This is a genomic window from Dryocola boscaweniae, assembly GCF_025215095.1.
Lineage (GTDB): Bacteria > Pseudomonadota > Gammaproteobacteria > Enterobacterales > Enterobacteriaceae > Dryocola > Dryocola boscaweniae.
Map to the genome: position 1 here is coordinate 230,686 of NZ_JALHAP010000079.1, position 101,186 is coordinate 331,871.

Genomic DNA, 101,186 nt, shown 5'->3' on the forward strand with positions numbered 1-101,186 from the left:
GAATCGGCAACGTGCTGGCTATCGATGCCAACGACCACCCTGAACCTGAAGTTGTAGCCAACCCCTGGATTGAACAGTGGGGCGCTCTGCTGAGTTAGTTTTTCATGCCCTCCGCCCGGAGGGCATTCCTGTGATTTTCCAGGCTTCGTCAAGCGAAGCCCCTCACAAAGCCAGCATTCATCTCTTTTGCCGCACTCCTTCCTGCCTCTTGTTGCAAAAAGCGTGAACCATCCCCCAGCTTTATGGACAGAAGCCAAAAACTGCCCGGATGAGGGGCGACAAACTTGTGTCTTTGCACGATGAGGCCGGCAGGCTCCCTCCATATACTTTCTCTCGGTTAAACAATAAAGCCGCACAAACCAGCGTAATGACTCATTTCGCGAATAAAAAAATACTGTGCGAAAACCAAAGCCCTATTCCCGTTACCCTACAAATGCTGTTCAGTTCAGGAGTGCATCATGAACACAATTAGCCAAACGGCGAGCGCGGTGGAAAAAAGAACCAACGCCCGCTACTGGATAGTGGTGATGCTGTTTATCGTCACTTCATTTAACTATGGCGACCGCGCCACTCTGTCGATTGCCGGTTCCGAAATGGCAAAAGACATTGGTCTTGACCCGATTGGCATGGGATACGTTTTTTCCGCGTTCTCCTGGGCATACGTCATCGGCCAAATCCCGGGCGGCTGGCTGCTTGACCGTTTCGGTTCGAAACGCGTCTATTTCTGGTCCATCTTCATCTGGTCGATGTTTACCCTGCTGCAGGGTTTCGTCGATATCTTTAGCGGTTTTGGCATCATCATCGCGCTGTTTACGCTGCGTTTTCTGGTGGGGTTGGCCGAAGCGCCTTCCTTCCCTGGCAACAGCCGAATCGTAGCGGCCTGGTTCCCGGCGCAAGAGCGCGGCACCGCAGTGGCCATTTTTAACTCTGCGCAATACTTCGCGACCGTTATCTTCGCCCCGATTATGGGCTGGCTGACGCACGAAGTGGGTTGGTCGCACGTATTCTTCTTCATGGGCGGACTGGGCGTCATCATTAGCTTTATCTGGCTGAAGGTTATCCACGAACCGAACAACCATCCGGGTGTGAACAAGAAAGAGCTTGAGTACATCGAAGAGGGCGGCGCGCTGATCAATATGGATCAGAAAAAAGCCAAAGAGCATGTCCCGTTCGCACAGAAATGGGGGCAGATCAAACAGTTGATTGGCTCGCGCATGATGATCGGCATCTATATCGGCCAGTACTGTATTAACGCCTTAACCTATTTCTTTATCACCTGGTTCCCGGTTTATCTGGTGCAGGAAAAAGGCATGTCGATTCTGAAGGCGGGCTTTGTGGCCTCGGTACCGGCGGTTTGCGGATTTATGGGGGGCGTGCTGGGCGGCATTATTTCTGACTGGCTGATGCGCCGCACGGGCTCGCTAAACATTGCGCGTAAAACGCCCATCGTACTGGGGATGTTGCTCTCGGTCAGTATGGTGTTCTGTAACTACGTCCAGGCTGAATGGATGGTCGTGGGCTTTATGGCGATGGCCTTCTTCGGCAAAGGCATTGGCGCATTGGGCTGGGCCGTAATGGCCGACACCGCGCCAAAAGAGATCAGCGGCCTGAGCGGCGGTCTGTTTAACATGTTCGGCAACGTCTCCGGCATCGTGACGCCAATCGCTATTGGCTACATTGTCGGCGTATCCGGTTCGTTTAACGGGGCGCTGATTTACGTAGGGATCCACGCGCTCGTCGCGGTGCTTAGCTACCTGGTTATCGTTGGCGATATCAAACGCGTAGAACTCAAACCCGTCATAACAGGATGATAATGATGAATACTCAAGCAAGCCCAATTGTCACTGATATGAAGGTCATTCCGGTGGCCGGCCATGACAGCATGTTGCTCAATATTGGCGGCGCGCATGGCGCATATTTTACTCGTAATATTGTGGTGCTCACCGATAACGCCGGAAACACCGGCGTTGGTGAGGCGCCCGGCGGAGAAGTCATTTACCAGACGCTGGTCGATGCGATTCCGCAAGTTGTCGGGCAGGAAGTTGCGCGCATGAATCGCGTGGTGCAGAACGTCCACAAAGGCAACCAGTCCGCCGATTTTGATACCTTCGGCAAGGGCGCCTGGACCTTTGAGCTGCGCGTTAACGCGGTGGCGGCGCTGGAAGCGGCGCTTCTGGATTTACTGGGTAAAGCGCTGAACGTGCCGGTCTGCGAGCTGCTTGGCCCGGGCAAGCAGCGCGATGAAGTCACCGTGCTGGGTTATCTGTTTTATATCGGCGATCGCAACAAAACCGATCTGCCTTATCTTGACGGTAAAAACGCCAGGCACGCCTGGTATGAGCTGCGTCATCAGGAGGCGCTAACCAGCCAGTCGATTGTGCGCCTGGCGGAAGCCGCGCAGGACCGCTACGGTTTTAAAGATTTCAAACTCAAAGGCGGCGTGCTGCCGGGCGAGCAAGAGCTGGATGCTGCCCGCGAACTGAAAAAACGCTTCCCGGATGCGCGCATCACCGTAGATCCAAACGGAGCGTGGCTGCTCGACGAAGCCATTGAACTGTGCAAAGGCATGGGCGACGTGCTGACGTATGCGGAAGATCCGTGCGGCGCGGAGCAGGGTTATTCCGGGCGCGAAATAATGTCGGAATTCCGTCGTGCTACCGGTCTGCCTGTCGCGACCAACATGATTGCCACCAACTGGCGTGAAATGAACCATGCTGTGATGGTTAACGCGGTAGATATTCCGCTGGCCGATCCGCATTTCTGGACGCTGAGCGGCGCCGTTCGGGTGGCGCAGATGTGCGATGACTGGGGTCTGACCTGGGGCTGTCATTCAAACAACCATTTTGATATCTCGCTTGCGATGTTTACCCATGTAGGCGCGGCTGCGCCGGGCAAGCCGACCGCCATCGACACGCACTGGATCTGGCAGGAGGGCGATGAGCGGCTGACAAAATCTCCGCTACAAATCGTCAATGGCAAGATAGCCGTTCCGGACGCGCCGGGGCTGGGTGTAGAGCTTGACTGGGATCGGGTGCAGAAGGCGCATGAAATCTATAAGTCCCTGCCCGGTGGCGCGCGTAATGATGCCGCTGCCATGCAATATCTGGTGCCCGGCTGGAAATTCGATCGTAAACGTCCGGCTTTTGGCCGTGGATAAGACATTTTTGGACAAGGAATGAATAATGAGTAGCTCAAATTCGACCCCAGTAGTGGCTTCCATGCAGGTGATCCCTGTGGCCGGTCACGACAGCATGCTGATGAACCTGAGCGGTGCGCACGCGCCATTCTTCACACGTAATATCGTCATCATTAAAGATAATTCCGGGCATACCGGCGTGGGTGAAATTCCGGGCGGAGAGAAAATCCGTCAAACGCTGGAAGACGCCGCAGCGCTGGTAGTGGGAAAAACCCTCGGCGAGTACAAAAATATCCTCAATGACGTGCGCCAGAAATTTGCCGATCGTGACGCCTGCGGCCGTGGTTTGCAGACGTTTGATTTGCGCACCACGATTCACGTCGTTACCGGTATTGAGGCGGCGATGCTTGATCTGCTCGGCCAGCATCTTGGCGTCAACGTCGCAAGCCTGCTGGGCGACGGACAGCAGCGCAGCGAAGTTGAAATGCTGGGGTATCTGTTCTTTGTCGGCAACCGCAAACTTACCCCGCTGCCTTATCAAAGCCAGCCGGACGACAAATGTGACTGGTATCGTATCCGCCACGAAGAAGCGATGACGCCGGACACCGTGGTACGCCTTGCCGAAGCCGCCTATGAAAAATACGGCTTTAATGATTTCAAACTCAAAGGCGGCGTGCTGGCAGGAAGCGAGGAGGCCGAAGCGGTAACCGCGCTGGCAAAACGTTTCCCGCAGGCGCGCGTAACGCTCGATCCAAATGGCGCATGGTCGCTTAACGAAGCAATTAATCTGGGCAAACAGTTGCGCGGCGTGCTGGCATATGCCGAAGACCCATGCGGCGCCGAACAAGGTTACTCGGGTCGTGAAGTGATGGCGGAATTCCGTCGTGCGACGGGTCTGCCAACCGCGACCAATATGATTGCTACCGACTGGCGTCAGATGGGCCATACGCTTTCTCTGCAATCCGTTGACATTCCGCTTGCCGATCCGCACTTCTGGACCATGCAGGGTTCGGTGCGCGTTGCGCAGATGTGCCATGACTTTGGCCTGACCTGGGGTTCTCATTCCAACAACCACTTCGATATTTCGCTTGCCATGTTTACCCACGTGGCCGCCGCCGCACCGGGCAAAGTCACCGCTATCGACACGCACTGGATCTGGCAGGAAGGCAATCAGCGCCTGACCAGACAGCCGTTTGAAATCAAAGGCGGCATGGTGCAGGTGCCAGGCACGCCGGGTCTGGGCGTCGAGCTGGATATGGACGAAGTGATGAAAGCTCACGAGCTTTATCAAAAACACGGGCTTGGCGCACGTGATGACGCTATGGCAATACAGTATCTTATTCCTGAATGGACCTTCGACAATAAACGCCCTTGCATGGTGCGTTAGGTTAGCCACCGGTGCCTGCAGGCACCGGACATCATGACAACTTCCACATCGCGACGGACGGCATATGAAAATTGTAATCGCACCAGATTCCTGGAAAGAGAGCCTCAGCGCTCTGGAGGTAGCGACACAGATAGAAGCGGGTTTCAGGGAAATTTTCCCGGACGCCAGCTATGTAAAACTGCCGGTCGCAGATGGAGGAGAGGGCACCGTGGAAGCAATGGTCGCCGCAACGGAAGGCAGCGTTGTCGAAATTGAGGTGACCGGGCCGCTTGGTAAGCCAGTTAAAGCCTTTTATGGGCTTTCAGGCAGTGGCGAGTGCGCTTTTATTGAAATGGCGGCGGCAAGCGGGCTGGAGCAGGTTCCGGCTGCGGAACGTAACCCACTTATTACTACTTCCTGGGGGACGGGCGAGCTGATTCGACATGCGCTGGACGGCGGCGTTAAGCACATTATTATCGGCATCGGCGGGAGCGCCACGAACGATGGCGGCATCGGCATGGTGCAGGCGCTGGGCGCGAAGCTGCTGGATGAAAAGGGCGAACAGTTGGGCTATGGCGGCGGCGAGCTTAAAAAACTGGCCTCTGTCGATATCAGCGAACTGGATAAACGCCTGCGGAATTGCCGCATTGAAGTGGCCTGCGATGTCACAAATCCTTTAACCGGCGGCGAAGGCGCTTCGGCGATTTTTGGGCCGCAAAAAGGCGCTTCGCCGGAAATGGTGAAACAGTTAGACGATGCGCTTGGGCATTACGCAAAAATCATCGCCCGGGATCTGGATATTGACGTGCTGACGATGGCTGGCGGTGGCGCGGCCGGGGGCATGGGAGCCGCGCTTTACGCTTTTTGCGGCGCAGAGCTACGCCAGGGCATCGAAATCGTTACCGAGGCGCTGAATCTGGATGAGCTGGTGCGCGACGCGGACCTGGTCATCACCGGCGAAGGCCGCATTGATAGCCAGAGCATTCACGGCAAAGTGCCAGTCGGCGTGGCAAAAGTGGCAAAGCGCTACAACAAGCCGGTAATCGGCATTGCGGGCAGCCTTACTGAAGATGTCGGCGTGGTTCACGAGCACGGGCTGGATGCGGTATTCAGCGTGCTGTATACCATTTGCACGCTTGAAGAGGCGCTGAAAAGCGCCGGGAATAATCTGCGCATGGCGGCACGAAATATTGCCGCGACGCTTGCGATTGGACGTTTACTACCTTGAATATTTGAGGTGAACGTATCCCGGTAAGGTTTCACGTAGGGTGGATAAGCGGCCAGTGCCGTCCGCCATTGTTTTGGCGGAGGCGCTGCGCTTATACCTTACGAAATCGCCGACAGTATCTCACGCCACCTGCCGCACGTTATTTTTGCGGTAGGCCGAAGGCGAAACATTGTATTTCTTACCAAAAATACGCGTAAAAGATTGCTGAGAATCGAAGCCGTATCGCTCTGAAATATCTACGATTCTGTCGTTCGTATTCATTAAATCGTCTGCGGCCAGCATCAGCTTTCTGTCTCTGATATAAGTTCCCATGCTTTTCCCGGTGGTGCTGGTAAACATTCGCTGCAGATACCATTTTGAATAGCCGGAATGTTTTGCCACATCCTCAATTCTGAGCGGCTTATCCATGTTGTCTTCAATCCATTCAATCAGGGATTCCATGAAGTGCGCGGGCATGGACATATCTCCTCCTTTTGTCACGAATGTGTCGAACGTTATTCAGTTTTTGCTTCCCACCAGGAGAGGAATTTCTGATGTGGATCGTTCACTTTCACCACCTCCCCCATTTCCGGTGTAAGCAGCGTATAAAGCTTATTTTTGCTGGCCGCGGCAATCCGTTTGTAAGGATCGTACCAGGTGTGATTCGACATAGAGAAACGCCCGGCGTGCCCCGGCAGCATGACTTTCGCATGCAGATCGGCGGCGGCGGCGGCGGTTTCTTCAGGCAGCATATGGATGTTTTGCCACGCCGGGTCGTACTGGCCGTTTTCCAGAATAGCGACATCGACCGGGCCAAATTGCTCGCCAATTTTTTTGAAATGTGGGCCGTAGCCGCTGTCTCCGCTGTAGAAAATTTTCTGGCGCGGGGTGACAAACATAAAACTCGCCCAAAGCGTTTTGTTGGCGGTTAAACCGCGCCCGGAAAAGTGGCGTGCCGGCAGGGCGTGAATAGTCAAATCCTGCGTAACGGCTGCGCTTTCATGCCAGTCCAGTTCATGAATGATTTCCGGGGCAAAACCCCAGGCTTCAAGATGCGAACCAACGCCGAGCGCCGTAACTACCTGCTTCACCTTTGGTTTAAGCGCCATCAGCGTCGGGTAATCCAGATGATCCCAGTGATCGTGAGAAATAATCAGATAATCGATCTCTGGCATATCCTCCATCGACCAGGGATAAGCGCCGGAAAACGCCTTGTTCATAAAGGAGAAGGGAGCGGCGTAACTGCTGAATACGGGATCGATGAGGATTTTATTGCCGTCAAGCTGCATGAACCAGGATGAATGGCCGAGCCAGACAATCTGATCTTCATCGCTTTTCAGCGCCTTTAAATCTGTCTTTATCACCGGCAAAGCGTGTTCGGGTTTGGTTTCACTATGTTTTACGAACAGAAACTCCCACAGCACGGATAAAAAACCTTTGCCGTTGGTATACATCGGCGTTGCGGTTTCGTTATGAAACTTCCCGTCGCGCCAGTTTGGCGAAGCCTTGATTCTTTCAAGACGCTGTCCGTCCGGTAATTTGCCAAACTCAGTCATGGAGAAGAGCCTGGTTAAACCAGCAATACCACCTGCTAACATGATGACCACCAGAATTATGATTTTGACAGATTTGCGACGGGGCTGCGGCAACGTCATAAAGAATGAACTTGTCATTGAGTGAGTGAACACTCATTATAGAAGCCGGCATCTCGCCGTCAATCACATTTTTGTCAGCGGGATTCCGGCAGGATGAAAAATCTCAGAAGCCGCCAGTATGGTTGCTCAGGCGCTGGCTAACATGGTTTAATTTTGGCGAAAATCGCAAGAACTGTGAGGAAATGTGGCTCGTCCAAAAAGTGAAGATAAACGATTAGCCCTTCTCGAAGCGGCAAAAGTCGCGGTGGCTGAATTAGGGCTGGGCGCGGCAACGTCGCTCATTGCCAAAAAGGCCGGGGTCGCTGAGGGAACGCTATTCCGCTATTTCGCCACCAAAGATGAGCTGCTCAACGCGCTCTATTTGCATCTTAAGCTGAGCCTTGGCAAAACGATGATGGAGAATTATCGGCCCGGCTCTTCGGTAAAAGAGCGCGCCCGCGCGGTGTGGAGCGGTTATATTGACTGGGGATTGATCTCTCCTGCCGCCAGCAAAGCGATGCGCCAGTTGGCCGTTTCCGACAAAATCACCGAAGAAACGCTGGCGCAAGCGGCCCAGCTTTATCCGGAGCTGCACGAACTGGCCGAGGCCTGCGTGACGAGCGAATTTTTCTCCTGCGGGCAATCCGCTTTTGCCGATGCCATATTTTTTTCCCTGGCGGAAACGACTATGGAGTTCGCCTCGCGTGAACCAAATGAGGCGGGGAACTACAAAACGGCAGGATTTGAAGTGATGTGGCGGGCGATGACTAAAGGTTAGTTTGCCTTCATGACGGGTGAATAAGCTTGCGTTTATCCACCCGCCATCCGTTAACCCAGCATCTTCTGAGCTTCTCTGGAAACGTTATCCATCTCATCAAGCAGCTCGAGCAGTTCGGGCTCAAGCTCCTGCGGCGGAACACCGTTGCGCATTTCATGCTCAAGGGTCATACACAGATTTTTCAGCCGCGGCACTCCGCTATAGCTACAGCTACCGTGCAGCTTGTGGATGATATCTACAAGCCCCGGGGGGGCCTCGCCCACTAACTGCTCTTCAACCGTATTACGCACTTCCGGCAGGAAGGCGAGCAGCATTTGCAGCATATCCCGCGCCAGGTCGGGTTTGTTTGCAGCCTGCTGCAGGGCAAGCGTCCAGTCGAGCGTCTGGTTTTTATGATCTATTGAAGCGACGGCGTCAGATGGCGCCGCAGGCGCGGCAACGATGCTTCCCGGCTGGTAGCGCGCCAGAAGATTATGCAACTTTTGCTCTTCGATAGGCTTGGCGAGATAGTCGTTCATCCCGGCGCTAAGCAGCTTCTCTTTTTGCCCGGCCATAGCGTGCGCCGTCACGGCAATCACCGGCGTTTGCTGATGGTGCGGAAGCTGGCGAATCAGCTCGCAGGCGCGAATACCATCCATGTCCGGCATCTGGATATCCATTAAAATAATGTCTGGCTGCATCTGTTTGGCGCGATCGATAGCCTGCAGGCCGCTTTCACACAGCACAACGTTCTGGACGTGATCTTCAAGCAGCGCGCCAATCAGCTTCAGGTTCGCTGGGTTGTCGTCAACCGCCATTACCGTCATCGGGAATTTGCCGCTGCCCACGCCTTCAGAAAGCTCGGGTGATTTGCAGAACGCCCTGTCCGCCAGCATCGGCAGCAGGCGCGTTGAGGTTATCGGCTTGAGCAGGCAGGCGAACACTCCCTGCTTTTTAAGCGATTCCGCGCTGACCTGCGCATGACAAGGCAGCGCCAGAATCAGGCAGTCGGTCATGGAAGTCGCCCGCACCAGCTTCGGATTTTCCATGCTCAGCGCGTCGGTAAAGGTAACGGGCACGCCGATGAGCAGAATGTCGTAATGTTCGTCGGGCAGTGTCGTAAACGACGGGCTGTAGATTACGGTTAACGGCGTTTCGGCCAGTAAATTCAGGGTGCTTTGCGCAGCGGCAGCGTTCTGTTCGATGTAGGCGATACGCTTTCCGGCCAGGTTTTCGGTGGAATACCCATCCAGCACGGCATGCGGGTTTAAATCGAGATCGATATGGAACCAGAAGGTCGAACCGCGGTTTGGCTGGCTGTGGAAGGAGATATCGCCCCCCATCTCATTAACCAGTTTTTGCGTGATGACGAGGCCGAGACCGGTTCCGCCGTGGCGGCGCGAAATACTGGCATCCGCCTGGCGAAACGCCTGGAACAGCCGCGATTGTTCGCGTTCAGGGATTCCGATGCCGGTGTCGCGAATCTGCATTTCTATCTGAACTTTGTTATTGCCCTGCGAGCGCTTCTCAACGAGTAAATCAATATTGCCGCTTTCGGTAAATTTAATCGCGTTGCCGACCAGATTAGTGATCACCTGCTGCAGGCGCAGCGGATCGCCAATCACATTATCCGGCACGTCATTTTTGATATTCAGCGTCAGCTCCAGACCTTTATCATGAGCCGAATGCGCCAGCAAAATCACCACTTCATCGAGGGTGCTGCGCAGCGGGAAGGGGATGCTTTCCAGGGTAAGTTTGCCCGCTTCGAGCTTTGAGAAGTCCAGAACGTCGTTGATGATCGCCAGCAAATTATTCGCCGAGCGCTCAATGGTGTGCAGATGATCGCGCTGGGTTTGATTGAGATCCGTTTTTAAGGTCAGGCGCGTGAAGCCAATCACGCCGTTGAGCGGAGTACGCAGCTCGTGAGACATATTGGCCAGGAATTCAGATTTGATACGCGCGGCTTCCTGGGCGCGTTTTTTCGCTAAATCCAGCTCAACGTTCTGGATTTCCATCTGCTCCAGCGTTTCGCGCAAATCGAACGTGGCCTGATCGACATTATGCTGCATCTCTTCGTGGTAGGCGGTGAGCGACATCGCCATCGAGTTAATGCCGTTTTTCAGCATATCCAGCTCGCCCAGCATAAAGCCTTCAACGCGGCTATCAAGCTGCCCGCGACGAATGCGATCCACGGTATTGACCATATTGCGAATCGGGCTTGTGACATCGCGCATCAATCGGTAAGCAAACAGCATCGCAATGCCTACGCAGAACAGCATCATCATCGTCGAGATAAAAATTTCCCGATACTGCTGCAGGCGCACGGATTTGAGATCCAGCTCCATCGCGACATAGCCGAGCGTATTGCCGGCGGGCTTAGCATCGGTGATTTCTGATTCATCTGGCGAATAGCTTTCGGAAATGATCGGCGTGCGCAGAATAATTATGTCGCCTTTGCGCGTCACATTTAAACTTTTAGGGGGCTTCTGCCCGTCAGGCAACTGCAACACCGAAGGACTGAGCTGGAAATTCGACGTGACAAAAAGCTTATTGTTTTCATCAAAAATAGAGATGGCTCGCACAATATCCGAGTGTCGGCGGTGCAGGACGCTGACAAGCTGACGAATGGACTCGCGGCTATGGAAGCTCATGCCGTATTCGCTTGAAACCGCAAGCGGCTCAATGATGCTGGCGCCGGCATCCTCCAACTGGCGCTGTAAGTCGTTGTAACGATGGACAACGAAAAAGGTGCTGAGCAGCAAACCGATCATAAGCGTCGGAGCCAGAATCAGGATCATCATGCGTGCCCGCAGGCTGTAGTTGGTCATGGGGTTCCGATATGGGACAATTAAAGCAACAGTTAATATTTGAGAGCACATCTCCACTCATGGCGCAATTCTACTCTGCAAAGCGACGGGTTACGACTCGTCAAATCATAACCGTGACGGTTAACGACCTTGATCCGTTCGGCCAGGGCGTGGCTCGTCATAACGGAAAAGCGCTATTTATCGCGGGCGCACTGCCCGGCGAGCAGGCCGAAGTTACTGTCACTGAGGATAAACGCAATTTTGCGCAGGCGGTGGTGAAACGGCGTTTAAGCGACAGCTCTGAACGCGTGGCTCCTCGCTGCAGGCATTTTGGCGTTTGCGGCGGCTGCCAGCAGCAGCATGCAAGCGTCGAGCTGCAACAGCAGGCAAAATCTCGTGCTTTGGCGCGAATGATGGGAACGCGAGACGCTCCGCGCGAGGTCGACGAAATTATTGCCGACAACCCATGGGGCTATCGCCGCCGTGCGAGGCTGAGCCTGAATTTTCATCTTAAATCGCAAACGTTGCAGATGGGTTTTCGCAAAGCGAGCGACAAAGAGCTGGTAAATATTCATCAGTGCCCTGTTTTAGCGCCCCAACTTGAAGCGCTTCTGGAACCTTTGCGTCAATGCTTGTCTGAATTAAAAGCCGTTCGTCGCTTAGGGCATGTGGAGCTGGTGCTTGCGGACAGCGGCCCGCTGATGGTGCTGCGCCATCTCAGCCCGCTTGAAAATGGCGATCGACAAAAACTGGAACAGTTTTCGCAAACAACTGGCGTTGCGCTGTTTCTTGCGCCGGACAGTGAAACGCTGGAAGCGCCCGGCAATGTAGCACCCTGGTATCATTCAGACGGGCTACGCTTAAGCTTTAGCCCGCGTGATTTCATCCAGGTAAATGACGCGGTGAATCAGCAAATGGTCGCCCGCGCTATCGACTGGCTCGACATACAGCCGACAGACCGGGTGCTGGATTTGTTTTGTGGAATGGGAAACTTTACGTTGCCGCTGGCAAAACGCGCAGCAAGCGTGGTCGGCGTCGAAGGCGTTGCTGCGCTGGTGGCGAAAGGTGAATATAATGCCCGTCATAATTCGCTGAAAAATGTCACATTCTTTCATGAGAATCTGGAAGAGGATGTCACACGTCACCCCTGGGCGGCGCTGGGATTTGATAAAATCTTACTCGATCCGGCACGAGCAGGGGCGCCCGGCGTGATGCAGCATGTCATTAATCTTGCGCCGCAGCGTGTGGTCTATGTTTCATGTAATCCCACCACGCTTGCGCGTGACAGCGAGGCGTTATTAAGCGCGGGTTACCAAATTCGGCGGCTGGCAATGCTCGATATGTTTCCCCACACTGGGCACCTGGAGTCAATGGCGCTCTTTGAGCGTATTTAAGCGATTAACAGGCCTGGCGGCCTGATGCGAGTACCCGACAGGAGAGGACAATGGTTGCGGTAAGAAGTGCACATCTCAATAAAGCTGGCGAATTCGCGCCCGATAAGTGGATTGAAAGCCTCGGGATTATCAACCAGCAGTCGTGTGAGCGCTTAGCCGAAACCTGGCGTTATTGCGAACAGCAGACCAAAGGCCATCCGAACGCGGAGCTGCTGCTGTGGCGCGGCGTCGAGATGGTAGAGATCCTCTCCATGCTCAGTATGGACAATGACACGCTCAGGGCGGCATTGTTGTTCCCGCTTGCCGATGCGGGCGTGGTCAGCGAAGAGGTAATGCGAGAGAGCATTGATAGCCAGGTCGTTACGCTGATCCACGGCGTGCGCGATATGGCTGCCATCCGTCAGTTGAAAGCCGCCCATACCGATTCCGTCTCAGCCGAACAGGTGGATAACGTCCGTCGCATGCTGCTTGCGATGGTGGATGATTTCCGCTGCGTGGTTATTAAGCTTGCCGAACGTATCGCCCATCTGCGCGAGGTTAAAGACGCGCCGGAAGACGAACGCGTACTCGCCGCAAAAGAATGTACCAATATCTACGCGCCGCTCGCCAACCGTCTTGGCATCGGGCAACTGAAGTGGGAGCTGGAAGATTATTGCTTCCGCTATCTGCACCCGGCGGAATATAAACGCATCGCTAAACTGCTGCACGAGCGCCGCATTGACCGTGAACACTATATCGACGAGTTCGTTGGATCGCTGCGCAAATCGATGAAAGAAGAGGGCGTGAAAGCCGAAGTTTATGGCCGCCCGAAACACATCTACAGCATCTGGCGCAAGATGCAGAAAAAATCTCTCGCCTTCGACGAACTGTTCGATGTGCGCGCCGTGCGTATCGTGGCGGAACGCCTGCAGGATTGCTATGCCGCGCTGGGCATCGTACATACCCATTTTCGTCATTTGCCGGACGAGTTCGACGACTACGTCGCCAACCCGAAACCCAACGGCTACCAGTCAATCCACACGGTTGTGCTGGGGCCGAACGGTAAAACCATTGAAATTCAGATCCGTACTAAGCAGATGCATGAGGAGTCGGAGCTGGGCGTCGCCGCCCACTGGAAATATAAAGAGGGCAATGCGCGTAGCGGCAGTACGGGTCACGAAGACCGTATCGCCTGGCTGCGTAAGCTGATTGCCTGGCAGGAAGAGATGGCGGATTCCGGCGAAATGCTCGACGAGTTACGCAGCCAGGTCTTTGACGACCGCGTGTATGTCTTTACGCCGAAAGGCGATGTGGTGGATTTACCTGCGGGCTCCACGCCGCTCGACTTTGCCTATCATATTCACAGCGACGTCGGGCACCGCTGCATTGGCGCGAAGATTGGCGGGCGTATCGTGCCGTTTACCTATCAGTTGCAGATGGGCGATCAGATTGAAATCATCACCCAGAAGCAGCCGAACCCAAGCCGCGACTGGCTGAACCCGAACCTCGGCTATGTCACCACCAGCCGCGGACGCGCCAAAATTCACAACTGGTTCCGTAAACAAGACCGCGATAAAAACATCCTCGCGGGGCGCCAGATTCTGGATGATGAAATTGAACGCCTGGGCGTCAGCCTGAAAGAGGCGGAAAAATACCTGCTCCCACGGTATAACTTCAATGAAATCGATGAGTTACTGGCGGCTATTGGTGGAGGCGATATTCGTCTTAACCAGATGAGTAACTTCCTGCAGGCGCAGTTTAACAAACCGACCGCCGCCGAGCAGGACGAGCAGGCGCTGCGCCAGCTAAAACAGAAAACCTACGCTCCGCAATCGCGCAGCAAAGACAATGGCCGCGTGGTGGTTGAAGGCGTAGGGAATCTGATGCATCACATTGCGCGCTGCTGCCAGCCGATTCCGGGGGATGAAATCATTGGTTTTATTACTCAGGGCCGTGGGATCTCCATTCACCGCGCGGATTGCGATCAGCTTGCCGAGCTGCAATCCCACGCGCCAGAACGCATCGTCGATGCCGTATGGGGCGAAAGCTACTCCAGCGGCTACTCGCTGGTGGTGCGGGTGACGGCAAACGATCGCAGCGGACTGCTGCGTGATATCACTACTATTCTGGCGAATGAGAAGGTCAACGTGCTGGGCGTGGCGAGTCGCAGCGATACCAAACAGCAGTTGGCCACCATCGATATGAACATCGAAATCTACAATCTTCAGGTGCTGGGCCGCGTGCTTGGCAAACTAAATCAGGTGCCGGATATTATCGATGCGAAACGTCTGCACGGCTGATTTTTACGGCTGTGCCCTTGTAGGTCGGATAAGCGCGAGCGCCATCCGACATTATCTGGTGGATGGCGCTTCGCTTATCCACCCTACGCAAAATGTATAGGATCGACATTGAACCAAATTACCCGCCTGCTGGGCATTATGAAGCGCCTGCGCGATCCTGAGAACGGTTGCCCGTGGGACCGCGAGCAAACCTTCGCCACCATCGCGCCATATACGCTTGAAGAAACCTACGAGGTGCTCGACGCCATTAACCGCGAAGACTTCGACGACCTGCGCGGCGAACTGGGCGATCTGCTGTTTCAGGTCGTATTTTACGCGCAGATGGCGCAGGAGGAAGATCGGTTCAACTTTGACGATATCTGTTCGGCCATCAGCGACAAGCTGGAGCGCCGTCACCCGCATATTTTCGCTGATGGAGAAGCCGGCACCAGCAAGGAAGTACTGGCGAAGTGGGAGCAAATCAAAACCGCTGAACGCGCTGAGAAAGCTCAGCATTCCGCGCTTGATGATATTCCCGAAGCGCTGCCCGCTTTAATGCGCGCGCATAAAATTCAGAAGCGCTGCTCGTCCGTCGGCTTTGACTGGGATTCTCTCGGTCCGGTGCTGGACAAAGTGCATGAAGAAATTGACGAGGTGATGCACGAGGCTCAGCAGGTCGTCGTTGATGAAGCGAAGCTGGAAGAAGAAGTGGGGGATTTACTCTTCGCCACGGTAAATCTGGCGCGTCATTTAGGCACTAAAGCTGAAGTCGCGTTACAAAAAGCTAACCGCAAATTCGAACGGCGTTTCCGCGAAGTAGAGCGCATCATTGCCGCACAGGGGCTGGAAATGACCCAGGCAACGCTCGATCAGATGGAAAATGCCTGGCAACAGGTTAAACGCCAGGAAACTGAAATCTAACGCGTTTTTGCGATCAAGCGCGATTTATGACAATTTCAATTTAACAAGCGCTTGATTTGCGTCAAAAACATTTCTATCAGACCCGCTATTTTCTCAGGCCTGACAAAGCGCGAGGTCAGGCTGGCGGGTGAAGAATGAAAGTTTGTGGCGCCCATACTGTTCGGGTATACTGCTTTCCCGTCCTGGTTATTCCATCGTCTTTAAACCTAACTTCTCAGGTTCAGCATGACAACGAACTATATTTTTGTGACCGGCGGGGTCGTTTCCTCTCTGGGTAAAGGCATTGCCGCAGCCTCCCTCGCAGCTATTCTCGAAGCCCGTGGCCTCAACGTATCCATCATGAAACTCGATCCGTATATCAACGTCGATCCGGGTACCATGAGCCCTATTCAACATGGGGAAGTGTTCGTTACCGAAGACGGCGCTGAAACCGATCTGGATTTGGGTCACTACGAGCGTTTCATTCGTAACAAAATGACGCGTCGTAACAACTTCACCACGGGGCGTATCTACTCCGAAGTTCTGCGTAAAGAACGTCGTGGCGACTATTTGGGCGCCACCGTGCAGGTTATCCCGCACATCACTAACGCTATTAAAGAACGCATCCTTGAAGGCGGCGAAGGTTATGATGTCGTGCTGGTTGAAATCGGCGGCACCGTAGGCGATATCGAATCCCTGCCGTTCCTCGAAGCGATTCGCCAGATGGCGGTTGAAGTGGGCCGTGAGCACACGCTGTATATGCACCTGACCCTGGTGCCGTACATGGCCGCAGCCGGTGAAGTGAAAACTAAACCAACCCAACACTCCGTTAAAGAACTGCTTTCCATCGGTATTCAGCCGGATGTGCTGATTTGCCGCTCCGACCGCGTGGTGCCTGCAAACGAACGTGCAAAAATTGCATTGTTCTGCAACGTCCCGGAGAAAGCGGTTATTTCTCTGAAAGACGTCGATTCCATCTATAAAATTCCAGGCCTGTTGAAATCACAGGGGTTGGACGATTATATTTGTAAACGATTCAGCTTAACCGTTCCTGAAGCCAATCTGGCTGAATGGGAACAGGTAATCTACGAAGAAGCGAATCCAACGGGCGAAGTCACGATTGGCATGGTCGGCAAGTACATTGAACTGCCGGACGCCTATAAATCTGTGATTGAAGCGCTAAAACACGGTGGCCTGAAAAATCGTCTGACCGTCAACATCAAGCTGATTGATTCGCAGGATGTTGAAACGCGTGGCGAAGAGCTGCTCAAAGGTCTGGACGCGATCCTGATCCCAGGCGGCTTCGGTTACCGTGGCGTGGAAGGCAAAATTGCCACTGCGCGCTATGCTCGTGAAAACAATATTCCGTATCTGGGTATCTGCCTGGGGATGCAGGTTGCGCTGATCGAATTCGCGCGTAACGTTGCGGGTATGGCCAACGCCAACTCCACGGAATTTGTGCCAGACTGTAAATACCCGGTGGTCGCCTTAATCACCGAGTGGCGTGACGAAGAAGGTAACGTTGAAGTCCGTACTGAAAAAAGCGATCTGGGTGGCACCATGCGTCTTGGTGGCCAACAGTGTCAACTGACCGACGATACCCTGGTGCGCCAGATGTACGGCGAGCCGACTATCGTTGAGCGTCATCGTCACCGCTATGAAGTCAACAACATGTTGTTGAAGCAGATTGAAGCAGCGGGTCTGAAAGTTGCAGGCCGCTCCGGTGATGATCAACTGGTGGAAATCATCGAGGTGCCAAATCACCCATGGTTTGTCGCCTGCCAGTTCCACCCGGAATTTACTTCTACCCCGCGTGATGGGCATCCGCTGTTTGCAGGCTTTGTGAAGGCTGCAGGCGAATACCAGAAGCGTCAGGCGAAGTAAGCAGAGTTAGAACGGCAACGCGCGACATTTCGCGCGTTGTTTGTCTGGAGTTTTAGTTTAACGTTGTGACTTGAGGAAAACCTATATGTCCAAAATTGTGAAAGTCATCGGTCGTGAAATCATCGACTCCCGTGGTAACCCGACTGTTGAAGCCGAAGTTCATCTGGAAGGCGGTTTCGTAGGTATGGCTGCGGCACCATCAGGCGCTTCTACTGGTTCCCGCGAAGCGCTGGAACTGCGCGATGGCGACAAGTCTCGTTACATGGGTAAAGGCGTAACTAAAGCCGTTGCCGCTGTTAACGGCCCAATCGCTCAGGCGGTAATGGGTAAAGATGCGAAAGACCAGGCTAACATCGACAAGATCATGATCGATCTTGACGGTACTGAAAACAAATCTAACTTCGGTGCTAACGCCATCCTGGCTGTTTCTCTGGCTGCTGCTAAAGCTGCTGCTGCCTCTAAAGGCCTGCCGCTGTACGCACACATCGCTGAGCTGAACGGCACTCCGGGCAAATACTCCATGCCTCTGCCTATGATGAACATCATCAACGGCGGCGAGCACGCTGATAACAACGTTGATATTCAAGAGTTCATGATTCAACCAGTTGGCGCGAAAACCCTGAAAGAAGCGATCCGTATCGGTTCTGAAGTGTTCCACAACCTGGCCAAAGTTCTGAAATCTAAAGGCATGAGCACGGCTGTTGGCGACGAAGGCGGCTACGCGCCTAACCTGGGTTCCAACGCAGAAGCGCTGGCTGTTATCGCTGAAGCGGTTAAAGCCGCAGGCTACGAGCTGGGTAAAGACGTTACTCTGGCTATGGACTGCGCGGCATCTGAATTCTACAAAGACGGTAAATACGTTCTGGCCGGCGAAGGCAACAAAGCTTTCACCTCTGAAGAATTCACCCACTTCCTGGAAGACCTGACCAAACAGTACCCAATCGTTTCTATCGAAGACGGTCTGGATGAATCTGACTGGGCTGGCTTCAAATACCAGACCGAAGTGCTGGGCGACAAACTGCAACTGGTTGGTGATGACCTGTTCGTAACCAACACCAAGATCCTGAAAGAAGGTATCGAAAAAGGCATCGCTAACTCCATTCTGATCAAATTCAACCAGATCGGTTCTCTGACCGAAACTCTGGCTGCGATCAAAATGGCGAAAGACGCGGGCTACACTGCGGTTATCTCTCACCGTTCTGGCGAAACTGAAGACGCTACCATCGCTGACCTGGCTGTTGGTACCGCTGCAGGCCAGATCAAAACGGGTTCTATGAGCCGTTCTGACCGTGTTGCTAAATACAACCAGTTGATTCGTATCGAAGAAGCGCTGGGTGATGCAGCACCGTTCAACGGTCTGAAAGAAGTTAAAGGTCAGTAATTTCTTACTGCCGCTTTAGGTTCTGATAAAAACCCGCGCAAGCGGGTTTTTTTTTATGCCTGAAAAAGGACCCGGTCGGGATTTCCCGACCAGTTTTAGATAAGCAGCGGCAACGTCGCGCTTGCGGTTTGCTGGCTTGCCGAGGCGTAGCGGCTATCATGGGAAATTAGCTCCCCGACCAGCACTTCAACCAGCAGCATTGCGCCAACTTTTGCGTTCAGCGAACCGGCGCTAAGCGGGCCTTCCGGTTTTGCCGCTACCAGCAGAAGATCGGCCAAATCGGCAAGTGGGCTGCGAAGCGTGTTGCTCAGCAACAGTACGCGCGCGTTGCGCTTTTTGGCGAGCTTCACCACGTGCAGCAGATCTTTCGTCGAACCGGAACTGGATATCGCTACCACAAAATCGCTCTCGCCAAGCGTAGCGGCATTCATCGCCGCCCGGTGCATGTCGCTGAAAAGCTGGGCTGATTTCCCCAGACGCAGCAGCTTATAGTGCAGGTAATCGCCCATTATTGCGCTGGCGGCGACGCCGTAAATTTGCACGGAAGCCGCCTCGTGCAGCGCGAGACCAGCCTGCTTAAGCACATCACGATTGATGAGCTTTCCTGTATCCCGCAGCGCCTGCACAGATTCTTCAACGAGCTCGTCAATACTGTCTTCGCTGACCGTAGCGGCTGGCTGGCTTTGCTGGATGTCCAGCGCCAGCGCCATCTTGAACTCCGTGTAGCCTTTACAGCTTAAATGACGGCACAGACGAGTGACGCTTGCCTCGCTGGTTTCGCTTTCCCGCGCCAGTTCGGTAATGGTCAGATACAGCACCTTCTGCGGCTGGGTAAGAATAAAATCGCCCAGTTTTTGCAGCGTTGGGCTATAGCCCGGCAGACCCTGGCGCAGGTGCAGCAATATATTTTCATTTTCCGTCATCGAACCTATCCCGCTTGCTCATTCAAAACTGCGCCTAGTGTGGCGGAAAGCCCCCGCGCTGTGCCAGCAGATTCGATTAAATGTGATCTCGATCGTGATGGTGGTGGAAATTTTCAGAGTTGTGTGTTTATTGTGGTAAAAATTTTCATCGAAAAAGAGAGTTGGGGAGAAAATTTATGTCAGTTTTTAGCGGAGCGTCATCAGGGGTCTGGTTTGAGAAGGCCCAGCGGTTTGGAAAATCTTTTATGTTGCCGGTTGCAGTCTTACCTGCGGCGGGTTTGCTGTTGGGTATCGGCGGCGCCTTATCCAATCCTAATACCGTCGCGGCTTATCCGTTTTTAGATGTGGCATGGCTTCAGGGCATTTTCACCATTATGGCGAGCGCCGGATCTATTGTGTTTGCCAACCTGGCGGTGCTGTTTGCGGTGGGCGTCGCAGTAGGGCTCGCGAAAGGCGATAAAGGCACCGCCGGCCTTGCCTCGCTGCTGGCTTACCTGGTCATGAACGCCACCATCAACGCGTTGCTGACGCTAACCGGAGCGCTGGCGACAACGAATCCCGGAGCAGTGGGGCAGGGCATGGCGCTTGGGACGCAGACGCTTGAAACCGGCGTATTCGGCGGGGTTGTCATCGGTCTTGTCACCTCGCTGCTGCATAACCGATACAACAAAATCGCCCTGCCGCAGTTTCTCGGATTCTTTGGCGGGTCACGTTTTGTGCCGATTGTCAGCTCGCTTGCGGCAATCCTGGTCGGCGCGGTAATGACCATCGTCTGGCCGCATTTCCAGAAGCTGATTTTTGGCATGGGCGGGCTGGTGGATGCTACCGGTTATTTCGGCACCTTTATCTACGGATTTGTGCTGCGCATGCTTGGCCCGTTCGGCCTGCACCATATTTTTTATTTACCTTTCTGGACCACCGCGCTTGGCGGTTCTGAGATGATCAACGGCCAACTGGTCGAAGGCACGCAGCGTATTTTCTTCGCCCAGCTTGGCGACCCGAACACCCAACAGTTTTATATCGGCACCGCGCGGTTTATGTCCGGCCGCTTCATCACCATGATGTTTGGCCTGATTGGCGCCTGCCTTGCTATGTATCACACGGCTAAGCCAGAAAACCGCAAGCGCGTGGCAGGCTTGCTCATCTCCGCGGCGCTGACGTCGTTTCTCACCGGCATCACCGAGCCGATTGAGTTCTCGTTCTTGTTTATTGCTCCGGCGCTGTATGTGATTCACGCCGTGTTCGACGGGCTGGCTTTTATGCTGGCGCATATTCTGCACATCACCATCGGGCAGACTTTCTCCGGCGGCTTTATCGACTTCATTCTGTTCGGCGTGCTGCAGGGCGAGGCGAAAACCAACTGGATGTTTGTGCCGCTGGTTGGTATCCCGTGGTTCTTCCTCTATTACTTCACCTTCCGTTTTGTTATCACGCGCTTCAATTTCAAAACTCCCGGCCGTGAGGATATCACCGCCGAAAGCGTGCAGGTTGCCGCAGGCGAGCGTCCTCAGCAGGTTGTCGTCGCGCTTGGCGGTAAAGAAAATATTGTGGAGCTGGATTGCTGTGCCACACGACTGCGCGTCACGCTGCACGACGGCGCGCTTCTCGACGAAGCTTTGCTAAAAGAAACCGGCGCGCGAGCGGTTATCCGCCGTGGGAACGGCGTTCAGGTGATTTACGGCCCGCACGTCACCATTATCAAAAATGAAGTAGAGGAGATTCTTGCCCCATGAAACCTTCCATGTTGTCGCAAATAGAGGGAAAACTCATCGTCTCCTGCCAGGCGCTGGATAACGAACCGCTGCACAGCCCGTTTATCATGTCGCGAATGGCGCTGGCCGCCGCTCAGGGAGGCGCGTCGGCTCTTCGCGCCAACAGCCTTATCGACGTAAAAACGATTATGGAACTCGTTGATTTACCTGTTATCGCCATCATTAAACGCGACTATCCGGGCAGCGATGTTTACATCACGCCAACGCTTAAAGAAGTGGATGAGCTGATGGCGGTAAATCCGGCTATGATCGCGATGGACGCCACGGGCCACCGGCGTCCGGGCGAGCTCGATTTACGGGCGCTGGTCGAAGCGGTGCGTAAGCGTTATCCGGAGCTGCTGTTGATGGCGGATATCGCCACGGTTGATGAAGCGCGCTATGCCGCAGAAATCGGTTTTGACTGCGTCGGCACCACGCTGCACGGTTATACGAAGGAAACAAAAGGGCAAATACTGGCGAATAATGACTGTCAGTTCCTGCGCGATGTCCTGGCTGCGGTTAACGTGCCGGTGATTGCGGAAGGGAATGTGGAAACGCCTGAAATGGCGGCGCATTGCCTGGAGCTGGGCGCTCATGCGGTGGTGGTAGGCGGGGCGATAACCCGTCCGCAGCAGATAACACGCCGCTTCGTAAACGCCATGGTTACGCCACAGTAACCATGGCAGTGGCCGGCTCGATCGCCCCCCGATTGAGCCGACCACACCCTTTAAACATGATCTCAATCGATAGTTCTGCGATAATTAGGCTTTAGGACTATTACAGAGATAATTATGCAGTACCCGATTAACGAGATGTTCCAGACCCTGCAAGGGGAGGGCTATTTTACTGGTGTGCCCGCCATCTTTATTCGCCTGCAAGGCTGCCCGGTGGGCTGCGCGTGGTGCGATACCAAACACACCTGGGATAAACTCGCGGATCGTGAAGTGTCTCTGTTCAGCATTCTTGCTAAAACCAAAGAAAGCGATAAATGGGGCGCGGCAAGTCCGGAAGATTTGCTGGCCGTGATGCAGCGCCAGGGTTATACCGCCCGTCACGTGGTGATCACCGGCGGCGAGCCTTGTATCCACGATCTCCATCCTTTAACGACGCTTTTAGAACATCACGGCTTTAGCTGTCAGATTGAAACCAGCGGTACGCATGAAGTGCGCTGCTCGGCTTCCACCTGGGTTACGGTTTCGCCGAAGGTAAATATGCGTGGCGGTTACGACGTGCTTTCTCAGGCGCTGGAACGAGCGGATGAAATCAAACATCCGGTTGGGCGTATGCGGGATATCGAAGCTTTAGATGAGCTGCTGGCGACGCTTGTCGATGAAAAAAATCGCATTATCGCGCTGCAGCCTATCAGCCAGAAAGAAGACGCGACCCGTCTGTGCATTGAAACCTGTATCGCCCGCAACTGGCGGCTTTCGATGCAGACGCATAAGTACCTGAATATTGCTTAGTAGAAAGGCACCCCGGGGTGCCTTTCTTTTTAGCATGCAGTCGAATTAACCTTTGTAGACGCAGCCAGCGGTGCAGGTTTCTTTCACCATGACTGCGGAAAGCAGCGGCACAAGCGGTTTCATCTCATCCCAAATCCATTTTGCCAACACTTCGCTGGTAGGATTCTCAAGGCCGGGAATATCATTCAGGTAGTAGTGATCCAGCCTGTCGTAAGTAGGTTTAAACGCCGCCTTTAGCTCGGAAAAATCCATAATCCAGCCCGTATAAGGATCGACCTCGCCGGTGATTTCCAGGCGCACCATAAACGAGTGGCCATGCAGGCGGCCGCACTTGTGGCCTTCCGGCACGTGCGGCAGGCGATGAGCGGCTTCGAAGGTAAAATCTTTAAACAGGGTGGTTGCCATTATCACAGTCTCAGTAGGGCGAAAAACCGCCGCATAGTACCGGAATCCATTATTTTGCGCATTAACTAAAACTATCATCTTTGCCTGAACGCCGCCTTTTAGCGATTTTCAGGAATTAAATTATTTAATATCAAAGGCTTAATTAATCACTTTTAATGTTATGAATTACCCGAAAAAGCGGTTAGTCATTTTGGTTATTTGTTATTTCCATCCCTTCTTTAATTGTTATTATCCCGCTGGTTAACCTTACGCTATTCCCGTTTATTCGTTCGCTATTCAAAACGGACCTTTTGCTACTGGAACCCAATCAAGCATGACAACTCAGGCCCCACCGACCGCTTTGCTGCCGCTCACCCCGGAGCAACTGGCACGCCTCCAGGCGGCAACAACAGACTTCTCGCAGACGCAACTGGCCTGGTTATCCGGCTATTTCTGGGGAATGATTAATCAACAACCGGGAGCTGTCGCTACCGCACAACCGCCTGCGGCTGAAATGCCGGTTATCACTTTGATTTCCGCATCCCAGACCGGCAACGCGCGTCGCGTCAGCGAACAGCTTCGGGACGATCTGTTGGCGGCAAAACTGAACGTCAATCTGGTCAATGCGGGCGACTATAAATTCAAACAAATCGCCCAGGAAAAACTGCTAATCGTCGTGACTTCAACGCAGGGTGAAGGTGAGCCGCCGGAAGAAGCGGTGGCGCTGCACAAGTTCCTGTTCTCCAAAAAAGCGCCAAAACTTACCGATACGGCGTTTGCCGTATTCAGCCTTGGCGATACCTCTTACGAATTTTTCTGCCAGTCCGGTAAAGACTTCGATTCTAAACTCGCGGAGCTGGGCGGTGTTCGCCTGCTGGATCGCGTAGATTCCGACGTTGAGTTCCAGCCTGCCGCTCAGGAATGGCGCGGCAAAATCGTTGAGCTGCTGAAGTCCCGCGTCCCTGCGGAGACGCCAGCCCAGGCCGCTGTAACCGCAACCGGCGTGGTAAACGAACTCTTCACCAGCCCGTATACCAAAGAAGCGCCGCTGACCGCGACGCTTGCGGTTAACCAAAAAATTACCGGTCGCGATTCAGAAAAAGACGTGCGTCATTTTGAAATTGATCTTGGCGATTCCGGTCTGCGTTATCAGCCGGGCGATGCGCTTGGCGTCTGGTATCAAAACGATCCGGCTTTGGTAAAAGAGCTGGTCGAACTGCTGTGGCTGAAAGGCGATGAAAGCGTGACGGTCGACGGCAAAACGCTGCCGCTAAGTGAAGCGCTGGAATGGCACTTCGAGCTGACCGTCAATACCACAAATATCGTTGAGAAATATGCCCAGCTTACCCGCAGCGCAGCGCTGTTGGATCTGGCAGGCGATAAAACCAAACTGCAGCATTTTGCCCAGAACACGCCGATTGTCGACATGGTGCGCTACGCTCCGGCTGAGCTGACGGCCGAACAGCTTATCGAGCTGCTGCGCCCGCTCACGCCGCGCCTGTATTCTATCGCTTCCTCGCAGGCTGAGGCGGAAAGCGAAGTGCACATTACCGTCGGCGTTGTGCGTTACGAAATTGAAGGCCGTGCCCGCACTGGCGGCGCTTCAGGCTTCCTGGCCGACAGGCTTGAGGAAGACGGCGAAGTACGCGTGTTCATCGAACATAACGACAACTTCCGCCTGCCAGTCAACCCGGAAACGCCGGTGATTATGATTGGCCCGGGCACCGGCATCGCGCCGTTCCGCGCCTTTATGCAGCAGCGTGAAAACGACGGCGCAACGGGCAAAAACTGGCTGTTCTTCGGCAACCCGCACTTTACCGAAGACTTCCTGTACCAGGTGGAATGGCAGCGCTACGTCAAAGACGGGCTGCTGACGAATATCGACCTCGCCTGGTCTCGCGACCAGCAACATAAAATATACGTACAAGATAAACTGCGCGAAAAAGGCGCGGAACTGTGGAACTGGATTAATGAAGGTGCCCACATTTATGTCTGTGGCGATGCCAATCGCATGGCGAAGGACGTTGAGCAGGCATTACTGGAAGTGGTGGCCGAGTTCGGTGGCATGGATATCGAAACGGCAGATGAATTTTTAAGTGAGCTGCGCATTGAGCGCCGTTATCAGCGAGATGTTTACTAATGAGCGAAAAACACCCTGGACCCTTAGTGGTTGAAGGAAAACTGGCTGACGCCGAGCGCCTGAAGCTTGAAAGCAATTACCTGCGCGGCACCATTAAAGAGGATTTGCAGGACGGGCTGACCGGCGGCTTTAAGGGCGACAACTTCCTGCTCATCCGTTTCCACGGTATGTATCAGCAGGATGACCGCGATATTCGTGCCGAGCGCGCCGAACAGAAGCTTGAGCCGCGCCATGCGATGATGTTGCGCTGCCGCCTGCCGGGCGGGATTATCACCACGCAGCAGTGGCGCGCCATTGATAAATTCGCCGAAGACAAAACCATCTACGGCAGTATTCGTCTGACGAACCGCCAGACTTTCCAGTTCCACGGCATTCTGAAAAAGAACGTCAAGCCGGCACATGAGATGCTGCATGAAGTGGGCCTGGACGCGCTTGCGACCGCAAACGACGTAAACCGTAACGTGCTGTGCACTTCAAATCCGGTTGAGTCGGAGCTGCACCAGGAAGCCTACGAGTGGGCGAAGAAACTCTCTGAGCACCTGCTGCCGCGTACTCGCGCTTATGCCGAAATCTGGTGGGATCAGGAAAAAGTAGCCACCACCGACGAAGAGCCGATTCTGGGCGCGACTTACCTGCCGCGTAAATTTAAAACCACGGTTGTGGTGCCGCCGCAGAATGACGTGGATCTCCATGCCAACGACATGAACTTCATCGCTATTGCCAAAGACGGCAAGCTGGTGGGCTTCAACCTGCTGGTGGGCGGCGGCTTGTCCATCGAGCACGGCAACAAAGCGACCTACGCCCGTACCGCGAGCGAATTTGGCTATATCCCGCTTGAGCACACGCTTGCCGTTGCGGAAGCCGTTGTGACAACACAACGCGACTGGGGCAACCGTACCGATCGTAAAAACGCCAAGACCAAATACACCCTTGAGCGCGTTGGCGTGGATGTGTTTAAAGCGGAAGTCGAACGTCGCGCTGGCATTAAATTCGAACCGATCCGTCCTTATGAATTTACCGGTCGCGGCGATCGTATTGGCTGGGTAAAAGGCATTGACGACAAATGGCACCTGACGCTGTTTATCGAAAACGGCCGTATTCTGGATTATCCGGGCCGTCCGTTGAAAACGGGCCTGCTGGAGATCGCGAAGATCCACAAAGGCGATTTCCGTCTGACGGCAAACCAGAACCTGATCGTGGCGGGCGTGCCGGCAAGCGAAAAGGCAAAAATCGAGAAGCTCGCCAAAGATCATGGGCTGATGAACGCGGTGAAACCCCAGCGTGAAAATTCCATGGCCTGCGTGGCATTCCCGACCTGCCCGCTGGCGATGGCCGAAGCTGAACGCTTCCTGCCGCAGTTTGTGACTAAAGTTGAAGACGTGATGGAAAAACATCACGTGGGCGAGGAAAACATCGTCCTGCGCGTAACCGGCTGCCCGAACGGCTGCGGCCGCGCGATGCTGGCGGAAATCGGCCTGGTGGGCAAGGCGCCCGGGCGCTACAACCTGCATATCGGCGGTAACCGTATCGGCACGCGTATTCCGCGCATGTATCGTGAAAATATTACCGAGCCGGAGATTCTGGCATCGATTGATGAACTGGTGGGTCGCTGGTCGAAAGAGCGCGAAGAGAATGAAGGCTTCGGCGATTTCACCATTCGTGCCGGGATTATCCGTCCGGTGCTCGATCCGGCCCGGGATCTGTGGGATTAATGATATAGCGGCGGGTGGCGCATTCGCTTACCCGCCCTACAAAATCAGATCGTGTAGGGAGGATAAGTGCAACGTCATCCACCGCGATCTCAATAAATAAGCGAGGCACCTATGTCCGTACTCGATCTAAAAGCGCTGAACGAGTTACCGAAGGTTGAGCGCGTGATGGCGCTGGCTGAGGTAAATGCTCAGCTCGAAAAGCTCAGCGCGCAGGAACGCGTAGGCTGGGCGCTGGAAAATTTGCCCGGCGCGTTTGTGCTGTCTTCAAGCTTCGGTATCCAGGCGGCGGTGAGTCTGCATCTGGTTACCCGGCTGCGTCCGGATATCCCGGTGATCCTTACCGATACCGGCTATCTGTTCCCGGAAACCTATCAGTTTATTGATGAGCTGACGGACAAGCTGAAGCTGAATCTGAAAGTGTTCAGCGCGAAGGAAAGCGCGGCATGGCAGGAAGCACGCTACGGCAAGCTGTGGGAGCAGGGCGTTGAAGGTATTGAGAAATACAACGAGATCAATAAAGTTGAGCCGATGAACCGCGCCTTGCAGGAACTGGGCGGGCAAACCTGGTTTGCGGGTCTGCGCCGTGAGCAGTCCGGCAGCCGGGCAAACCTGCCGGTGCTGGCGATTCAGCGCGGCGTATTTAAGATTCTGCCGATCATCGACTGGGATAATCGCACGGTTTACCAGTACCTCACCGAACAGGGCCTGAAATATCATCCGCTGTGGGATCAAGGTTATTTGTCGGTTGGCGATACTCACACTACGAGGAAGTGGGAACCGGGCATGGCAGAAGAAGAGACGCGCTTCTTTGGGCTGAAGCGCGAGTGCGGTCTGCACGAGTAAAGTAAATCTATTCCCCACTGTGGTGGGGAATAGATTTATTTCCCCGCTTTAGCCAGTTCTTTAAGCAATGGCAACATCACGCGCACCACGTCGTGGCTGCGTTTCTCAATGCGTCCCGGCAGCCATTTATCCAGATATTGTTGGTTGTCGAGCGTTGCCTGATGCCAGCTCGTTCCTTTCGGGAACGCTTTATTTTTTGCGCGCTGCTGATAACCGTCTTTTTCGCCCAGCGACCAGTTAGTGGATTCTACCGACAGCACGGGAATGCCTGCTTTATCAAAAGGTTCGGCGTCGTTGCAGCAGCCGGTGCCTTTCGAATATTTTGCATTCAGCCCTGGGTTCATCGCAGCCCTAATACCCAACTGGCGAGCGAGCTTCAGCGCCCGATCGCGGGTGAGCTTGCGCACCGCCGCAGGCGTGTTTTTACCGCTGTTAAAATAGAGCTTATCGCCGGTGACCAGGTTATCGAGGTTAATCACCAGCAGGGTATTTTTCTTTTCGCTCTCGCTCATGCGCTTGAGGATATTTTCCGCGCCGAGTGAGCCAATCTCTTCGCCGCTGGTGGCGATAAAACGGATGCCGTAGCGTGTCGGTACCGTTTTCAGGCGCTGCGCCAGCTCCAGCATGACGCCAAGGCCCGAGGCGTTATCATCCACGCCCTGAAGCGTCAGCCCGCCGAGATTATCGTTCACGTCGTTATCCGTTAACGGCGTGTAGGTATCCAGGTGCGCCATGATAATAATCTGCTGCGGAACTTTACCTTCGCGCGCGGCAATCACCTGGCTTGCGCTGACGTTGTGCCAGTTCTGGTGGCCGTCTTTGGTGGTGTAGAGATAGCGCGTGTTAAAGCGGCGAATGTCGCTTTGATAGCCATAAAGAGCGAACTGCTGCTGGAGGTAATCTGCGGCTAACATTTCGGCCGGGCTGCCGGTCATTCGCCCAGGAAATACGGTGGCGATGTGGCGAGTCTGTAAATCAGCAGTTTCACCCAGGCGTGCGGGAGCAGCCCATGCGGAAAATGTGAAACCTACGCCAAGCGCCAGACAAATAGCGGAGCGGCGCACTGCGGAAAACATAGTGAGTCCTTTTTATTATCAGTAATTTTTTGCCTGCGTAGTATGAAACTGTGACGTGGGTTACACAATTCCAAATCCTCCTAAAGCCCCGATAAATAGCCCGTTAAGCACATTTTGTGATTTGCAAATCTACGGCGTTATTCCTTTACGGAACTAGTCATTCCAATTCGTAATTTCATAAGAAATATACCCGCGTCTTATAGTCCCTTTTAATTTCATTTAAACGGCAGGCCATGACCCGCCGTGCCATTCGCAGCTTTAAGGGAAGGTTATGGACCAAAAACGACTCACTCACTTGCGGCAACTGGAGGCTGAAAGCATCCATATTATCCGCGAGGTCGCAGCCGAATTTTCCAATCCGGTGATGATGTATTCGATCGGCAAAGATTCCTCGGTGATGTTGCATTTGGCTCGTAAGGCCTTTTATCCGGGGACGTTACCGTTCCCGCTGCTGCATGTGGATACCGGCTGGAAATTCCGTGAAATGTACGAATTCCGTGACCGCACCGCGAAAAACTACGGTTTTGAGCTGCTGGTGCATAAAAACCCGGAAGGCGTGGCGATGGGCATCAACCCGTTTGTTCACGGCAGCGCCAAACACACCGACATTATGAAAACCGAAGGGCTGAAGCAGGCGCTGAGCAAATACGGTTTTGATGCGGCCTTCGGCGGCGCTCGCCGTGACGAGGAAAAATCGCGCGCTAAAGAGCGTATTTATTCCTTCCGTGACCGTTTCCACCGCTGGGACCCGAAAAATCAGCGTCCCGAACTTTGGCACAACTACAACGGCCAGATTAACAAAGGCGAAAGCATCCGCGTGTTCCCGCTCTCCAACTGGACCGAGCTGGATATCTGGCAGTACATCTATCTGGAAAATATTGAGATTGTTCCTTTGTACCTTGCCGCGCCGCGCCCGGTTCTGGAGCGCGACGGCATGCTGCTGATGGTTGATGACGACCGCATTGATTTGCAGCCGGGCGAAGTTATCGAACAGAAAATGGTCCGTTTCCGTACGCTGGGCTGCTGGCCATTGACCGGCGCCGTTGAATCCGAAGCGCAAACGCTGCCGGAAATCATCGAAGAAATGCTGGTTTCCACTACCAGCGAGCGTCAGGGACGAGCGATCGACCGCGATCAGGCCGGTTCGATGGAACTGAAAAAGCGTCAAGGGTACTTCTGAGGACCGCACAATGAATAACGCAATTGCACAACAAATCGCGGAGCAGGGCGGCGTCGAAGCTTACCTGCACGCTCAGCAACACAAAAGCCTGCTGCGCTTCCTGACCTGCGGCAGCGTGGATGACGGCAAAAGCACGCTGATTGGCCGCCTGCTGCACGACACGCGCCAGATCTACGAAGACCAACTTTCCTCGCTGCATACCGACAGCAAACGCCACGGCACTCAGGGCGAAAAGCTTGACCTGGCCTTGCTGGTGGACGGCCTGCAGGCCGAGCGTGAGCAGGGTATTACTATCGACGTGGCGTACCGCTATTTCTCCACCGAAAAGCGTAAATTTATTATTGCCGACACGCCGGGGCACGAGCAGTACACCCGTAATATGGCCACCGGCGCTTCCACCTGTGAGCTGGCGATCCTGCTTATCGACGCGCGTAAGAGCGTGCTGGATCAAACTCGTCGCCACAGCTTTATTTCCACTTTGCTGGGGATCAAGCATCTGGTTGTGGCCGTTAACAAAATGGATCTTGTCGGCTTTAGCGAAGAAACGTTCGAGCAAATCAAACAGGATTACCTGACGTTTGCCGAACAGCTACCGTCGGATCTGGATATTCGCTTTGTGCCGCTTTCCGCTCTCGAAGGCGACAACGTGGCGACGCAAAGCGCAAATATGCCGTGGTACACCGGGCCTACGCTTCTGGAACTGCTGGAAACGGTAGAAGTGAAGCGAATCGTGGATCAGCAGCCGATGCGCTTCCCGGTGCAGTACGTAAACCGCCCGAATCTGGATTTCCGCGGTTACGCAGGCACGCTTGCCTCTGGTTCGGTAAAAGTCGGGCAGCGGGTGAAAGTGCTACCGTCTGGCGTCGAGTCCGCGATTGCGCGAATCGTAACGTTTGATGGAGATTTGCAACAAGCTGCTGCGGGCGAAGCGATCACTTTAGTGCTGAAAGATGAAATCGACATCAGCCGTGGCGACTTGCTTGTGGACGCAAGCGACACGCATCCGGCGGTGCAAACTGCGAAAGTTGATGTGGTGTGGATGGCGGAACAGCCGCTGGTGCCGGGGCAAAGTTACGATATTAAAGTTGCCGGCAAGAAGACCCGCGCGCGCGTTGATAATATTCACCATCAGGTTGAGATCAACACGCTGACGCAACGCCTGGTGGAAAACCTGCCGCTTAACGGTATCGGGCTGGTTGATTTGACCTTTGACGAGCCGCTTGTGCTGGATAAATACCAGGAAAACCCGGTCACCGGCGGGCTGATTTTCATTGACCGCCTGACCAACGTAACCGTGGGAGCTGGTATGGTGCGCGAGCCGCAGGAAGAGGTCTGGCAAGAGCCTTCCGCTTACAGCGCGTTTGAGCTGGAGCTAAACGCTCTGGTCCGTCGCCACTTCCCGCATTGGGGCGCCCGTGATTTGCTGGGAGGCAAGTAATGGCTGAGCACGACGAAAACGTCGTCTGGCATCCTCATCCCGTTACGCAACAGCAGCGTGAACAACTCCATCAGCACCGTGGCGCGGTGCTGTGGTTCACCGGCTTGTCCGGCTCCGGTAAATCTACCGTGGCCGGCGCGCTTGAAGAGGCGCTACATAAGCTGGGCGTGAGCACTTATCTGCTTGATGGCGATAACGTGCGCCACGGGTTGTGCAGCGATTTGGGCTTCAGCGATGAAGACCGTAAAGAAAACATCCGTCGCGTAGGCGAAGTCGCCAGCCTGATGGTGGATGCCGGGCTGGTCGTGCTGACGGCTTTTATTTCTCCGCATCGCGCAGAACGGCAAATGGTGCGCGAGCGTATCGGGGAAGGGCGGTTTATTGAAGTCTTTGTCGATACGCCTCTTGAGATTTGCGAAGCGCGCGATCCAAAGGGATTGTATAAAAAAGCTCGCGCTGGCGAATTGCGCAATTTTACCGGTATTGATGCGGTATATGAGTCACCGCGTGAGCCAGAAATTCACTTAGACGGCGAACAATTGGTAACAAATTTGATTGCGCAATTATTAGACCTGCTGCGTCGTGACGATATTATCAAATCCTAAGACAGGACCAGGCGCATAACCGCGTCTGGTCACTCAGGTCACCGGATTCGTTATGCGCAACAGCTCGAACATCGTTATCACACAGGCTGAACCCAGCCCGTCAGCCGAAGATACCACCTGGTCCTTGCCAGGCGCGTTCATCGGCTTTTTGTCGTGGCTGCTGGCGCTGGGTATTCCCTTCCTGGTATATGGCCCTAACACGCTGTTTTTCTTCCTGTATACGTGGCCCTTCTTTCTTGCGCTGATGCCCGTCGCCGTTGTTGTTGGCATTGCGCTACACTCCCTGGCGCGCGGACGGCTGCATTATAGCTGCGTTGCAACCTTGCTGACGGTGGCGCTGATGTTCGGTGTTTTATTTATGTGGCTGATGGGTTAACGCCGTCCCTGAATGAAACTGAACAGCGTTATCATGTCCCGATGTAAGCTAAACCTCCTGCAAGCGCGCATGTCGGCGCGATTTGTGATAAATTCTGCCGCAAATTCGACGACCCACAAGGGCAACCGAGTGGAGTCCGACATACAGTTGTGGGATGATTGTGCCGTTTTTCAGGGGGCGGGATGGGTAAACTAACGCTGCTATTGCTGGCCTTGTTGGTCTGGCTGCAGTATTCGCTGTGGTTCGGAAAAAACGGTGTACATGACTACACGCGCGTTAATGAGGACGTGGCTGCGCAGCAGGCGACCAATGCCAAACTTAAAGCACGCAACGATCAGTTGTTTGCTGAGATTGACGATCTTAACGGCGGCCAGGAAGCCATTGAAGAGCGCGCACGCAACGAGTTGAGCATGACCAGGCCCGGTGAAACCTTTTACCGCCTGGTACCTGACACTTCTAAGCGCGCAGGCAATAATGCCGCGCAGAATATTCGATAATCAGCGTAAGTGATAATACATGGCAGACTCCTCCCCGGACGTAATTGCCGTGGTGCCGGCGGCCGGAATCGGCAGCCGCATGCAAACGGAATGTCCAAAGCAATACCTGGAAATCGGCAATAAAACCATTCTTGAACATGCTGTTGCGAGCTTGTTGGCTCATCCGCGAGTCAGCCACGTCATCATCGCCATCAGCCCTGGAGATTCCAGATTCGCCTCACTGCCGCTGGCCTCAAACCCGCTCGTCACCGCTGTGATCGGGGGAGGGCAACGCGCCGATTCAGTGCTTGCAGGCCTGCAGGCCGCAGGAGAAGCAGAATGGGTGCTGGTGCATGACGCGGCTCGTCCTTGCCTGCATCAGGATGATTTAGCGCGCTTGCTGGCTACTACGCATACCAGCAAAGTGGGCGGCATTCTGGCGGCGCCGGTGCGCGATACCATGAAGCGCGGCGAACCAGGCAAACCCCTTATTGCTCATACCGTCGAGCGCGAAGACCTCTGGCACGCGCTGACTCCTCAACTGTTCCCGCTCGAACTGCTGCGAAGCTGTCTGCTTCGCGCGCTGAACGAGGGGGCAACGATTACCGATGAAGCCTCTGCGCTTGAATATTGCGGTTTCCATCCGGAATTAATCAGCGCCCGTGCCGATAATATAAAAGTTACTCGTCCAGAAGACCTGGCACTCGCGGCGTTTTACCTCACGCGGTTAACCCACACGGAGAATTTATAATGCGTATCGGACATGGTTTTGATGTACATGCTTTCGGGGGCGTCGGCCCAATTATCATTGGCGGCGTGCGTGTTCCGTTCGAAAAAGGGTTACTGGCCCATTCTGATGGCGATGTTGCGCTGCACGCATTAACCGATGCTCTGCTCGGTGCCGCAGCGCTTGGTGATATCGGCAAACTGTTCCCGGATACCGATGCGGCTTACAAAGGCGCGGACAGCCGCGAACTGCTGCGCGAGGCCTGGCGTCGTATTCAGGCTAAAGGTTATACGCTCGGTAACGTTGATGTGACGATTATCGCCCAGGCTCCCAAAATGGCTCCGCATATTCCGCAGATGCGTGTATTTATCGCCGAGGATCTTGGTTGCCACATGGACGATGTAAACGTCAAAGCCACCACCACGGAGAAGCTCGGGTTTACCGGACGTGGCGAGGGCATCGCCTGTGAGGCAGTCGCGTTACTGCATAAGGTTCGCGCGTAATGGATATGCAAAACCTGACCTGGCTGCACGGCAAGCCAGAAGGGACCGGGTTAATAAAATCCAGCCCGGAAGATTTTGTGGTGATTGAAGACCTCGGTTTTGGGCCTGACGGCGATGGAGAGCACCTGCTGCTGCGCATCCTGAAGAAGGGCTGCAATACGCGTTTTGTGGCGGATGCGCTGGCGAAATTTCTTAAAGTGCATGCGCGCGAGGTAAGTTTTGCCGGGCAGAAGGACAAACACGCGGTTACCGAACAATGGTTTTGCGTGCGTCTGCCGGGCAAAGAAATGCCGGATATGAGCGCTTTTGAGCTGGAAGGCTGTGAGGTTCTGGAGTATGCCCGTCATCGTCGCAAGTTGCGGACTGGCGCGCTTAAGGGTAATAATTTTACTCTGGTGCTGCGTGAAGTAAGCAACCGCGAAGAGCTTGAACAGCGTCTAAACGCGATTTTAAAAGAGGGCGTGCCGAACTATTTCGGCAGCCAGCGTTTCGGCATTGGCGGCAACAACCTGCATCAGGCGCGTCGCTGGGCGCAAAATAATTCACCGCTGCGCGATCGCAATAAACGCAGTTTTTATTTGTCGGCGGCCCGCAGCGCGTTGTTTAATCAAATTGTTAGCCTTAGACTGAAAAAAACAGACTTTAATCAAGTTGTTGATGGCGATGCGCTACAATTGGCAGGACGCGGTAGCTGGTTTGTGGCGACAAGCGAAGAACTCCCTGTTTTACAACAACGTGTGGATAACGGTGAATTGCTGATTACGGCGCCGTTACCGGGCGATGGCGCGTGGGGAACGCTCAATGCCGCGCTGGAATTTGAACAACGCAGCGTTGCAGAAGAAACTGATTTGCAATCCTTATTGACGCGTGAGCGCGTGGAAGCGGCTCGCCGCGCCATGTTGGTAAAACCAGAAGAATTACGCTGGAACTGGTGGGATGATGTGACGGTTGAGGTGAGCTTTTGGCTGCCGGCCGGGAGCTTCGCCACCAGTGTTGTAAGGGAACTTATGAATACGCCGGGTGACTATGCGAATATTGCTGAGTAACGATGACGGGATCCATGCGCCGGGCATTCAGGCGCTGGCTAAGCGGCTGCGAGAATTTGCAGAGGTGCAGGTCGTGGCGCCGGATCGTAATCGCAGTGGTGCATCAAACTCGCTGACGCTTGAATCTTCCCTGCGTACTTTTACCCTGCCAAACGGCGATATTTCCGTGCAAATGGGCACGCCGACCGATTGCGTTTACCTTGGCGTTAACGCTTTGATGCGTCCACGTCCGGATGTCGTGGTTGCAGGTATTAATGCGGGGCCTAATCTGGGCGACGATGTTATCTATTCCGGCACCGTTGCGGCCGCGATGGAAGGGCGACATTTAGGTTTCCCGGCGCTGGCCGTTTCGCTAAACGGCTATCAACATTATGACACCGCCGCTGCCATTACCTGTTCAATTCTGCGCGCTTTATCCCGAGAGCCTTTGCGAACCGGGCGCATCCTTAATATTAATGTGCCGGATTTGCCGCTTGATGAAATAAAGGGCATTCGGGTGACGCGCTGCGGCAGTCGCCATCCGGCAGATAAAGTCATTCCACAGGAAGATCCGCGTGGCAACACGCTGTACTGGATTGGTCCTCCTGGCGACAAGTTCGATGCAGGCCCGGATACCGACTTTGCGGCCGTTGATGAAGGTTACGTTTCGGTGACGCCATTGCACGTCGATTTAACCGCCCACGGCGTGCATGACGTCGTGAGTTCCTGGTTAACCAAAGCGGGAGTCGCCGGGCAATGGTCGTGAGCAAACGCGTAGAAGCTCTTCTCACACAGCTTCGTGCCCAGGGCATTAAAGACGAACAGGTCCTTAATGCCATTGCGCAGGTGCCGCGGGAAAAATTTGTCGACGAAGCGTTTGAGCACAAAGCCTGGGAAAATACGGCATTGCCGATTGGCTCAGGACAGACTATTTCGCAGCCGTATATGGTTGCACGCATGACCGAATTACTTGAACTGACGCCGGAATCGAGAGTGCTGGAAATCGGTACAGGTTCGGGATATCAGACGGCGATCCTTGCCCATCTGGTGCATCATGTTTGTTCAGTTGAACGTATTAAAGGGCTGCAATGGCACGCGAGGCGTCGCCTGAAACAGCTCGATCTGCATAATATTTCTACCCGTCATGGTGATGGCTGGCAGGGCTGGCATGCCCGAGCGCCATTTGACGCTATCATTGTTACGGCAGCTCCGCCTGAGATCCCAACGGCGCTTCTGGGCCAGTTGGACGAAGGCGGGATTCTGGTGCTTCCGGTGGGCGACGATCGCCAGTTTTTAAAACGCGTTCGTCGACACGGTGGCGAATTCATTATTGATACGGTAGAAGCCGTTCGTTTTGTACCCTTAGTGAAGGGCGAACTGGCATAACCTGGACGTTTCCTGTTTTTTTATCAGGAGAGTGGCGTAACCTAGCCAACGCAAATTCTGCCGTACTTCATAAGCATGCAGTTGTTTTTATTTTCGGGGGATACATGAGCGCGGGAAGCCCAACTTTTACTTTACGCCGTATGGCGGCGTTATCGCTGGTGAGCCTGTGGCTGGCCGGCTGTAGCAGCAATGATACACAGGCGCCCATCAGCTCGGTCGGTGGCAACAACAATGCGGGAAGCAGCGCATCTGGCGGGATGTTAGTGACACAGCCGCCTAAAATGTCTACGCCGGCCCAGTCCCCACAGACACAACCTGTACAGCAGCCGGTTATTCAGCCGATGCAAACCCAGCCAGTTGTTCAGTCAGAACCAGTACAAACTCAAAATGGTCGTATCGTTTATAACCGTCAGTATGGGAATATTCCGAAAGGCAGCTACGCTGGCGGCAGCACTTATACCGTGAAGCGCGGCGACACATTGTTCTACATTGCATGGATAACCGGGAATGATTTCCGTGACCTTGCTCAGCGCAACAATGTTCCGGCTCCGTATGGCCTGGAGGTCGGTCAGACCCTGCAAGTTGGCAACGCATCCGGCACGCCAATTACCGGCGGAAATGCGGTTACGGCAGCCGACGCAAGCGCGCAAGGTATAACCAATCCTGCTGCACAAAACTCAAGCACCGCAGTTGCTTCTAAACCGACAATTACGTATTCTGAAGACTCAGGTGAACAGAGTGCTAACAAAATGTTGCCGAATAATAAGGGTACTGCGACAACCGTCACAGCACCGGTTACGGCACCTGTGATTAGCTCTACGACTACCGTACCGACTGCCAGCAGCACGTCCGATAGCGCGCCGATTTCTACCTGGCGTTGGCCGACTGATGGCAACATTATCGAGAACTTCTCTGCTACTGAGGGTGGCAATAAAGGGATCGATATTGCGGGCAGTAAAGGACAGGCTATCGTCGCGACCGCTTCAGGCCGCGTGGTATATGCCGGTAACGCACTGCGCGGTTACGGTAATCTAATCATCATCAAACATAACGATGATTACCTGAGTGCCTACGCCCATAACGATACAATGCTGGTCCGGGAACAAGAAGAAATCAAGGCGGGGCAGAAGATAGCTACCATGGGTAGCACCGGAACCAGTTCAACAAGATTGCATTTTGAAATTCGTTACAAGGGGAAATCCGTAAACCCGCTGCGTTACTTACCGCAGCGATAAACCGGCAAAGCACTCCATCATAAGTGTTTTGCCCAGGGATCACGGGTAGGAGCCACCTTATGAGTCAGAATACGCTGAAAGTTAATGAGTTAACCGAAGACGCGGAATTTGATGAGAACGGAGTTGAGGCTTTTGATGAAAAAGCCCTTGTAGAAGAGGAGCCCAGTGATAACGATATTGCCGAAGAAGAGCTGTTGTCACAGGGCGCTACACAGCGTGTGTTGGACGCGACTCAGCTTTATCTTGGGGAGATCGGCTACTCCCCATTACTAACAGCCGAAGAAGAAGTTTATTTTGCTCGCCGCGCTTTGCGTGGTGATGTCGCCTCCCGCCGACGTATGATTGAAAGTAACCTGCGTCTGGTGGTGAAGATTGCTCGTCGTTATAGCAATCGTGGTCTGGCACTGCTGGATCTGATTGAAGAGGGCAACCTGGGGCTGATTCGTGCGGTAGAGAAGTTTGACCCGGAACGCGGGTTCCGTTTCTCAACGTACGCCACCTGGTGGATTCGTCAGACCATCGAACGGGCAATTATGAACCAAACCCGTACGATTCGCCTGCCGATTCATATTGTGAAAGAGCTGAACGTTTATCTGCGTACCGCTCGAGAACTCTCCCACAAGCTGGATCATGAGCCAAGCGCGGAAGAGATCGCAGAGCAGTTGGATAAGCCAGTTGACGATGTCAGCCGTATGCTGCGTCTCAACGAACGCATCACCTCAGTAGACACCCCGTTGGGTGGCGACTCTGAGAAAGCGCTTCTGGACATCCTCGCGGATGAGAAAGACAACGGCCCGGAAGACACCACGCAAGATGATGATATGAAGCAAAGCATCGTCAAGTGGTTGTTTGAACTGAATGCTAAGCAGCGTGAAGTGTTGGCCCGTCGTTTTGGTCTGCTGGGTTATGAAGCGGCGACGCTGGAAGATGTGGGCCGTGAAATCGGTCTGACTCGTGAACGTGTTCGTCAGATTCAGGTTGAAGGCCTGCGCCGTCTGCGTGAAATTTTGCAGACTCAGGGGCTGAATATCGAAGCGCTGTTCCGCGAATAATCGACTCTTCAAATAAAAAGCGGTGATTAAAATCACCGCTTTTTTTATGCCTTTTCCCTCTCTTTGCTGGAGAAAGGGAACGACTACACCAGACTCTTCAAACGATAAATCCACTCCAGCGCCTGTCTTGGCGACAGCGAATCCGGATCTAACGCTTCCAGGGCTTCTACCGCAGGGGAAGTTTCCTCGGCAATTGACAACAATGACATCTGTGTACCGTCTACCTGGGTAGCTGCTGTGTTATTGGAAACCGTCTCCAGCTCTCGTAATTTTTGACGAGCGCGTTTGATGACATCTTTCGGCACACCCGCCAGCGCGGCAACGGCCAGACCGTAACTTTTGCTTGCCGCGCCGTCCTGCACGCTGTGCATGAAGGCTATGGTATCGCCATGTTCAAGCGCATCCAGATGCACATTTGCAACGCCTTCCATTTTTTCCGGCAGAGTGGTGAGTTCGAAATAATGGGTTGCAAACAGCGTCAGCGCTTTGATGCGGTTTGCCAGGTTTTCGGCGCAGGCCCAGGCCAGTGACAGGCCGTCATACGTTGAGGTTCCGCGTCCGATCTCATCCATCAGCACCAGGCTGTGCTCTGTAGCGTTATGCAAAATATTGGCCGTTTCGGTCATTTCTACCATAAAGGTAGAGCGGCCGGATGCCAGGTCGTCCGCCGCGCCTACGCGAGTGAAAATACGATCGATTGGGCCGATCTCAGCCTGTTGCGCCGGCACGAAGCTGCCAATATATGCAAGCAGCACAATGAGCGCAGATTGGCGCATATAGGTGCTTTTACCCCCCATGTTCGGGCCCGTGATAATCAACATGCGGCGCTGCGGTGAGAGGCTCAGCGGGTTGGCGATAAACGGCTCGCTCAGCACTTTTTCGACAACCGGATGGCGGCCGCCAACCACTTTAATACCAGGTTTATCGGTAAGTTGCGGGCAGGTGTAATTCAGGCTGTAAGCACGTTCTGCCAGGTTCACCAGCACGTCGAGTTCTGCAAGCGCAGTAGCGCTGGTTTGCAGCGCCTCAAGATGCGGCAACAGCATGTCAAAAAGCTGGTCGTAAAGCTGTTTCTCAAGCGCCAGCGCTTTGCCTTTCGAAGTCAGAACCTTATCTTCGTATTCTTTAAGCTCAGGAATAATATAACGCTCGGCATTTTTTAGCGTCTGGCGGCGGACATAGTGAATTGGCGCGTGGTGGCTCTGCCCGCGGCTGATCTGAATGTAGTAGCCGTGCACGGCGTTAAAGCCGACTTTCAGCGTATCCAGTCCCAGCTTTTCACGTTCACGGATTTCTAGTTTATCGAGATAATCCGTCGCGCCATCTGCCAGCGCACGCCATTCGTCCAGCTCTTCGTTATATCCTGGGGCAATGACACCGCCGTCGCGTACCAGCACAGGCGGTGACTCTATAACCGCGCGTTCAAGCAATTCACGCAGCTCGGTGAATTCGCCCATATTTTCACGCAGCGTTTGCACATAGTCTGTTGGCACATCGGCCAGCAGTTCGCGTAATTCAGGCAGTTGCTGGAAAGCGTAACGCATGCGGGCTAAATCGCGCGGACGTGCTGTACGTAGCGCAAGACGCGCCAGAATACGTTCCAGATCGCCTACCTGACGAAGCACCGGCTGGATTTCAGCCGTGCGATCCTGGAGAGCGGCGATAGTGCTTTGACGTTTTTGCAGCACATCGACGCTACGTACCGGCATATGCAGCCAGCGTTTGAGCATGCGGCTGCCCATTGGCGTAACGGTGCAGTCCAGTACCGAGGCGAGCGTATTCTCAAAACCGCCCGAGAGATTCTGGGTTATTTCAAGATTTCGGCGCGTTGCCGCATCCATAATGATGCTGTCCTGCTGCCGGTCCATGGTGACGGACCGGATGTGCGGCAGGGAAGTGCGCTGAGTATCTTTAACGTATTGCAGCAAACAGCCGGCGGCACATAACGCGTGATGAGCGTTTTCAACGCCAAAGCCGGTTAAATCACGCGTACCAAACTGCATATTTAACTGCTGACGAGCCGTTTCAATCTCGAATTCCCATAACGGACGGCGGCGCAGACCGCGGCGGCCTTCAATCAGACGAGTTTGTGCAAAGTCTTCTGCATACAGCAGCTCAGCAGGATTGGTGCGCTGCAGCTCGGCAGCCATGGTCTCGGCATCTTCTGGCTCGCTCAGGCGGAAACGGCCGGAGCTGATATCCAGCGTCGCGTAGCCAAAACCTTTGCTGTCCTGCCAAATGGCGGCCAGCAGATTATCCTGACGCTCCTGCAATAAAGCCTCATCGCTGATGGTGCCGGGCGTAACGATGCGTACAACTTTTCGCTCAACCGGTCCTTTGCTGGTGGCCGGATCGCCAATTTGCTCGCAAATGGCGGCGGACTCACCAAGATTTACCAGCTTCGCCAGATAGTTTTCTACGGCGTGATGCGGCACCCCCGCCATCGGGATAGGTTCGCCTGCAGAAGCGCCGCGTTTAGTCAGGGAGATATCCAGCAACTGCGATGCGCGTTTCGCATCGTCATAAAATAGCTCGTAAAAGTCGCCCATGCGGTAAAAAAGCAGGATCTCAGGGTGCTGCGCTTTCAGGCGCAGATACTGCTGCATCATCGGCGTATGGGAATCTAAATTATCCATATTACTCATAATGTCTGTCTTTCTAATCCTTTGAATTAATGGGCATTGTGATGATTTATTGTTGTTGAAATTTCTCGCTTTTCACAAATATTATTGCCCGGTAAAAGTCCTTCTATTACACCACAGAACATTGCGGCGGCACACTGCCCGCAAGCAGGAAAACTTCGCGATACCTCGCAGAGTCTGTTACCAGCGCTGGGTTTTTGATTTACCATGAGAGATACACTTTTCTGGCCACACATATGGACATCCCAGCACATGCGTTATTCAGCCGCGTTACTCCCACTTCTTGTTTTGTTATCAGCCTGTAGCAGCAAGCCGAAAACCGAGGCGCAGATACAGCAAACTTCCGGTACGCCATCCGGTGGTTTCCTGCTTCAGCCGCAGCATGATGTTTTCATGCAGTCCGGGGATTTTGCGTATAATCCTGAGGCCGAAAAATTTATCGATAAGATGGTGAGTAAGCACGGTTTTGATCGCCAGCAACTACACGAAGTGCTGTCTCAGGCTAAAAAACTCAACTATGTGCTGCGTTTGATGGATCAGCAGGCGCCGACCACGGCACCGCCTCCGGGACCAAACGGCGCATGGCTACGCTATCGGGGTAAATTTATTACGCCTGATAACGTGCAAAACGGCGTGATGTTCTGGAACCAATACGATGCCGCGCTCAAGCGTGCTTTCCAGGTTTACGGCGTACCGCCAGAGATTATCGTCGGGATTATCGGTGTAGAAACCCGATGGGGCCGCGTAATGGGCAAAACCCGCATTATTGATGCCCTCTCTACGCTGGCGTTTGCCTATCCACGCCGTGCTCAATACTTCGCCGGTGAGCTGGAAACCTTCCTGCTTATGGCGCGTAATGAAGGTGACGATCCGCTGGCGCTTAAGGGCTCGTTTGCGGGCGCGATGGGTTATGGTCAGTTTATGCCATCTTCTTTCAAAGAGTATGCGGTTGATTTTAATGGCGATGGACATGTCAATCTGTGGGATCCGGAAGATGCCATTGGCAGCGTGGCCAACTACTTCAAAGGGCATGGCTGGGTAAAAGGAGATTTGGTGGCGGTGCCGGCAAACGGTCAGGTGCCGGGCCTGGCGAACGGCTTCAATACAAAGTACTCCGTCTCCGCACTGCAGCAGTCCGGTTTAAGCCCGCAAAGTTCGCTGGGTAACCATCAGGAAGCCAGCCTGCTGCGTCTGGATATGGGCGATCGATATCAGTACTGGTACGGCTTGCCAAACTTCTACGCGATTACCCGCTACAACCACAGTACGCATTACGCGATGGCCGTATGGCAGTTGGGGCAGGCCGTTGCGCTGGCCCGCGTGCAGTAAACAGTGCGGCGGGTGAGCAGCCCGCTACTTTTTTTGCGTATAAAGCTTCGTTTTAAGCGAAGCGTAACTCCGTAATTTACAATGCACTCAGAGTGATTTATGTTATGTTATAACAAATCATTTTGGGTGCTTGTCATGTCGTCATTTCCTTTGCGCACGTTATTTACCGCATCAGCTTCTCTACGTTTCGGCGTTGTTATGTTTGCGCTGTCACTTTTGTGGCTAGCCATTCTCTGGGCGATCGCCTTGCCATGATTACTCTTAAGCAAGCGGTGCCTGGTTACCGGGGCCGGGCGGTAACTTCGCCGCTGTCCGGGACTTTCCTTACGGGCAGTATGACAGCCGTCATTGGCGCTAATGGCACGGGGAAATCCACGCTATTGAAGACGCTGATTCAGTTGCAGCCCCCGGTATCCGGGCATATCTCTTTCACTGAAGGCTCTGCGCCCCGGGCTGCCTGGCTGCCGCAACTTTCTGAGATGGATCGCCAGTTTCCTGCGTCGGTTTATGATGTGGTGTGTATGGGAAGCTGGCCCGGACGCGGCCTGTTTTCTGGAATTAATCGCCAGCATCGCCTGCGCATTTGCGAAGCTATCGAGCGTGTGGGGCTGGGTAAGCTTCACAATCAGCCTGTCGAAACGCTTTCTGGCGGGCAGTTTCAGCGCATGCTTTTTGCAAGATTACTTGTTCAGAACGCGCCTTTGGTTCTGCTGGATGAACCCTTTACCGGCGTTGATGCGCAAACAAGCCGCTTCCTGATGGACCTGATTTGTCAGATGCACGATGCCGGGCAAACGGTTATCGCGGTATTGCACGACAACGCGCTGGTGAAACGTCACTTCCCACAGGTTTTATTGCTCGGCCCGGAATGCTGCCACTGGGGAAAAGCCTCAGAAATTCTGCCTTATTATCAACCCACAAGCTTAAATCTGGCGTTATCCGCATGATTTATCACGTCTTAATTGAACCCTTTGTCGATTACGGTTTTATGCGTCGCGCGCTAGTGGCGTGCCTGGCGCTTTCGCTGAGCACCGCTCCGTTGGGTATTTTCCTTTTGCTGCGTCGCATGAGCCTGGTTGGCGATGCGTTATCACACGCCATTTTGCCGGGCGTAGCGGTGGGATATTTACTGGCGGGAATGTCGCTGGTGGCAATGGGGATCGGCGGATTTGTCGCAGGTGTACTGGTCGCGCTGATTTCAGGCCTGGTAAGCGCTCATACCAAACTTAAGGAAGATGCGAGCTTTGCAGGCTTTTACCTTGGGTCGCTCGCTCTTGGCGTGACGTTAATCTCACTGCGAGGATCCAGTGTCGACCTGCTGCATTTGCTCTTCGGCTCTATTCTTGCCATCGACAGCCCGGCCACGGTCTTTGTGGGCATTATCGCCAGCGTGACGTTACTACTGCTGGCACTGCTTTATCGCGGCTTTGTGATGGAAACTTTCGACCGTACTTTCTTGCGCGTAAACAGCCGCCTGACGCCGCATCTTCTGCACGGCGTGTTTCTGGCTTTGCTGGTGTTGAATCTGGTAGCCGGTTTTCAAATCCTCGGGACGTTGATGTCAGTGGGGTTAATGATGCTGCCTGCAGTATCTGCCCGCTGCTGGGCAAAAACGTTGCCGGGCACGATGGCCATTGCTGTGCTTTGCGGCCTGTTTTGCGCATGGCTCGGGCTGGCGTGGTCATTTTATGCAGCGCTTCCTGCCGGGCCCGCCATCGTACTGACAGCAAGCGGCGCGTTTTTCGTATCGATTTTATTTGGTTCACGTAGTGGCTTAGCCTGGAGTTTATACCGGGGCGGCTTATTAATCAGCAAGGGGGTTAAATGAAACGTTTTGGAATTGCTCTGCCGTTGATTCTGGCAGTTTTCTCTCAGGCAGCACTGGCGAAGAATTTGAATGTAGTAACCAGTTTTACCGTGCTGGCGGATATGGCAAAGCAGGTGGGAGGTGAGCAAGTTACCGTCACCAGTCTCGTTGGGCCGGATGGCGATCCGCACAGCTTTGAACCTTCGCCAAAAGACAGCGTGGCGTTAAGTCATGCGGATGTCGTTATAGTCAGCGGGCTAGGCATGGAAGGATGGATGGATCGGCTGGTAAGCGCTTCAGGTTTTAAAGGTAAAGTGATTGTTGCTTCTCAGGGCGTGAACACTCGCAGCATGGAAGAAGAGGGCAAAACGATCACCGATCCACATGCATGGAACAGCGCTGAAAACGGCGCAATTTACGCTGATAATATAATGAAGGCGCTAATAGCTGCCGACCCGGAAGACGCGCCGGCGATCCGTCAGACAGGAACTGAATACGTCACGCGTTTAAAATTGCTTGATAGCTGGGCTAAAACGCGCTTTGAAGCCATTCCCAAAGCGCGCCGCCATGTATTGACCAGTCATGATGCCTTTGGTTATTTCGGTAAGGCTTATGGCGTAACGTTCCTTTCACCAGTGGGCTTTTCTACTGAGGCGGAAGCCAGCGCCAGCGATGTCGCAGCCTTAATTAAGCAGCTCAAAGAACAGCACATCAAAACCTATTTTATTGAGAATCAGACCGATCCACGTCTCGTGCAGCAGATTGCTAAAGCCAGCGGTGCGCAGCCGGGTGGGGAGCTTTATCCTGAAGCCCTGTCGCCTGCGGGTGGCCCTGCCAGCACCTATGAAATGGCGTTTAAACATAATGTGGAAACGATCGCCAGCAGCATGAAATAATCCCTCCGGCCAGCATTTGCTGGCCTTTTTCATTCCTGGAAGCCGCCTCGACCTTCTTGATGTAATGCCCTGAAAATGCGCTAAAGTGCTATCGTGATAATCGGTGATATGTCTACAATCGGAGCAAGCCATGACAGAGAAAACGTTGCGTGAATTAAGCCATCAGGTGGGCGAAGCGCTTGGGCATTTGGGCGCCACCATCACCACGGCAGAATCCTGTACTGGCGGGTGGATAGCCAAAGTTATCACCGATGTGTCGGGCAGTTCCGCCTGGTTTGAACGCGGCTTTGTCACCTACAGTAATGACGCCAAGCATCAGATGATCGGCGTTGACAGCGGCACGCTGGAAACCCATGGCGCGGTGAGCGAAGCGGTGGTGCGGGAAATGGCCCAGGGCGCGCTTTACGCGGCGGGTGCAGACTATGCGGTCGCGGTAAGCGGGATCGCCGGGCCAAATGGCGGGAGCGAAGAAAAACCAGTGGGTACGGTATGGTTTGGCTTTGCTTCAAAGGCTGAAGGCACTATCGCTCGCCAGCAACTTTTCGAAGGCGACCGTGATACGGTACGGCGCAAGTCGACAGAATATGCCCTGCAAACCCTGTGGGAAGAATTTCTAAAAAATAAGCTTGATACTGTATGACCATACAGTATAATTGGCTCAACAAAACGTATTAAGAACGCAGCGTGGTGCATTAATGGCTCACCCTGCATGACAGGAGTAAAAATGGCTATCGACGAAAACAAACAGAAGGCGTTAGCGGCAGCACTTGGCCAGATTGAAAAACAATTCGGCAAAGGCTCCATCATGCGCCTGGGTGAAGACCGTTCCATGGATGTCGAAACGATCTCTACCGGTTCACTTTCACTGGATATCGCTCTGGGGGCTGGCGGCCTGCCAATGGGCCGTATCGTTGAAATCTACGGACCAGAATCTTCAGGTAAAACGACCTTGACCCTGCAGGTAATCGGCGCCGCACAACGTGAAGGTAAAACCTGTGCGTTTATCGATGCTGAGCACGCGCTGGATCCCGTCTATGCGAAGAAACTTGGCGTTGATATCGACAACCTGCTGTGTTCGCAGCCGGATACCGGCGAGCAAGCTCTGGAAATCTGTGATGCGCTGGCGCGCTCTGGCGCAGTCGACGTTATCATCGTTGACTCCGTCGCCGCGCTGACGCCAAAAGCGGAAATCGAGGGCGAAATCGGTGACTCTCACATGGGCCTTGCGGCACGTATGATGAGCCAGGCGATGCGTAAGCTGGCTGGTAACCTGAAGCAGTCCAACACGCTGCTTATCTTCATCAACCAGATCCGTATGAAGATCGGTGTGATGTTCGGGAACCCGGAAACCACGACCGGTGGTAACGCGCTGAAGTTCTATGCTTCTGTACGTCTTGATATTCGCCGTATCGGTGCGGTAAAAGACGGCGATAACGTTATCGGTAGCGAAACCCGTGTGAAAGTTGTGAAAAACAAAATCGCGGCGCCCTTTAAACAGGCTGAGTTCCAGATTCTCTATGGCGAAGGCATCAACTTCTACGGCGAACTGGTTGACCTGGGCGTGAAGCACAAGCTGATTGAAAAAGCAGGCGCATGGTACAGCTACAACGGTGAGAAGATTGGCCAGGGTAAAACCAACGCCAGTAACTTCCTGAAAGAGAACAAGCCAATGTCCGTAGAAATCGAGAAGAAACTACGCGAAATGCTGCTCAATAATCAGGATGCCACACCGGACTTTACCGTGGACGATCACGATAAAGACGCCGCTGAAACCAACGAAGAATTCTGATTCCCAACAGGGGTTGCTACGGCAACCCCTGTTTATTTCTGCTTTAACACAATACCCTCACCGCATCGTCTTCTTAACAGGTAATCTGTTATGTCTGAATCAGGAACAACCCCTCGCCGTAGTGCTTATGCCCGCTTACTGGATAAAGCTACCCGCATTCTTGCTATGCGCGATCACAGCGAACATGAACTACGTCGCAAGCGTGCCTCTGCACCCACTTTTCCTGGCAGTCAGAATGCTGAACAGCCCGTCTTCACTCCAGAAGATATAGAACAAGTTATCGCCTGGTGTTACGAACATCGCTGGCTCGACGACGCCCAGTTTGCTACTCGTTTTATCGCCAGCCGCAGCCGTAAAGGCTATGGGCCACAGCGTATTCGTCAGGAGCTGCAACAAAAAGGTATCGACAGGGCGATCGGCGAGTCGGCCATGATGGAGTGCGAAGTGGACTGGCAGGCGATGGCGCGCGAAATGGCGGAAAGAAAATTTGGCGAGCCGCTACCAATCGAGTGGAAAGAGCGTGCCAAAGTGCAGCGTTTTCTTTTGTATCGTGGCTTCTTTATGGAAGATATCCAGGCCATCTATCGAAATTTTACCGATTAGATTCATACGGGATTTTACTTCCCCGGTAAGAAAACTTATCTTATTCCCACTTTTTTCCAGGTAAACTGGTCAACACTTCAGCATCGCTACGAGTGATGTCTGGTTTACAACTCTTCATTAGCTTGATTTCAGGATAATTATGAGCAAGAGCACCGCTGAGATCCGTCAGGCGTTTCTCGATTTTTTCCATAGTAAAGGTCACCAGGTTGTAGCTAGCAGCTCCCTGGTTCCGAATAACGATCCGACTTTGCTGTTTACCAACGCCGGGATGAACCAGTTCAAGGATGTTTTCCTGGGCCTCGACAAGCGTAATTATTCCCGTGCTACAACGTCTCAACGTTGTGTGCGCGCGGGCGGTAAGCACAACGATCTGGAAAATGTCGGTTACACCGCACGTCATCATACTTTCTTCGAAATGCTGGGTAACTTCAGCTTCGGTGACTACTTCAAACATGACGCTATCAACTTCGCATGGGAACTCCTGACCGGCGAACAATGGTTCAATTTGCCAAAAGATCGTCTGTGGGTAACCGTATACGAAACCGATGACGAAGCCTTTGAAATCTGGGAAAAAGAAGTTGGCGTTCCGCGTGAGCGCATAATTCGCATTGGCGATAATAAAGGCGCGGCTTACGCATCTGATAACTTCTGGCAGATGGGCGATACAGGTCCTTGCGGCCCGTGCACCGAGATTTTCTTCGATCATGGCGATCATATCTGGGGCGGCCCTCCGGGTAGCGCCGAAGAAGACGGCGATCGCTATATCGAAATCTGGAACATCGTTTTCATGCAGTTCAATCGCCAGCAGGACGGCACCATGCTGCCGCTGCCGAAACCGTCGGTTGATACCGGTATGGGTCTGGAGCGTATTGCTGCCGTGCTGCAGCACGTTAACTCCAACTACGAAATCGATCTGTTCAGCAAACTGATTCAGTCTGTTGCCAAAGTGACCGGCGCGACAGATTTGTCCAGCAAGTCTCTGCGCGTTATTGCCGACCATATTCGTTCTTGCGCCTTCCTTGTTGCCGATGGTGTTACGCCATCTAACGAAGGCCGTGGCTATGTTCTGCGTCGTATCATTCGCCGTGCGGTGCGCCACGGCAACATGCTTGGCGCGAAAGAGACTTTCTTCTACAAGCTGGTTGGCCCGCTGATTGGCGTCATGGGATCTGCCGGTGACGAACTAAAAGATCAGCAGGCGCTGGTTGAACAGGTTCTGAAAACGGAAGAAGAGCAGTTTGCCCGTACTCTGGAACGTGGTCTGGCGCTGCTGGATGAAGAGCTGGCAAATCTGCAGGGCGACACCCTGGACGGCGAAACAGCCTTCCGCCTGTATGACACCTATGGCTTCCCGGTTGACCTGACGGCGGATGTTTGCCGCGAGCGCAATCTGAAAGTAGACGAAGCGGGTTTTGAAGCCGCAATGGAAGAGCAGCGCCGCCGTGCGCGCGAATCCAGTGGTTTCGGCGCGGACTACAACAGCATGATCCGCGTGGATTCTGCTTCAGCCTTTAAAGGCTACGATAGCCTGGATTTGAACGCAAAAGTGACCGCGCTATTTGTTGACGGTCAATCTGTTGCGCAGATTGAAGCAGGCCAGGAAGCGGTAGTCGTGCTGGATGAAACTCCGTTCTACGGCGAATCCGGTGGCCAGGTAGGCGATAAAGGCGCAATCAAAGGCAACGGCATTGACTTCGCTGTTAGCGATACTCAGAAATATGGCCAGGCGATTGGACATCTGGGCAAGCTGACAAGCGGCGTGCTGAAAGTGAACGACAGCGTGAAAGCTGAAGTAGATGAGGCCCGCCGGGCACGTATTCGTCTGAATCACTCAGCTACGCACCTGCTGCATGCCGCCCTGCGTCAGGTACTCGGTACGCACGTTGCGCAGAAGGGGTCTTTGGTTAACGACAAAGGCTTGCGTTTTGACTTCTCGCATTTTGAAGCGATGAAGCCGAGCGAAGTCCGCGCTGTAGAAGATATCGTCAATGCCCAGATTCGCCGTAACCTGCCAATCGAAACCAACGTAATGGATCTCGAAGCGGCGAAAGCGAAGGGAGCAATGGCGCTGTTCGGCGAGAAATATGATGACCACGTGCGTGTGTTAAGCATGGGCGATTTCTCAACCGAGCTTTGCGGCGGTACTCATGCCAGCCGTACCGGCGATATCGGCCTGTTCCGCATCGTTGCTGAATCAGGGACGGCGGCAGGCGTGCGTCGTATTGAGGCGGTAACGGGCGAAGGCGCACTGGCTAATCTGCATGCGCAAAGCGACCAGTTGCATGACATCGCTCAACTGCTTAAAGGTGACAGCCAGAATCTGAACGAGAAAGTGCGTTCTGTGCTGGAGCGTACCCGCCAGCTTGAGAAAGAATTGCAGCAGTTAAAAGAGCAGCAAGCTTCACAGGAAAGCGCAAATCTTTCCAGTAAAGCAACAGAAGTGAAAGGCGTGAAATTGCTGGTAAGCGAGCTGAGCAACGTTGAACCGAAGATGTTGCGTACCATGGTTGACGATCTGAAAAATCAGCTTGGCTCAGCGGTAATCGTTCTGGCCACCGTGTCAGAAGGTAAGGTTTCTCTGATTGCTGGTGTCTCCAAAGATGTGACTGACCGCGTAAAGGCGGGGGAACTGGTGGGGATGGTTGCACAGCAGGTCGGAGGCAAGGGTGGCGGTCGTCCAGATATGGCTCAAGCGGGTGGCACAGACGCGGCTGCCTTGCCTGGCGCGCTGTCCGGCGTGGAAGCCTGGGTCACGGCTAGACTCTAAGTCAAAATAAAGTGTAAGCGGGGCCAGCGTCGTTTTGTGAGCTGGCGCCCGAACATTTACACACTATCGATAATGATAAAGTCAGGTTGAAGTTGAGTATATCGGCTAAACTTAGTCATAACAGAATGTAATGCCGTGACTGCTTACACTTTATGTGTTTGTCATCGCTTACTTTTTGGCGTTATATGATGGATAATGCCGGGATACGCCAGAGACCCGACTCTTTTAATCTTTCAAGGAGCAAAGAATGCTTATTCTGACTCGTCGAGTTGGTGAGACCCTCATGATTGGGGATGAGGTGACCGTGACTGTGCTTGGGGTAAAAGGCAACCAGGTTCGTATTGGTGTGAACGCCCCGAAAGAAGTCTCTGTACACCGCGAAGAGATCTACCAACGTATCCAGGCTGAAAAATCGCAACAAACGAGTTACTAAAGTTACTGCGTCTCGCTAGTCATTAGCGAGGCGCTCCTTTTATCTCCCTTCTTTTACAGTCTTACCTCCATTGTCTCTCCTGAACTATTCTGTCCGCTCGCTTTACTGCGAGAAACTTCGCATGTTTTTTTCTGGAAACGCGATCTTGCCTGTTGATAAAACACTCTTTTTGTCTCCAAATTATGCGAATCGGATGTGATTTGTGCAATCGATAGCGAGTCGGGAAAAATTGTTTGACTTATAAGTCCCAGAAAGTAATATGTGCGCCACGCAGCGACGAGAAGCTCTCACGAGTAACTTGAAGCACTCGCAAGAGGCGTGTGGTGAGGTGGCCGAGAGGCTGAAGGCGCTCCCCTGCTAAGGGAGTATGCGGTCAAAAGCTGCATCCGGGGTTCGAATCCCCGCCTCACCGCCATTTTGCATCCGTAGCTCAGCTGGATAGAGTACTCGGCTACGAACCGAGCGGTCGGAGGTTCGAATCCTCCCGGATGCACCATATATTTCGATGTTGCGGCAGGTTGAGCGACATTGAGTCGGCAGTAAAAAGCAGTGCCCCTGTGCATCCGTAGCTCAGCTGGATAGAGTACTCGGCTACGAACCGAGCGGTCGGAGGTTCGAATCCTCCCGGATGCACCATCCTTCTTCAGAATTGTTAAGCTTTCTTAACGGTGCTGAGTCAGAAGTACAAAGCAGTGCCCCCTGATGCATCCGTAGCTCAGCTGGATAGAGTACTCGGCTACGAACCGAGCGGTCGGAGGTTCGAATCCTCCCGGATGCACCATATTGCTCCCCCTTCTGTATTTCCCGTTCTTCTCCAGCAAGTGCTAATCATCCGCTTACAAAACATTCACCCTTTGCGCTAACGCCGTCACAGTAAGCGACAATTTTACCTGTTTACGCTAAAGTAACGCCTCGACATTTGGTGATGTGAGGGATGAGATGTACGAACGTTACGACGGGTTAATTTTCGATATGGACGGGACCATCCTCGATACCGAACCAACGCATCGCAAGGCATGGCGTGAGACATTGTCTCGTTACGACATGCAGTTTGATGAACAGGCTATGGTGGCGTTGAACGGTTCTCCAACCTGGCGCATCGCGCAGGTCATTATTGAAAGTCATCAGGCCAGTCTCGATCCGCATCTTCTGGCGCAGGAAAAAACGCAGGCGGTGAGAACTATGCTGCTTGATACCGTGCGTCCTCTGCCGTTGATTGACGTAGTGAAGTCCTGGCACGGCCGTCGTCCAATGTCTGTCGGTACAGGCAGCGAAAGCGATATCGCCGAAGCGCTGCTAAATCATCTTGGTTTACGACGCTACTTCACGGCTGTCGTCGCCGCCGATCATGTTAAAAAGCACAAACCTTTTCCCGATACATTCTTACTGTGCGCCGAGCTGATGGGTGTTGCGCCCGAGAAGTGCGTAGTGTTTGAAGACGCTGACTTTGGGCTGGAAGCGGCTCGGGCGGCAGGCATGGCCGGTGTGGATGTTCGCTTACTGTGAGTGACATATTGTCACTGGCTTCTTTGTTCACCAGTAGCTTTCTCAGCGCCACCTTGCTTCCCGGCAGTTCAGAAGCCGTCCTGGTCGCTTTACTGGTGGCAGGTGTTGGCCCGACCTGGTTACTTATTTTAATAGCAACAATGGGTAATAGCCTGGGTGGGCTGACTAACGTTATTCTGGGACGTTTTTTCCCGCAGCGTAAACAGTCCCGCTTGCAGGGAAAAGCAACCGCCTGGCTGACTCGATTTGGTCCGGCTGCTTTATTACTGAGTTGGTTGCCTTTAATTGGCGATCTGTTGTGCCTGCTTGCCGGATGGCTACGTCTGGCGTGGGGACCAGTAATTTTCTTTTTATGCCTTGGTAAAGCGATTCGCTACATCGTTGTTGCGGCTGCAACGGTACAAGGCATGGCGTGGTGGCAATAATTGAGGGCGCGAACGTTCATCGTGAGCTTTTACAATTATGCTTAATAAAAATGAATTCGACAGGCGGGAGGTCAATTTGATCCCGGACGTATCACAGGCGCTGGCCTGGCTGGAAAAGCATCCTCAGGTAGTCAAAGGCATTCGACGTGGTCTTGAACGCGAAACATTGCGGGTTACGCCGACAGGCGAGCTGGCAACGACAGGGCACCCGGAAAGCCTCGGCTCAGCGCTGACACATAAATGGATCACAACAGACTTCGCCGAAGCCCTGCTGGAATTTATTACCCCGGTAGATGGCGACATCGACCATATGCTGACCTTCATGCGCGATATTCATCGCCATGTCGCACGTGAGCTGGGTGATGAGCGCATGTGGCCGCTAAGTATGCCGTGCTATATCGATGATGGTCAGAACATTGAACTGGCGCAGTATGGCTCGTCTAACACGGGGCGTATGAAAACGCTGTACCGCGAAGGTCTGAAGAACCGCTACGGCGCGTTGATGCAGACTATTTCCGGCGTGCATTACAATTTCTCGCTGCCTCTGGAGTTCTGGCAGGCGCGTCTTGGCGTGCAGGATGCGCAAAGCGGCAAAGAACAGATTTCAGCCGGGTATTTCCGTCTGATTCGTAACTACTACCGTTTTGGCTGGATAATTCCCTATCTGTTTGGGGCATCGCCGGCGATTTGCTCGTCATTCCTGCAGGGCAAAGAAAGCTCGCTGCCGTTTGAGAAAACCGACTGTGGCATGCATTACCTGCCGTATGCGACTTCCCTGCGCCTGAGCGACTTAGGCTATACCAACAAATCGCAAAGCAATCTCGGCATCACGTTCAACGATTTGAACACATACGTTGCCGGGCTTAAAAAGGCGATTAAAACTCCGTCTGAAGAGTATGCGCGCATTGGTCTTGAGAAAGACGGCAAGCGTCTGCAGATCAACACTAACGTACTGCAGATCGAAAATGAGCTTTATGCGCCGATCCGTCCGAAACGCGTAACTCGTAAAGACGAATCACCATCAGACGCGCTGCTGCGCGGCGGTATTGAATACATTGAAGTCCGCTCGCTGGACATCAACCCGTTCTCCCCGATTGGAATGGACGAACAGCAGATTCGCTTCCTTGACCTGTTTATGATCTGGTGCGTGCTGGCTGATGCCCCGGAAATGAGCAGCGATGAGCTGCTTTGTACGCGCACCAACTGGAATCGAGTGATTCTGGAAGGTCGCAAGCCGGGCCTGATGCTTGGCGTAGGGTGCGGAGCCACGCAACATCCTTTGTCCAAAGTGGGCAAAGATTTGTTCGCAGATTTACGTCGCGTGGCGGAAACGCTGGACAGCATTGCTGGAAATGATGAATACCAACAGGTGTGCGATCGGCTGGTCGCCTGTTTCGACGATCCTGAACTGACGTATTCAGCACGCATTCTGCGATCTATGATTGATAATGGCATTGGCGGCACCGGCCTTGCCCTGGCGGAGCAGTATCGTCAGATGTTGATCGGCGAGCCGCTGGAGATTTTGACGTCGGACGTACTGCAGCAGGAGCATGATGCATCCTGGCAGCGCCAGCGTGAGAGAGAAGCCAGCGATACCGAGCCGTTTGATACCTGGCTTGAGAAACAGGCTTAGCACAAAAGAAAATGGCCACAATCAATGTGGCCAAAATATTCATCTCTGAAGACAGGGATGATGATAACAAATGCGCGTCTTTCAATTATTGAGACGCGTATTAAATAGAATGGTTCATTTTATTTTAAAAAAAATCACTTATCGGAGGTGACCAGATGCCGTTGTTGGATAGCTTCACAGTCGACCATACTCGCATGGGCGCGCCAGCAGTGCGTGTAGCCAAGACGATGCACACGCCGCATGGCGATACCATCACCGTGTTTGACCTGCGCTTTTGTGTCCCGAACAAGGAAGTGATGCCGGAAAAAGGGATCCACACGTTGGAACATTTATTCGCAGGCTTCATGCGGGACCATCTCAACGGTAACGGTGTCGAGATCATCGATATTTCGCCAATGGGCTGCCGTACCGGCTTTTACATGAGCCTGATCGGCGTGCCGGACGAAACCCGCGTGGCCGATGCATGGAAAGCGGCGATGGAAGATGTGCTGAAAGTGAAAGAGCAAAACCAGATCCCTGAGCTGAACGTGTATCAATGTGGGACTTACCACATGCACTCATTGCAGGAAGCGCAGGATATCGCGCGCCATATCCTTGAGCACGGCGTTAGCGTCAACAGCAATGACGAACTGGCGTTGCCGAAAGAGAAACTCAAAGAGCTGCATATCTAGTTCTTTGGATCGTAAAAAGGAGCCATGTGGCTCCTTTTTTTATATCTGGCGTATGCTATCTTCATCTTTTTATTCAGAAATAAAATTATGTCAACCTCGCTTCAGTTCAGCTTCGCCACACGTCCGCTGGTGCCTTTCGCCCATGATTATTCCCATGGGGCGGCGGAGCCGTGGCACAGCCATGACTGCGCGCAATTACTGCATACGTTAAGCGGTGTGGCGCGGGTTGAAACGGAGCAGGGCCACTGGGTCGTACCACCCGGCCGTGGCGTCTGGCTTCCTGCGGGAACGCGGCATCGGCTTCATGTGACGGGGAACGTCGCCGCCCGAACATTGTTTGTCGATCCCTATGCGCGAGCAGATTTACCCTCTGTGTGTCAGGTTGTGCAGGTATCCGCGCTTCTGAGAGAGCTGATCGTTACCTCGCTAGAATTACCTGAAGAATACGCCGCCGGCAGCAGAGAAGAGCGGATCTACGAGCTGATTCTCGATGAGATCCGCGTCATGACGGTGCTGCCGTTTAACCTGCCGGAACCTGAGACTCCGGCGTTGCAGAGATTATGTCGACAGATTCAGGCTGAACCCGGCAGGCCGTGGACGACGGATCTTGCGGCCACGCAGCTTAATGTTAGTCAGCGAACCCTGCTGCGCCATTTTCGCCAGCAAACCGGTCTGGCGTACAGCGAATGGGTGCGGCGGGCAAGGCTGATGGAGGCTTTAATCCGCCTTGCTCAGGGGCAACCGGTGCTTCGTGTAGCGCTGGACCTGGGATACGAAAGCCACAGCGCTTTCAGCGCGATGTTTCGCCGTATTCTCGGCGTCTCGCCTGGGAACTACTTTCTGTAGTTAACCGCGTAGCGGTAGCGCATTGAGCAGCGCTTGCACAGAGGCGCGCGAAACATCATTGTCGATGCCTACGCCCCAGCGGCTTTCGCCTTTAGCAAAGGTAAGGCGGATATAGGCCGCCGAGCGGCTCTCGCTGTGCCTGCCAAGCGTATGCTCATGGTAATCCTCAATAGCGAAAGCGATGTTAAACCGCGCTTTCAACGCTTCGGATGCGGCGGAAAGCAACCCGTTGCCTTTCCCCTGCAAAGTCATGACGCCTTCTTCAGTCTGGAGGCGAGCGTGCAGCGAAAGTACGCCTTTTCCCTGGCTTTCGCTGCGGTAATCAAGCAGTTGCCGCCCGGCTAACTGATGAGGACCATACAGTTCACGGAATAACTGCCAGAGCGCGCTCAGCGTCATTTCATTGCCGTCCCGGTCGGTTTGTTGCTGTACGTGGCGGCTAAAGTCCTGTTGCAGGCCGCGCGGTAACACCAGCCCATGATTTTGTTCCAGCATCCACGCCGCGCCACTTTTTCCTGACTGGCTGTTTACCCGGATCACCGCTTCGTAGCTACAGCCGATATCGTTGGGGTCTACGGGAAGATAAGGCATCTCCCAAAGGGAAGAGGAGGAGCGCTGACAAGCCGTAAAGCCTTTCTTGATGGCATCCTGATGCGAGCCGGAAAAGGCGGTGAAAGCGAGCTTCCCGGCGTATGGGTGACGAGGATGCACCGGTAGCTGATTACATTGCTCCACCAGTTCCACAACCTGCTTCATATCGCTGAAATCGAGCTGTGGAGAAACGCCCTGGCTATAGAGATTCATGGCAAGGGTAACGAGGCAGACATTTCCGGTGCGCTCGCCATTACCGAAAAGACAGCCTTCAACCCGCTCGGCGCCCGCAAGTAATGCCAGTTCGGCGCTCGCGACACCGCTACCACGATCGTTATGAGGGTGGATACTGATACACACCGCGCTACGCCGCGAGAAATGTCGGCAAAAATACTCAATCTGATCGGCATAAACATTTGGGGTATTCACCTCCACGGTCGCGGGCAGGTTAACGATCATCGGCCTTTGCGCGCAAGGCTCCCAGACGTCGGCCACCGCCTCGCAGATTTGCAGGGCGAAATCAGGCTCGGTAAAACAAAACGTTTCCGGAGAATATTCATAGCTCCATTTTGTCTGCGGGTTTGCTTCGCATAACGCCCGGATCTGTCGGGTCGCGCTGACCGCCAACTGGATGATTTCCTCTTTGCTCTGTCGGAACACCAGGCGGCGAAAGAGCGGGGCGGTGGCGTTATAAAGATGTACGGTAGCGCACTTCGCGTTTTCCAGCGCGGCAAAGGTGCGTTCAATAAGATCGCTGCGCGCCTGGGTCAGCACCTGAATAGTGACATCCTCAGGGATGCGCTGTTCTTCAATTAGCTGACGAACAAACTGAAAATCCGTCTCCGAGGCCGAAGGGAAAGCGACTTCAATCTCTTTAAAGCCACATTTAAGAAGTTGCTCCCAGAAACGCAGCTTGCGTGCGCTGTCCATCGGTTCGGCCAGCGCCTGATTACCGTCGCGCAGGTCCGTAGAAAGCCAGCGCGGCGCATGTGTAAGCTGCCTGTCAGGCCATTGGCGATCGGGCAAATGCACGGTTTGATGAGGAAGATATTTTTGCGACGGGTCTTGCAGCATGGCGGTTCTCCTGGGCGTGGGTCAGCCTTTATCCTGACAACTCAGGACCGAGATTACTGGCGCAAAACTGACAACCTGTGCTGCGAAACCGCCAGACGGCAGGCAACAAAAAGGGGCCTGATGGCCCCTTTATCTTTTTAAACTAGTGCGCGCCACTGCCGCCACCGCCTGCGCCAAACGGCGGTTTGGCGAACCAAATCAGGCCTAACAGCAGAAGGAAGATGCCTGCTGATATCCAGAATATCTCGTTAGCGGAGATAATCAGCCCCTGGTTGGTTATCTGCTGCGCGATATAGCCGGAAGCCTGCTGCTGCGTCATCCCTAAGCCCTGTAGCTGGTTATAGGTCTCCACCGCATTCGGATTAAACGGCGTGACTGATTCCGTGAGCTGCGCATGGTGCAGCGCCTCGCGGTTGGTCCAAAGCGTTGTCGTAATCGACGTGCCAATCGAGCCGGCAAGCGTACGGGTAAAGTTCGACAGGCTTGAGGCCGCCGCCATGCGTTCCGGAGGCAGGCCGGAAAGCGTAATCGTCGTCAGCGGCATAAAGAAACATGCCACGGCGAAGCCCTGAATAAACTGCGGCCATGCCGACGCGCCAAAATCCATTCCCGGCTCGAAAGTGTACGCGCGCCAGTAGAAACAGACCGCGTACATAATAAAGCTGAATGTCACCAGCCGACGCATATCAAGCTTATGCGCGAAGCGGCCAATAATCGGCGACAGCAGAACCGGAAGCAGCCCTACAGGTGCCGATGCAAGCCCCGCCCAGGTCGCCGTGTAGCCATATACCTCCTGCAATAGCTGCGGCAGCAGAACAATCGCGCCGAAGTAGAGCATATAGGCAAGGCTGATACACAGGCAGCCGATGGTAAAGTTTCGCGACTTGAACAACGACAGATCGACTATCGGATTATCATCGGTCAGCTCCCAGACAATCAGGAAGCTAATCGTTACCACCGCTATCACGGTTAACACCACGATTTCCGTCGAGTTAAACCAGTCCAGCTCTTTACCGCGGTCGAGCATGACTTGCAGGCTGCCGATGCCCACCACCAACAGCGCAAGGCCGATGGCGTCGATGCGGCGGTGTTCCGTTTTCGTCTCTCGGCCGCGCAGCGTTTGCAGCGTCATCAGAACTACCGCGGCGCCAATCGGCACGTTGATAAAGAAGATCCAGCCCCAGTGATAATTATCGCTGATATAGCCGCCGAGAATCGGTCCGCAGATAGGTGCAACGATAACCGTCATCGACCATAGCGCAAGCGCGATGCTTCGCTTGGCCGGCGGATAGTTATTGAGCAGCAGGCTTTGCGAAAGCGGGATCAGCGGCCCGGCCACCACCCCCTGAATCACGCGGAAGAAGATCAGCATCTCCAGGCTGTTGGAAATGCCGCATGCCCAGGAGGCGATAACAAACAGAATTGTCGACCACATAAACAGCCGGACTTCGCCGATGCGTTTGGCGAGCCAGCCTGTCAGGGGGATCGAAATCGCATTTGCCACACCAAAAGAGGTAATGACCCAGGTCCCTTGGCTCAGTGAAGAACCAAGGTTACCGGCAATCGTCGGGATAGCGACGTTTGCGATGGTGGAATCCAGCACCTGCATAAAGGTCGCCAGCGATAAGGCGATGGTCATAATAACCAGCGGGGCGCCTTCTAGCGGTTTTTGTTGCGCCATACAGCCTCCGCTTTATTAGCCCGCATTTGCCTGAATAATCTGGTTAATTAGCTGGTTAACCGGCGCCAGATTCAGCTCACGCGCGTTGCTTTCATAGGCGGGTGAAGTACGAACCTGGCTTGCCAGCACGCTGCCGTCGCGGTTTGACGTGTCGACGGTAACTAAAGTAGACAGACCGATGCGCAGCGGGTGCTGTTCGAGCTGTTTTGCATCCAGTTCTATACGTACCGGCAGGCGCTGAACCACTTTGATCCAGTTACCGGTGGCGTTCTGGGCAGGCAGTAAAGAGAAGGCGCTACCGGTTCCCATATCCAGCCCGACCACTTTGCCGGTGTATTTCACTTCGTCACCGTAAATATCACTGACCACGGTAGCTGACTGGCCGATACGCATATGGGCAAGCTGCGTCTCTTTGAAGTTGGCATCAACCCATAACCCGCTGGCCGGCACGATAGCCATCAGCGGCGTTGTTGGGCTGATTTGCGCGCCAACCTGTACGGCGCGGCGAGAAACATAGCCGGTCATCGGGCTGACGATTTTGGTGCGCTGCAGCGCCATCCACGCGTTACGTAAATCGGCCGCGGCCTGTTTCACACTCGGCTGGTCTTCAAGGCTGGTGCCCAGAATCATCGCCTGATTAGCGTTGTACTGCTGAATGGCAACGTCAAGGTCGGCCTGCGCGGATGCAACGGCGTCGCGTGCGTGTTGCAGCTCTTCACGGCCAATCAGGTTTGCGCTGCCTAAAGGCACGCGGCGGTTCAGGTCGCTTTGCGCCTGCGCCAGCGCGGTCTTTTTCAGTTCGATATTGGCCTGATATTGCTTGCTGTTGATCATCTGCTGGCGCGTCTGGCGCACGCTTGATGCCAGCACGGTCTGTGCTTTATCAAAGGCCTGTTCAGCATCAGCCTGGTCAAGCGTTACCAGCACGTCACCCTGTTTGACGAAATCGGTATTGTCGGCCCAGACCTTGGTTACGCTGCCGGAAACCTGAGACATAATCTGCACCTGATTTCCTGCCACATACGCATCGTCCGTATTTTCGTAGTGACGCAATACTAAAAACCAATAAATCCCATACGCCACAGCAATAATGACAAAGAGCAAAGTCAACGCAAGAAGGGCGCCTTTACGTTTGCCTTTCTTGTTTGCAGGTTGCTGCGGGTTTTGAGTCTGGGCATGTGCGCTCATGCTTATCTCCACATTTTTTTATTATTGTGATCGGCTAAAAACCGACCTGTTAGATCTTAGAGGCCAGCAAGGTAAATTGCTGGCCTCTAAGTTGTTATCTCTTATTGGGACACGCGATTCGGTATGACGGCGCTGCTTAGCGCACGGCTTCAAGCACGGTCTGGTCTTCATCCATTTGATCAAGGCGGGTGAGTAGTTTGCGGGTGATAGCTTCCAACTGTTCTTTCTCAGTACCGCTAAGGGAGGACCACAGCTCATGCAGGCAGTTATGCTGCGGCGGCAGAACCTGGCGCAGGAATTCGTGACCTTTATCGGTCAGTTGCAGATGCAGACAGCGACGGTCGTTGTCGCTTTCGCGGCGTTCAATCCAGCCACGTTTTTCCAGTTCATCGGCGATGCGGGTCGCGTTGGTACGTGATGAACCCAGCGCGCAGCTCAGCTCTGACGGCTGAATGCTATGGTTTTCCTGGGACTCAAGTGTGATTAACGCCATAAATAACGTCTCGTTAATCCCTTGAGCTTTCAGCATCTTATTGCGATTTTCCAGCAGCTTACCCTGCATGTGCATGCACAGACGGGTCAGCAGAATCTCCTGATAAGGGAAATCCTGATGGCGCTTGGCGCGAAATTTTAGCATTTGTTCAATGGGCGTAAACGAACTATCCATTTTGGCATAACCTCATTAGTTGCGGCCGATATAGTAACGATGGTGACAAATAAAGTAAATGTATTATTTAAACGTTTTTTATCCGTCTGGCTTATATCACCATCATGATTTTCCAGGCTAATCCGTAACCCAGAGCGCTGAGCAGCGTAGGAACAATGATGCTGCGGGTTTTGTAAAAGCTCATGCCAAGAATGGCAAAGCCGACAAGCGTTGGCAGCGCACGCTTGCTGTCATGCATGATTTCCGGCGCGCTCGATACCACCAGCAGCGCGCAAATAGAGGCGATGCCGATGCTATCCAGCAGCACGCCTGTCGCGCCGCGTTTTGCCGGACGAGTGGCGTTCGCCCGCAGGCGTAGCGGTAAATAGCGGAATAGATAGTTAGCTAAACCGACCAGCAGGCCGAGCAGCAGCACTTGCGTACTCATTTATGCCTCCTCCTGATAGAACGCTTGCACCAGGGCTGCCAGGCAACCACAGACAATGCCAGCTAAAATGGCCGCCGGGATCGACACAAGCGTAATGCCCAGCAGCGCGCCGGCCAGGGCCGCAGTTACCGTCCAGGATTGTTTGTGCTGGAACGAGGCAAGCAGGAAGCTTAAGAACAGCGCGGGCAGCATAAAGCTCAGCGCGGCCTCCACCGCCGGGAAGCCGTCGAGGAAGCCATTGCCGGACCAGGAACCCAGAGCCGTGCCAAGCACCCAGGAGAACCAGGAGCTGAACGCGATGCCGATCATCCAGTTTTCGCTCCAGCGTCGATTATCCCTGACGAGCTTCGCGGTGGCGGCAGCGAACACTTCGTCCGTCAGGCCAAAAGCCCAGACGGCGGTTTTAGGTTTACTGAGCCTTTGTGTAATGCGGCTACGCAGGGAAGGGCCATAGAGCACGTGACGTATATCCATCGCCATGACGGTGAGCGCTGCAACCCAAAGGGAGCTGCCCGCCGCAAGTAATGCGGTTATCACGAACTGGCTGGCGCCAGCGTAAATAATGCAGGAGAAAAACAGGCTTTCGAGCGGGGTGAATCCCAGTTTGGTGGCGTTGAGACCAAAGGCAAAAGCGACGGGAATATAACTTATGACGATAGGCAGGCTGTCTTTCAGCCCTTCAACCCAGGTCGCCTCAATTTGATGATTTTCGGTTGAAATTGTTGCGGGACTTTCCATATTAATTGTTTATAAATAACCAGCGTTAATGTCACTCGAATTAATAATCAGGGACAACCTTAACAGACTGTCCCGGGCCTTAACACCCCTCAAACGCCCACAAAGGATGTAAAGGGTTATTGGCAGTCCACCTGGCGGTGATAGCCTCGCCACCACACTACCAGATTTAGTAGGGCGACGATGGCACCTGCGATGCATACCCCGTTCCATCCGGCATGCTGGTAGGCGCTTGCAGAAATCAACGACCCGGCGGCCCCGCCAATAAAATAGCTGGTCATGTAGCCGGCGGTCAGGCGGTTGCGCGCTTCCGGCATCATGCGATAAATCACCGTCTGGTTGGTGATATGCACACCCTGAACCGTCAGATCCAGGATCAGAATCCCGATAATCAGCGCGATAACCGAAAACTGCCCAAGCGCCGTGGCAATCCAGGACAGCAGAAGCAGCCCCAGACCAATTGTTGTGGTGAGATGCGCTTTGCCCTTATCCGCAAAGCCGCCCGCAGGACGCGCGCCTAACGCGCCCGCCGCACCGGCCAGCCCGAACAGGCCGATAACCCCTTCAGAGAAGTTAAACGGCGGCGAGGCCAGTAAAAACGCCATCGACGTCCACAGAATGCTGAAGTTCGCGAACGTCAGGCAGCCCAGCAGAGCGCGGGTGCGCAGCAGGCTGTTTTTGATAAACAGGCTAAAGACGGAGCCGAGAAGCTGCGGATAGTTAAGATGATTGTCCTGTTTCACCGTCGGCAGGCCGCGCCATAGCGCCACCGCCATCAGAACCATCAGCACGCTTGCGACCCAGTAAACGGTGCGCCAGCCGCCAAGGCCTGCCAGCAAACCAGCAACGGTACGCGCCAGCAGAATGCCCAGCAGCAGACCGCTCATAATAGTGCCGACAACTTTTCCGCGCTTTTCCGGCTCGGCAAGATGCGCGGCCAGCGGCACCAGAATCTGCGCAACCACGGAGAATAAACCGGTTAGCGCGGTGCCGAGGATCATCATCCACAAAGACTGGCTGGCGGCGGTAATGAGCATGCCGCCTGCGGCCAGCAGCGTCATAAAAACGATAAGCCCGCGGCGTTCAAACATATCGCCCAGCGGCACCAACAGCAGTAACCCCGCGGCATAGCCGAGCTGTGCGGCGGTAACGATAAAGCCGGCCTGATTAATGGAAAGGGAAAAAGCGTTCGCGATGGTATCGAGCAGGGGCTGTGCGTAGTAGTTGCTGGCAACAGCCAGCCCGGTCGCAACAGACATCAGGACAATTAGCGCAGGACTCAGTCCATGTGCGGAATTTTTCATTCTTATTTTCTGCTTGTGAGGATTGAGCGGGAATAATAACGAAAATTAATGGATGCAGAAGTCAGATTGTGCGGTAAGGGGAAGGGGACAATGGTGGATGGCGCTTCGCTTACCCGCCCTACAATCTGTAGGGCGAATAAGCAAGGCGCCACCCGCCGGGGCGTTACTTAGCCGTTAATGCTTCGTTCACCCAGCCGTCGAACTGCGCCTGGTGAGCTTTGATCCAGCCATCAACGTGACCCTGGATATCGGCTTCGGATGCGTGACCGTTATGCATCATTGCGTTTTCGGCGTTGATATCCGCCAGCGGCAGCTTCATCAGGCTAAACAGTTTCGCCGCCTGCGGGTTTTTCTCGGCCCAGGCTTTGTTTGCCACGATGTGCATGGTGTTCACCGGGAAACCGTAGTTAGCGCCGTTTGGCAGTTTAGTGTCGATGTCTTTCTGCTCACCCGGCATGGATGAGAACGGCACCTGCAGCCATACCACGTCTTTGCCCGGCACCATCACATCGCTCACCCAGTACGGTGTCCAGGTGTAGTACAGAATTGGCTTGCCTTCTTTATGGCGGGTGATGGTATCGGCGATCATCGCGGAGTAGTTACCCTGGTTATGCACCACGGTGTTGCTCAGACCATAAGCGTCAATCTGGTGGTTGATAACCGCTTCGCAACCCCAGCCAGGAGTACAGCCGGTCATGTCCGCTTTACCGTCGCCGTTGGTGTCAAACAGTTTGGCGATTTTCGGATCTTTTAGCTGCTCTATATTGGTGATTTTGTACTGCTCGGCCGTTTTTTTGTCGATAAGGTAGCCCTGAGCTGCGCCCTGAACATAAGTTCCTTCACGGTAGAACTTCTTGTCGCCGCCTGCTGCGGTATACATATCGTCATGCAGCGGCTTCCAGTTGGTGGCCACGAAGGTGATGTCGCCTGCGGCCATGGAGGTATAGGCGACGTTGTAATCAACTTCGCTTGGTTTGGCGACCGTATAGCCCAGTTTTTCAAGGCCGCGGCTGACTAATAACGTCTGAAATGTCTCTTCTGAGATAGTGCTTTGCGCTGGCTGAACGGTAATGCCTTTACCCGGCAGGTCGGCTGCGAAGGCGCTGGTGGTAACGAGTGTGGCAAGGGCCGTGGCTAAAATAGCTGTGTGTCGCATCGTTATTCCTTTTTTGTCGTAGGGCGGGTAAGCGTAGTGCCACCCGCCGGAGAGTATTGAGAGGGTGAATGGCGCTAGCGCTTTTCCACCTTAATGAAGGGACGGGTCAGCAGACCCAACGGGCCGGTGGAGTACCAGCGACGGTTGCCACGGCTGCGTGAATCGCGACCAATGGACTGTGTCAGGCGGTCGAGAATAATGGCGAGGATTACAATCCCCACGCCGCCGACGGTGGCAAGGCCCATGTCAAGACGGCCAATGCCGCGCAGTACCATCTGGCCAAGCCCACCGACGGCAATCATTGATGCGATTACTACCATGGAGAGGGCAAGCATCAGCGTCTGGTTTACACCTGCCATAATGGTTGGCATGGCCAGCGGTAACTGTACTTTAAACAACATCTGGCGCGGGCTTGCGCCGAATGAACGGGCGGCCTCGACCAAATCTTCCGGCACCTGTTTAATGCCGAGGATGGTCAGACGCACAATAGGCGGCAGGGCGAAGATAATCGTCACCACGACGCCCGGCACGTTGCCGATCCCAAACAGCATCACAATCGGCACCAGATAAACGAACGCCGGCGTGGTTTGCATCGCATCCAGCAGCGGACGAATGAATTTCGCGGCACGTTCGCTTCGTGCAAGCCATATTCCGAGCGGTAGTCCGATGACCATACAGAACAGCAGCGCCGTCAGTACCAGAGCCAGCGTAACCATCGCCTGAGACCAGGCGCCGATTGCGCCAATGGCCACCAGGGAAACCAGCGTCGCGATACCCATGCCGAGGCTCGACATCTGCCAGGCAATCAACGCAAACACGATGATGGCAACCGGCGCGGGCATCCCCAGCAATAGCTGCTGGAAGCCGCTCAGAATGTAATCCACCGGCACGCGAATGCCCTGGAACACCGGGCGGAAGTGGGTGACGACCCAGTCAATGCCGTGCGTTACCCAACTGTCGAGTGGGATCAGCGTTTTATGGAACGGATCGAGAATATTAAAATGTTCAGGCTGCGGCGCAGGGGCTGAAGTAAGCCAGTCGGCGCCGCTGCCCGCGTCGGGCGTAGTGGCGGCCTGGCTGCCCCATGCATCTGCACTGGATGCGGCCTGATTTGTGGTCGTATCGGCAGCCACGCTACCGGTATCCCATGGATTTGATGAATCACTCATTGGTTGCCCCCTCACGGTCTAATGCCTGCAGCAACACCCCTTTTGAGATGATGCCCACGTACTGATTTTCTTCACCCACTACCGGCACCGCGCACGGCGCCTGTCCTACAGGGGTGAGCAAGTCGCTCAGTGACGTGTCGGCGGAAACCGCCGCCGGAGACTCCAGAAACGCGCTGTCTAAACCAAGCCCCGCCGCCATTGCGGTTTTCAGTGAATCGGTGGAAACGATGCCGAGGAATTTCTGTCCGCGCTCAATGACATAGCCATATTCGCGGTCATCATCCTGCAGCAGCTTCAGCGCGACGCGCGGACCAAAACCGGTAGTTTTGCGCAGCAGGCCTGCCGGGCTACGACGGGCAATATCTTTTGCGCTGAACACCTGGCTGATATCCACGCCGCGGAAGAAAGTACGCACATAGTCATTCGCCGGATTGTTAAGGATTTCATCCGGCGTACCGACCTGCACCACTTCGCCGCCCTGCATAATGGCAATTCGGTCGCCAATACGCATCGCTTCGTCAAGGTCGTGAGAAATAAACACAATGGTGCGCTGGTGTTTTGCCTGCAATTTAACTAATTCGTCCTGCATTTCAGTACGAATTAATGGATCGAGGGCGGAGAAGGCTTCATCCATCAATAATATATCTGGATTAATGGCCAGCGCGCGGGCTAAGCCAACACGCTGGCGCATACCGCCGGAAAGCTCGTCAGGATAAGCGTGGGCATAAGTATCAAGCCCCACCTGACGCAGTGCATCAAGCGCTTTTTCATGGCGCTCAGCCACCGGCATGCCTGCTAATTCCATACCAAACGCCGTGTTATCTAACACGTTCATATGAGGCATCAAAGCAAAGGACTGGAAGACCATGGAGATCTTATTTTTGCGCACCTCACGGAGTTCGACGTCTGATATTTTGGCGATGTCTACGCCGTCAATCAGAACTTGTCCGCGGGTTGGTTCAATCAGGCGATTGAGAAGGCGAACCATGGTGGATTTACCGGAACCGGATAACCCCATGATGACGAATATCTCGCCTTCTTCAATGGCCAGACTGGCGTCTTTCACGCCAAGCGACAGCCCTGTTTTTTCTAATATTTCAGCTTTTGATAAACCTTTTTCTATATATTTGAATGCGCGTTGTGGATGCTCACCAAATACTTTATATAAGTTCTTTACTTCTAATTTAATTGCCATGCAATAAAGTTAATCCCATATTTAATTTATATATACACAATTCCTGATGGAAATATTCACCTGGATATACCCTAACATACTCAGAATCTGAGACAACCCTCAATTTCCCGCATGACAAATATCCGCATTGCGAATGCGGATGAAATTCCCCGTGGTACCGGGGGCTGCGAGCAAATTCGATGAAAGCCATATTTTTTGTCAATAGATGATAATTCTGCCCGAATAGTGTGATATCCAGGCAGAATTAATATTTATATATTACGGTGACGCGGAATGAATAAATCGGCAGGCGAACGGGTGCCTTGCGGCACCTTTTCTGAGTTGAATTTAACGATTAGAAATCCCAGTCTTCGTCCTGGGTTTCGACCGCTTTACCCATCACGTACGATGAGCCGGAGCCTGAGAAAAAGTCATGGTTTTCATCGGCGTTTGGCGAAAGCGCGGCCAGAATAGCCGGGTTCACTTCTGCCATTTCCGGCGGGAAAAGCGCGTTGTAGCCGAGGTTCATCAGCGCCTTGTTGGCGTTGTAGGACAGGAACGCTTTCACCTCATCTACCCAGCCCACGCCGCCGTACAGCGCTTCGCTATAGGCAACCTCGTTATCGTAGAGATCCATCAGCAAATCCAGAGCGAAGTTTTGCAGTTCGTTCAGGCGTTGCGCGCTCTGTTGCGCCAGCGCTTTCTGATATTTATAGCCGATATAATAACCATGAACCGCTTCGTCACGAATAATCAGCCGAATCAGATCGGCGGTATTGGTTAATTTGCCGCGGCTTGACCAGTACATCGGCAAATAAAAGCCTGAATAAAAGAGGAAAGATTCCAGAAATACGCTGGCGATCTTTTTCTTTAGCGGGTCGTCCGCATGGTAATGGGCGAGAATTATTTGCGCCTTACGCTGCAACGGCTCGTTTTCTTCACTCCAGGCATAGGCCGCGTCCACGTCTTTAGTCTGGCACAGCGTCGAGAAAATCGAGCTGTAAGAGCGGGCATGTACCGCTTCCATAAAGCTAATATTGGAAAGCACGGCTTCTTCGTGCGGCGTAACGGCATCCGCCATCAGCACCGGCGCGCCAACGTTATTCTGAATGGTATCCAGCAGCGTCAGCCCGGTGAACACGCGGATGGTAAGCTGCTGTTCGTCGCGCTCCAGCGACTGCCAGGCCGGGATATCGTTAGACAGCGGCACCTTTTCCGGCAGCCAGAAATTGCTGGTTAGTCGGTTCCAGACTTCGAGGTCTTTTTCATCCTCGATTTTGTTCCAGTTGATGGCGCTGATGCGGGTTAACTGTGTCATGTTCTCTCCTTATAAAGCGCAGGACACGCAGCCCTGCACCTCCGTTCCTTCCAGCGCCATCTGTCGCAGGCGAATGTAGTAAAGGGTTTTGATGCCTTTTTTCCAGGCATAAATCTGCGCTTTGTTGATGTCGCGAGTGGTGGCCGTATCGCGGAAGAACAGCGTCAGCGATAGCCCCTGATCCACGTGGCGCGTGGCTTCGGCGTAGGTGTCGATAATTTTTTCCGGGCCGATATCGTAGGCATCCTGGTAAAACTCCAGGTTGTCGTTAGTCATAAAAGGCGCCGGGTAGTAAACGCGGCCGGTTTTGCCTTCTTTGCGGATCTCAATGCGCGAGACGATTGGATGAATGCTTGACGTCGCGTGGTTGATATATGAAATCGATCCGGTCGGCGGAATCGCCTGCAGATTCTGGTTATACAAGCCGTATTCCATCACGTCGTCACGCAACTGCCGCCACTGTTCCCGAGTCGGAATAGCGATTCCCGCTTTAGCAAACAGCTCGCGTACTTTCGTCGTTTTGGGATACCAGATTTCCTGCAGATACTGACTGAAGTATTCGCCGCTGGCGTAGCGTGAGCGTTCAAAGCCTGCGAAACGCTGTTTGCGCTCCCGGGCCAGCAAATTCGAAGCGCGCACCGCATGCCAGGTAATGGTGTAGAAATAGATATTGGTGAAATCCAGCCCTTCCGGCGAGCCGTAGGCAATTCCCTCGCGCGCCAGATAACCGTGCAGGTTCATCTGCCCCAGGCCAATGGCATGAGAGGCGGCATTCCCCGCTTCAATGGACGGCACCGAGCGGATATGGCTCATGTCGGAAACCGCCGTCAGCCCGCGAATGGCTGTTTCGACGGTGCGGCCAAAATCAGGTGAATCCATAGTGTGGGCGATGTTCAGCGAGCCAAGATTACAGGAGATATCTTTGCCGACCTGCGAATAATCGAGGTTCTCGTCATAGGTCGATGCGCTGTTAACCTGCAAAATTTCCGAACACAGGTTGCTCATATTAATGCGCCCGGCAATGGGGTTGGCGCGGTTTACCGTATCTTCAAACATGATGTACGGATAGCCGGATTCAAACTGGATCTCAGCCAGGCGCTGGAAGAAATCACGGGCGTTAATAAACGTTTTACGAATGCGCTCGTCCGCCACCATCTCTTCGTAAAGTTCGCTGACGGCGATGTCGCCGAACGGTTTGCCGTAAATGCGTTCCACATCGTAAGGAGAGAAAAGCGCCATCGGCTGATTATCTTTTGCCAACTGGAAGGTGATATCCGGGATAACGACGCCGAGCGAAAGCGTTTTGATGCGGATCTTCTCGTCGGCGTTTTCACGCTTGGTGTCAAGGAAGCGGAAAATATCCGGATGATGGGCGTGGAGATAAACCGCGCCGGCGCCCTGACGCGCGCCAAGCTGGTTGGCGTAGGAAAACGCATCTTCCAGCATTTTCATCACGGGAATGACGCCGGATGACTGGTTTTCGATGCGCTTAATCGGCGCGCCCGCTTCGCGCAGGTTCGAGAGCAGGAAAGCCACGCCGCCGCCGCGTTTGGAAAGCTGCAGCGCAGAGTTAACCGCACGCCCAATCGATTCCATGTTGTCTTCAATGCGTAACAGGAAGCAGGAAACAAGTTCGCCGCGCTGCTGTTTTCCGCAGTTCAGGAAGGTTGGCGTGGCGGGCTGGAAACGGCCGAAGAGCATCTCTTCCATCAGACGATACGCCAGCTTTTCGTCGCCCTGCGCAAGCGTCAGCGCCACCATAGTCACGCGGTCTTCAAAATGTTCGAGGTACTCTTTGCCGTCGTAAGATTTCAGCGTGTAGCTGGTGTAGAACTTCCATGCGCCGAGGAACGTTTTGAAGCGAAAGCCGCTGTTATGCGCCTTCTCAAATAAAGCAACGACGAATCCGCGATCGTAACGCGTGAGCACGCGTTCATCGTAATAACCTTCCGCCACAAGCCAGTTCAGACGCGCATGCTGGCTGGCAAACTGCCGCGTGCGGGGGAGCACATGCTGCTCGTGAAATTTTTCCACCGCCAGTTTGTCTTTTTCAAACTGGATGCGGCCTTCGGAATCATAGAGATTCAGCATGGCGTTGAGCGCGTGATAGTCCGCGCCGTCTGTCGCCGTTACGCGGATTGTTTCTGTCGTTGCCAAAATTCGCTTACTCCCTTACGTACGTTTTCAATGTCCTGGTCAGTACCTAATAGCTCAAAACGATAGAGGTACGGCACCTGGCATTTTTGGGCTATGACATCGCCGGCCCGGCAAAACCCTTCTCCGAAATTGCGATTGCCGCTGGCAATCACACCGCGAAGCAGTGACCGGTTGACGGGGTTGTTTAAAAATCGAATCACCTGGGCGGGCACGGCGCCGGCAATGCCGCCGCCGCCGTAGCTCGGTACGATCAAAATATAGGGTTCCGTCACTTCCAGCCGCTGTTTAACTTCCAGCGGAATGCGCAGGGCGGGCAACCCAAGGCGTTCAACAAAACGCAGGGTATTTTCCGACGAGCTTGAGAAGTAGACGAGATGACTCATGCGCTGGCTCGGGCGCGCAGTCGGTTAATCATGTCTGGGCGAAAGCCGCTCCAGCTTTCCTGTTCTGTCACCACAACCGGTAGCTGGCGATACCCCTGCGCACGTAAATCGTCCGCGGCTTCGGGATTTAAATCGAGATTGATCAGGTCGAAAGAAAACCCACGGCTTTCGATAGCGCGCTTAGTGGCGTGGCACTGAACACAGTCGTTACGAGTGTATATGGTAATGCGCATGATTCTTATTCTCTCTGTGGTTGAGAATATGAATACTAGATGTGGGCGGGAAAATTATCAACCATACAAGATATAGTATTTTTAGATAAGTAATGTCTGAACGAGCAGCGTGGCGGGTGACGCTGGATTTTTTTTCGTGAGCGCTCTGGTTGCCCGTGCCCGTACGTCAGGTCTTGCCGTTCAGGCTTTAAGCGACTGGCGAATGGCCTCAAAAGGCGAGGGGGAATTCTGATGAGTTTTACTAATGTGGCCTCGCAGCATGCGGCGCAGCGCTTTGCAAAGCGGTTTCGACAGGCCATAACGTAAAAACCCCGGCAGCGGAACTGTCGGGGCGAACGCGTATTTAGTATCAAACATCACTGTCTTTTTGTTGCGTACAGCCGGTCTTAGCGGCGTGAAACCAAAAGCGCGCCGAGGAAGATCCCGACGGCAGCGCTAATTCCAACGCTATGCCATGGTTTGTCGCGAACGTAAGTATCCGCACAGCTTATTGCGTTACAGGCAGCTTGTTTCACACGGCCACGACCCTGAATGCGGGCACGGGTCTCTTTCAGGAGGGATTCAGCCTTTTTACGCGCCGCTTCGCCTTCCTCTTTAACATCGCTACCGAAAGACTTCAGAACCTCTTCCAGCGTGTCCGCCAGTTGGTTCACGTCGTGGTTAATATCGTCAACGCTTTCATCAACTTCGTTTCGATTTGGTCGGTTAAACATGTGTTTCTCCCTATTTGCGATGTAACTTCCAGTGTAGACCATAATTTTTAGTAATGAGGCAGGTCACGGTCTTTCACCGTCTTTATGGACTAATCTGAAAGCCCTGCTAATGCTGGTTATTGTATGGTTGCGAAGCTAAAAAGATGACGAGGAAAAATTATGTATTTAAGACCTGACGAGGTGGCCCGCGTACTTGAAAAAGCCGGTTTTACCATGGATGAAGTGACCCCTAAAGCCTATGGCTACCGCCGTGGTGAAAACTACGTTTATGTTAATCGCGAAGCGCGTATGGGGCGTACGGCGTTGGTTATTCATCCAACGCTTAAAGAACGGAGTCAGTCACTGGCCGAGCCCGCGTCGGATGTTAAAACCTGCGATCACTATCAGCAGTTTCCGCTTTATCTGGCCGGGGAAACGCACCAGCATTACGGCATTCCGCACGGTTTTAGCTCACGCATTGCGCTGGAGCGCTATTTGTCCGGGTTATTTGGCGAGCGTTAATCTTCAGGACTGGCGTTGCGCCAGTCACACTTCTTAAACTCCAACTTTCGCGCTCCGGTAGCCGCTAAGACGAAACAGACGGCGGCAGTAATCCAGAAAATAGCCGTAAGCCGCACCCATCATCATCGAAATAACAATATTAGAACTCACGGCTGCGATAATTTGATTCCAGTCGGCCCCGACCGTCAGCAAAATTGCCACATAGACCGGCGACTGAAAGGTGACATAAGCCAGCACGTCCGCCAGATTTTTTGTCCAGCTTGCACGGCCGTAACGTTTTGCGAAGCGCATAAAGGCATCCCGGTACATGCCGTACGGCCAGGCGATGAGGATATTTACCGGAATAGCGACGAGGCGCGATGAAAGCGACTGGTCAAAGCTCATGCCGGAGAGGAAGATCTCAATCATCATGTTGACTACCGAGCAATAAACCACCATCGCAAAAGTATCCGCTGCGGCGTGGCGCAGGCGCGACTCAGGAGAAAACATTATTCTGGCTCCGGAATGTAACCAGTCATAAACACCATTTCTTGACGTTTATGCCAGTTATAAAGGTTGGGTTATTTATTGCATATAGATTATCCATCTGTATGATTTTGGACAATTAGCGAAAAATTTTTATTTCTTGCCGATTCGTCAATAAAATCCGCTAAAAGAGCCTTATCCACGCGCCTTTCCTGATTTTGTCGTCTGGTTGTATTTTTTACATTTAAAATCATGTTGTTAAGTGCTAATGATTTTTTATGCTGTCCAGCGCCAGAAAGATCGCTATATAATGGTTTATATAGCGATTCATTATGTGAGGGCGAGCTGATGGAAAACCATTTCGGTAAGGGGTTGATGGCGGGACTTAAAGCTCGCGAAGCCGACAGTGTCAGCAAAGTGGCGCGGTTCTGCTCCGACTATAAACGGGGTTTTGTGCTGGGGTTCACCTATCGTCTTTCTGAACAAACCGGCGATCGCCAGCGCGCCGCCTGGGAGGCTGGCGTTCTGACGCGCCGTTACTCTCTTGATAAAGAGTCCGTGGCAGATTTTTTTAAAGAAGCTCACGCCGATGTGGCCGTGAAATGTTTTTTGGCAGGTTATGAAAAAGGCTATTGATTGCTGAGCCTTATTACCGCCATGCCCGGTTGTTGAGAACTGGCGATGACAAGGAAAGGGCATATTTTATTTGTTTCAGGCGGGCAGCATTGCCCGCCCGCAGGCTAATCAGCAAACGCCAAAATCACCGTCTTCTTTATACAGCGTCACCTCAGACGCTTTCAGCGTGACCGTTTCACCGCTGAGAATGTTGGATGGCGCGCAAATCACTTCATCTCCTTGCACATCAAGCACCTCCATCTTTGGTCCGCCTTTTTTAGGTTGAACCAGATCGCCCGCTTTAAACATATATAGCCTCTCAAAAGTAAGGTATTAAACTGCCAGTTGATGCTTATAAACATAGATCAGAGCGACCGGACGATAAAGAATACTCGCATAACGTTTCGCGCATTATTGAGATAGGGTAGGGGAAAGGAGGCGCCATGTTTAATGCCAGTGAACTACAGCAGCTTTATTCCACCACCAGCGAGAAAACGCTCGTCAGGTGGGAAGCCCATCCCGGGCGTGGGGAAGTTATGCAACAAGCGTTTTATGACCCGCGCAAACTTGCTATTACCAGCGGCATCAAACCCGCGCTAACCGCATCGTTACATAAATTATTGTGTGAGATTAATGAGCAGGCCGCAGGCGATCCGCTGGCGGATGCGATGCCTTTATCAGGATTACATTTTACCTTTTTCGCAATCACGATGCCGATTTACCAGTGTGCGGACATTGCTGATATCGATCCTGATCTGGCGAATATCTTCGCCAAAAATGCAAAAAATCATTTGGTAAGTATCAACAACCTGCGGCTTGTGGCGCTACCGAATCAGCTTTTGGTTGCCGGTACGCCAGACGCGAAAAGCCACACCGCAAAAGAATCGTTTGCCCGGCAACTGCTTGCTTCCCCCTGGCGCAATAAACTGCGCGAACGACATGGTGATATTCCCTTGCCGCCGCCGTTCTGGCACAGCACGATTTTGCGTTATCAGGCAGAATTTCTGCCTGCCCGGTTCAGGGAGTATTTCCTTGCGCATCAGGCGGATGACTACGGATCTGTATCCGCGCCGGTAAAATTAGCCTTTACCAACTATAACTGGACGGAGGTTTACGCCTGCTAGCGGCGGTTCCACGGCATGAAGGCCAAAAGGCGAGCCATGCCGCAAAAGCCGCTGATACCAGCAAACAGCAGGCCCGCGCCGACAAAACCGGAAAGCAAAAAGAACCCCGGATTAACGGCATACCCCAGCACGACGCCGGCCAGCGCCAGCGTGCCCGCCGCTATTTGCACCTGGCGCATCAGCGGCAGAGGGTGAGATTTATCGGCAAGGATTTCCTGCCCCTCTTTCTTCCACGCATTCAGCCCGCCTTCCAGCAGCAAAACCTTTGCCGGAGCGACAGCCTCTGCCAGTTTTTGCGCATTTTGCGACGAGCGCATGCCCGACTGGCAGTAAAAAATTACCGTGTCGTAAGGCTCGAACGGACCAAGCCGATCGCCGTTTTCAATGGCGGAAAGCGACAGGAGATGCGCCTCGGCGATATTTTCGCGTGCATATTCATCCCGCTCACGGATATCGATCAACGCCGCGCCTTTTTCTAGCAGCACTTTGGCCTCGGCAGGGGAAATACTTTGCATATTCATCGGGTTCCTCAGAAGCGTTAAGTTAAATTCGAGCGCGCTGGCATCGCAAAAATGCGCTCAGGTTAATCTCTCAACGTAATTGCGGCTCTGCTCTATCATCTTCATTCCTTCGCTTTCGTTAAGCTGAAGCAGACCCATAAACAGCAAATCGGTTATGCACAGTTGCGCCGTACGCGATGAAATAGAGGAGCTTCGCCAGCGTTGCTCATCCGAAACGGTATCGAGCGTGAAATCGGCCAGTTTTCTCAGGGCGCTGTTCTGCAAAGAAGTTATGGCAATCACCGTCGCGCCTTTGGATTTTGCTATCTCTGCCGCCAGGAGCACTTCTTTACGCTGACCGGAAAAGGAGATTGCCAGCATCACGTCCTGGCTGGTTAGCGTTTGTGCGAGGGTTAATTGCACATGGGTGTCGTAATCCGTAAGGATATGAAAACCTATTTTCATCAGCTTCCAGGCGAGATCCTTCCCCACCAGAGAAGAGCCGCCAATGGCGGAAATCTGGATGCGCCTCGCCGCCTGAAGCAGCCCAATTATCTTTTCAACCTCGGGAATATCGAGGTTGTCGGTCGTCTTTCTTATGGCGCTAAGCTTTTCATTCAGAAGCTTATTTGCAACATCAAGAAGGGGATCCTGGCTGCTGATATCGTTATGCAGATGAGGCGATTGCTGCTTGCGTTCGGTAACCTGTTTTCCCCACTCTTCAACCAGCGCCACTTTTAATTTTGTGAAGCCCTGTAGCCCGAGTTTCTGGGCAAATTTCACGATGGCCGACTGGCTGACGCCAAGCGTTTGCGCCATCTGTTGTGAGGAGAGTTCTTTCAACGCATCGGGGCTGTCAATAATGAAGCTCGCAATCTTGCGCTCGCCTGGGGTGAAACGCCCCATATTTTCAATCAATTTTTGACGGTACAGCACGGCGTTTCTCCACAAAAAAATCCAATTCGATCATCACCTTCTCGTCGCTGAAAGGCAACATTCATCACCCTGAATTGACGAAATTTCTGATTGTTGTTCGTCATACAAAATGTATGAATGCCGTCACATTTATTCATAAAAGAATAAAATATTCCTTTAAATTATCATTTGGATCATTAATTATTCCGGTCGGCGCCAGACCAACTTATAATTTATTCGCTAATGGAATGATGATAATGAAAACAAAGGCTTATACCGTTTCTCTCCTTGCCTTGCTGGCGAGTTTCACTACACAAGCTGCTGAAATTTATAAAGCTAAAGATGGATCGACCGTAGATTTGTATGGCCGTTTAGGGTTCAACATCTCTGATAAAAAGTCCGGGGATACGCAGGGCGATTTCGATGGCCGTTTAGGGGTAAGCGGTCGTCAGGTTGTTAATGACACCGTGTCGGTCATCGGTCTTGCGCAATATCAGGTTAACTCCGCGGAATACGCCAACAACGTTGAAGGCGAAAATGACAGCCTGACCGCGCGTTATGTCTGGGCGGGCCTGGATATGTCCCAGTACGGGAAAATTACCGGCGGACGCGTTTCTTCCGGGCTGATTATGTTTACCGATATCGGCGATGTGTTCGCCAGTTCAGATGTTTCTACGGGACGCCAGGCTCGACACATCGACCCGACGGCCGTTCAGGTATTCCGTCAGGATGGCACCGTTCAGTATCAGAATACTTTTGGCAATTTTGATTTCTCCACCGCTTATATCATCGGGAACAACACCTCAGATCTGGATTACGGCTATAACGCCGCGCTGCGCTACACGCTGGATATGGGCGATGCCGGCAAGCTGGCCCCGGTTATCGCTTTCCAGAAAACCCGTGCAAAGCAAAGCGATAACAGCCGTACTAACGGCGCAGATACCTTCACCTATGGCGGCGTAGGTACGCGTTATTACCTCGGTTCATTGATGCTTGGCCTGCTCTACTCGCAGGACACGGTGACTTACACCAACGGCTATGCGGACAGCAAAGATAAAAACTGGGAGTTCACCGCCGTTTACGACATTAACAGCGACTGGACGGTTCGAACCGGCTACCGTTATCTCAATAACGAAGGCGGCGATGAGCTGGTGCTGCGTGATACCACCTTCGAGGCGCAATATAAGCTGACCCCACGTAGCTCAATCTACACGGCATATATTCTGCGGAACGGGCAGGATGGCAAAAACGTCATGACCGGCCGAAGCGTTTCGTTTGGCGGAAGCTCCGCATCAGAAAGCTTCTACCACGCCGGGCTTCGTTACGAATTCTAATTATGCTGTGACCGGAGCGGGATAACTGTTCCGGTCATAAAAGGAGAACCCGATGTTCAGAACTATGCTAACCCTGTTGCTGCTTACGCTGTCCGGCTTCAGCGTGGCCTCCACGCTGAAAATGGGTGAAAATGTAAATGTTCTGGCGGCACGCGATGCGCAGATCAATCCTCTTGCGAAATCGATAACGCTTGGGGCTGGCGAGCAGGCGATGATTGTACGCTTTGATGCGCCGACCAATCCCGGTTCCGCAAACGAAAGCCAGGGCCGTATCACTTCTGATGCCTTGCTGCTGACGTTTGATGCGCCGCTTACCGGAGAAGTTACGCTGCGCACAGCGACGCCGCGTACGGAAAACGCAACGCGTAAAACCGCTAAGAATCCACAATTTACGCTCAGCAACGCTGACGGCGCGGAAATCGTATTAAATAGCCAACCTGTAAACCTGCCGCAAAGCACTTTAATGACGGATTACAGCCAGTATTTACCTGCGAAGGCTGCCGGTACGGCGCAGCACGAACCGCGGATCGAATCTAAAGCGCCGGCAGGGCATAACGCGTCCTTAAGCCAGGTGCAAAGTGAGTTTTTGAAATTAGATGCGGCTCAACGCAAAGCTTTTTTGCGCTGGGCGCTGGAACTTTAACGCTGCCAACCGGCATGAACGAATAGCGAGACAATGATGAAGATCGATTTATCTGCCCTGACCACCGAAGGCCGTAATACTCAAAGCGAAAATATCGACATGCTCTCTACGGAAGAGATGCTGAGAGTCATTAATAAAGAAGACCAGAAGGTGGCGCTGGCAGTTGAAAAGGTGATCCCGGCTATCACTCAGGCTGTCGATGCCATCGTTGCTGCCTTCCAGAAGGGCGGACGCTTAATTTACTGCGGCGCGGGCACCTCCGGGCGTCTTGGTATTCTTGACGCCAGCGAGTGCCCACCAACCTACGGCACGCCGCGCGAGCAGGTCGTTGCGCTGATTGCGGGAGGCCATCAGGCTATTCTTCAGGCGGTCGAAAACGCAGAAGACAGCCTGACGATGGGCGTTGAGGATCTGAAAAATCTTCAGTTCAGCGACAAAGACGTGCTGGTAGGTATTGCCGCCAGCGGCCGCACGCCTTACGTCGTGGCTGCGCTCAACTATGCCAATAGCCTCGGCGCAACCACCGTAGCGCTGACCTGTAACGCGGGCAGTGAAATCACCCAAATTGCCAAAATCGCCATCATGCCGGTCGTTGGGGCGGAAGTAGTAACCGGCTCGTCACGTATGAAAGCAGGTACGGCGCAAAAGCTGGTGCTCAACATGCTGACCACCGGGGCGATGATCCGCAGCGGAAAAGTTTACGGCAACCTGATGGTGGATGTAGAAGCGACCAACCAGAAACTCGTTCAGCGCCAGATCAACATTGTTATGCAGGCCACGGATTGCGACCAGCAGACGGCATCTGAGGCGCTCGCCGCCTGCGATGGCCACTGCAAAACCGCCATCGTCATGGTGCTGGGCAAGCTGACCGCAGCGCAGGCAAAACAGCTTTTAAATGATAACAACGGCTTTATTCGCCAGGCTTTAGCCAATACGGAGATCTAGCAATGGCTAAGATTACGGAACAATTAATTGCCACGATCCTGCAACTGGTCGGCAATAAAAATAATATCCAGAACTGCGGGCACTGTATGACCCGCCTGCGTCTTACGCTTAATAACGACCAGTTAATCGAGCACGACAAACTCAAGGCGCTTGCCGGCGTTCTGGGCGTTATTAACAGCGACGATCAGTTGCAAATTATCCTCGGGCCGGGCAAAGCCCAGACGGCCGCTGAAATGATGAACGTGATGCTGGCGAACGGTGCCGATTCCGCGACGGAACAACCCAGCGTAGGTTCAGTGGCAAGCGACACCAAACAGAAGATGAAGGCTAAGCAAAACAGCGTGGTGCATCAGTTCCTTGCCAAGTTTGCCACCATCTTTACGCCGCTGATCCCGGGCTTTATCGCCGCAGGCATGCTGTTGGGTTTTGCGACCTTAATTGAGCAAAGCCTGCTGGCTGACGCTGCCGAAAAGAATGCAACCATCGTGCATATCGTTGGCTACATGAAGATTTTCGGCAAAGGTCTTTTCACCTTCCTGCCTATTCTGATTGGTTATAACGCGCAGAAAGCCTTCGGTGGTTCGGGCGTAAACGGGGCCATTATCGCCTCTTTGTTCCTGCTGGGTTACAACCCGGAAGCGACGGTGGGCTATTTCTCCGGTATCGATAACTTCTTCGGCATGGGCATCGACCCGCGCGGCAACATTATTGGCGTGCTGATCGCGTCGATTCTGGGCGCGTGGATTGAGCGCCAGATTCGTAAAGTCATTCCGGATAATCTGGACATGATCCTCACCTCGCTGCTGACGCTGCTGATTACCGGCGCGCTGACATTTACGCTGATCATGCCATTTGGCGGCGAGCTGTTTAAAGGCATGTCCTGGCTGTTCCTGCACCTGAACGGCAACCCGTTTGGCTGCGCCATTCTTGCGGGCCTGTTCCTGATTGCGGTGGTCTTCGGCGTTCACCAGGGTTTTATCCCGGTCTATTTCGCTCTGATGGATGTGCAGGGTTTCAACTCGCTGTTCCCGATTCTGGCCATGGCCGGCGGCGGGCAGGTGGGGGCTGCGCTTGCGCTTTACTTCCGTTCGGCTAAACACTCGGTTACCCGCAATCAGGTTAAAGGCGCGATCATCCCGGGCCTGCTGGGCGTTGGCGAACCGCTGATCTACGCCGTAACGCTGCCGCGCGTGAAGCCTTTTGTAACCGCCTGTCTTGGCGGCGCCTGCGGTGGCTTCTTTATTGGCCTGGTCGCCTGGTTCGGTCTGCCGATTGGTCTGAATACCGTGTTCGGCCCATCAGGGCTGGTATCACTGCCGCTGATGACGTCCGCTCAGGGCATTTATGCCGGGATGGGGATTTACGCCGCAGGCGTGCTGATTTCCTATATTTGTGGCTTTATCATTACCTGGTTCTTTGGTCACAAGGATGTTGATCTGACTTAAGATCAAGGGCAGGCGGCTTCCCCCTCACTCATTTGCCGTCTGCTCTTTTTCCGTTTTGTAATCAAAAAAGATCGCCGCCTGTTAATTATTTATCACTCCTTCTGCACCCTTCTGAATATCTTCCTGACCGGGTATTAGCCCGCCATTTTTACAACGAACTAGCCGTTTTATTTTTATATATGTGGAAATGAATATTTACCCATTACTGCTACACTTTTTTTAAAAATAATGGCTAACAACCTTTCCCCTTCATAAGCGGTGGCAAATGAAAAACATTACCTTAGTGTGCTCAGGATTACTGTTTACATCGTTTTCTCACGCCAGTGCCCTTTATTTTTATGAAATTGGAACAGAAGATACGGCGCTTGCCGGGGCCGGGCAGGCTGCACGAGCACAGGACGCATCAACCATTTTCACCAACCCGGCCGGGATGACCCGGCTGCCGGATCGCATGTTTACCGGCGGCGCTCAGGTAATGGGCGGAAATATCGATTACCAGTTGGATGGCTCAAACCGGCAAAGCCCCGGCAACGTAATGAACCTTTTTCCTAACGCCAGCGGATTCTATAGCCAAAAAGTAAACGATAATCTTTATGCCGGGCTCGGCCTGTATGGCAACTATGGGCTGGGAATTGATTTTGGCAACTGGGCGGGCGACAGGTTAATTAAAAAAAGCACTATGGTGGCAATGACCCTCAGCCCATCGCTGGCATGGAGACTCAGCGATCGCGTTTCCGTCGGGGCATCGGTCAATGCCAACTATGGCTTCCTGTCGCTGACGCGTAATGTTGGCGGTGAGGATCAAAAGGAGCACGATCATGACTGGGCGATGAGCTACCGTCTCGGTTTGCTGATGGAGCTTACCGACCAGACGCGGGCGGGCATCACCTGGAACAGTAAAACCGATTACGACTTTAATATTGACGGCAAAGCGCGTTTCCCGAATCAGCCTGATGTGGAATATTCCCTGCCTGTTTCTGCCCAGGTGCGCGCGCCCCAGCAAATCATGCTGAGCCTCGTGCATGATATCGATAAGCAGTGGTCAGTCATGGGCGATCTTGGCTGGCAGGACTGGAGTCAGTTTGGCGCGCCGCAGATAACCGTTAATGGTCAACAGCTCGCTAAAAATAACCGGCTGAAAGATACCTGGCATACCGCAGTGGGGGTGCAATACCGCCCAACGGATCTATGGCGTCTGAACGCCGGGGTGGCATTTGACAGCACGCCTTATAAAGACCAGAGCGACGTGGCTTTAACCATGCCGACCGGAGATGAATGGCGTTTCGCCACCGGCGCTCAGTATCAGCTTAGTCCGGCGAGTAATATTGGGTTTGCGGTGGAATATCTGCATATGCAATCTTCAAAAGTGCAGTCTCCGGCCATTCTGGCAGGCAACTACGATAATCCCTGGCTGTGGTTTGCCAGCGTAAATTACAGCTATCAGTTCTGAATCTTTTAACGATAAAGCTGGCAGGATTCATAATCGTTTTTAACGATTTTCCGGTTTGCCAGCTTGCCTTTAGTTTTTCAAATGTATCTCCTTCAGTAACTTTTGTCCGATCTTTATCGTTAATAATTAGCACCTTAAAACCCACCCCTAATTATAATTCATTAGTTTTTCCTTCTGAATATTTCACTTTAAGAAATTTATACTACTTTTACAAAGTGTAAAGATTACGTGTTTTTAATGTTTTTTAATTAAAAAGTGTTTCTTTTGAACGCCTTTGCCGGAAAAACATATGAACAAAATTTATCGGTTGATCTGGAGCCGTGCTGCAAATGGATTTGTCCCTGTGGCAGAAATTGGTACCAGCAGAACGGGAAAGGGTGCGAAAAGCCGTCGACGCGCACAGTTATTAATGGCCGCGATGCTGGTCGGAATGGCGCCGGCTTGTGCGCAGGCGGAGGATGTGGACTGGACGCTGTACTACCCAACATACACATTTTCCGGGAACCTTGATCAGGTTATTAATACCGGCACTGCGTTTACCATCGCTCTTAATCCCAGCGATACCAACTATCCGGCAGGCACCGAGCTGAATATTCTCGGCAGCATTCCAGTATTCCCTGATTTTACAAGCGGCAACGGCGTTAGCAGCACCACCGTAACCGTTTCCGATGCGCTTTCAGGCTCCGGCGCTTCGGCCGCCGGGCGTATCGTGACTATTACCGCCACGGATTCACAGGGCGCAACGGTGCCAATCACCTCGGCAAATATTAACGAATATAACTATTCGCCTGACCCGGCTAACCCGCAACAGAATCAGGAGCTGAACGTTGAGGTCCCCGGACTTGATGGCAGCTATCAGGTCATCAGCGTATACGATTCCGCCTCGTTTATTCCGGCTGAAGACGTCGCCGTCGCCACCATGCAACTGCCGGTATACGACCCCAGTTCGGTGCGCATCTTAAATGAGTTCGGTATCGCCTATGTCAGCGAGGGCGGCGGGACTGCCAATATTAACGTCGGCGCGGATACCACCAGCAGCATCCCCATTTCCGCAGCGGATAATACTATTGATTTACTTGCGAAAAATTCGACTCTGGCGTTTGTTGCTGCCGATAGCGGCAATGCAGGCGCGGCCAACTGGGTTTCCGATAACTACATTCACTTCCGCCCAGCGGCGCAAATAGCTACTCAGTCACAGGACGTCACTGCGCAAAGTACCCAGTACAACTACACCCTGACGCTGCCGCGCTATGAAATGGGCCCGTTGGGCAATGTTCGTCGGTTAGCGGATGAAATTTTCCAGATTAACTCGGCGGAGGATATTGCGAGAGTTAACGATTACCTGATTGGTCAGGGAGAATTTGCGGACGCGCCGCAGGTGCAGTACTGGCTAACCGCCGGCGCGACGGTGCAAGGGGAGGTGATTGACTCCGCGGTCGAAGCACAAACGGTCTACAACGCCATTATTTCGGGTCTGCTGGGCACGGCGCAAAGCACCACTATCAACATGAGCTATAACGTCTGGGATGACCAGTTGGCGCACAACAATAACGCAACGATTGATAGCGGTGATCTGCGGGTAATTTACGCCACCGGCGCAAATGCCAGCGGTACCGTCACCGGGCAAGGCAGCCTGGCAGTTGATGGCGCAACGGCGGTGATGGAGGCGGACAATGGGGCGCTGATAACCAACAACGGCGCAATTAACGCCTGGCGCAGCGGCAGCGGCGCGGCTACGGTGGGGATGAGGGCTACAGACGCGACTGCTGTGAATAATGGCGTTCTTAATGCCGGCCTGTTTCTTGAAAAAGACGGTTCCGATCAAGGCGTGAATAACGCGGGCGCGGCGGGTATTGTGGGGCTGGGGGACAGTAGCGTCACCAACTCGGGTCATATCAATATCGCTGTTACCGACACCGCGACCCATACCGCCTATGGCATCGCCGCCGGGGATACGACTGATGTTACCAATGCCGCCGGTGCGACCATTGCGATTACGGGCAACGTTAATAATGTAGACGGTCATGCTGGGGCTTATGGCGTCTTCACCAGTGAAGACGCTAATTTCACCAACTCCGGGACTATGTATGTGGGCAGCACGGCCGTTATTGATGGTTCCGAACCTGACGCTGTCAATCTTGCAGGGAGCGGGGATTTGACCGCCGCTATCGCCACCGTCGGCGATGGAAACATGCTTAACGATGCTGACGGCGTAATCAGTCTTCTGAGCGGTACGCGCAACGCGGCCGGGATGCTGGTCAACGGTGGTAATGCGACCGTTACCAACAGCGGTGATATTAATGTGTTGGGCAGGCTGGTTAATGATTCTGCGGCCGCTAACTACGGTATGTACATTAAAGATAACAGCGGCATCGTTACCAACGGCGGCGATATCCTGGTTGATGGCGATAACAACATCGCGCTAAACGTACTGGCACAAACCGCGGACGCAACGCTAAATTCTACTGCTGCAAGTACGATTACAGTCGGAGCCGTGGGCGATACTGGCGGCTCGGACAGCAACCCATTCACCTATCGCAACTATGCGGTATACGCCGAAGGGCTGAACGATAACGCGGCTACGGTGCAGCTCAATTCCACCATTCGCCTGCTTGCGGCAGGGGCCATCGGGGTGCATGCCCGTGGTGATGCGACCATCAACTTAGGGGCGCCATCAGCCCTGACATTTGAAAACACCAACCAGATTGGCTACTACGCCTGGGGACAGGGCGCGAGTATCAATATCTCTAATCCCACTATTACGGACAGCGCCCGGTTGGGCTCGATTCTGTTTGCTGTCGATCATGGGGCCATCTTCACCGGTACAACGACGGGCGGCAGCTATAATCTGAGCGTCGCAGGTAACGGCTCGACCGGCGTGTTTGCCAACGGCGTTGACGATTTGAATAACGAAGATCCAACCGATGACATTGCGACACAAATAACTACAGGCGCCGCCCGCATTGTGGTGAGCGGTCTGAATGCCGTCGGGGTGAAAGTTACCGGCGGTGCGTCAGGCACCATCAGCGATGGCGCTATCTCGCTGATCGGGAATAACACAACCGCCGTGCTGGTGGACGGACGTAACTACAGCATTAACGGCGATATCGGTAACGACCCGCGAGTCACGCTCGTGACTTCAAACGCTGACATCGGCTCGGTGGCGGGGCAGGCCGGTATCGTAGGCTATAACGTGTCAAACCTGGGGTCGCTGACCCTTGATAGCGGCGCTGATATGAATCTGCTGGGTAATACCAGCACCGGAATATTGCTGCACGATGGCGGTATCGCGACGGTGAATTCTACGGTCAGCGTGGCGGGGAATAACAATATTGGCGTCGATATTCAGAACGCAGGCGAACTGACCAACAACGGCACTATTTCTGTATCTGGCGCACAGGGCAGTGGCAATGTCGGCGTGCGTGTGCAGGGCGCCGGGGCCGTTGTCCAGCAGCTTGGCGATGTCAACGCGAATGGCGGTCTGGCGGCGGTGCAGCTAACAGGGAGCGGCGCTAACTTAACCGTCAACGGCACAGATAACCATATTACCGCTGCCAACGGCGCGGACGGCGTGCGGATCGACAGCACTAACGCATCTTCTTTTACCGCCGCCGATACCACCATTGACATTACCGGCAGCGGCGCGGGCATCAACAACAATGCAAACTCCAGCAACGTCAACCTGAACGGCGTTACAGTCAACGCGGGTAACGGTCCGGCTATCCGTACTGCGGTAACTTTCGCCGCGGCAGGTACCAACAACGTGCTGAGTGTAAATGGCAGTGGCAGTGGTTTTGCTTTTATGCAGGCGGACGGTTCAGCTACCAGCGGTAATCTGACTATCGGTAATGGTTACACTATTAAGGGGAACGGCGCAGGCAGCACCGGGATACTTGCGCGCACTAACGGCAACGTCACCTCCGGTTCGAACATCACTATGGCCAACAGCACCGGGGCAGCTATCGAAGCCACCAACGCCGCCAGCTTGACCAACAGCGGAACTATCGCCACCAGCAGCAACACCGGCAGCACCATTCTTGCTGAAAATACGACCGCGTTTACTAACAGCGGCGCCATCAATTCCAGCAGCACGACCAATAGCCAGTCGCTTATCAACCTCAGCGGCACCGCTTCTGCACGCACAATTAACAACACCGGCACCATCACCAGTCTGAGCCAAAATGCGACGGTTATTGATGCCACCGGCACCAGTAATAATACGCTGACCAATAGCGGTACACTGCTGGCGGCAAGCAGCACGGCGAAAGTGGTCGCGTTGGGCAGCGGTAATGACAGCGTGTCGCTTACCGGCGGGCAAACCCGGGGGGAAATTCTGCTCGGCAGTGGCTCCGACCAGTTTAGCTGGAGCGCAGGAGCGCTGAGCGGGGGCGTGACCTTCCAGGGAGCTGACGGCCAGGATCGTGCCACCATCGGGAATGTAAATATTGCCAATACTACCCATGTCCTCAGCCAGAGCGGCAGCGGTAGTATGCTGACGTTTAACAGTACTACCGGCAATATCGGTTCGCTGACAACGGATAACACCAGTATCGGCACCAACATCGGCACCGGCTGGAGCACGCTGACGCTTGATGGCGATCCGACAGATATGCGAGTTGTTAACGACTTAACTCTCGCCAGCTCGCCTGTCATCAACGTTAATAACGGCGCTATGCTGCGTACCGGCGACAGCGCCACTCAAGCCGGGCAGGCGACGATCCATAACTACAACATCTCCACCGCAGGAGCCAATAGTCTCGTCTCCTTCGATGGCAACGCGGATCAAACCTATAGCGGGGTGATTTCCGGTACCGGTGGCATGGAGCGCATAAATAGCGGGAATACCATTCTGCTGGGCGATAATACTTATACCGGTAATACGCTGATTGGCAGCGGCTCGGAACTGTCGCTTGGCAACGGCGACACCGTGGGGAACCTGTCGGAGCAAACCAACATTACCGATAACGGAATTCTCACGGTTAACCATTCTGACGACGTCGCCCTTAACGGCGTGATTTCCGGGAGCGGCGCTTTCCGCCAGATTGGTACGGGTGTGACGCGTCTGGGCGGGGCGAACAGCTATGCGGGCGCCACCAACGTTGAACATGGCACCTTGTTGATTAACGGCGTGCAGAGCGGAGCCGGTCTGACCACCGTGATGAGCGGCAGCACCCTTGGCGGCTATGGCACTATTGGCGGGAATGTACTGTTCAATACCGGTTCCGTGTTACGCCCGGGGGATGATGCCCGCGGCAACGGCACCGGTGTCCTGACGGTCAACGGCAATATGACGCTGGCCAGCAATACCAATAGCCAGTTCCAGTTGGGAGAAGCATTTACGCCAGGGGGAACCCTGAACGACCTGGTCCAGGTAAATGGTAATTTGACGTTAGACGGTACGTTAAATGTCGAACAAACCAATGATGGTCGCTTCCTGCCGGGAGTCTATCGCCTGTTCAACTACACCGGTGCATTGACGAACAATAAAATGGATATTGGCTCGCTGCCAACCCCCATTCAGCAACTGTATTCCATTCAGACCACGATTAATAATCAGGTAAACCTGGTGCTCAGCTATGCATTGCCGTTGGGTAAATTACAGTTCTGGGATGGTAATCCGCAGGGGACGAATCACGGCGGAGATGGGGTTACGGGCAATGGCCAGGTGGAAGGGGGAGACGGTACCTGGTTTGCGAATATAGGAAGTACAAGCAATAACTGGACGCAGCAGGATGGCGACGGTAATGAACCCTGGGATGCAGGCGCTTTTGCCATATTCCAGCCCTCGGGCGGTACGGTGACATTATCCAGTGAGAATGGTCCGGTTCGCGCTTCAGGCATGCAATTTACTGCTGACGGCTATGTCCTTAACGGTGATGCTCTATCGAAACTTGAGATGATCCAGACTCAGGTTGCGGGAGGTTTAGTGCCGGATAATGCTTATACCAACGAGGGGGAAACATTTGCGGACCGTTACTTTGCGATCCGTGTCGGGGATGTCAGCGATACCGGTACAGTTACCGGCGCGGACATAACAACGACGATTAATGCCGATCTGATTGCTAATACGCTCGGTCTGCCTGATCCTGCCACGCTCCGCCTGCTTAAAACCGACGCAGGTCGATTGATCCTCAATGGCAACAACACCTTTGCAGGCGGGGTTGAAGTATGGGGAGGAACGCTTCAGGCGAGCAGGGATGCAAACCTTGGTATTGATGGGACGTCTGTTACGCTGAACAATGGAGCAACCTTCCAGGCGGGTGATGATTTCACAACCAGCCGTAATATTCTCCTTGGCGAAAACAATGGCGGGACGCTCGATGTCTACGGCCATACCTTCACCCCAATGGGCACGATTGGCGGCGATGGCTCGCTAGCGATTGTTGACTCTTCAGTCATTTCGGGAAATGGCGTATTGGATCTGGGCACCGCCAATACCTACCTGGGCGACACTACCATTACCGGTAAAAACGGCACCGGACAGTTGACGGTGAACGCCAATGTCACCAGAGCACTGGGCGGCACAGCCAACAGCACGATCGCCGTATCCGATCTGGCGCTGTTGAATCTGAATGGCAGCGCTCAGGCGGAGTCGCACAGCTTTAACATCAATAATGCGACGCTGAGCTTTAACGACACGGCCAATGCGGCGCAGAGCACCCTTAACCTGACCAACAACGCCACCGGGCAGTTTACCGACAGCGCTAACGGCGGCAGCGCTACGGTGAATGTCGATGCCGTTTCTGCCTTAGCGTTGCAGGACAGCGCCAACGGCGGCTCCAGCGTAGTGACAAATGCCGGGCTGGTGACCTTTGCCAGTAATGCGCAGGCGCAAGGCGCGCGGATCGCAAACCAGAGCGGGGCAAACGTCGATATCAGCGCCGCGAGTGGTACAACGTCTATCGGTTCGCTTTCAGGTGCGGGCAACGTTGAGCTGGGTGGAGCGACGCTCAGCGAAGGCGCTCTGGCTATCAATGACATTATTAGCGGCATCATCAGCGGCAACGGGGGCGGGCTGACTAAAACCGGTACCGGCACTTTAACCCTGACTGGAGATAATACCTGGACCGGCGCGACAACCGCCGCACAGGGCGTATTGCTGATTAATGGCGATCAAAGTGCAGCGACCGGCGCGACTACCGTTAACAGTGGGGCAACGCTTGGCGGCGCAGGGGTTATTGGCGGCAGCGTCACGGTGGAGAATAACGGCCGTCTGGCCGCAGGCGCCGCTATTAGCAGCGTCGGCAGTTTGACAATGGGCAGCCTGAACCTGGCGGCGGATAATTCTCAGCTCGACTTCCAGTATGGTCAGCCCAACGACCAGGACAACACCAGCAGCACGCTCAACGATCTGCTGAACGTGAACGGCAATCTGATCCTTGATGGGAAACTCAATATCACCCAGACGCCGGGTGGTAACTTCGATGTCGGCGTTTACCGGGTGATCAACTATACCGGCAGCCTCACTAACAATATTCTGGAGATTGGCAGCGCGCCTGAAGCTGCCGACGACCTCTATGTGCAGACCTCTGTCAACGGACAGGTAAACCTGGTTAATCATGCCGGTTACCCCCTTAACTTCTGGGACGGTACCGGCGGTACGGACGGGGCGCTGAAAAATAATGGCATAATTGAAGGCGGCGATGGCGTCTGGCAGAACAAAAACGGTAACGACAACTGGACCACCGATATGACCAGTCCGGATGGTACGTTAAACGCGCCGTTTAGCGATGGGGCTTTTGCCGTCTTTGGCGGTACGGGGGGGAATGTTACCGTTGATAACAGTCTGGGGGCCGTTACTATCAGCGGCGCGCAGTTTGCTGCCAACGGTTATGTGATAAGCAAGGGCGTTATCACTACCCACACTTCTGACACTGTCATTCGCGTTGGCGACGGCACGCAGCTTGGCGCGCTGTATACCGTGATCGTTAATTCGACCATCGACGGGGAAGGCGGGCTGAATAAAACCGATCTCGGAACGCTGATCCTCAATGGCGATAACCAATATCTGGGCGGCACAAAAATCAGCGGCGGCGTGCTGCAGGTATCCGGCGATGGAAATCTGGGGGCGGCAGGCACATCGATTGGTCTGAGCGGCGGGACGCTGCGTTACGGCGAGGCGTTTGATACCGCCCGCGAAGTGCAGCTTTCCGGTGACGGCGGCACCATCGACACTAACGGTAATGACGTTTCACTCCTCTCGACGCTCAGCGGCAGCGGTAGCCTCACCAAAGACGGTGACGGCAGTTTAACCCTGACGAAAGACAGCGTATGGCAAGGAAATTCGACCATTCGTAACGGCACGCTGCAACTGGGGAATGGCGGGACGGAGGGGAGCGTTAACGGCAATATTCTCAATCTGGATACGCTGGTGCTGAACCGCAGTAATACGCTCGAACTCAATGGCGTTATTTCGGGCGCCGGCGATGTCATTCAGCGCGGCAGCGGCACCACCGTACTCAATGGTAGCAATACCTGGAGCGGCTATACGCTGGTGGAAAACGGCACACTGCTGGCGGGGAGCGCTTATCGCCTGAGCGCTAATTCCAGCCATATTGTCAGCAGTAATGCCACCCTTGATGCCGGCGGGCAAAATCAGAGCGTGGCGAGTCTGGTTAACCAGGGCACCATTAATCTGCGTGGCGACAGCGTGGGCTCAACCCTGACGGTGAATGGCGACTACGTCGGGATGGACGGCACGTTAAAAATTGCCGCTCAGCAGCATAGCCCGGGGGTGGCCGATCGCCTGGTGATCAACGGCGGTACCGCGACGGGTACTACCCTGCTGGATATTGATGTCAGCCAGCTCGGCGAACCTACCGACGGTGACGGAATTAGGGTGGTTGAAGCGCAAAATGGCGCCACCACCACCGCGCAGACTACCAAAGACGCTTTTACACTTGGCAGCGATAAGCTGCTGGCAGGCGCCTGGGAATATCAATTGTTCCCGGGTAATTCGCAGGGGGCGGGCGAAGACTGGTTTCTGCGCGCTGGCTATCGTCCGGATGTGCCCGGCTTTGATACCTTAGCCGCCATCACACGCCAGGCCGATCTGTTCGTGCTCGGCACGTTACATCAGCGTGTGGGCGATGAACAGCCGTGGAATGCGGATGTGCCGGAGGATCAGGAAAGTCGCTTCTGGGCGCGATACATGAACAAGACGGTGGATTTGCGTCTGGATGATGCAACCGGCAGTACGAGTCATTCCCGCTACAACGGAATGCAGATGGGGCTGGATCTGTGGCAGAACGATAAGTGGCGTTCGGGGATTTACACCACCTTTATAGATATCGATAGCTCAATTAACGGCAATACCGGTATGAGCGGCGGCGGGGCGTATAACTCCACCTTCTCTTCCTATATCGGCGGTTACGCAACCTGGACCGACACAGACGGGCTGTATGTTGATAACGTGCTGCAGTACGGCTATCACTCGGTGGATCTGAAAAATCTTTCTGACCGGGAAACTTATCATCCTGACGGCAACACCATCACCGCCTCGGTAGAAGTGGGGCGTCCGTGGCAGTTGGGCGACAGTAACTGGGCGCTGGAGCCGCAGGCGCAGCTTGTCTGGCAGTGGAGTAACTTTGACGATGTGACGCTAAACGATCCGGCGAAAACGAAAGTTTCCGTTGATGCCGACAGCGCGGTGATTGGCCGACTTGGTGCGCGTCTCACTGCGGATTACGACACCAGATATGGAAAGGTAAAACCTTACCTGCGCGTCAACTACTGGCATGAGCTGACGGACGGACAGGATGAGGTCGCCTGGCGCAACACGGCTAACAGAGACGGCAAAACAACGCTTAAGGCAAACCAGCAGTTTTCGGCGACGGAAGCCGCCGTGGGCGCAACCTGGACCGTTACCCACGATGTGCAGGCTTATACTGAGCTGGGCAAAACCTGGGATAACAGCGGTAAAACAAACGTAGACGCTGATTTCTCTGCATCCGTGGGGATGAAAATCCGCTTCTGATTTTTTGTCCTGACCTAAACGTTAAAAGTCACCAGCAACGGTGACTTTTTTCTTAAACGGACAACTATAAACAATCGTGATGGTGGAGGGATCAGAACTGGTAAGTATACGCTAATAATATTCGCTTATCGGCTTCATCAAGATAAGTGTTGTTATCCATGACGTAGGTATACGCCTTAACTGAATGATGACTCGTCATTGAATATCCCACACCCAGCCCGCCAAAATAGCCTTTATAATTTTCACCATCTTCGTTTTTAGAACCATAGGAGCCGGCAAGGAAGGCGAGCATTCGAAATTTTTGCGTAAAGGGTTTAAGCACAAATGTGCCCAGATAACCGCTGCTGCCTGATGTCTCCATACTGACAAAACCATTTTCGGGAGACAGATCACCGCTGAATTCTGGTTGAGCGCAATTCCCGCCGCTACATTCCGGATGATCGCCAGTATTGTAGGTATAACCCGCCATTGGGAATATCTGGAATCCCCCGGGCTCAAAACCGAAATAGCTCAACGGCAGGAAAGTCCCTACCGAATAATTAGTTTGCGACGCGCCGTTGGTGTATTCATTTTTACCAAAATTGAAGTTAAATATTCCAATGGGAAATAACCAAGAGCCGCCCACACGCCATTCAGTGGCATCGCTGTTTACTCGCGCATTAATCTTTTGGGCTTCACTTAGCGCCAGAGAAGCGGAAAATGAAACGTTGCTGTCATCCATGTCGTAGTTATCTGACCAGGAAACGCCAACTTTAGTGGTGACTTTAGTTGGATCATCATCCTGTTTTTGCTGGTTCGATTTAACATTATTCGTTTGTGACAGCGCCTGTCCGGAGAACAGGGCCAAAAGTAGCGCAGAGGTGACGAGCGATATTGTTTTCATTTCATTACCTTTGGTAACACCGTTAGATAAAGATAGTTGATAAACCTCCGCAAGCCAGTTGATTACAGAAGAGATAAAAAACTGACGCGCCATAAAAGTAGTATTAGCAGCGCTATTACGCTGAATAACATTATGGGCGACAGCAAAGTAAATAAGCTTTTGCGTCTCAGTAAAGGCCTGTTTTTTATTCTGCTAACTCATTCAGGAAATTTTCTGCAAGCGTATCTCTGCATCGTTTGCATTGCTTAAAGATAATTATTCGACCTTTTCCGGATGCTGTTCCATTGCAAGGGCGCTCGCACTGGCGGGATCAAAGAGAGAAAGGCTTTCAATCTGATCCAGCATAATCACCTTACGAAAAGCCATTGCGCTTTTGGGCTCTGAATCCAGGGTGATGTCATGGTCGGCATACCATTTGCTGTAGTTATGCTCAATGCACAGATTCATCGTCTCCCCGTCACGGTAGCCGCTTAGCATCGGGATCAGCACGACGTTTGCCGTCTTTTCGTATTCAAGGGTCGCGGTATGTATCATCCCGATGTAAATCCGCCTCGACTTAAGCGTAACCAGCGCCAGCTCGCCTTCTTCCATACACTGATAAAGCAATTGTTCGATACCGCTTGAACGCGCAAGACTCTTATAAAGCGTTTTCCTGCCGTTGCCGTCCAGCCGCGCGCTGCCGGCCCAGTTAGAGCGATACAGGCAGAAAAATATGGCGAAGGCCAGCATGATGACAACGGGGGCCTGGATGCCAAGAAAACTCCAGTTCATAAACTCCATTTGCCAGTCGGCATATTTACCCGGTATGAGGTGCAACGAATTTACGACGGCAGACAAGGCCAGCAAAAACAGCCAGATTAAGCCGGTGGCAATCACGCCCTGCAGTACGAAGACGCAGCCATAAAGGGCCACAAGGAAGTAAACATCCCAGCCGAAAGAACGCTTAATTTTAAAACGCGTGGACAGGTCCCGACTTGTGTACCAGTAGCCGCTTACCATAAGCACCATAAAAATAGCCGTTCCCATATCAGGCTCTCTTTAACGCGTTAACATGGCGCAGAAAGTCCTGGCGTACTTCTCTGCTTTTAAAATTGACCGATGCGTTGCCATCCTGATCGATAATAATGCGATCGCCGTCCTCAACGGATTCAATGATTTCCTGATGACTCATTACCTGCAAAAGCGACTCTGGACTGGAAAAAATCGACATAAAAAAACGGCGCATACAGAAACATCCTTATGGGGAAAGCAGATAAGCCTGGTTGAATAATTATGGCTCAACCATAAGGTAATGCTGAAAGTCCTCCCTTGTCAGGAGGCCTGACTGGCTCTACTGAACGGGCAGCCGACCTGTATGCTGGCCGCTACTGCCCTGAAGAACTCAGTGAATATCCGGCTTCGTATCGTCGCTAATCATCATTAATCCCGCTTCGCTACGAATAAAGCGCGGCGCCTTTAAATCCTCGATCAGGACGTTGAGTAATTCGAATAATAATCCGCCGATCTGTTCTTCCTGCTCGGGCGACTGCTGTCGCTGTAATAAGAGCATGGTCAGCGCCGCGCAGTATTCCCGCATTGATTCCGAATCCGTAGAAAGCGGGCAGTGGTATTTTTCCTCTGTTGCGGCATCAACCGTCAGGCGTTCTATTAAATACGCGGGTAAAGGCACTTTCAGCACGACCTTTAATACTTCCAGCCCTGCATACAGGCGGCCATAGAGGGCCATACATTCGGTATGGTCGCTATTTTCAATAAGCGCATCGGAAATATATTGGCAGCAGTCCAGCACCTGAAACAGATCCAGATTCGCACCAAGCGGAGTTTTTAAAAGTTGTGTGATTGCCGTTTCGCTTACTGGCGATGGGCAGATGATTTCAGGGCGGGTTGTTGTGGTACTATTTGCGTTAGCCATAGCGTTAGTTCCTTAACGTTTGTGGTTAGACGCCCTGGTCGTGTTGGCGCACTTCCGGGGCGTTGCTCTTTATAACATGGCGCTATAAAGTACGTACTTAGATGAAACCATACTGGGGATTACGCACGTACATGTCAATTGCGAAACGAGACAAAAACCCTAAAGGAAATGGGCTATCTCCCACATTTCAGATACGCATCACGCCTGAACTGAAAGCCCAATTTGAAGTTGCAGCGAAAGACGCGGGCATGAGCCTCGGAAACTGGTTAAAGACGCTTGGCAGGAAAGAGCTGGAACGTCTGGGGATTGAAAGTAAAGGTTGATGGGTTTGGTTGTTAGATCGAGCATCTTCGCATGTCGATAGTTTAATGCATTTCAGCGTACAGCCTGACGTCGTAAAAGAGCGTGCATTAATGTGCTATACCACGCAGCGAATAATCTATGTGCCTGACTACGCTCCAGTTTTCTCTGGAATCAGGCCGAACGGCATCACACAACAGGCACAAAAAAGCCCGCATAGCTTTCGCTAAGCGGGCTTTCGACTTCATCAGGTGGTTCTGGTAACCACTGCTGGCGGGAGTTGAATCTGTCTTGTAGTGGACTGATTATAAAAGTAAAGCTATTTAGAATCTCAGGTTCTAACTACCAAGCGTACTACCAAAATATTCTGGTGGAAAATTGTACATTACCGGGGAGGGGGGTAACTACGCTTCGCTATGTGTAGCAGAAAGCTAGTATGCTTTTGCGTGTCCAGCCTGTCCACTGTCTATATATAATATTAAAAATAAAAAATAATTATATTTATTATATAGATACCTCCTCTCTGTGCACATTCATATAGGAACAACGTTATGGACACGGGGTGGGCAACGCTGTCCATAATTTACCATTTGTTGGGTAAAACTGAGGTTTGGCGTGGTGAGATCGGTATGGAAAAATTCGGATGCTACGTGTTTTCGCTGGTTGTATTCGGACGCCGTCCGAAAATAGCAGGTTTGAGACCTGTCCCTCCTCGGTGTTGGTCAGATTATGCATTTTTCTACGTGCTTTTTGTGACTCAACATTTTGGCATGGCACAACGTGTGATTACGTTAGAGTGTGGAGCGTGTCAAATCGACGATTTTATAGAGAATAGCATTACCGAAAGGCGTTGAGGCAGGCGGTAAGGCATCGCCGCCAGGGATAGCCTCTTTGGCATTTTGCTGCTTCCGCCTGGTCGGGCAAGCCATGGAACAGGGATGCTTTTATTGCTATCTCTACGCGAGGGGAGCAATTATTTATATCTGGTTTTTACCATCTCACCACTTTTTTTTACTCGATATATTCCGTTATCGGCCCAAAAAGCCATTCCGGTATTTTTACCGTTTTTAACAAACATGAAAGAGTTTTTATCAATACAGTTTTTTGGTGGTTTCATATCTTTAAAACAAAGCCTGTCGTAACCATCAGTTTCTTTGTAGCCATCTCCGAAATCCCAAAAAATGACAGTAAAAGATCCATCTGAATCTGGTCTAGGGATACCGTATTTTTCTTTTAACATATCCTTGTTTTTGAGCCACCAGTCTATTTTCCTTTTATCAGTGAAAGGAAACGTTTTAACTAAAACAGAACTAAAATTTCCATCCTCATGAACCGCAACGATTTCCACTGGGCGTAGATATAACCGGATAACGTAAGCGAGCAGAGCACAGCCAACCAGAAGGAGGACGAAGAGCTTCTTTTTATTTCTGAATATCATTACGTTCCCCGGAAATTTCAATTGTGGCTTCAATATTTGTCATGAAGGGTTTGAAACTAAACTGATTGAATCGCTGGAGCACAAACCATATACGGAAAAAACGGAACTGGTTGAACTTGAATTTTGAAATGTCGTCAACATCAAGGCCAAAGTGATCCTGAACTTTGTAATGTAAAACTGCACGGTAGCGATTATTATTAATCTGTAAGGACTTTATGGTGATATGCGTCGCCCAGGTATCGTGAACGGTTATCCCCATACCGTTAAAGTTATCCTGGAATCTGTCGAATTTTGGTAATTTACCTTGGCGGATAGCCGCTCTTAGAGCATCTTTTTTATCCGTTGGAATGTATCGTTGTTCCCAGTTAATGCTGTTTTTAAGTACATCTTCCAGCAAAAGACGGGTGCTGTTTCTCGTCCTGTCATTAAGAACATGCTCCTTTAAAGCCCTTTCCAACACCACATCACGAAAGGGGGTGCCGTTGCCGTTCTGCATGTGGGTGATCATCTTTTCGATCAGATGGCTGTAAGGTCCATATACCGAAAAAAGGCGGGAGAGCTGGCGGAACTCATCAAACAGGATCGCAGTGCACTGCTGGTGGGTAATTTTCTCACCCTCTCCACGGGAGCCATAAAACATAGATTGAGGCTGATTGAACGGAGTGATCTTTGTTAATGTGTAGGGGTTGGCCCTGGTGGAAACGTCCACCAGCCCGTAATGGGTTTTCAGTTGTGCTTCGGTTAAATCCCTGCAGCGCATATCACTGGCGCTGTAGTCGTCCATCCATTTTTGGGTTTTGAATATGGTGCAGGGAAACTGTAGTGCGGCCATCGTGATACATTCCTTGTGTTATCGTCCGTTGTAATCTTCACAGGGAATAATATGCGGTGAAAGGTCAGAGTGTAAACGTTGTACAGCCCCTGCCCGTAATTTTTTACCGATTACGGACAGGTGGGATAGTGGACGCCCTACGCTCTCAGGACATCATCAAAATGCCATGTGGCATCTTTCAGACTGCCGGGGATCTTCTGCGCGATGCCTTTTGCATCGGTGGCCCGCGTCTGGATCTCAATATTGTCAATCCGCACGTCTGTACGCTGTGAAACCTGCCGGGATGAATTGCTGATAGCGTTGCTGGTCATGGACGTAATCGGAGTGCTTGCCGCTGCCTGTAACTGCACCTGACCGCCATACGTCATATCATGCGCTGGTGGCGCTGGCATAACGGGTTTTGCTTCGCTCTCGGCCTTCGCTACTTCGTCCTCGCCCATGCCGAACCAGCCTTTCACCTTCTGCCAGGCTTTACCGATTTCACCAAAGCCTTTCAGGGTAATACCCACGACTTTATCAATCAACTTTTCCAGCCCGTTTCACAGTTCGGCTATTTCCTTGCCTACGCTGGCTTCGGGTTGATGGTATTGCGTATTTCTTTCGACCAGTTAGCTTAATAAAAGGATCTTCATCAATATTATCTAACGTAATAGTAAAATGTCGGCCTAAACTTTTCTTGAAATCCGCCAATGGCATGTAATGCTTTGTATCAAAGAATGTATTTGGTTGTTCGATGAGTTTCAATAAATAATCGGCATCTGTGCTTCTAACCTCCAGCAGTATAAGCAACTGTATTGCCCGTCTCGTTGGGGTGTTTTTATCTTATTGTCAGGGTATAAGGCAGAAAAATAATTAGCGTTATCACTCCTGTTAGGAATGGATCCTCCGCGAAAGATGTTTTTACATTGTTTTAATGTGATTCGATTTGACGAGATCTGCGTGAAGAATTTCCTGAAAAAAAACGGCCTGCTCGGCCGTTAAAAGAATGACTCAATCTATGTTTGGGATGGGACAGGCATCCTTGCCCCTGTGGCTTTCCCTATGGAACGCCTTCAGTGTGTTGTCGTCAGCTTTTGCCGTCAACCCTTGTTTTATTGATTCTTTTGGGATGTAACCAGTCGCGATAATGGCCGATAGGTTATGAACAGACAGCGGATGATTAACACTGAATACCTGACGACAATATCATGCAATAACCTTAGTATATTTCACGAGACGTTTATGGCATTATTCAATTCTACTCGTTTGTCTGGTTTTGTCGTCTGGGCGAATATATTTACACAACTCACCTTTCCTCTGGCCGCTTCATTCTCTTCGACTGCTGCGGCATCAGAAAGTCACTTTTTGAATCAAAAAACAGATATTTTATCGTTGCCGGTTCGCCCTTATATTCTGGATGAAGGGGAAACGGTTAATACGGTGGCGGATAAATTTAATATTAATGCCGAACAGTTACGACGATTGAATCAGTTCCGTACGTTCAGAAATGGCATTGAGCATCTTCAGCGGGGGGATGAACTGGATGTCCCGCTTGCGCCATTACCTTCCGTGAAATGGGAGGGTAACAACTCAGATGCAGCCTCTGATGACCAGACGCAAAAAGTAGCGAGTTTTATGTCGGGCGCAGGGAATTTTCTGACCAGTAATCCGAATGTGGACGCTGTAACGTCTATGGCCCGAGGGATGGTAGCAAGCGAGTCCAGCAGTCAGATTCAGCAATGGCTTAGCCAGTTTGGCACCGCTCGCGTACAGCTGGACACGGATAAAAATTTTTCGCTCAAAGGTTCGCAATTTGATCTATTGGTACCTTTATATGAGAAAAAGAACTGGCTGGCCTTCACGCAGGAAAGTTTACATCGGACTGACGACAGAACTCAGTCCAGTCTGGGGTTTGGCCTGCGTTGGTTAAACGATGGCTGGCTACTGGGTGGTAATACCTTTCTGGATTATGACCTTTCCCGGGAGCATGCCCGGGCAGGGCTGGGACTGGAATACTGGAGAGATTTCCTCAAGCTGGGGGCAAATAGCTATTTACGCCTGACAAGATGGAAGAATTCACCGGATGTTGAAGATTATGAGGAGCGTCCGGCGAACGGTTGGGATATTCGCGCACAGGCCTGGCTGCCGGCTCTGCCGCAGCTGGGGGGGAAAGTAACTTATGAACAATACTACGGTAAGGAAGTTGCTCTGTTTGGAAAGGATAATCGTCAGCGCGATCCACATGCTATCACGGCTGGCATTAGCTATACGCCTATTCCTCTGTTAACTCTCAGCGCTGAGCAGCGCCAGGGAGAGGCAGGGAAAAACGCCTCTCTTTTGGGCGTGGAAATGAACTATCAACTGGGCGTACCGTGGCGGCGTCAGGTTGATCCGAATGCGGTGGCTTCAATGCGTAGCCTGGCTGGAAGTCGTTACGACCTGGTGGAGCGTAATAACAACATCGTGCTGGAATATCGTAAAAAGGAAGTCATTCATCTGCACACAGCGGATCTGGTTACCGGCCAGCCGGGGGAACAGAAATCGTTAAATGTCTCTGTAACCAGCAAGTATGGACTTGCCCGTATTGACTGGAGTGCTGCGCCACTGCTGGCAATGGGTGGAAAGATAGTACAGGACAAAAACGGTTACAGCGTATTGCTGCCACCGTATCAGTTTGCAGCACAGGGCGTGAATACTTATACCATAAGCGGCGTGGCGGTAGACAGTAAGGGAAATCAGTCAGATCGGAGCGAAACACAGGTTACAGTACTGGCGCCGACGATAAATCAACAAAACACGACTTTTACGCCGGCAGACAGCACGCTACCTGCGGACGGAAAAAGTTCTCAGGTGTTGACGTTAACGCTAAAAGACGAGAATAACCATCCGGTGGATATGAATGCGTCTGATATCACGCTGGATACGGGCAAGTTGAAGAGTACCACAGTCTCATCCCTGTTAAGAAAGGCGGCCGGCGTGTACTCCACCACAGTGACGGCGGGAACTGACAAAGAAATGGTAATGTTGACGCCACAGGTAAGCGGTATAACGCTATCGTCAGCGAAGGTGGCAATGATGCCATCAATACCTGCGCAGGCAACCTCCCTTGTTACTACCGACAGCACCGCTTATCACTCCGGCGGCACCATGCAGGTAACGGTAATGCTGAAGGATGCGGCGGGTAACGCGGTGAGCGGAGCGGCCTCTGCCCTGACCGCAGAGACGGTAACGGTGGCGAATGCAGAGCAGAAGGACGGTAGCTGGAAGGACAACGGTGACGGAACATACAATGCGGCTTATACGGCGACCGTGGCGGGTACAGGACTGAAGGCAGCCCTGAAGCTGAACGGCTGGAAAGGTCAGTCCGAGTCGGCGGCCTACGCTATCACCTCTTCCCAACCGGCACAGGAAACTTCCCTCATTACTACCGACAACGCTGCTTATATCTCCGGCGGCACCATGCAGATAACGGTAATGCTGAAGGATGCGGCGGGTAACGCGGTGAGCGGAGCGGCCTCTGCCCTGACCGCAGAGACGGTAACGGTGGCGAATGCAGAGCAGAAGGACGGTAGCTGGAAGGACAACGGTGACGG

Annotated in this window: 89 protein-coding genes and 4 tRNA genes (1 of these 93 running past the window's edge); 58 read left to right on the top strand and 35 right to left on the bottom strand. The window is 53.2% G+C overall.

Going from position 1 to position 101,186, the window contains the following annotated elements; genetic code table 11:
- The 5 genes from MUA00_RS13545 to MUA00_RS13565 all read left to right on the top strand — a co-directional run.
- A protein-coding gene (locus MUA00_RS13545) for a flavodoxin (RefSeq protein WP_271123558.1) crosses the window boundary here: on the top strand, positions 1-98 show its 3' portion. It extends 352 nt beyond the left edge of the window; 98 of the gene's 450 nt are visible here — the last part of the coding sequence; the start codon falls outside the window, past its left edge; its stop codon occupies positions 96-98.
- Positions 99-458: 360 nt separating this feature from the next.
- Complete coding sequence (locus tag MUA00_RS13550; protein ID WP_271123559.1) at positions 459-1,811, top strand: MFS transporter; 1,353 nt, start codon at positions 459-461, stop codon at positions 1,809-1,811.
- A 5-nt stretch (positions 1,812-1,816) separates the two neighbouring features.
- Complete coding sequence (locus MUA00_RS13555) at positions 1,817-3,157, top strand: enolase C-terminal domain-like protein (protein WP_271123646.1); 1,341 nt, start codon at positions 1,817-1,819, stop codon at positions 3,155-3,157.
- A 25-nt stretch (positions 3,158-3,182) separates the two neighbouring features.
- A complete protein-coding gene (gene gudD / locus MUA00_RS13560) occupies positions 3,183-4,523 on the top strand; it encodes a glucarate dehydratase (RefSeq protein WP_271123560.1) in 1,341 nt (446 codons plus the stop codon).
- 64 nt (positions 4,524-4,587) lie between these two features.
- Positions 4,588-5,730 carry a glycerate kinase gene (locus tag MUA00_RS13565; RefSeq protein ID WP_271123561.1) on the top strand — a complete coding sequence of 381 codons (1,143 nt, stop codon included), beginning with the start codon at positions 4,588-4,590 and terminating at the stop codon, positions 5,728-5,730.
- A 120-nt stretch (positions 5,731-5,850) separates the two neighbouring features.
- Here the strand turns inward: MUA00_RS13565 and MUA00_RS13570 are convergent, their stop codons facing one another.
- Together MUA00_RS13570 and MUA00_RS13575 are read right to left on the bottom strand one after the other, a co-directional pair.
- Positions 5,851-6,192, bottom strand: coding sequence for a helix-turn-helix domain-containing protein (locus MUA00_RS13570; protein WP_271123562.1), 342 nt, complete (start codon positions 6,190-6,192; stop codon positions 5,851-5,853).
- A gap of 32 nt (positions 6,193-6,224) precedes the next feature.
- Positions 6,225-7,364: an MBL fold metallo-hydrolase gene (locus MUA00_RS13575; protein ID WP_408639713.1), complete on the bottom strand. Its 1,140-nt coding sequence runs from the start codon at positions 7,362-7,364 to the stop codon at positions 6,225-6,227.
- Positions 7,365-7,548: 184 nt separating this feature from the next.
- Between MUA00_RS13575 and MUA00_RS13580 the strand changes: the two genes are divergently transcribed.
- Positions 7,549-8,121, top strand: coding sequence for a TetR/AcrR family transcriptional regulator (locus tag MUA00_RS13580; RefSeq protein ID WP_271123564.1), 573 nt, complete (start codon positions 7,549-7,551; stop codon positions 8,119-8,121).
- A gap of 50 nt (positions 8,122-8,171) precedes the next feature.
- On the opposite strand, the gene barA is transcribed toward MUA00_RS13580, so the two are convergent.
- Positions 8,172-10,928: a two-component sensor histidine kinase BarA gene (gene barA / locus MUA00_RS13585; RefSeq protein ID WP_271123565.1), complete on the bottom strand. Its 2,757-nt coding sequence runs from the start codon at positions 10,926-10,928 to the stop codon at positions 8,172-8,174.
- Between the two features lie 59 nt (positions 10,929-10,987).
- Here barA and rlmD point away from each other — a divergent pair, with 59 nt between their 5' ends.
- The 5 genes from rlmD to eno all read left to right on the top strand — a co-directional run bounded on the left by rlmD (position 10,988) and on the right by eno (position 18,724).
- Entirely contained in the window at positions 10,988-12,301 is a 1,314-nt protein-coding gene (gene rlmD / locus MUA00_RS13590; RefSeq protein WP_271123566.1) for a 23S rRNA (uracil(1939)-C(5))-methyltransferase RlmD, read from the top strand.
- 50 nt (positions 12,302-12,351) lie between these two features.
- The gene (gene relA / locus MUA00_RS13595; RefSeq protein WP_271123567.1) at positions 12,352-14,580 is read left to right on the top strand and encodes a GTP diphosphokinase; all 2,229 of its coding nucleotides are present in this window, start codon (positions 12,352-12,354) and stop codon (positions 14,578-14,580) included.
- Positions 14,581-14,688: 108 nt separating this feature from the next.
- Positions 14,689-15,480, top strand: a complete 792-nt coding sequence (gene mazG / locus MUA00_RS13600; RefSeq protein WP_271123568.1) for a nucleoside triphosphate pyrophosphohydrolase — start codon at positions 14,689-14,691, stop codon at positions 15,478-15,480.
- A 225-nt stretch (positions 15,481-15,705) separates the two neighbouring features.
- The gene (gene pyrG / locus MUA00_RS13605) at positions 15,706-17,343 is read left to right on the top strand and encodes a glutamine hydrolyzing CTP synthase (protein WP_271123569.1); all 1,638 of its coding nucleotides are present in this window, start codon (positions 15,706-15,708) and stop codon (positions 17,341-17,343) included.
- Positions 17,344-17,428: 85 nt separating this feature from the next.
- Positions 17,429-18,724, top strand: coding sequence for a phosphopyruvate hydratase (eno, locus tag MUA00_RS13610; protein ID WP_271123570.1), 1,296 nt, complete (start codon positions 17,429-17,431; stop codon positions 18,722-18,724).
- Positions 18,725-18,819: 95 nt separating this feature from the next.
- Here eno and MUA00_RS13615 read toward each other — a convergent pair whose 3' ends face one another.
- Positions 18,820-19,647, bottom strand: a complete 828-nt coding sequence (locus MUA00_RS13615) for a MurR/RpiR family transcriptional regulator (RefSeq protein WP_271123571.1) — start codon at positions 19,645-19,647, stop codon at positions 18,820-18,822.
- Between the two features lie 176 nt (positions 19,648-19,823).
- Here MUA00_RS13615 and MUA00_RS13620 point away from each other — a divergent pair, with 176 nt between their 5' ends.
- The 3 genes from MUA00_RS13620 to queE all read left to right on the top strand — a co-directional run bounded on the left by MUA00_RS13620 (position 19,824) and on the right by queE (position 22,861).
- Positions 19,824-21,380, top strand: a complete 1,557-nt coding sequence (locus MUA00_RS13620; RefSeq protein WP_271123572.1) for a PTS transporter subunit EIIC — start codon at positions 19,824-19,826, stop codon at positions 21,378-21,380.
- On the top strand, positions 21,377-22,075 hold the full coding sequence (locus tag MUA00_RS13625; RefSeq protein ID WP_271123573.1) for an N-acetylmannosamine-6-phosphate 2-epimerase: 699 nt from the start codon (positions 21,377-21,379) through the stop codon (positions 22,073-22,075). Before MUA00_RS13620 ends, MUA00_RS13625 begins: the two co-directional genes overlap by 4 nt.
- A 114-nt stretch (positions 22,076-22,189) precedes the next feature.
- Positions 22,190-22,861: a 7-carboxy-7-deazaguanine synthase QueE gene (queE, locus tag MUA00_RS13630; protein ID WP_271123574.1), complete on the top strand. Its 672-nt coding sequence runs from the start codon at positions 22,190-22,192 to the stop codon at positions 22,859-22,861.
- A gap of 45 nt (positions 22,862-22,906) precedes the next feature.
- Here queE and queD read toward each other — a convergent pair whose 3' ends face one another.
- Positions 22,907-23,269 carry a 6-carboxytetrahydropterin synthase QueD gene (queD, locus tag MUA00_RS13635; RefSeq protein ID WP_271123647.1) on the bottom strand — a complete coding sequence of 121 codons (363 nt, stop codon included), beginning with the start codon at positions 23,267-23,269 and terminating at the stop codon, positions 22,907-22,909.
- 310 nt (positions 23,270-23,579) lie between these two features.
- Between queD and cysJ the strand changes: the two genes are divergently transcribed.
- From cysJ to cysH, 3 genes are all read left to right on the top strand, one after another.
- Complete coding sequence (gene cysJ / locus MUA00_RS13640) at positions 23,580-25,385, top strand: NADPH-dependent assimilatory sulfite reductase flavoprotein subunit (protein ID WP_271123575.1); 1,806 nt, start codon at positions 23,580-23,582, stop codon at positions 25,383-25,385.
- A complete protein-coding gene (gene cysI, locus MUA00_RS13645; RefSeq protein WP_271123576.1) occupies positions 25,385-27,097 on the top strand; it encodes an assimilatory sulfite reductase (NADPH) hemoprotein subunit in 1,713 nt (570 codons plus the stop codon). The genes cysJ and cysI overlap by 1 nt, the downstream gene beginning before the upstream one ends.
- A 111-nt stretch (positions 27,098-27,208) precedes the next feature.
- Complete coding sequence (gene cysH / locus MUA00_RS13650; protein ID WP_271123577.1) at positions 27,209-27,940, top strand: phosphoadenosine phosphosulfate reductase; 732 nt, start codon at positions 27,209-27,211, stop codon at positions 27,938-27,940.
- Positions 27,941-27,975: 35 nt separating this feature from the next.
- On the opposite strand, the gene MUA00_RS13655 is transcribed toward cysH, so the two are convergent.
- Positions 27,976-29,016: an aminopeptidase gene (locus MUA00_RS13655; protein WP_271123578.1), complete on the bottom strand. Its 1,041-nt coding sequence runs from the start codon at positions 29,014-29,016 to the stop codon at positions 27,976-27,978.
- Positions 29,017-29,287: 271 nt separating this feature from the next.
- On the opposite strand from MUA00_RS13655, the gene cysD reads away from it, so the two are divergent.
- The 12 genes from cysD to rpoS all read left to right on the top strand — a co-directional run bounded on the left by cysD (position 29,288) and on the right by rpoS (position 39,019).
- Positions 29,288-30,196, top strand: a complete 909-nt coding sequence (cysD, locus tag MUA00_RS13660) for a sulfate adenylyltransferase subunit CysD (RefSeq protein WP_271123579.1) — start codon at positions 29,288-29,290, stop codon at positions 30,194-30,196.
- Positions 30,197-30,206: 10 nt separating this feature from the next.
- Positions 30,207-31,634: a sulfate adenylyltransferase subunit CysN gene (gene cysN, locus MUA00_RS13665; RefSeq protein ID WP_271123580.1), complete on the top strand. Its 1,428-nt coding sequence runs from the start codon at positions 30,207-30,209 to the stop codon at positions 31,632-31,634.
- Positions 31,634-32,239 carry an adenylyl-sulfate kinase gene (gene cysC / locus MUA00_RS13670; RefSeq protein WP_271123581.1) on the top strand — a complete coding sequence of 202 codons (606 nt, stop codon included), beginning with the start codon at positions 31,634-31,636 and terminating at the stop codon, positions 32,237-32,239. Before cysN ends, cysC begins: the two co-directional genes overlap by 1 nt.
- 52 nt (positions 32,240-32,291) lie before the next feature.
- Positions 32,292-32,615 carry a DUF3561 family protein gene (locus tag MUA00_RS13675; protein WP_271123582.1) on the top strand — a complete coding sequence of 108 codons (324 nt, stop codon included), beginning with the start codon at positions 32,292-32,294 and terminating at the stop codon, positions 32,613-32,615.
- A 182-nt stretch (positions 32,616-32,797) separates the two neighbouring features.
- Positions 32,798-33,112, top strand: coding sequence for a cell division protein FtsB (gene ftsB / locus MUA00_RS13680; RefSeq protein ID WP_271123583.1), 315 nt, complete (start codon positions 32,798-32,800; stop codon positions 33,110-33,112).
- A gap of 19 nt (positions 33,113-33,131) precedes the next feature.
- Complete coding sequence (ispD, locus tag MUA00_RS13685) at positions 33,132-33,842, top strand: 2-C-methyl-D-erythritol 4-phosphate cytidylyltransferase (protein ID WP_271123584.1); 711 nt, start codon at positions 33,132-33,134, stop codon at positions 33,840-33,842.
- Positions 33,842-34,321, top strand: a complete 480-nt coding sequence (gene ispF, locus MUA00_RS13690; protein WP_271123585.1) for a 2-C-methyl-D-erythritol 2,4-cyclodiphosphate synthase — start codon at positions 33,842-33,844, stop codon at positions 34,319-34,321. The genes ispD and ispF overlap by 1 nt, the downstream gene beginning before the upstream one ends.
- Positions 34,321-35,367: a tRNA pseudouridine(13) synthase TruD gene (gene truD, locus MUA00_RS13695; protein ID WP_271123586.1), complete on the top strand. Its 1,047-nt coding sequence runs from the start codon at positions 34,321-34,323 to the stop codon at positions 35,365-35,367. The genes ispF and truD overlap by 1 nt, the downstream gene beginning before the upstream one ends.
- On the top strand, positions 35,348-36,112 hold the full coding sequence (surE, locus tag MUA00_RS13700; RefSeq protein WP_271123587.1) for a 5'/3'-nucleotidase SurE: 765 nt from the start codon (positions 35,348-35,350) through the stop codon (positions 36,110-36,112). The genes truD and surE overlap by 20 nt, the downstream gene beginning before the upstream one ends.
- On the top strand, positions 36,103-36,732 hold the full coding sequence (locus tag MUA00_RS13705; RefSeq protein WP_271123588.1) for a protein-L-isoaspartate(D-aspartate) O-methyltransferase: 630 nt from the start codon (positions 36,103-36,105) through the stop codon (positions 36,730-36,732). The genes surE and MUA00_RS13705 overlap by 10 nt, the downstream gene beginning before the upstream one ends.
- Before the next feature lie 104 nt (positions 36,733-36,836).
- Positions 36,837-37,967: a murein hydrolase activator NlpD gene (gene nlpD, locus MUA00_RS13710; protein WP_333780877.1), complete on the top strand. Its 1,131-nt coding sequence runs from the start codon at positions 36,837-36,839 to the stop codon at positions 37,965-37,967.
- Between the two features lie 59 nt (positions 37,968-38,026).
- Positions 38,027-39,019 carry an RNA polymerase sigma factor RpoS gene (gene rpoS, locus MUA00_RS13715; protein ID WP_121264162.1) on the top strand — a complete coding sequence of 331 codons (993 nt, stop codon included), beginning with the start codon at positions 38,027-38,029 and terminating at the stop codon, positions 39,017-39,019.
- Positions 39,020-39,102: 83 nt separating this feature from the next.
- Here rpoS and mutS read toward each other — a convergent pair whose 3' ends face one another.
- Positions 39,103-41,664: a DNA mismatch repair protein MutS gene (gene mutS / locus MUA00_RS13720; protein ID WP_271123590.1), complete on the bottom strand. Its 2,562-nt coding sequence runs from the start codon at positions 41,662-41,664 to the stop codon at positions 39,103-39,105.
- A gap of 249 nt (positions 41,665-41,913) precedes the next feature.
- Here mutS and mltB point away from each other — a divergent pair, with 249 nt between their 5' ends.
- The 18 genes from mltB (at position 41,914) to MUA00_RS13810 (ending at position 56,366) form a co-directional block, all read left to right on the top strand.
- Complete coding sequence (gene mltB, locus MUA00_RS13725) at positions 41,914-42,990, top strand: lytic murein transglycosylase B (RefSeq protein ID WP_271123591.1); 1,077 nt, start codon at positions 41,914-41,916, stop codon at positions 42,988-42,990.
- A gap of 251 nt (positions 42,991-43,241) precedes the next feature.
- Positions 43,242-43,937, top strand: a complete 696-nt coding sequence (locus tag MUA00_RS13730) for a metal ABC transporter ATP-binding protein (RefSeq protein ID WP_271123648.1) — start codon at positions 43,242-43,244, stop codon at positions 43,935-43,937.
- Entirely contained in the window at positions 43,934-44,818 is an 885-nt protein-coding gene (locus tag MUA00_RS13735; protein ID WP_271123592.1) for a metal ABC transporter permease, read from the top strand. The genes MUA00_RS13730 and MUA00_RS13735 overlap by 4 nt, the downstream gene beginning before the upstream one ends.
- Positions 44,815-45,693: a metal ABC transporter substrate-binding protein gene (locus MUA00_RS13740; RefSeq protein WP_271123593.1), complete on the top strand. Its 879-nt coding sequence runs from the start codon at positions 44,815-44,817 to the stop codon at positions 45,691-45,693. The genes MUA00_RS13735 and MUA00_RS13740 overlap by 4 nt, the downstream gene beginning before the upstream one ends.
- A gap of 130 nt (positions 45,694-45,823) precedes the next feature.
- On the top strand, positions 45,824-46,333 hold the full coding sequence (gene pncC, locus MUA00_RS13745; RefSeq protein WP_271123594.1) for a nicotinamide-nucleotide amidase: 510 nt from the start codon (positions 45,824-45,826) through the stop codon (positions 46,331-46,333).
- Between the two features lie 84 nt (positions 46,334-46,417).
- Complete coding sequence (gene recA, locus MUA00_RS13750) at positions 46,418-47,482, top strand: recombinase RecA (RefSeq protein WP_271123595.1); 1,065 nt, start codon at positions 46,418-46,420, stop codon at positions 47,480-47,482.
- 90 nt (positions 47,483-47,572) lie between these two features.
- The gene (locus MUA00_RS13755) at positions 47,573-48,085 is read left to right on the top strand and encodes a regulatory protein RecX (RefSeq protein WP_271123596.1); all 513 of its coding nucleotides are present in this window, start codon (positions 47,573-47,575) and stop codon (positions 48,083-48,085) included.
- Between the two features lie 139 nt (positions 48,086-48,224).
- Positions 48,225-50,852, top strand: a complete 2,628-nt coding sequence (alaS, locus tag MUA00_RS13760) for an alanine--tRNA ligase (protein ID WP_271123597.1) — start codon at positions 48,225-48,227, stop codon at positions 50,850-50,852.
- 247 nt (positions 50,853-51,099) lie between these two features.
- Positions 51,100-51,285 carry a carbon storage regulator CsrA gene (gene csrA, locus MUA00_RS13765; protein ID WP_013574027.1) on the top strand — a complete coding sequence of 62 codons (186 nt, stop codon included), beginning with the start codon at positions 51,100-51,102 and terminating at the stop codon, positions 51,283-51,285.
- A gap of 322 nt (positions 51,286-51,607) precedes the next feature.
- A tRNA-Ser gene (locus MUA00_RS13770) sits at positions 51,608-51,700 on the top strand.
- 4 nt (positions 51,701-51,704) lie between these two features.
- Positions 51,705-51,781: transfer RNA gene (locus MUA00_RS13775), tRNA-Arg, on the top strand.
- A 63-nt stretch (positions 51,782-51,844) separates the two neighbouring features.
- Positions 51,845-51,921 (top strand) — tRNA-Arg (locus tag MUA00_RS13780).
- A 68-nt stretch (positions 51,922-51,989) separates the two neighbouring features.
- Positions 51,990-52,066: transfer RNA gene (locus tag MUA00_RS13785), tRNA-Arg, on the top strand.
- A 158-nt stretch (positions 52,067-52,224) separates the two neighbouring features.
- Entirely contained in the window at positions 52,225-52,791 is a 567-nt protein-coding gene (gene yqaB / locus MUA00_RS13790; RefSeq protein ID WP_271123598.1) for a fructose-1-phosphate/6-phosphogluconate phosphatase, read from the top strand.
- Positions 52,788-53,216, top strand: a complete 429-nt coding sequence (locus MUA00_RS13795) for a YqaA family protein (protein ID WP_271123599.1) — start codon at positions 52,788-52,790, stop codon at positions 53,214-53,216. Before yqaB ends, MUA00_RS13795 begins: the two co-directional genes overlap by 4 nt.
- 76 nt (positions 53,217-53,292) lie before the next feature.
- Positions 53,293-54,849 carry a glutamate--cysteine ligase gene (gshA, locus tag MUA00_RS13800; RefSeq protein ID WP_271123649.1) on the top strand — a complete coding sequence of 519 codons (1,557 nt, stop codon included), beginning with the start codon at positions 53,293-53,295 and terminating at the stop codon, positions 54,847-54,849.
- Positions 54,850-55,004: 155 nt separating this feature from the next.
- Positions 55,005-55,520 (top strand): S-ribosylhomocysteine lyase, encoded by a 516-nt coding sequence (luxS, locus tag MUA00_RS13805; RefSeq protein WP_271123600.1) that lies wholly within the window; start codon positions 55,005-55,007, stop codon positions 55,518-55,520.
- 87 nt (positions 55,521-55,607) lie between these two features.
- A complete protein-coding gene (locus tag MUA00_RS13810) occupies positions 55,608-56,366 on the top strand; it encodes an AraC family transcriptional regulator (protein WP_271123601.1) in 759 nt (252 codons plus the stop codon).
- Here the strand turns inward: MUA00_RS13810 and leuA are convergent, their stop codons facing one another.
- The 16 genes from leuA to MUA00_RS13890 all read right to left on the bottom strand — a co-directional run bounded on the left by leuA (position 56,367) and on the right by MUA00_RS13890 (position 72,336).
- Complete coding sequence (gene leuA, locus MUA00_RS13815; protein WP_271123602.1) at positions 56,367-58,031, bottom strand: 2-isopropylmalate synthase; 1,665 nt, start codon at positions 58,029-58,031, stop codon at positions 56,367-56,369.
- Between the two features lie 142 nt (positions 58,032-58,173).
- Positions 58,174-59,712: a multidrug efflux MFS transporter permease subunit EmrB gene (gene emrB / locus MUA00_RS13820; RefSeq protein ID WP_271123603.1), complete on the bottom strand. Its 1,539-nt coding sequence runs from the start codon at positions 59,710-59,712 to the stop codon at positions 58,174-58,176.
- A 15-nt stretch (positions 59,713-59,727) separates the two neighbouring features.
- Complete coding sequence (gene emrA / locus MUA00_RS13825; RefSeq protein WP_271123604.1) at positions 59,728-60,900, bottom strand: multidrug efflux MFS transporter periplasmic adaptor subunit EmrA; 1,173 nt, start codon at positions 60,898-60,900, stop codon at positions 59,728-59,730.
- 136 nt (positions 60,901-61,036) lie between these two features.
- Positions 61,037-61,567: a transcriptional repressor MprA gene (gene mprA, locus MUA00_RS13830; protein WP_271123605.1), complete on the bottom strand. Its 531-nt coding sequence runs from the start codon at positions 61,565-61,567 to the stop codon at positions 61,037-61,039.
- 91 nt (positions 61,568-61,658) lie between these two features.
- Positions 61,659-61,994 carry an L-valine transporter subunit YgaH gene (gene ygaH, locus MUA00_RS13835; RefSeq protein ID WP_271123606.1) on the bottom strand — a complete coding sequence of 112 codons (336 nt, stop codon included), beginning with the start codon at positions 61,992-61,994 and terminating at the stop codon, positions 61,659-61,661.
- Entirely contained in the window at positions 61,995-62,732 is a 738-nt protein-coding gene (locus MUA00_RS13840) for an AzlC family ABC transporter permease (protein ID WP_271123607.1), read from the bottom strand.
- Between the two features lie 116 nt (positions 62,733-62,848).
- Positions 62,849-64,033 carry an MFS transporter gene (locus MUA00_RS13845; protein ID WP_271123608.1) on the bottom strand — a complete coding sequence of 395 codons (1,185 nt, stop codon included), beginning with the start codon at positions 64,031-64,033 and terminating at the stop codon, positions 62,849-62,851.
- A 163-nt stretch (positions 64,034-64,196) separates the two neighbouring features.
- Positions 64,197-65,189: a glycine betaine/L-proline ABC transporter substrate-binding protein ProX gene (gene proX, locus MUA00_RS13850; RefSeq protein WP_271123609.1), complete on the bottom strand. Its 993-nt coding sequence runs from the start codon at positions 65,187-65,189 to the stop codon at positions 64,197-64,199.
- A gap of 74 nt (positions 65,190-65,263) precedes the next feature.
- On the bottom strand, positions 65,264-66,358 hold the full coding sequence (gene proW, locus MUA00_RS13855) for a glycine betaine/L-proline ABC transporter permease ProW (protein WP_271123610.1): 1,095 nt from the start codon (positions 66,356-66,358) through the stop codon (positions 65,264-65,266).
- Positions 66,351-67,553: a glycine betaine/L-proline ABC transporter ATP-binding protein ProV gene (gene proV / locus MUA00_RS13860; RefSeq protein ID WP_271123611.1), complete on the bottom strand. Its 1,203-nt coding sequence runs from the start codon at positions 67,551-67,553 to the stop codon at positions 66,351-66,353. The genes proW and proV overlap by 8 nt, the downstream gene beginning before the upstream one ends.
- Before the next feature lie 334 nt (positions 67,554-67,887).
- Positions 67,888-68,850 carry a class 1b ribonucleoside-diphosphate reductase subunit beta gene (gene nrdF, locus MUA00_RS13865; RefSeq protein ID WP_271123612.1) on the bottom strand — a complete coding sequence of 321 codons (963 nt, stop codon included), beginning with the start codon at positions 68,848-68,850 and terminating at the stop codon, positions 67,888-67,890.
- A 9-nt stretch (positions 68,851-68,859) separates the two neighbouring features.
- The gene (gene nrdE / locus MUA00_RS13870) at positions 68,860-70,989 is read right to left on the bottom strand and encodes a class 1b ribonucleoside-diphosphate reductase subunit alpha (protein WP_271123650.1); all 2,130 of its coding nucleotides are present in this window, start codon (positions 70,987-70,989) and stop codon (positions 68,860-68,862) included.
- Positions 70,980-71,390 (bottom strand): class Ib ribonucleoside-diphosphate reductase assembly flavoprotein NrdI, encoded by a 411-nt coding sequence (gene nrdI / locus MUA00_RS13875; RefSeq protein ID WP_271123613.1) that lies wholly within the window; start codon positions 71,388-71,390, stop codon positions 70,980-70,982. The genes nrdE and nrdI overlap by 10 nt, the downstream gene beginning before the upstream one ends.
- On the bottom strand, positions 71,387-71,623 hold the full coding sequence (gene nrdH / locus MUA00_RS13880; protein WP_271123614.1) for a glutaredoxin-like protein NrdH: 237 nt from the start codon (positions 71,621-71,623) through the stop codon (positions 71,387-71,389). Before nrdH ends, nrdI begins: the two co-directional genes overlap by 4 nt.
- A gap of 180 nt (positions 71,624-71,803) precedes the next feature.
- A complete protein-coding gene (locus tag MUA00_RS21335) occupies positions 71,804-71,980 on the bottom strand; it encodes a hypothetical protein (RefSeq protein ID WP_408639710.1) in 177 nt (58 codons plus the stop codon).
- A 29-nt stretch (positions 71,981-72,009) separates the two neighbouring features.
- Complete coding sequence (locus MUA00_RS13890) at positions 72,010-72,336, bottom strand: DUF883 family protein (RefSeq protein ID WP_271123615.1); 327 nt, start codon at positions 72,334-72,336, stop codon at positions 72,010-72,012.
- A gap of 159 nt (positions 72,337-72,495) precedes the next feature.
- Between MUA00_RS13890 and MUA00_RS13895 the strand changes: the two genes are divergently transcribed.
- Positions 72,496-72,837: a DUF2002 family protein gene (locus MUA00_RS13895; RefSeq protein ID WP_271123616.1), complete on the top strand. Its 342-nt coding sequence runs from the start codon at positions 72,496-72,498 to the stop codon at positions 72,835-72,837.
- Positions 72,838-72,870: 33 nt separating this feature from the next.
- Here the strand turns inward: MUA00_RS13895 and alaE are convergent, their stop codons facing one another.
- Positions 72,871-73,326, bottom strand: coding sequence for an L-alanine exporter AlaE (alaE, locus tag MUA00_RS13900; protein WP_271123617.1), 456 nt, complete (start codon positions 73,324-73,326; stop codon positions 72,871-72,873).
- Positions 73,327-73,650: 324 nt separating this feature from the next.
- On the opposite strand from alaE, the gene MUA00_RS13905 reads away from it, so the two are divergent.
- Positions 73,651-73,938: a DUF2623 family protein gene (locus tag MUA00_RS13905; protein ID WP_271123618.1), complete on the top strand. Its 288-nt coding sequence runs from the start codon at positions 73,651-73,653 to the stop codon at positions 73,936-73,938.
- A gap of 108 nt (positions 73,939-74,046) precedes the next feature.
- Here the strand turns inward: MUA00_RS13905 and MUA00_RS13910 are convergent, their stop codons facing one another.
- Complete coding sequence (locus MUA00_RS13910) at positions 74,047-74,226, bottom strand: hypothetical protein (protein WP_271123619.1); 180 nt, start codon at positions 74,224-74,226, stop codon at positions 74,047-74,049.
- A 134-nt stretch (positions 74,227-74,360) separates the two neighbouring features.
- Between MUA00_RS13910 and MUA00_RS13915 the strand changes: the two genes are divergently transcribed.
- Positions 74,361-75,041: a hypothetical protein gene (locus tag MUA00_RS13915; protein ID WP_271123620.1), complete on the top strand. Its 681-nt coding sequence runs from the start codon at positions 74,361-74,363 to the stop codon at positions 75,039-75,041.
- Here the strand turns inward: MUA00_RS13915 and MUA00_RS13920 are convergent.
- The gene (locus MUA00_RS13920; RefSeq protein ID WP_271123621.1) at positions 75,038-75,562 is read right to left on the bottom strand and encodes a rhodanese family protein; all 525 of its coding nucleotides are present in this window, start codon (positions 75,560-75,562) and stop codon (positions 75,038-75,040) included. The two genes, MUA00_RS13915 and MUA00_RS13920, sit on opposite strands and share 4 nt — an antisense overlap.
- Before the next feature lie 57 nt (positions 75,563-75,619).
- On the bottom strand, positions 75,620-76,477 hold the full coding sequence (locus MUA00_RS13925) for an SIS domain-containing protein (RefSeq protein ID WP_408639711.1): 858 nt from the start codon (positions 76,475-76,477) through the stop codon (positions 75,620-75,622).
- A gap of 236 nt (positions 76,478-76,713) precedes the next feature.
- Between MUA00_RS13925 and MUA00_RS13930 the strand changes: the two genes are divergently transcribed.
- The 6 genes from MUA00_RS13930 (at position 76,714) to MUA00_RS13955 (ending at position 92,249) form a co-directional block, all read left to right on the top strand.
- Positions 76,714-77,790, top strand: a complete 1,077-nt coding sequence (locus MUA00_RS13930; RefSeq protein ID WP_271123622.1) for a porin — start codon at positions 76,714-76,716, stop codon at positions 77,788-77,790.
- Positions 77,791-77,842: 52 nt separating this feature from the next.
- Entirely contained in the window at positions 77,843-78,433 is a 591-nt protein-coding gene (locus MUA00_RS13935) for a DUF2057 family protein (RefSeq protein ID WP_271123623.1), read from the top strand.
- A gap of 36 nt (positions 78,434-78,469) precedes the next feature.
- Positions 78,470-79,378: an N-acetylmuramic acid 6-phosphate etherase gene (gene murQ, locus MUA00_RS13940; RefSeq protein ID WP_271123652.1), complete on the top strand. Its 909-nt coding sequence runs from the start codon at positions 78,470-78,472 to the stop codon at positions 79,376-79,378.
- A 2-nt stretch (positions 79,379-79,380) separates the two neighbouring features.
- Complete coding sequence (gene murP, locus MUA00_RS13945; RefSeq protein WP_271123624.1) at positions 79,381-80,823, top strand: PTS N-acetylmuramic acid transporter subunit IIBC; 1,443 nt, start codon at positions 79,381-79,383, stop codon at positions 80,821-80,823.
- Between the two features lie 265 nt (positions 80,824-81,088).
- Positions 81,089-82,273, top strand: a complete 1,185-nt coding sequence (locus tag MUA00_RS13950) for an OmpP1/FadL family transporter (protein WP_271123625.1) — start codon at positions 81,089-81,091, stop codon at positions 82,271-82,273.
- A 289-nt stretch (positions 82,274-82,562) separates the two neighbouring features.
- Positions 82,563-92,249 (top strand): autotransporter-associated beta strand repeat-containing protein, encoded by a 9,687-nt coding sequence (locus MUA00_RS13955; protein ID WP_271123626.1) that lies wholly within the window; start codon positions 82,563-82,565, stop codon positions 92,247-92,249.
- A gap of 91 nt (positions 92,250-92,340) precedes the next feature.
- On the opposite strand, the gene MUA00_RS13960 is transcribed toward MUA00_RS13955, so the two are convergent.
- The 4 genes from MUA00_RS13960 to MUA00_RS13975 all read right to left on the bottom strand — a co-directional run bounded on the left by MUA00_RS13960 (position 92,341) and on the right by MUA00_RS13975 (position 95,044).
- Positions 92,341-93,225 carry a hypothetical protein gene (locus MUA00_RS13960; protein ID WP_271123627.1) on the bottom strand — a complete coding sequence of 295 codons (885 nt, stop codon included), beginning with the start codon at positions 93,223-93,225 and terminating at the stop codon, positions 92,341-92,343.
- 162 nt (positions 93,226-93,387) lie between these two features.
- Positions 93,388-94,158: a hypothetical protein gene (locus MUA00_RS13965; RefSeq protein ID WP_271123628.1), complete on the bottom strand. Its 771-nt coding sequence runs from the start codon at positions 94,156-94,158 to the stop codon at positions 93,388-93,390.
- Position 94,159: 1 nt separating this feature from the next.
- Complete coding sequence (locus MUA00_RS13970; protein WP_271123629.1) at positions 94,160-94,357, bottom strand: hypothetical protein; 198 nt, start codon at positions 94,355-94,357, stop codon at positions 94,160-94,162.
- A 156-nt stretch (positions 94,358-94,513) separates the two neighbouring features.
- Positions 94,514-95,044, bottom strand: coding sequence for a hypothetical protein (locus MUA00_RS13975; RefSeq protein WP_271123630.1), 531 nt, complete (start codon positions 95,042-95,044; stop codon positions 94,514-94,516).
- 131 nt (positions 95,045-95,175) lie between these two features.
- Here MUA00_RS13975 and MUA00_RS13980 point away from each other — a divergent pair, with 131 nt between their 5' ends.
- Positions 95,176-95,367, top strand: a complete 192-nt coding sequence (locus MUA00_RS13980) for a toxin-antitoxin system HicB family antitoxin (protein ID WP_271123631.1) — start codon at positions 95,176-95,178, stop codon at positions 95,365-95,367.
- 950 nt (positions 95,368-96,317) lie between these two features.
- Here MUA00_RS13980 and MUA00_RS13985 read toward each other — a convergent pair.
- The 4 genes from MUA00_RS13985 to MUA00_RS14000 all read right to left on the bottom strand — a co-directional run bounded on the left by MUA00_RS13985 (position 96,318) and on the right by MUA00_RS14000 (position 98,403).
- Complete coding sequence (locus MUA00_RS13985; RefSeq protein ID WP_271123632.1) at positions 96,318-96,782, bottom strand: DUF943 family protein; 465 nt, start codon at positions 96,780-96,782, stop codon at positions 96,318-96,320.
- Positions 96,766-97,614, bottom strand: coding sequence for a YPO3983 family protein (locus tag MUA00_RS13990; protein ID WP_271123633.1), 849 nt, complete (start codon positions 97,612-97,614; stop codon positions 96,766-96,768). The genes MUA00_RS13985 and MUA00_RS13990 overlap by 17 nt, the downstream gene beginning before the upstream one ends.
- A gap of 137 nt (positions 97,615-97,751) precedes the next feature.
- On the bottom strand, positions 97,752-98,138 hold the full coding sequence (locus MUA00_RS13995; RefSeq protein ID WP_271123634.1) for a hypothetical protein: 387 nt from the start codon (positions 98,136-98,138) through the stop codon (positions 97,752-97,754).
- Positions 98,131-98,403, bottom strand: coding sequence for a hypothetical protein (locus MUA00_RS14000; RefSeq protein WP_271123635.1), 273 nt, complete (start codon positions 98,401-98,403; stop codon positions 98,131-98,133). Before MUA00_RS14000 ends, MUA00_RS13995 begins: the two co-directional genes overlap by 8 nt.
- Before the next feature lie 555 nt (positions 98,404-98,958).
- On the opposite strand from MUA00_RS14000, the gene MUA00_RS14005 reads away from it, so the two are divergent.
- A partial coding sequence (locus MUA00_RS14005; protein WP_271130467.1) for an inverse autotransporter beta domain-containing protein occupies positions 98,959-101,186 on the top strand: 2,228 nt, incomplete at its 3' end.

Bases quoted from the DNA above. Each gene is read 5' to 3' on its own strand.
- MUA00_RS13550 (WP_271123559.1), top strand. From the start codon at position 459: ATGAACACAATTAGCCAAACGGCGAGCGCGGTGGAAAAAAGAACCAAC.
- MUA00_RS13555 (WP_271123646.1), top strand. From the start codon at position 1,817: ATGAATACTCAAGCAAGCCCAATTGTCACTGATATGAAGGTCATTCCG.
- gudD (WP_271123560.1), top strand. From the start codon at position 3,183: ATGAGTAGCTCAAATTCGACCCCAGTAGTGGCTTCCATGCAGGTGATC.
- MUA00_RS13565 (WP_271123561.1), top strand. From the start codon at position 4,588: ATGAAAATTGTAATCGCACCAGATTCCTGGAAAGAGAGCCTCAGCGCT.
- MUA00_RS13570 (WP_271123562.1), bottom strand. From the start codon at position 6,192: ATGTCCATGCCCGCGCACTTCATGGAATCCCTGATTGAATGGATTGAA.
- MUA00_RS13575 (WP_408639713.1), bottom strand. From the start codon at position 7,364: ATGACGTTGCCGCAGCCCCGTCGCAAATCTGTCAAAATCATAATTCTG.
- barA (WP_271123565.1), bottom strand. From the start codon at position 10,928: ATGACCAACTACAGCCTGCGGGCACGCATGATGATCCTGATTCTGGCT.
- rlmD (WP_271123566.1), top strand. From the start codon at position 10,988: ATGGCGCAATTCTACTCTGCAAAGCGACGGGTTACGACTCGTCAAATC.
- relA (WP_271123567.1), top strand. From the start codon at position 12,352: ATGGTTGCGGTAAGAAGTGCACATCTCAATAAAGCTGGCGAATTCGCG.
- pyrG (WP_271123569.1), top strand. From the start codon at position 15,706: ATGACAACGAACTATATTTTTGTGACCGGCGGGGTCGTTTCCTCTCTG.
- eno (WP_271123570.1), top strand. From the start codon at position 17,429: ATGTCCAAAATTGTGAAAGTCATCGGTCGTGAAATCATCGACTCCCGT.
- MUA00_RS13615 (WP_271123571.1), bottom strand. From the start codon at position 19,647: ATGACGGAAAATGAAAATATATTGCTGCACCTGCGCCAGGGTCTGCCG.
- MUA00_RS13620 (WP_271123572.1), top strand. From the start codon at position 19,824: ATGTCAGTTTTTAGCGGAGCGTCATCAGGGGTCTGGTTTGAGAAGGCC.
- MUA00_RS13625 (WP_271123573.1), top strand. From the start codon at position 21,377: ATGAAACCTTCCATGTTGTCGCAAATAGAGGGAAAACTCATCGTCTCC.
- queE (WP_271123574.1), top strand. From the start codon at position 22,190: ATGCAGTACCCGATTAACGAGATGTTCCAGACCCTGCAAGGGGAGGGC.
- cysJ (WP_271123575.1), top strand. From the start codon at position 23,580: ATGACAACTCAGGCCCCACCGACCGCTTTGCTGCCGCTCACCCCGGAG.
- cysI (WP_271123576.1), top strand. From the start codon at position 25,385: ATGAGCGAAAAACACCCTGGACCCTTAGTGGTTGAAGGAAAACTGGCT.
- cysH (WP_271123577.1), top strand. From the start codon at position 27,209: ATGTCCGTACTCGATCTAAAAGCGCTGAACGAGTTACCGAAGGTTGAG.
- MUA00_RS13655 (WP_271123578.1), bottom strand. From the start codon at position 29,016: ATGTTTTCCGCAGTGCGCCGCTCCGCTATTTGTCTGGCGCTTGGCGTA.
- cysD (WP_271123579.1), top strand. From the start codon at position 29,288: ATGGACCAAAAACGACTCACTCACTTGCGGCAACTGGAGGCTGAAAGC.
- cysN (WP_271123580.1), top strand. From the start codon at position 30,207: ATGAATAACGCAATTGCACAACAAATCGCGGAGCAGGGCGGCGTCGAA.
- cysC (WP_271123581.1), top strand. From the start codon at position 31,634: ATGGCTGAGCACGACGAAAACGTCGTCTGGCATCCTCATCCCGTTACG.
- MUA00_RS13675 (WP_271123582.1), top strand. From the start codon at position 32,292: ATGCGCAACAGCTCGAACATCGTTATCACACAGGCTGAACCCAGCCCG.
- ftsB (WP_271123583.1), top strand. From the start codon at position 32,798: ATGGGTAAACTAACGCTGCTATTGCTGGCCTTGTTGGTCTGGCTGCAG.
- ispD (WP_271123584.1), top strand. From the start codon at position 33,132: ATGGCAGACTCCTCCCCGGACGTAATTGCCGTGGTGCCGGCGGCCGGA.
- ispF (WP_271123585.1), top strand. From the start codon at position 33,842: ATGCGTATCGGACATGGTTTTGATGTACATGCTTTCGGGGGCGTCGGC.
- truD (WP_271123586.1), top strand. From the start codon at position 34,321: ATGGATATGCAAAACCTGACCTGGCTGCACGGCAAGCCAGAAGGGACC.
- surE (WP_271123587.1), top strand. From the start codon at position 35,348: ATGCGAATATTGCTGAGTAACGATGACGGGATCCATGCGCCGGGCATT.
- MUA00_RS13705 (WP_271123588.1), top strand. From the start codon at position 36,103: ATGGTCGTGAGCAAACGCGTAGAAGCTCTTCTCACACAGCTTCGTGCC.
- nlpD (WP_333780877.1), top strand. From the start codon at position 36,837: ATGAGCGCGGGAAGCCCAACTTTTACTTTACGCCGTATGGCGGCGTTA.
- rpoS (WP_121264162.1), top strand. From the start codon at position 38,027: ATGAGTCAGAATACGCTGAAAGTTAATGAGTTAACCGAAGACGCGGAA.
- mutS (WP_271123590.1), bottom strand. From the start codon at position 41,664: ATGAGTAATATGGATAATTTAGATTCCCATACGCCGATGATGCAGCAG.
- mltB (WP_271123591.1), top strand. From the start codon at position 41,914: ATGCGTTATTCAGCCGCGTTACTCCCACTTCTTGTTTTGTTATCAGCC.
- MUA00_RS13730 (WP_271123648.1), top strand. From the start codon at position 43,242: ATGATTACTCTTAAGCAAGCGGTGCCTGGTTACCGGGGCCGGGCGGTA.
- MUA00_RS13735 (WP_271123592.1), top strand. From the start codon at position 43,934: ATGATTTATCACGTCTTAATTGAACCCTTTGTCGATTACGGTTTTATG.
- MUA00_RS13740 (WP_271123593.1), top strand. From the start codon at position 44,815: ATGAAACGTTTTGGAATTGCTCTGCCGTTGATTCTGGCAGTTTTCTCT.
- pncC (WP_271123594.1), top strand. From the start codon at position 45,824: ATGACAGAGAAAACGTTGCGTGAATTAAGCCATCAGGTGGGCGAAGCG.
- recA (WP_271123595.1), top strand. From the start codon at position 46,418: ATGGCTATCGACGAAAACAAACAGAAGGCGTTAGCGGCAGCACTTGGC.
- MUA00_RS13755 (WP_271123596.1), top strand. From the start codon at position 47,573: ATGTCTGAATCAGGAACAACCCCTCGCCGTAGTGCTTATGCCCGCTTA.
- alaS (WP_271123597.1), top strand. From the start codon at position 48,225: ATGAGCAAGAGCACCGCTGAGATCCGTCAGGCGTTTCTCGATTTTTTC.
- csrA (WP_013574027.1), top strand. From the start codon at position 51,100: ATGCTTATTCTGACTCGTCGAGTTGGTGAGACCCTCATGATTGGGGAT.
- yqaB (WP_271123598.1), top strand. From the start codon at position 52,225: ATGTACGAACGTTACGACGGGTTAATTTTCGATATGGACGGGACCATC.
- luxS (WP_271123600.1), top strand. From the start codon at position 55,005: ATGCCGTTGTTGGATAGCTTCACAGTCGACCATACTCGCATGGGCGCG.
- MUA00_RS13810 (WP_271123601.1), top strand. From the start codon at position 55,608: ATGTCAACCTCGCTTCAGTTCAGCTTCGCCACACGTCCGCTGGTGCCT.
- leuA (WP_271123602.1), bottom strand. From the start codon at position 58,031: ATGCTGCAAGACCCGTCGCAAAAATATCTTCCTCATCAAACCGTGCAT.
- emrB (WP_271123603.1), bottom strand. From the start codon at position 59,712: ATGGCGCAACAAAAACCGCTAGAAGGCGCCCCGCTGGTTATTATGACC.
- emrA (WP_271123604.1), bottom strand. From the start codon at position 60,900: ATGAGCGCACATGCCCAGACTCAAAACCCGCAGCAACCTGCAAACAAG.
- mprA (WP_271123605.1), bottom strand. From the start codon at position 61,567: ATGGATAGTTCGTTTACGCCCATTGAACAAATGCTAAAATTTCGCGCC.
- ygaH (WP_271123606.1), bottom strand. From the start codon at position 61,994: ATGAGTACGCAAGTGCTGCTGCTCGGCCTGCTGGTCGGTTTAGCTAAC.
- MUA00_RS13840 (WP_271123607.1), bottom strand. From the start codon at position 62,732: ATGGAAAGTCCCGCAACAATTTCAACCGAAAATCATCAAATTGAGGCG.
- MUA00_RS13845 (WP_271123608.1), bottom strand. From the start codon at position 64,033: ATGAAAAATTCCGCACATGGACTGAGTCCTGCGCTAATTGTCCTGATG.
- proX (WP_271123609.1), bottom strand. From the start codon at position 65,189: ATGCGACACACAGCTATTTTAGCCACGGCCCTTGCCACACTCGTTACC.
- proW (WP_271123610.1), bottom strand. From the start codon at position 66,358: ATGAGTGATTCATCAAATCCATGGGATACCGGTAGCGTGGCTGCCGAT.
- proV (WP_271123611.1), bottom strand. From the start codon at position 67,553: ATGGCAATTAAATTAGAAGTAAAGAACTTATATAAAGTATTTGGTGAG.
- nrdF (WP_271123612.1), bottom strand. From the start codon at position 68,850: ATGACACAGTTAACCCGCATCAGCGCCATCAACTGGAACAAAATCGAG.
- nrdI (WP_271123613.1), bottom strand. From the start codon at position 71,390: ATGAGTCATCTCGTCTACTTCTCAAGCTCGTCGGAAAATACCCTGCGT.
- nrdH (WP_271123614.1), bottom strand. From the start codon at position 71,623: ATGCGCATTACCATATACACTCGTAACGACTGTGTTCAGTGCCACGCC.
- MUA00_RS21335 (WP_408639710.1), bottom strand. From the start codon at position 71,980: ATGTTTGATACTAAATACGCGTTCGCCCCGACAGTTCCGCTGCCGGGG.
- MUA00_RS13890 (WP_271123615.1), bottom strand. From the start codon at position 72,336: ATGTTTAACCGACCAAATCGAAACGAAGTTGATGAAAGCGTTGACGAT.
- MUA00_RS13895 (WP_271123616.1), top strand. From the start codon at position 72,496: ATGTATTTAAGACCTGACGAGGTGGCCCGCGTACTTGAAAAAGCCGGT.
- alaE (WP_271123617.1), bottom strand. From the start codon at position 73,326: ATGTTTTCTCCTGAGTCGCGCCTGCGCCACGCCGCAGCGGATACTTTT.
- MUA00_RS13905 (WP_271123618.1), top strand. From the start codon at position 73,651: ATGGAAAACCATTTCGGTAAGGGGTTGATGGCGGGACTTAAAGCTCGC.
- MUA00_RS13910 (WP_271123619.1), bottom strand. From the start codon at position 74,226: ATGTTTAAAGCGGGCGATCTGGTTCAACCTAAAAAAGGCGGACCAAAG.
- MUA00_RS13915 (WP_271123620.1), top strand. From the start codon at position 74,361: ATGTTTAATGCCAGTGAACTACAGCAGCTTTATTCCACCACCAGCGAG.
- MUA00_RS13920 (WP_271123621.1), bottom strand. From the start codon at position 75,562: ATGAATATGCAAAGTATTTCCCCTGCCGAGGCCAAAGTGCTGCTAGAA.
- MUA00_RS13930 (WP_271123622.1), top strand. From the start codon at position 76,714: ATGAAAACAAAGGCTTATACCGTTTCTCTCCTTGCCTTGCTGGCGAGT.
- MUA00_RS13935 (WP_271123623.1), top strand. From the start codon at position 77,843: ATGTTCAGAACTATGCTAACCCTGTTGCTGCTTACGCTGTCCGGCTTC.
- murQ (WP_271123652.1), top strand. From the start codon at position 78,470: ATGAAGATCGATTTATCTGCCCTGACCACCGAAGGCCGTAATACTCAA.
- murP (WP_271123624.1), top strand. From the start codon at position 79,381: ATGGCTAAGATTACGGAACAATTAATTGCCACGATCCTGCAACTGGTC.
- MUA00_RS13950 (WP_271123625.1), top strand. From the start codon at position 81,089: ATGAAAAACATTACCTTAGTGTGCTCAGGATTACTGTTTACATCGTTT.
- MUA00_RS13955 (WP_271123626.1), top strand. From the start codon at position 82,563: ATGAACAAAATTTATCGGTTGATCTGGAGCCGTGCTGCAAATGGATTT.
- MUA00_RS13960 (WP_271123627.1), bottom strand. From the start codon at position 93,225: ATGGCGCGTCAGTTTTTTATCTCTTCTGTAATCAACTGGCTTGCGGAG.
- MUA00_RS13965 (WP_271123628.1), bottom strand. From the start codon at position 94,158: ATGGGAACGGCTATTTTTATGGTGCTTATGGTAAGCGGCTACTGGTAC.
- MUA00_RS13970 (WP_271123629.1), bottom strand. From the start codon at position 94,357: ATGCGCCGTTTTTTTATGTCGATTTTTTCCAGTCCAGAGTCGCTTTTG.
- MUA00_RS13975 (WP_271123630.1), bottom strand. From the start codon at position 95,044: ATGGCTAACGCAAATAGTACCACAACAACCCGCCCTGAAATCATCTGC.
- MUA00_RS13980 (WP_271123631.1), top strand. From the start codon at position 95,176: ATGTCAATTGCGAAACGAGACAAAAACCCTAAAGGAAATGGGCTATCT.
- MUA00_RS13985 (WP_271123632.1), bottom strand. From the start codon at position 96,782: ATGATATTCAGAAATAAAAAGAAGCTCTTCGTCCTCCTTCTGGTTGGC.
- MUA00_RS13990 (WP_271123633.1), bottom strand. From the start codon at position 97,614: ATGGCCGCACTACAGTTTCCCTGCACCATATTCAAAACCCAAAAATGG.